Raw genomic sequence first — 113,928 nt, forward strand, 5'->3', positions numbered from 1 at the left:
GAATCGTTCAGTCTGTCACCGCCTTCGCAAACGGCATTCAACGACGCGGCTACGCCCTGGGCCGTCGACGATGGCCTCACGCTGAACGCGGGGCTTTATGACCAAGGTGGCCCAGAGGTCGCTTATCACGACAGCAGCGAGACCCAGCTGGGCGACAACACCCGAAACGAAGGCGTCGATCTGCGCGACAACGGCAATTCGATCGGCTCGATCGCCAACGGCGAATGGGTGGAATACACCATCGACGTTGCCACGGCGGGTACCTATCAGCTGTCATTCGCTGCGGCGACGATGTCCAGCGGGCGAACGGTGACCGCCAGCGTCGAGCAGGACGGCACCGTCTATACCAGCGCCACGCCCCAGGCGGTGACCAATACCGGCGGTTGGAACAACTATCAGGCCAACGACGGTATCGAGCTGGATCTCGCCGCCGGCGAGCAGACGCTTCGGCTGACGTTCAACGGCGGCGCGATGAACCTGAAATCGTTCACGTTGACGCCGGAAGCCAATGCGGCAACCACTGCCTCAGCCTCGACGATGTCGCTGATGACGGCTGACGACGACGGTCCCGGTTCGATTCCGTTGCTGCATGATGTCGTCGTACTCAGCGATGACGTCGCCCTGGCAGGTGTCGACCAGCCGGAGCACGCCAGCGTCGCCTAGGCACTCACTCCGGGTTCTCATGCTTGGCGTCTGCACTCGGGTCGTTTCATTCATCGATAGCCGGGCCCCTGGGGCCCGGCTTTTTCATGTCGACAGGGCAGCAGCATCGTTCAGGGCGAACCGGTACCCACTGCGCGTTGAGGGCGCAGCGCACCGATGATGACGCCCACGCAGATCAGCGAGCAGAGGAACATCGACGCGATGACCCAGCTCAGCGTTTCCGGCAGCAAGGTCGACAGCGCACTGAGCGTGCCGGCAATCCCGAACTGGCAGGCGCCCAGCAGAGAAGCCGCGGTGCCGCCATGGCGTTCGAAATACTCCATGAAGCAGGCCTGATTGTTGGGTACCACGGCGCCCTGGGCACCGATGGTCAGCATCATGGCCGGCAGGAACACCCAGACCGAGACGTCAGCCCACGTCGCCAGCGACAGCAGTAGCACGCCAATGAACTGCACGCACAGACAGGTAATCAGAATCTGGCGCGAGGTAAATCGGTTGAGGACGGCGCGATTGGTCAGATTGACCAGCAGCATGATCAGGATATTGGCGCCGAACATCAGCGAAAAGACGCTCTCCGACTGCCCGAAGTGGGCCTGATAAATGAACGATGCGTGAGTGATGAACAGCATCATGACCGAGAAGGCGAAGGCCTGCAGAGCAATGAATGGCAGCGCGGCCCGAGTCGCCAGCACGAAACGGTAGCGCGTCAGCAACGAATCCTGTTGCTGGGCGACGACGCGCGGCTGGGCATGGCGCAGCACCACGCGAGCCTGCAGCGGAACCACGCCAAGCGCGTAGATGGCAAGGAACCAGAAAATGGCGTGCCAGTCGCCCAGCGCCAGCAGCGCACTGCCGATACTCGGCGCGACGCCGGGCGCCACCACCATGATCAGCCCGATCATGCTGAACAGCTTGGCAGCCTCGCGCCCTCTGACCTGGTCCCGGACCAGGGCCGGCACGAGCACCATGATCCAGCCGCCGCCGAAGGCCTGAACGCCGCGTAGCGTCAGCAGCAGATTCAGATCGTCGGTCTGTGTGATCGCCAGGCAGGCGGCAATGAAGATCCCGAGCCCCGCATACATGACCCGAGGTCGTCCAATTCGGTCCGACAGCGGCCCGCCGACCAGTTGGCCGATGGCGAGGCCAAAGATGTAGATCGAAAGACTTCTCGAGACTTCGCCAATGCCGACACCCATCGCGTCGGCCATGGCCGGGAAGGCGGGGAGATAGGCATCGATCGACAGCGGTCCGAGGGCCATGGTGATGGCCAGCACCAGTGGCAGGGCAAATGAGTAGGAACGAGACATGGAGACCTGTGAAGTTCGTTGCCAAATAGTAGATATTATCAACTATTTGTATGAGCTGCGAGAATTCCAGGTGTCATCTTGTGACCCGAGCGGCCCGACGGGGGCGTCGGAAGCGTCAGGCCGTACGGTAGGCGAAAGGCATTTCTGCCAGCATCCCGCGGCCGCCGGATAGGGTCAGAGCGAGATCCTGCAGGCAGTCCCAAACGGGTAGGGCGATGGCGCCCTTGATCGCCAGATCGATGCGCTGGGAGAACATCAGCAGCTTGTGCAGGCGTCGCTGGGGCAGACGCTTGAGCGCCTGCTGATAGCCGGGGCGACGTTTTTCCGGAATCATCGGGCGCTGAGCCTTGCAAGCATGCTCCAGGCTCTGACCCTGGTCGAGGTGCTGAAAGATCGAGAGCAGCGTTCGCAGCTCGCGGGTCAGCGCCCACAGGATGATCGGCGCTTCGACGCCTTCCTGGCGCAGGCCGCGCACGATGCGAACGACACGGTCGCGATCGCCTTTCAGACACGCATCCACCAGCGTGAAGACATCGTAACGCGCACTGCTCTCGACGCCGCTGGCGATCGCTTCGACATCGAGGCGTGCATTGGGCGGCAGCAGCAGTGCCAGTTTCTGCAGCTCCTGATCCGCCGCCAACAGGTTGCCTTCGGTGCGTTCGCCGAGTAGCCGCGCCGCCTCCATGTCCATGGTGAAACCGTAACGGTTGGCCCGATCGCGCATCCAGAAACCCAGACGCTGATGATCGACCGGCCACACCGGGACGAACAGTCCCAGCTTGTCGAGCGTCTTGAACCATTTGCTCGACTGCGACTTGCGGTCCAGGCGCTGGCTCGACAACAGCAGTACGTTGTCGCTGCCGCCCGCCTGCTCGGCGTAGGCTTCGAGCGCTTTGCTTCCCTCCTGGCCGGGGGACTGGCTGCCGAGGCGCACCTCGATCAGCTTGCTCGAGGCGAACAGCGACAGACTGGCCGCGGACTCCAGCAGCTGGGTCCACTGAAAGCCGGATTCGACGTGCATCACCTCGCGTTCTTCGATGCCGCGCTCGCGGGCAACGCGGCGCACGGCATCGCAGGCTTCCAGGTGGATCAGCGGCTCGTCGCCGGCGACCAGGACCACCGGCGGTAGGCGTTTCTTGAGCGCCTCTTCCAGCTTGTCGGGAAAAACCTTCATGGCGTCTCGAGCGCGTCCAGTCGGTCGATGAGTTGTTCGGCGGCATCACGACGCAGCTGCCTGACGGCTCCGGTACGCAGCTCCTCACCGGAATAGATATCGTCGGTGGAGAGCAGCACCGTTGTCGACGTCTCCAGCTGCTGCTGATTGAGCAGGTAGGCGCTATCCGAGACACGCTGGACGGAGAACGGCGCCGTCAGCGTGATTTCGGTCTCGCGGCTGCCGGAGTCGGAGCGGGTCAGGCGAGTCTCGCTGATTCGCTCGTCGCCGAGATTGACGCGCAGGTCGGCGTCGTCGACGACGCGCGTGCCGGCGTTCTCCAGCGAGCGTTTCACTTCTTCGCTGAACGGAGAAACGTTGGCGCTCAAGCTGAGTTCGGAAAGACTCAGGGTGGGCTGGTTCAGCCCTCGGAGCTGAAAGCCACAGCCGGCCAGTGCGGTCAGCGATACCGCGAGTAGGCCGGTCAAAACGGTGCGACGAATCATGAAAAGCTCCTTGTCACGGACGGCAATGCAACAACTCAGTTGGCAACGACTCAGTTAGCAACGACTCAGTTAGCAACGACTCAGTTAGCAACAATATTGACCAGTTTACCGGGAACGACGATGACCTTGCGCACGGTCTTGCCTTCGACATGACGCTGCACGTTTTCTTCCGCCAAGGCCAACGACTCAACCGCTGACTTGTCGGCTGCCGCCGGCACGTCGAGTCGAGCTCGCAGCTTGCCGTTGACCTGCACCACCAGTTCGACGCTGGCCTTGACCAGGGCCTCATCGTCCACCACCGGCCAGCTCGCATCGATCACCGGCGTCTGGTGACCCAGCGACTGCCAAAGCGCGTGACAGACGTGCGGCGTGATCGGCGAGAGCAGCAATACGCAGGCTTCGATGGCCTCGCGACTGACGGCAAGGCCTTGCGGCGACGTGTCGTCGAAACGCCCCATCGCGTTGGTCAGCTCCATCACCGCCGCGATCGCGGTATTGAACGTGGTTCGACGGCCAATGTCGTCACCCGCCTTGGCGATGGTCTCGTGGGTCTTGCGGCGCAGATCTTTCTGCGCGTCATCCAGCACGGCCACGTCGAGTGACGCCGGCGTACCCGCCGCAACATGATCGGCGACCAGCTTCCACAGCCGCTTGAGAAAGCGATGGGAGCCTTCGACGCCGGAATCCGACCACTCCAGGGATTGCTCCGGCGGGGCGGCGAACATCACGAACAGGCGTACGGTATCGGCACCGAAACGATCGATCATCGCCTGCGGGTCGACACCGTTGTTCTTCGACTTGGACATCTTCTCGATGCCGCCCATGGTCACCGGCTGGCCATCGTCGATCAGTCTGGCACTGATCGGACGGCCCTTGTCGTCACGGTCGACCTCGACATCGGCAGGATTGAACCACGCCTTGCCGCCGTTGGCTTCTTCGCGATAGAAGGTCTCGGCGATCACCATGCCCTGGGTCAGCAGGCGCTGGAAGGGCTCGTCGCTATTGACCAGGCCTTCGTCGCGCATCAGCTTGTGAAAGAACCGGGCGTAGAGCAGGTGCAGGATCGCGTGCTCGATACCGCCGATGTAGAGATCCACCGGTAGCCAGTAGTTGGCGCGGTCGTCGAGCATCGCCTCCGGATTGTCGGCACAGCAGAAGCGGGCGTAGTACCAGGAAGACTCCATGAAGGTGTCGAAGGTATCGGTTTCCCGAGTCCAGCCATCACCCAGGTCGTAGAAGGACGGCATCTTCTTCAGCGGCGAGCCCGACGCATCGACTTCGACTTCCATCGGCAGCGCCACCGGCAGCTCGTCGTCGGTGAGCGGCACGGTCTGGCCTTCGGGGCCGTACTTGACCGGAATCGGTGCGCCCCAGTAGCGCTGGCGGGCGACGCCCCAGTCACGCAGCCGGTATTGGATCTTGATCCTGCCGCGGCCTTCGGACTCGAGTCGGGCGGCAACGGCAGTGAAGGCGGCTTCGAATTCGAGGCCGTCGAACTCGCCGGAGTGGATCAGCTTGCCATGATCGACGAAGGCACCCGCGGAAAGATCCGGCGTGCTGCCATCAGCGTCGGCGATGACCGGCTGGATCGGCAGCGCATATTTCGTCGCGAACTCCCAGTCGCGCTGATCGTGGGCAGGCACGGCCATGACAGCCCCGGTGCCGTACTCCATCAGCACGAAGTTGGCGACGAAGATCGGCACTTCCTGGCCGGTCAGCGGATGGATCGCACGATAACCGGTATCGCGGCCGCGCTTTTCCATGGTCGCCAGCTCGGCTTCGGAGTTGCCGCCTTGCTGACATTCGAGCAGGAATTCGGCCATGGCCGGATCCTGTTCCGCGGCGCGCTTCGCCAGCGGGTGGCCAGCGGCCACCGCCATGTAAGTGACGCCATACAGCGTATCGGGACGAGTGGTGTAGACATCGAGCCGGGCATTGGCGTCCGCCGCATCCAGGCCGGCCACGTCGAAGCTCAGTTCGACGCCGCGGGACTTGCCGATCCAGTTGCGCTGCATCGTCTTGACCTGCTCGGGCCACTCGACCTTGTCGAGATCGGCCAGCAGTTCATCCGCGTAGTCGGTGATCTTGAGGAACCACAGCGGGATCTCCTTGCGTTCGACCCGCGCGCCGGAACGCCAGCCACGGCCGTCGATGACCTGCTCGTTGGCGAGCACCGTCTGGTCGACCGGGTCCCAGTTGACCGTCGACATCTTCTTGTAGACGACGCCTTTCTCGACCAGCTTGGCAAAGAACCACTGTTCCCAGCGGTAGTAGTCGACGTCGCAGGTCGCGAATTCACGATTCCAGTCATAGGCGAACCCCAGCGACTTGAGCTGGCTGCGCATGGCGTCGATGTTCTCGTAGGTCCACTTGCCCGGCGCTACGCGATTCTTGATCGCGGCGTTCTCAGCCGGCATGCCAAAGGCGTCCCAGCCCATCGGCTGCAGCACGTTCTTGCCCTGCATGCGCTGGAAACGCGTCACCACATCACCGATGGTGTAATTGCGCACATGACCCATATGCAGCTTGCCGCTGGGATAGGGGAACATCGACAGGCAATAGAACTTCTCGCCTGTCGCATCCTCGACGGCCTTGAAGCTCTGGTTCCGGTTCCAGTATTGCTGGGCGGCGTTTTCGATCGCTTGCGGGTTGTACTGTGCGTCCATCGGTTTGGTCAGGCACCTTGCGTTCGGCGTGTGGGAGCGCCAGAGTCCCCGCGAAAAGCTATACTCATTACAGACGAAAAGAAGCGGGGCCGGCTTGATTTTTCAGGGCCACAAGCATACCCCAGACCCATCGTCGCAAGTAAGAGCCTGGCATCAAGGCTGGGTGAATCGATCCGCAGCAGCAAAAGGGGATAGCCATGGATGAGCAACAGTCACGACCCGAGGCGCGTTCCCGTCTCAGCGAAGCCTATGAACGCATTCTGACCCGTTTGAAGGACGGCGGCGGAGAACTCTCCTGGGACAGCTTTCAGCACGAACTCGACGAGGCGGTCGCGTTCGAGTCCGAGTTCGAAGAGTTCACCAAGGACGAGGCGGCGCTACTACGTGCCTGGGTCGAGCGGGACATGCGCGATTTTCGCCAGTATCTGGCCAGAGGTGGCGAGGGCATCGCGACTTGGCTTGGGATCGATCTCGACGTGCTCTCGCGCCGAGTCAGCGAAGCGCTGTTCTCGATCGCCGATCGCACCACCATCGATCGCGAACGCTTCGATGACGACCTGGAAGCGGCTCGGGCCGACTACACCGCCGGCGAAGTGGCGCTGCCGGGACGCATGAACTGCGTTCACTGTGGCGTCGGCGTGCTGCTCGATCAGGTCGCGCGGCTGGACGCCTGCCACGCCTGCGGACATCGCTACTTCCAGCGCGTTTCCGGGATGCCGCAATCCGAATCGCGGCCCTGAGGCCGCTTTATCGACGCTCACGACTGGCGGCTCGGCACTCGCCAGTCGTGGGCGTGTCAGCGGGGGCACGGCTTGGCAAATCAGGTCGTGGGCCGCATGAAGGGTTCCGGGGGGTGGCGCCATTCGGACTCATCGGCATCCAGTGCGCGGTGGGAAGATTCCGGCAGGCGCAGCCCTCCCCACATGGCCAATAGCGTGATCGCGATCAAATAGATCGCTGGCGACAGATTGTTGCCGGTGCGCTCGATCAACCAGGTTGCCACCAGGGGCGCCGTCCCGCCGAAGATCGTATACGAGACGTTGTAGCAGAGTGCCGAGGCGGTATAGCGCACCCGGGTCGGAAACTGCTCCGACAGCAGTACCGCCGTGACCACGCCGCAGATCACCGCGCCCACCGCCATCAGCATCGCGCCGATCAGCGATGCCCACCATTCGCCGCTCCCGGCCAGCGTATAGGCGGGAAAGACCGCCACGATCAGACACGTTCCCGCCGTCAGGATCGTCTTGCGACGTCCGACACGGTCGGCATATCGCCCGACGAACGGACATAGCGCCGCCGCGAAAATCAACGCGCCTAGACTGGCCAGTAGCGCGGTGGTTCGCGACGCGTGACCCACGACCTGCATGTAGGTCGTGAAGTAGGTGGTGAACATGTAGAACGATAGCGCCGTGACCGAAATGAAAGCGCTCAGACTGACAATGGTCGCGCCGTGCGCCCGGACGGTTTCTTTCAATGGTGCCTGCGGCACGGCATGTTGTGCTTTCAGGGCCTGGAAAGCGGGGGATTCGTCCAGTCGCAGGCGCATGTAGAGCCCGATCAGCCCCAGCGGCGCGGCGACCAGAAACGGAATACGCCAGCCCCAGGCGTTCAGAGCCTCTTCGGACAGGATGGTGCTGATGACGAAGGTCAGCGCCGCCGCGGTGGCAAAAGCCATAAAGGTGGAAACCGGCACGAAGCTGCCGTAGCGGGCCTTGCGGTGGGTCGGCGCGTGTTCCATCACGAAGGCACAGGCGCCGGCATACTCGCCGCCGGCGGAGAACCCCTGAATGCAACGCGCCAGAGCCAGCGCCAGCGGGGCAAATAGCCCGGCGCTTGCGTAAGTCGGCAGCACGCCGATCAGCGTCGTGGCCCCGGCCATCAGGAGCACGGTCACGGCAAGGATGCGCTTGCGCCCGATCCTGTCGCCCAGCATGCCGAAGAAGATCCCCCCGAGCGGGCGTAGTGCGAACGACACCGCAAACACCGCGAACGTCTGCAGCAGGGCCAATGAATCGTCGCCGGGCGGAAAGAAGTGCTGCGAGATGATCACGGCCAGAAAGCCGTAGACGGCAAAATCGAACCACTCGACGAAGTTGCCGATCGCCGAGGCCGCGATCACCTTGCGTAGCGTTGAAAGGTTGACATCGGTCGAAACTGAGTCGGTCGCATTATTGTTGTTGACCGTGGCCATTGCCTGTCTCCGTGGGGTCTCGAGAGGGAAGCTCTCAGCCTAGGGTGACAGGCAATGTTCTATCGGCATTCAGGCGACGAGAAGTGTTCTGGCTGCGACCAGCTTCGCGGGTCGGCGACGAAAAAGCGTCAATCCTCGATGCCGAGCTGCTGTTGCACTCGTTCCAGCGAGTCCTGCTGCAGACGTCCGTAGAGTTCGAATTCGTCGTGAACCGGCCGACCCAATGCCAGCTCGAAGGCGCTCTGGTTGGATTCGCTGCGAGACTCGCTGGCATGCGCCTGCTGCTGGGTGTCGCCGAGGTTCGACTGGAAGATGCCGGCGGCGCTGACCGGCAGGAAATCCTCGTAGGTGATCGGGGTGGCATCGATCCACCCCGTACCCACCGCGTCGTCGAGGGAAGCCGGGGCCGACTCGCCGCCGGCCAGACGCTCGCGCCCGCTGTCGCTGAGCTGATAGCGAAAGTACGCCAGCGCTTCACGCCGCAGCGTTGCCGCGTCATCGGGGAAGGCAGCGAAGACTTCGCCCAGCTGGCGCTGATGGGCGAGATTGTCGGCGGCGGCTGGCGCCTGGCGTGATTGGGCCAGCAGCTCGTCATATCGCGCGCGTCCCTTGGGTGTCAGTGCGACACCGCGTTGTTCGATCTCGCCGAAACGCGCGGTGTGAGTGCCTCCATCGCTGTCGGCGAACCGTACCGATTCTTCCAGGGCCTTGAAGCTGGTCTGGCGCAGCAGGATCGGCCACTGGCGCCGGGGCGGCCCCTCGATCACGGCCTTGGGGGTAATCCCGTAGTCCGGCATCGCGGCCTGGGCGGCGTCGATATCCAGCGTTCGCGGGGTCAGATGGTTGATATGCGGACCGCGGAAGCAAACCACGTCCGCCACCAGTCTGTGGGCCGCGTGCAACGCATGGTACGTGTCATGGTCGACGGTGGCGTCGCGGTGCCAGCGAAAGGTTTCCAGAATCTCGGTCACGAAACGCTCGGCCTGGTCACGAGCGAAGCCACCCTGGCGCTCACCCAGTTCGATCAGTTCGCGCGCCCCAGGGGTGAAGATGTCGCGCTCGGCAAGAATCGAGGCGGCCTGACGGCGCAAGGCGGCATCCTCGATCAACTCCAGGCGCAGCAGCGACGTGAAAACCCGGAAAGGGTTGCGCTGAAGCGAGCTTTTGTCGATGGGGCGGAAAGCCGTGGAATGGACCGGTACGCCGGCCTCGGAAAGGTCGTAGTAGCTCACGGGATACATCCCCATCAGCGCGAATACGCGTCTCAGCGTCGACAGCTCATCGGCGGTGCCGACGCGAATCGCCCCGTGACGCTCGACGCCCAGGCGCGAGGTCTCGTTCTGCGCGTCGAGCCGAGCGGCCAGCGCCGGATCCGAGTCGAGCGTCGTCTGATTGATATTGGCGACCAGTTCGAGCAGATCGCCATATTGCGGCACTTCCTGCCGGTACATGTCCGACATGGCTTGGGAGAAGGCGCTGCGGATATCGTCGGGGGAGACCTGAGACAGTGTCATGACATACTCGATGACCGGAAATGAAGAGTTCCATCCAACGCTATCGTCAGGCGGGAGGCAAGCCTCGAATGCCGCCTCGGAACCATTCGATAAACCGGCGTCGCATATCCGGAAATGACGCAGGGTCGAAGATCGTGACGCCACGCCCGTTGGCTGGAGTGCCAGGGCGTGGCGACAGGCGGCGGGGTGTTACCTGGGCTGGCGGGCCTTCCACACCAGTGCCGGCGCCAGCAGTAACAATGACAGCAGCCACGTCGGCCAGCTGCCGGTGCGGGTGAACGGCGTCTGTCCGGTCATGGGGACGATATCGCCGACGACGCTGGCGGTTTCGAACTGCGGCGCTCGCTCGCGCAGGCGGCCGTGATCGTCGATGATCGCCGTGACCCCGTTACTGGTAGCACGAACGACGTAGCGGCCGTTCTCCAAGGCACGCAGTTGCGCCATCTGCAGATGCTGCAGCGGTCCGATCGAGCGGCCGAACCAGGTGTCGTTGGAAACCGTCAGCAGGACGTTGGCATCGCGCGCCCGCTCCGCGACCAGGTCGGGGTAGACGATCTCGTAGCAGATGGCGCTGCCGATGGCGATGCCATGGGTCAGAATCGGCAACTGGGAATCGGCGCCGGCGGCGAAGTCGGACATCGGCAGATCGAAGAAGTCGATGACGCCGCGCAGCAGGAAGTCCAGCGGCAGGAATTCGCCGAACGGCACCAGGTGGCTCTTGCGGTACTCGCCGCGGGTATCGCCGACGCCGGTGATGGCGTTGTAGTAACGCCCTTCGGCGTCACGCTGGACGACGCCGGTCAGCAGTGAAGTGTCGCTGGGCAGCGTCGACTGCAAGCGCGCCATGAACGGCCGCGCCTGTTGTTCGAGCATCGGCAGGGCGGTCTCCGGCCAGACGATGATGTCGACGTCGTCAGGCACCTGACGCGTCAGGCGAGAGTAAGTGTTGACTGCATCACGCTGGCCATCGGCGCTCCATTTGGCGAGTTGCGGCAGATTGCCCTGCAGCAATGCGACGCGCAGCGGGTCGGCGGCCGGTGTCGTCCACTGGGCGGGTAGCGCCAGCGGCACCAGCCAGAGCAGTGCGATAGGAGCGATGGCCCACCAGCGACGATGACAAAATTCGACAAGGAGCGTGCCGGTGAGCGCGACGATCAACGACAGCAGATAGACGCCGCCGATAGGCGCCCAAGGTGCCAGCGGCGAATCGACCTGGGCGCTGCCCAGCAGCAGCCAGGGGAAACCGGTGAACGCCCAGCTGCGGAAGGCCTCGCCCAGTACCCAGAGCCCGGCGAAGCTGAGAAAGGCCAGTCGCGGCGAAGTGAAACGACGATAGAGCCCAAAGACGAGCGCCGGGAATAAAGCCAGGGTGCCGACGAAAAGCGCGGTCAGAAACAGCGCCAGCGGTACGCCGGTATAGCCGTAGTCGTGAATCGAGACATAGACCCAGGAAGTACCGCTTCCGAACAGGCCAACGCCGAACACCCAGCCGCGCAGCGCGCTCTGGCCCACGCTCAAGCGATGCTGGCCGAGATACATCAGGGCAACCGCTACCGGTCCCAACCACCACAGATGGAAGGGTGCGAAAGAGAGCGTGGCAAACCCGCCGGCAATCAGCGCAGCGAGATAGGCCGGCCAAGGGCGGCGGGCGGAAATCAACGGCTTGGCTTGCGGCATGTCAGGGGCGCTCCTTGCGAAAAGTGCCCCTTATACCAAAGTTGCTGAATGAATGCGTTAAGTGCTTTCAACCGCGCTGACCTGCGCCTAGAGTCCCGGGCCTACAGTCCCGCACCTACAGTCCCGCACCTACAGTTCCGACTCAGATGCCCGAGCCACGAATCAGGCCTCGCTCAGCTTTCGATGCGCCGTGCCGGTTCGTTTTCGTTTTCGACTTCGGTCGGTACCGGTTTGGCCTGGAGCAGGCGAATGCGTCGGTTGTCGGCATTGAGGATGGTGAAGCGCCACTCGCCGAGATCGGTATGCTCGTGGCGACCCGGGAGGTGGCCGAAGCGCTGCATGATCAGCCCGCCGACAGTATCGAACTCCTCGTCGGAGAATTCGGTGTCGAAGTGTTCGTTGAAGTCTTCGATCGGCGTCAAGGCGCGAACGGCATAGGTGCCGTCGCCCATGTCGCGGATATCCTCTTCCTCGTCGGTGTCGTGCTCGTCCTCGATATCGCCGACGATCTGCTCGAGAATATCCTCGATCGTGACGATACCGGCGGTGCCGCCATACTCGTCGACCACGATCGCCATGTGATTATGGGTATCGCGGAACTCCTTGAGCAGGCTGTTGAGACGCTTGGATTCGGGCACGAACATCGCCGGGCGCAGCACGTCGCGCAGGGCGAAAGCCTCGCGCTCCTGAGTGTTGCCTTTGAGTAGCGGGAGCAGATCCTTGACCAGCATGATGCCGAGCACGTCGTCTAGATTGTCGTCGATGACCGGATAGCGCGAATGCGCGGTTTCCAGAATGATCGGCAGGCAGTCTTCCGGACGCTGAGTCACGCTGATGGCGGTGACCTGAGAGCGCGGGATCATCACCTCGCGCACCTGCTGATCGCTGATCTGGAATGCGCCTTCGATGATCGTCAACGCATCCTGATCGAGGTTAAGGCGTGGGCCGGCCTCGCGCAGAAAGGTGAGCAGCTCTTCACGCGAGCTGGGTTCATCGAAATCGCTGGAGAAGGTACTGATCAGTTTTTCAAGCCAGGATCGACTGCTCTGGCTACTCGATCGGTCTTCGCTCATGACTGTGGTCTCTTGTCCTCGAATGACACACGGAAGGGAAAAGGACTATCGCTCCATCGCAATGCCCGTAGGCGACACGATGCCTTCGCGGCGCGCTCGAAAGAGAGTCGCGGCGAATCGATGATCGATATCCAAAAGGGGCCAACCGCGATTCGGGCGCGGCTTGGCGGAGGCTCGTCAGGCGCTTCGGCCATCAGGCTTGGGGTCTCGCTGGATGCTTCCCCATGACCGCAGGAAGATCTCGTCGGTATCGGCATGATGCTGGATGTTGACGCTTTGAGTCGGAGTTTAGGCATCGGGTTTCGAATCGACGACGCGATACGGGTCCGCAATGCCAAACTGGGTGAGCAGAACTCTCTCGAGAGTTTCCATCTGCTCGGCTTCATCATCATCTATATGGTCATAGCCGAGCAAATGCAAGCAGCCGTGTATTACCAGATGGGCGTAGTGATCGCGGATTGACTTGTGCTGTTCCTGCGCTTCGTTGGCCACCACGTCGTGGCAGATCACCAGGTCGCCGAGCAGGGGCAGTTCGATCCCTGGCGGGGATTCGAACGGAAAAGAGAGCACGTTGGTCGGCTTGTCCTTGCCGCGATAGTCCCGGTTGAGCTGTTGGCTCTCGTCACGTTCGACGACGCGAATCGTCAATTCGTGGCGAGTATCGCCCTCATGAGCGAGTACCGCACCGACCCAGTCTTCGAGATCCGACTGGCTCGGGAGAGCCGTTTCGGCTTCGTCGCCGACGGCGATCTGGAGATCGATCTCCGGGGTCATGAGTCGTCGTGGCCCCGGTGGGTCTCGGTCTCGAGCCGCGCCTGACGGCGATCTTCCCGACGCTGTCGCTGGGCCGCTTCTTCGGTCGCCTCGTGAATGTCGTAGGCCTCGATGATGCGCTGCACCAGCGGGTGGCGGACGACGTCCTTGGGCGCGAACTGGGTGATTCCGATGCCGGCCGTATCGCGCAACACCTCTAGCACGTGAATCAACCCCGAGCTCGTGCCACGCGGCAGGTCGACCTGGGTCGCGTCGCCGGTGATCACCGCCGTCGAGCCGAAGCCGATACGCGTCAGAAACATCTTCATCTGCTCGCGCGTGGTGTTCTGGCTCTCATCCAGAATGATGAAGGCGTTATTGAGCGTACGCCCGCGCATGTAGGCGAGCGGGGCGATCTCGATGATCTGGCGCTCGATCAGCTTGTTGACCTGCTCGAAGCCCAGCATCTCGTAGAGGGCGTCGTAGAGCGGGCGCAGATAGGGATCGATCTTCTGCGCCAGGTCGCCGGGCAGGAAGCCGAGCTTCTCGCCGGCCTCGACCGCCGGGCGCACCAGCAGAATGCGCCTGACCTCCTGACGATTGAGCGCTTCCACGGCCGCTGCCACCGCCAGATACGTCTTGCCGGTACCCGCGGGGCCGATCCCGAAGTTGATATCGTGACGGCGAATGCTGGCGACGTAGCCCTGCTGATTGAAGCCGCGCGGCTTGATCAGCGTTCGCGGCGTGCGGATGAGCAGGCCACCGGCTTCGATATCGCCGATCTCCTCTTCCATCGCCTCGACCCCCGACTCCTGGAGATAGAGATGGACAGTGTCCGGGGTCAGTTCGTCGGCTTCGGTCTCGCGGTAGAGATGCTCGAGCACGTTGGCCGCTGCCTTGACGCCGGCGTCGGGGCCGGCCATCTGGAAGACGTTGCCGCGGTTGCGCAGCGTGACGCCGAGCCGTGCCTCGACCAGTTTCAAGTGTTCGTCGCGCTGACCGCAGAGATTGGCCAGACGCATGGGATCGTTGGGTTCGAGCGTCAAGGAGACGACGCGATTGTCAGACTGTTGGTCTTGGGTCAACGCAAAGAGGTCCGTTGTTTTGAAAAAATGGATTTGAAAATATGGCTTTGGAAAAAGCGCAGCACGACTGCCATATCGCCAGCTTACTGCGCAGTTTCCTGTCGGAGCAATGCTTGAGGTTAACCAGTGTCAGCCACCGGCTTCGCGTCACCCGTTAGCGCTGAAGCAGGGCAACGCCGCATCTCTCTGACGGAATGTCGGATGCGTCTCGCGGCATTGCGCCTGAATTCAGATGGGGAGGCCGAGACAGGGTCAATAGCGCTCGCCGGAAACCAGCTCGCCGCGCAGCGAATTGGGCAGCGCTTCGGTGATGCTGACATCGACGAAATAGCCGATCAGCGACGTCGGATCGTCGGCCCGGAAATTGACCACCCGATTGTTCTCGGTTCGGCCTGAGAGCTGCCCCGGGTCTCTGGGCGAGAACCCGGTGACAAGAATTCGTTCGACGTTGCCGACCATGCGGCGGCCAATCTGGGCAGTCTGCTGATTGAGTCGATCCTGCAGGATCGCCAGCCGCTGCTTTTTCGTTTCCGCCGAAGTCTCGTCGGGAAGGCTGGACGCCGGCGTTCCCGGTCGCTTCGAGTAGATGAAACTGAAAGAGGCATCGAAACCGATGCGATGAATCAGGTCCATGGTGTCTTCGAAGTCAGCGTCGGTCTCGCCAGGGAAGCCGATGATGAAGTCCGAGGAAAAACTGATGTCCGGACGCAGGGCACGAATGCGCTCGAGCTTGTCGATATACATGTCGCGATCGTGGCCGCGCTTCATGGCGGCGAGAATGCGATCCGAGCCTGATTGAACGGGCAGATGCAGGTGGCTTACCAGCTCCGGTATCTCGCCATAGGCTTCGATCAGGCTGTCGGAAAACTCGACCGGATGCGAGGTCGTGAAGCGGATGCGGTCGATACCGTCGACCGCCGCCACGCAGGCGATCAGCTCGGCCAGATCGATCTCGTCGCCATCGGCATCCGGCCCGCGATAGGCGTTGACGTTCTGGCCCAGCAGGTTGATCTCGCGCACGCCCTGGTCTGCCAGATGAACGACTTCTTCCATCACCGATTCGAAAGGGCGCGAGACCTCTTCGCCACGGGTGTAGGGAACCACGCAGAAGGTGCAGTACTTGGAGCAGCCTTCCATCACCGACACGAATGCGGTCGCGCCATCGGATTTCGGCTTGGGCAGATGATCGAACTTCTCGATCTCGGGGAACGTCACGTCCACCGTCTGGATCGGCGATGCGCCCTTGTTGCGGGCGTCCAGCATGGTCGGCAGCCGATGCAGCGTCTGCGGGCCGAATACCATGTCGACGTGGGGCGCACGCTTGCGGATATTCTCGCCTTCCTGGCTCGCAACGCAGCCGCCGACGCCGATGACCAGATCCGGCTTGGCGGCTTTCAACTTCTTCCAGCGTCCGAGCTGATGGAACACCTTCTCCTGTGCCTTCTCGCGAATCGAGCAGGTGTTGAGCAGAATGACGTCGGCATCACCCTCGTTGTCGGTCATTTCCAGACGATGAGATTCCCCGAGCAGATCCGCGATGCGAGCGGAGTCGTACTCGTTCATCTGACAGCCGTGGGTCTTGATGAAGAGCTTCTTCGTCATAGGTTGCGTTGCTGCGGCCATGCGCGCGTCACCGGTGCCCTGTCGTGGAAAAGAGAGGAGAAAAACAAGATGGAAAGCCTGCCTGAATGGATCTCCGTCGAGCAGGCGTCCTTGAAAACGCGGCATTATACGACCGTTGACCCGATACAGCCAACCCGCGTCGCTCGCATGGCGCGATGGCTGTGGTACCCTTGCGCCTATTTGCAATGCCACGCTGAAAGCCGAGAATCGGGGATGATGTCTCGAGTCGAAAGGCTCGGCAGCGTCGGTAAAGATATCGAGAGAGCCGTTCATCTATGCCCAGCAAGCCGATCTATCGGGTAGTGTTTCACAATCAGGGTGAAGTTTGGGAACTCTACGCCAGGGAGATCTTTCAAAGCGATCTGTGGGGCTTCATTGAAGTCGAAGCTTTCGTGTTCGAGGATCAGTCCAAGGTTGTCGTCGATCCCGGCGCGGAGAAGCTTCGACGCACCTTCGATGGCGTCAACCGCAGTTACATTCCCTACAGTGCCATCGTCCGTATCGACGAAGTGGAGCGAGGGGGGATAGCCAAGGCCGTCAAGTCCGAGGGTAACGTCGCCGAATTCCCGCGGCCCATGGCGTGGCCGCCCCGGGATGATACCTGAGACGACCGGCTTCGAAGTTTCGGAAAGTTTTTGAAAAATCAGGGGTTGGTCAGATTTTCACCAATTTGTCGCAATGCCGAGACAGCCGGTGGATAGGCTCATCGATGCGCAGGTTGTCCAAATGGTTATCCACAGAAAGTGTGGATGATCGATTCACCGCCCTTGCAGGAAGCGAGGCGTGGTCTCATCGTCGCGTGAACCAGTCAATGTCCAACCGTTATCGATTAGCCACTTAAGATCACGACGATATGTTGAAAATTCGAAATGTAGTTCTGGGTTGCGCCTTGAGCGCGACCCTGTTTTCCGCTCCTGCCATTGCGCAGAACGGCCACTGGATCAGTGATTCGTTGACCACGTTCGTGCGCAGCGGTCCAACCGATGGCTACCGCATCGTGGGTACGCTGACCAGCGGCGATCCGGTCACAGTGCTGCAGACGCAGGGCGACTATACCCAGGTTCGCGGCCCCGATGGGGACGAGGTCTGGGTTCAGTCCCAGTTCGTGCAGGACGAACCCAGCGCCCAGCAACAGCTGCCGGCGTTGCAGAAGAAAGTCGATCAGCTGACCACGCGGCTCGACGGCATCGACGACGAGTGGAATCAGCGAGTGGCCGATATGCGCAACGAACTGCAAAGCCGTGAGGCGCAGGTCGACGAACTCCAGACCACCAACAATCAGCTCGACGAGTCCTACTCTCAGGCCGAGAGCAGGATGCGCGAGATGCAGGCGCGTCTGGACACGCAGAAGGAGGACCTGTTGATGCGCTACTTCATGTATGGCGGTGGTGTCGCGGCTGCGGGTTTGATCGTCGGACTGATCGTGCCGCATCTGCCGCGTCGTCGGCGCAAGCGCGACCGTTGGTTCTGAGTCTCGCCGGGAGTGCCTCGTGACTGCAGCGGATTGGCTCGAACGGTGGCAACAGGGGCGCATCGGGTTTCATCGCGAGGCGCCTCATCCGGCTTTGACGGCTCACTGGCCGGCGATCGGTCTGGAGGCCGAGGCCAGGATTCTGGTGCCGCTATGTGGCAAGAGCCGGGATATGCGCTGGTTAGCCGAGCATGGTCATCCGGTGCTGGGCATCGAACTCTCGCCGCTGGCCATCGAGCAGTTCGTCGCCCAGAGTGCTCAGCCTGTACTGCGTTATCGTCAGCCAGAGTCCGGGAAGTCAGGGTTCGACTGCACCCGCCAGGGCAACATCGAACTGTGGTGCGGCGATGTGTTCCGATTTCAGGTCGACCATGCCGCCGAGTTGGCGGGCTTTTACGATCGTGCCGCTCTCGTCGCGCTACCGCCGGCGGCGCGACAGCGCTACGCCCATCATCTGGCCCAGCTGTTGCTGCCGGGCGGGCGGGGGCTGCTGATCACGCTGACCCACGACGATCCCGAGCGCGGCCCGCCGTTCAGCGTGACGCACGAGGAAGTGGAGTCGCTGTTGTCGCCCAACTTCGAGCTGACGCTGTGTGACGTCTCGCCAGCCGAAGATGGCCTGACCGAAAGCGTGTGGAAAATGGTGAGGCGAGGCCCCGCGAGCTAGCGCCGTACCGTCACGATCATCGACATACCCACCGTGTTGGATCGAATAAGGAAAGCCGCCTGCTACGTTGCCGTAGCAGGCGGCTTTTCATTTCTGCTTAAGGGCCGTGGACGTATCAGCGCGCCAGCAGATTGGCCAGCTGCTGATCGCGGAAGGTGCGGTCGAGAGCGTTGCTCAACAGTTCGCTCACCATGCGGTTGTTGGTATCCCAGTCCGGCTTGAGCGCGTAGCTCTGCGAACGTTTGGCCGTATAGCGACCCTTGTAGGTATTGTTGCCATTGGCGACATCGGCCTGGATGATCGCCTGCAGCTGAGAGGCGCCCAACATCGGCTGCTCGGCGGTACCCCGGGCGTAATCGAGCTCGGCCAGCGTCAGTGTCAGCGAGGGGCCGCCATTGTTCTGGCTGGTCGGGTTGAAGCCCATGCCGCGCAGAGCATTTTCCGCTTGCGAGCGGATCTTGGGAATCACGTCGTTGGCTTCGACCGTGATCGTCGAGGTTGCCGATGCCGTGCCGGATCGGGTGCCGATGACGCTACTGTCGCGGCCGTCGACCACCTCGAGCGAGACAGACTGGCCATTGCCGGCTTGCGGGAACCCGCCGCTGACCTTGGGGCTCACGGAAAGAATCTGCGGGCTCTGAGCGCAGGCTGTCAGCAGGCCGAGCAGTAGCAACGTGGCGGTACATTTGAGCGCAAACCATTGACGCATAACGCTAACCTCTCGAATCGTGGGGGCGGACGCGCCCATTATAGACACTGTCCGCCACTTTCCGGAACGCGGGCAAGCGTCGAACGGAAATTCCGGAGGTGAATCGGACGGTCTCCTCTCACGAAACCGATAACGGCGCCAGTGTCTGCGGGCGTGGTGTATCGAAGCGATGCAGACGGCTGGGTTGCGCGAATAGTCGTTTGCCGCGGGTGATCGCCAGACGTTCGAAATCGGCATGGCTGATCGTCGCCAGCCACGGTTCGCCGAGCCAGTCGGCCTCCAGCTCGATCCGCACTTCGGCGCCCACCGGCACCACCGCAGTGACGCTGACCGGCAAGTGCGCGCGTGCGCTGGGCTGCTCGTCCAGGCGAACCTCATGGGGGCGCAGCAGCAGTTCCCGGCGGCCATTCTCGACGCCGGGCACCGCCACTCGCGCATTGCCGCAGGTCAGTACTTGGTTCTCGATATCGCCTTCGAGCCGGTTGACGTCGCCCAGAAACTCGAACACGAAACGGTTGGCGGGCTGGCGATAGAGCGTATCCGGCGTCGCGATCTGCTCGACCCGGCCATTGCTCATCACCACCACGCGATCCGACAGCTCCAACGCCTCTTCCTGGTCATGGGTCACGAACAGGCTGGTGAAGTTAAGCTCCTCGTGGAGATGACGCAGCCAGCGACGCAGCTCCTGACGGACCTTGGCATCCAGGGCACCGAACGGCTCGTCGAGCAGCAGGACGTCGGGTTTCAGGGCCAGGGCGCGTGCCAGCGACACGCGCTGCTGCTGGCCGCCGGAGAGCTGGGCGGGAAAGCGTTCGGCGAAGTCCTGAAGCCGGACCATCTCGAGCAGCTGCATCACCCGGGTGCGGATTTCGCCGCTCGAGGCCCGCTGCGAACGCGGCATGGCGGTGAGACCGAAGGCGACGTTGTCGAACACGCTCATGTGGCGAAACAGCGCATAGTGCTGGAACACGAAACCGATGCGCCGGTCTCGCACGTGGACGTGGGTCACGTCGCGCTCGCCGAAGTGGATCGATCCGCCGTCGGCCTGTTCCAGCCCGGCGACGATACGCAGCAGCGTAGTCTTGCCGGAGCCGGAGGGGCCGAGCAGCCCGATCAGCTCGCCATCGTGAATGTCGAGATCGATGGGCTCGAGAGCGCGGGTTTTGCCATAGGTCTTGTCGATCTGCGAGATGCGGATACTCATGTCGCGGTCTCCCGGCGCGCGGCGCGCCATTCGAGTGCCGCCTTGGCGGCCAGCGTCAGCAGTGCCAGCAACGCCAGCAGCGAGGCGCTGGTGAAGGCGCCGACGGTGTTGTAGTCCTGATAGAGCTGTTCGACCTGTAGCGGCAGGGTGTTGGTCTCGCCGCGAATCGCCCCGGCGACCACCGAGACGGCGCCGAATTCACCTACGGCGCGGGCGTTGGTCAGGATCACGCCGTAGAGCAGGGCGTGGCGAATGTTGGGCAGCGTGACACGCCGGAAGATCGTCCAGCCGGAAGCGCCCAGCGTCACCGCGGCTTCTTCTTCACGCGAACCCTGTGCCTGCATCAGCGGAATCAGTTCGCGCGCGACAAATGGACAGGTGACGAAAAGCGTGACCAATACGATGCCCGGCCAGGCGAACATGATCTGGATGTCATGGGTGTCGAGCCAGCCGCCGAGCCAGCCGTTGCGGCCATAAAGCAGCAGGTAGACCAGGCCGGCGACCACCGGCGAAACGGCAAACGGGATGTCGATCAGCGTCTGCAGCAGGCGGCGGCCGGGAAACTCGAAACGGGTGACCAGCCAGGCCAGAAACACCCCGAAGACCAGATTGACCGGCACCGTGATCACGGCGACCAGCAGCGTCAGGCCGATGGCAGCCAGGGTGTAGGCGTCGCTCAGGTTCTGCCAGTAGACGTCGATACCGCTCATCAACGCCTGGGCAAAAATCGCCACCAAGGGCAACAGCAGGAACAGCGCCGTCAGCGCCAGCGCCACGCCGATCAACAAACGGCGGACGCGCGGTGCATCACCGATACGGATCATCAGCCGCGCCCTCCATGCAGTCGCTTGATGAATCGCCCCTGCCACAGGTTGATCGCGAGCAGCAGGGCAAGCGAGGTGGCGAGCACGATCGAGGCGACCGCCGAAGCGCCGGCGTAGTCGTACTCCTGCAGTTTGACGAAGATCATCAACGAGGTGATTTCGGTCTCGTAGGGTTTGCCGCCGGCGATGAAGATCACCGCGCCGAATTCCCCCAGCGAGCGCACGAAAGCGAGCCCGGTACCCGTTACCAGCGCCGGCCATAAGTAGGGCAGGATCACCCGACGAAACGCGAGGCCATCGCTGGCGCCGAGGGTCATCGCAGCTTCGTCCACTTCGGCCGGCAGATCTTCCAGTACCGGCTGCACGGTACGGACCACGAACGGGATGCTGGTAAAGGCCATCGCCAGCGCGATGCCGACCCAGGTGTAGGAAACCGAAATGCCCAGCGGCTCCAGCAGCCGGCCGATCCAGCCGTTACTGGAGTAGAGCGTTGCCAGCGTGATCCCCGCCACCGCCGTCGGCAGCGCGAACGGCAGATCCATCAGGGCATCCACCAGCCGCTTGCCGGGAAATTCGTAGCGCACCAGCACCCATGCCATCAGCAGCCCGAAGACCGCATTGAACAGGGCGGCCACCGCTGCGGCGAGGAGCGTGACCGTGTAGCTCGCCAGCAGGCGCGGGTCGGTGATCAGAAACCAGTACTGCGACCAGCTCAGCTGCGAAAGCTGCCCCACCAGACTGGTCAGGGGCAGCAGCAGAACCAGCGAGACGAAGGTCAGCGAGATGCCGAGTGACAGGCCGAAGCCCGGCAGTACTCGGCGTTCGCGACGTCGCGTGAGAGCTTGGGCGATCATCGGCGCTGGAGTTGATCCAGTTCACCACCGCTGGCGAAGTGCGTCTTCATCGCTTCCGGCCAGCTTCCGAAGACATCTTCGACGCGCAGCAGTTCGGTTTGCGGGAACTGGTCGCGGAATTCTTCGGCAACCTTCTCGTCGTTGACGCGGTAGTTGAACCCGGCCAGTAGGCGCTGCGCTTCCTCGGTGTAGAGATAATCGAGATAGCCCTTGGCCAGATCTTCGTTGCCGTTACGCTCGGCATACTCGTCGACCACGGCCACCGGAAATTCGGCCAGGATACTCACCGGCGGTACCACCACCTCGTAGTCGTCCTTGCCGTATTCGTTGCGGATGTTATTGACCTCGGATTCGAACGTGATCAGCACGTCGCCGATATCGCGCTCGACGAAGGTCGTGGTCGCGCCACGCCCGCCAGTATCGAACACCTCGACGTTGCCGAGGAACGTCTTCATGAAGTCTTCGATCTTGCTCTCGTCGCCGTCGAAGGTCTTGTCGGCGTAGCCCCAGGCAGCGAGATAGGTGTAACGGCCGTTGCCCGAAGTCTTGGGGTTGGGAAAGACCAGCGACACATCGTCGCCAGCCAGGTCGTCCCAGTTCTCGATGTGCTTGGGATTACCCTTGCGCACCAGAAACGCGATGGTCGAGTAGTAGGGCGAGGCGTGGTTGGGGTAACGATCCTGCCAGTCCTTGGCGACCAGGCCGGCGTCGGCCAGTACGTTGACGTCGGTGACCTGGTTGAAGGTCACCACGTCGGCGCGCATCCCCTGCATGATCGAACGCGCCTGGGTCGATGAACCGCCGTGGGACTGTTTCACGCTGACGGTCTCGTCGTGCTGGGCCTGCCACCAGTCGATGAACTTCGGATTGACCGCGGCGAAGAGCTCGCGGGCAATATCATAGGAGGAGTTGAGCAGCTCCCGCGGTTCTTCCTGGGCCTGCGCAGGCGACAGGGCGCCTAGCGCCAGGGTCAGTCCGAAGGCGGAGGCGGCGAATAGCGAGCGAGGTCTGGAAAGCCCGAACATGTGTCAGTTCCCTATGGATTATTAGCGATAGTGGCAAGGCTAAATAAACCCGAATGGAATGACAATTCGTTTTGATATAACCTTTTATTATATGTTGGCGCGGTTATTCCATAAGGCGCCACCCAAGAACCCAAGAAGAGATGCGCTTTCTAGACTGGCTCAACGTGAGCCATGCGAGACGGCTTGCCGATCCGGTAAAGTCCGACCAGACCCAGCAGTGGCCCGGGCAGCAACCACCAGGCAATCGTCGCCCCCCAGGTGGAGAGCGCCGGGACCAGCAGGCCAATCGAGGCGGCCGAAATGGCGAAGCCGATGGCGTTCTGCAGCGTCAGCGCGCTACCGATCAGTGTCGGTGGACAGGCGCCGGCGGATAGCGCCGAGAACTGCGGCGAGTCGATTACCGCGAGAAGGCTCCACAGGCCCAGAAATCCGACCAGCGGGGCGTAGCCGATATGAGGCGCCAGCCAGGGATACGCCAGACAGCAAAGCGCCGAGCCCGTCAGTCCTGCGGCGGCGACTCGGCAGCTGCCAAGGTACTGGCTCGTCCAGCCGCCGAACCAGCAGCCGGGAGCGCCGATTGCGATCAGGGCAAACGAGGTCAGCGCCAGCGTTCTCGAGGAGATCGTCGGATCTGCAGCTATCAGTAGCAATGGGATGAGCGTCCAGAGGGTGTAGAGCTCCCACATGTGGCCGAAGTAGGCGCCGGCCGCACGACGGAAATCAGCGATCCGGAACGCCCCCAGCCCGGCCAGGCGCGATGATGTGGAGGGAGATGCCCTCGGCTCGCTCGGGGCATCACCCAGTCGCCACACGGCGATACCGGCTATCAACGTTAGCAGCGAGGCGAGCCAGAGCGTCAGCCGCCAGTTGCCTCCCCAGTGTATCCCGGCGAGCAGATGAGGCATCGCGGTACCCAGGACCAGCATGCCGACCAGCCATGCCAGGCCCAGGCCGGTGCGCTTCGGAGCCCAGCCCACCATCAGTTTCATGCCGATGGGGTAGATGCCGGCGAGCGATAGCCCGGTCACCACGCGCAGCCCGACCGCCGACTCCAGGCCGTTGGCGTAGGGCAGCAACGCGTTGGAAAGGGCGCCGATCAGACATGCCAGCGCGAATAACCGGCTGGCCCGCGTGCGATCGGCAAGGCCGCTGAGACCGAGAGCCAGCGTGCCGAGCAGAAACCCGAACTGCACCGCGCCGGTCAGCCAGCCCAGGTCGCCGGAAGAAAGCTGCCACAGGCGCTGGAGATCGTCGATCACCGCGTTGGGCGTGAACCACAGTGCGGTGCCGAACCATTCGGCGATGGCAATGATGACAATCGGCATCGGGACTCCTGTGCGCATGCGGCGTTCCCGGCGGCATGATACTGAATCGACGCCAGCGATCCGCCGCACCTCGAAACCCTTGATGGCGCTGCAGATCGCTGGCGATGGATCAGCGGCTAATTCAAAGCCCCATGGCCGACGACGTCGAACGTCGCGGATCGGCGCCGCCGGTGAAGGTGCCGTCATCCTCGATCAGGATAGATTGCGCCGCGCCCATCGCTTCCTGCTGGCTCACCTTGTGGCCCATCGCTTCGAGCAGAGCGATGGTATCCGGGCTGATGCCGTCCTCGATGCGGATCTCGTCCGGCAGCCACTGGTCGTGAATCCGGGGGGCGCTGACCGCGCTCTGGATATTCATGCCATGGTCGATCACGTTCATCACCACCTGGAGCGTAGTGGTGATAATGCGTGAGCCGCCCGGGCTACCGGTCACCAGGAAGTTCTTGCCATCCTTCTTGACGATGGTCGGCGTCATCGACGAGAGCATGCGCTTCTCCGGTTCGACCTTGTTGGCCTCGCCGCCGATCAGGCCGTAGGCGTTGGGCGTGCCGGGCTTGGCCGAGAAATCGTCCATTTCGTTGTTGAGCAGAAAGCCGGCGCCGTCGACGACGATGCCCGAGCCGTAGCTGAAATTGATGGTGTAGGTATTGGAAACGGCCAGGCCGCTATCGTCGGCGATCGAGAAATGCGTGGTCTCGTTGGACTCATAGGGCAGCGGATGACCGGCGGCGATCTCCTTGCTCGGCGTGGCGTGGTCGAGATCGATTTGCGCGCGCAGTTCTTCGGCGTAAGCCTTCGACGTGATGCCCTTCAACGGCACATCGACGAAATCGGTATCCCCGAGATACTCGGCCCGGTCGGCATAAGCGCGCTTCATCGCCTCGCTCATGACATGGATCGTCCGCGCCGAGTTGAAGCCCATGGCATGGATGTCGTAGCCCTCGAGGATGTTGAGCATCTGGACGATATGCGCGCCGCCGGAGGAGGGCGGGCTCATGGCGTAGATGTCGTAGCCGCGATAGGTGCCGTGCACCGGCTCGCGAATCGTCGGTTGGTAACCGGCCAGATCCTTCGCCGTCATCAGACCACCGTGGTTCTTCATTTCTGTGGCGATCAGCTCGGCTGTCTTGCCTTCGTAAAACTCCCGCGGGCCCTTGTCGGCAATGCGCTTGAGCGTCGCGGCGAGGTCAGGCTGACGGAATCGCTCGCCGGCACGATAGAGCGAACCGTCCGGCTTGTAGAACACCTTGCGGGTAGAGTCCCACTGCTTGAGTCGATCCTGAGCTTCGTCCAGCCCCTCCGCGAAGCGCGGCGGAATGACGAAGCCTTCGTCGGCCAGCTTGATCGCCGGGGCGAGCGCCTGCGGCAGCGTGAGCGTGCCGTACTTATCCAGCGCCAGGGCCAGCCCGGCAACCGTGCCAGGCACGCCGGACGCATTGTGGGTGTAGCGCGAAAGCTCGGAGACGGCCTCCCCCTGTTCGTTCTGGAACATGGTTTCGTAGGCCGCGGCGGGTGCCTTCTCGCGATAGTCGATGGCGATGACCTTGTCGCTTTTTTCGTCCGAAATCAGCATGAATCCGCCGCCACCGATATTGCCCGAGCGGGGTTGTGTCACCGCCAGCGCGAACCCGGCGGTAACGGCCGCATCGACGGCATTGCCACCGCCTTCGAGCACGTCATGCGCGATCTGCGAAGCCAGATAATGGCTGGTCGCCACCATGGCGTGTTCGCCGACCTGGGGATGGAAGCGCTCGCCCTCGAGGATCGCCGACTGGGCCAGTGCAGGCGTCGAAAACGCCATCGAGAATGTCGCCGAGACCGCGGTGGTCAGGCAGAAAACGGAGACCGCAATGACCCGGCGAGTGGGCAGCGCGGGAGCAATGAAGCGAGGCATGAAATGTCCCCCAGAAGCGTCGTTGTTGTATGTGACCGACGGGATACGCGCGGTCAAGGCCAGATGCAGTATAGAAAGAGTCGACGCCAACCGCGTCATCGACTTCGGTGGCGCAGTGGTTTTACGTCCGGCGCCGCCAAAGATCGCAAAGCGTGCGCTAGAATGAGCGCCAGAAGCCAGCCTGCATAAGGATTTTTCGCTCATGCGCGATTTCAAGATTGCCCCCTCGATTCTGTCCGCCAACTTCGCCTGTCTGGGACAGGAGGTCGAAGACGTGGTGGCATCGGGCGCCGACATCATCCATTTCGACGTCATGGACAACCACTACGTACCCAACCTGACGATGGGGCCGATGGTGTGCGAGGCGCTGCGCAAGCATGGCATCACCGCGCCGATCGACTGCCATTTGATGGTCAAGCCGGTAGATCGGCTGATCGGCGATTTCATCGATGCCGGGGCCAGCTACGTGACATTCCACCCGGAGGCGTCCGAGCATATCGACCGCTCGCTGCAGCTCATTCGCAGCCACGGCTGCAAGGCGGGGCTGGTGTTCAACCCGGCAACGCCGCTTTCCCACCTGGATTACGTCATGGACAAGGTCGACATGATCCTGATCATGAGCGTCAACCCCGGCTTCGGTGGACAGTCCTTCATTCCCGCGGCGCTCGACAAACTGCGCGAGGCGCGCCGGCGCATCGACGCCAGCGGCCTGCCGATCCGGCTGGAAGTCGACGGGGGGGTCGGCCCGGACAATATCGCCGAGATCGCCAGAGCGGGGGCCGATACGTTCGTCGCCGGCTCGGCGATCTTCAAGGCGCGAAATCTCGATGATCCCAGTCGCTACGACGGCGTGATCGGCAAGATGCGCTCGGCACTGGCCGCGAGCTGACAGCGCATGTCGACGACCGCCGAGCTGTCGGCGCCACCCGTCGAGTCGCGCCAGTGGTATCTCTATCTGGTCGAGATGGCCAATGGCGCGCTCTACACCGGCATCACCACCGATGTCGCCCGACGAGTCGCTCAGCATGCCCGCGGCCGTGGCGCACGGGCTCTGCGCGGCAAAGGGCCGCTGACTCTGCGCCACGCCCAGGTGGTCGGCAACCACAGTGATGCGCTCAAGCTCGAGGCGTCGATCAAACGGCTGAGCGCCGAGAGCAAGCGCCGCTGGATCGAGCGCCATCGACTGTCATCGTTATGTCACCAGATTGTCATCGCTCCCGATCCCGCGGCACCGTAGAATTCCCGTCACCGTCCGACGACGTCGACCTGGAAAGCTTCGATCATGAAAGTGGTGGCACTGCACAATCTCAAGGGCGGCGTCGGCAAGAGCTCGGCCGCCGTCAATCTGGCCCGCGAAGCCAATCGCGATGGCCTGCCTGTACTGCTGTGGGATCTCGACGCCCAGGGGGCCTCGACCTGGATACTTGGCGGAGAGAACGGCATGAGCCGCAAGGTCGGCAAGCTGCTGTCGGGGAAGTCACCGCTGGGTGAGCAGGTCCAGCACACCCCCTGGGAGCGTTTCGATCTGCTGCCGGCGGACATGCGTTTGCGCGAGCTCGACCGGATCCTCGAGGACAAGGCCGAGGGCGACAAGCATCTCAAACGGTTGATCGAGCCATTCAGCGAGGAGTACGCGCTGATGATTCTGGACTGCCCGCCCGGGCTCTCCACGCTGGCCGAACAGCTGATTCGCGCCGCCGATCGCATCCTGGTGCCGACGATTCCCAGCCCGCTGTCGGTGCAGGCGTTCTCGCGGATGCTGACACATCTCGATCTCAAGAAGCGCCAGCGCGAACGCGTCCTGCCGTTCTTCAATCTGGTCGATCGGCGTCGGCGCCTGCACTGCGACTGGATCGATTCGCCGCCCGAGGCCCTGGGGCGGACGCTGGAGAACTGGATTCCGTATGCCAGCGACATCGAGCGGATGAGTCTCGAAAACCGGCCGCTGGCGGACCTGGCACCTCGCAGCCGTGCCACTCACGCCTATCGCCGTCTGTGGCAGGAACTCAAGACGGAATTGGGGGAGTAGCCGCGCCAAGGCTTCGAACGTTCGCGCAGGGTCTGTATACTTACCCAGTGTTTTGAGTCCGACGCTGGGGACCCCATGGCGCTGCCGACGCTCGAAGATCCGCTTTACTATCTCGCCAACTTCCGCCGCGTGCTCGACTGGTTGACGTCGCGCTACGCGGATCTGCTGAGCGCCGAAGAATCGGCGTTCATTGCCGCTTTCGAATGCTTGCCTCAAGCCTCTCAGGCGCTGCTGGTGCGGATGGTCATGCGCAAGGGCGCCGATTTTCGCGCCAGTCGCCTGGTCTATGCCGAGATCGGCGACAGCCATCACGCGGCAGGCCCGCTGCTCGAGCCCGGCTGGGTCGAGGAGGGCGCGCCGCTGACGCTGGAAACCCTGTTCACGCTGGTGACTCGAGCGGAAATCGCCGCCGACATGGCCCCGTGGCTGGCGGAACTCGGTATCGGCAAGAGTGCCGGCAAGCGTGTCTGGCTTTCGGCGTTGCAGGCGGAGTCGCCGGATCCTCGTCCGCTGGCCGAGTGGCTGCCGACGCTGGAAGAGCGTCACTATCGTCTGAACGTCGACGCCATGTGCGAGCGCTTCCGGCTGATGTTTTTCGGCAATCTGCGTCAGCACTGGTCGGAATTCGTCCTGGCGGAACTCGGCGTCTATCGCTTCGAGGCCGTCGAGCTGGATGCCGCCTCGCGAGCGTTCTCCCGGCGTGAGGAACTTGAGGCCTATCATCATCTTCACCGCTGTCGCGAGCGCTTCGACGCCGACGAGGCGATGGAGTCGCTGTTGCCGGATATCCCGCGAATCGCGTTCGACAACGACTGGCTTGAGCGTCGGCGAGGCCGGCTGTTCTACAAGCTGGCCTATCGTCTCGAGCGCCAGGGCGAGCTCGATCAGGCCTTGGCGCTCTATCGAGACTGCTCGGCGCCGGAAGCTCGGCTTCGTCAGATTCGCGTGCTCGAAGCGCAGCAGGAACTGAGCGATGCGCTGATACTGGCTGGGCAGGCCGAGACAGCGCCCGTCAGCGCCGCGGAGAGTCAGGCGCTGGAGCGCGCGCTGCCGCGGCTGCGGCGCAAACTGGGCGTGGCTTCAGCCAGGCGCACGAAGGCACCGGAACCACCGCGTCTCGATCTGGTACTGCCTCGGGCATCCAGCGTCGAGCTGGCGGTGGCCCGGCATCTCACCCGCGACGAGGCGCCGGTCTGCTATGTGGAGAACGTGCTCGTCAACGGCCTGTTCGGGCTGCTCTGCTGGGAGGCGATCTTCGCGCCACTGCCCGGGGCATTCTTCCACCCGTTTCATAGCGGGCCGACCGATCTGTTCGAGGTGGATTTTCAGGCCCGCCGTCGCGAACTGATCGATGGCTGCCTGGCGTCGCTCGAACGGGGCGATCATGCGGAGATCATCCGCCGCCGCTATCACGACAAACGCGGCATCCAGTCACCGTTCGTGTTCTGGGAAGCGCTCGACGAGCGCGTGCTGGAGCTGGCCCTGCAGTGCATTCCCGCCAGCCATCTTCGGCTGTGGTTCGAGCGTCTGCTCGGCGATATCCGCGCCAATCGCGCCGGGATGCCGGACCTGATCCAGTTCTGGCCGGCCGCTGCCGATGACTCGCCGGATGCCGGCACGAGCGAGTCGCCGGCGTATCGCATGATCGAGGTCAAAGGCCCCGGCGATCGCCTGCAGGACAATCAGAAACGCTGGCTTCAGTTCTGCGCCCGTCACGATATGCCGGTCAGCGTCTGCTACGTCACCTGGGAGGCCCGAAACGGCGAAGCGACAGCCGCGAGCGACGGCGAGAGCATGACGGGAGTGCTTTCTTGAGCTACCGGATCGCCGTTCGCGCGCTGTGTGAATTCGCGGCCAAGCGCGGCGATCTCGATCTGCGCTTCACTCCGTCGCCCTCTGCGCAGGAGGGCATTGCCGGTCATCAACTGGTCGGGGAACGACGCGGCGAACGCTACGAACGTGAAGTCGCTCTGCGCGGTAGCTATCGTCATCTGGAGGTGCGCGGCCGCGCCGACGGCTACGATCCCGCCGCCAATCGGTTGGAGGAGATCAAGACGCATCGTGGCGATCTCTCCCGCCAGCCGGCCAACCAGCGGGCGCTGCACTGGGCGCAGGCCAAGGTCTACGGTCATCTGCTCTGCGTCGAGCGGGGCCAGGATCAACTGACGGTGGCGCTGATCTATTTCGATATCGTCAGCCAGCGCGAAACCCCATTGAGCGAGTCCTGTTCGGCGGATGAACTGCGAGAGGTGTTCGAGACACTCTGTCAGGCGTTTCTGGCCTGGGCGCAGCAGGAACTGGCCCACCGGCGGCGGCGTGATCGCGCGTTGCAGGCGCTGCGATTCCCGTTCGCCGGATTCCGCGACGGTCAGCGGCCGCTGGCAGAAACGGTCTACAAGTCGATTCACACCCGCCGCTGGCTGATGCTGCAGGCGCCCACCGGTATCGGCAAGACGCTGGGTACGCTGTTCCCCATGCTCAAGGCGATGCCGGGCGAGCCGCTGGACAAGATCTTCTTTCTGACGGCGCGCAACACCGGCCAGCGCCTGGCGCTCGATGCATTGCGTTCGTTAGGTGCCGAACGCCAACGGCTCGAGGGGGCCGGCCCGGACGAGCTCGGGTGCGACGATATCGATATTGATAGCGCAGCCGAAGCGGTGCCCCTGCGCGTACTGACGCTGACTTCCCGCGACAAGGCCTGCGAGCATCCGGACAAGGCCTGTCACGGTGACTCCTGCCCGCTGGCCGCCGGTTTCTACGATCGGCTGCCCGCGGCGCGCGTGGCGGCGGTCGAGCGCGGCTGGCTGGATCGGGCCGGCTTGAGAGAGATCGCGCTCGGTCACCAAGTCTGCCCCTACTATCTGGGTCAGGAGATGGCGCGTTGGGCCGACGTCGTCATCGGCGACGTCAACTACTGGTTCGATTTCCACGCCATGCTCTACGCCCTGAGTCAGCAGCAGCAGTGGCAGGTCGGTCTGCTCGTCGACGAGGCGCACAATCTGATCGAGCGGGGGCGGGGCATGTACAGCGCGACGCTCGATCATGCCGCCTTCCGGCGGCTGAAGCCGACGCTGCCGGCGCCGCTCAAGAGGCCGCTGTCGCGAGTGGCGTCCGTCTGGCAAGCGCTGGCAGAGGAAAGTGACGTCGAGTATCGCGTGCTCGACACGCTGCCCGGCAAGTTGATCAATGCACTGCAACAGGCCGTCTCGCAGATCGTCGAGTACCAGAGCGAGCAGCCGATCGCGCTGGATAGCGAGCTGCAACGGTTCGCGTTCGACGCCCAGCACTTCTGTCGCGTCGCCGATGTGTTCGGCGATCATTCGATCTGCGACGTGACGCGGCAGTCCGCACGGGGTCGGCAGCGCAATGCCGGCGCTCGGGTGACGTTACGCAACGTGGTGCCGGCGCCGTTCCTGGCGCCGCGTTTTGCCGCTGCCCATGGCGGCGCCCTGTTTTCCGCGACCCTGGCTCCCGAAGCCTACTATCGTGACCTGCTGGGCGTACCCGAAGGTGCCCCCTGGGTGTCGCTGGCATCGCCGTTTCGAGACTCGCAGCTCGAGGTGCAAATCGCCGCGCGGCTATCGACTCGTTATGCTGACCGGGAGGCGTCGCTGACGCCGCTGGCGGATCGCATCGCCGAACAGTTCCAGGCACGGCGCGGTAATTACCTGGCGTTTTTTTCGAGCTTCGCCTATCTGGAGCAGGTCGCCGATCGGCTGGCCGAGCGTCATCCCCAAATTCCGCTCTGGCGGCAAGCCTCCCACATGGACGATGACGCCCGCGAGGCGTTTCTGGGGCGGTTCGAGACGAGCGGGGAAGGCGTGGGATTCGCGGTGCTGGGCGGGATTTTCGGCGAGGGCATCGATCTGCCGGGCGATCGCTTGATCGGGGCGTTCGTGGCGACGCTGGGACTACCCCAGGTCAACCCGGTCAACGAGCAGATGCGCGCACGGCTGCAGGTGCTCTACGGTCATGGCTACGACTATGCCTACTTCTTTCCCGGCATGCAGAAGGTAGTGCAGGCCGCTGGTCGCGTGATCCGCTCCGGCACGGATGAAGGGGTGATTCATCTGCTCGACGATCGGTTTGCCCGGCGAGAGGCCCAGGCGCTGCTGCCGGAGTGGTGGCCTCCAGCAACGTTGGATTGAGGCAGTGGGAAATGAGTCTGTGCGTATCCTGCCGCCACCATTCGGCGCCTATTCAGCATCACGCTGGATGGCTCGGACGCAGCCGGGTCTTGCGACATGGATGTCGCAAGAGGCGGGCCTGGGCAGGGATGCCCTGGCACGCCGACCCGGAGCTGAGTTCGTGACATTCAGGATTTCGTGATGCTGGGCGCCAAGCAGAGGGGGGCCGGAGGGGGCGAGCGTTAAGCCCCCTCGCAGAGACGAGCACCAGAGTGGTCGATTACCCGACAGTGGTAGTCTCGCCTTTTGGGAATGAGCGATATCGATCCGGCGGGACGGCGCCAAGCCGCTATTGCTCTCTCGCCAATGCCTCGAACACTCTTGCCACGGCTTCAGCGCCGGGATCGACGATACCCTTGAGCGCGCTTTCCGGCACGTAGGCGGAGCGTCCGGCATTGGCGCGGGTCAGCGCTGCGGTGGCTTGGGCGCCGTCGCGGGCGGCCTGCGCAGCCTGGGTGAGCGATTCACCCCGTTGCAACGATTCGATGGCGGGAATCAGAGCGTCGAGCATGGTGCGGTCGCCGAGTCCGGCACCACCGTAGGCCTGCATTTTTTCGACGCCCGCGGCCAGCGCGTTGGCGAGTTCGCCGCTCCGATCCAGTGACGCGCCAGCCGTGGTGAACAGGATCGACAGCAGCACGCCGCTGGAACCGCCCATGTCCCGCGCCAGCAGCTGGCCGATGCCGGCGAACAGCTGAGGCAGTGCGGCGGTATTCAGGCGCCCGGCCTGCAGTGCCCTGGCGATCGTGTCGGCGCCGCTCTGCATGCTGGCGCCAGCATCGCCATCGCCACTTTTGGCATCCAGTGCGTCGAGCTCCTTACGCGACTGGCGCAGGGCGTCGATGATCCGTTGGAGGGCGGCGGCAGTGGTGGCGTCCTGCGGGGCATCCTCGACCAGCGCTTCATGATCCTGACGGGTATCCGGCGAAAAATGCGCAGGCGTCTGGATGGCACTTAATCCGGGCCAGCCGGGAGCGCTCGTCGGCGCCGATAGCGCGGTGACGATGTCGTCATCTGCCGGCAGCAGCGTGAGCGAAAAACCGTGCATGTCCAGCGAGGTCATCAGCGGCGCCGGGCCGATCAAGTGCGCTACCTGATCGGGACCCAGTTGACGCAGCAGGCTGGCGGCGAGTACGCCCATCTCCTGGGTGGAGCAACTACCGAGGTCGTTGAGCATCGCGATCCAGGGCCCGGCGAGCTGGCGATCGGCAAGCGCGTTGTGCAACGGGTCCAGAACCAGGGTCATGGCTTCGTCGGCGCTTTTCGGATCGACCTCTCGTGTGCCGGTCTCGTTGTGAATCCCCAGTCCCAACTCCGGCGCGCGCGCGGCGGCGTCCTGACCTGGCTGCGCCGCGGCGCTCAGTGCCATGCCTAACGACCCCATGCGCCGGCAAAGCGCCTCGGCGCGCTCGCGGATGGCGTCGAGCGGCGTTTCCTGGCTGGCGAGATAACCGCTCAGCTTGTGCACCAGCACGGTACCGGCGATGCCTCGGGGCTGCGGGGCGTTCTCGATGGCCACGTCGTCGGCGACGATGACCATCGCGACGTTCAGCCCTTCGCCCCGGGCGCGCTCGGCAGCGAGCCCGAAGTTGAGCCGGTCGCCGGTGTAGTTCTTGACCACCAGCAGGCAGCCGGCATCGCCGCAGACCTCGCGGATGGCCGCGAGTACCGCTTCGACGCTGGGCGAGGCAAACAGGCTGCCGGAGATCGCGCCGGTCAGCATGCCTTCACCGATATAGCCGGCGTGGGCGGGTTCGTGACCCGCGCCGCCGCCGGAGAGAACCGCGACCTGGCGGCGCCCTTGAGCGTGCTTGTCCCAGTCGCTGCGAACCAGGATGCGCAGGCCACTCTCCGGCTCGGCGACGCGCAGCGGGGCAGTCGCTGCCGCGGCATAGAGAATGTCGTCGACGACATCGCCGGGGGCATTGTAGAAACGATCCATGTTGTCTCTCCGCTGGTGTATCGAATTCGGGGTCAACGCATCAGTGCAATTTCATTTTCGGGCGGATGTAGCGGTTGAGGCCATCGACGACGACGGTCATGCCGGTCTTGAAGATGCCGTGAATCGCCATCTGATGCATGCGGTAGAGAGAAGCGTAGAACAACTTGGCCAGCCGGCCCTCGATAAACAGGCTGCGCGCCGAGGCGCCACGCATGAGGCTACCGACCGCCTCGAAATGGGCCAGCGAGATCAACGAACCCCGATCGCGGTAGACGAAGGGCTTGAGCGGTTTGCCGTCCATCGCCGCGCGCAGATTGTGATAGCAGTGGGTCGCCTGTTGGTGGGCGGCCTGAGCGCGCGGGGGGACGCGCTTGTCGTCGGGCTGCGGGCAGGAGGCGCAGTCGCCGAAGGAGAAGATCCGCTCGTCGTCCAGACTCTGCAGAGTCTGGCTGACCTTGATCTGGTGATTGCGCTCGGTGGCGAGACCCAGGTTCGACAGGAATTCGGGCGCGCGGATGCCGGCGGCCCAGACGCTGAGATCCGTTTCCAGCGGCTCGCCATCGGCGGTGATGAAGCCGTTGGCGTTGGCCTCGGTGACTCGAGTATCGACGTGAATCTTGACCCCCAGACGTTCGAGTTCGCCATGAACGGCGCGGCTGATCCGCTCGGGCAGCGCTGGCAGAATGCGTGGCGCCGCCTCGATCAGGTGAACCTCGAGCTTGCCGCTATCCATCGCCGTGAAGCCGTAGCTGTGCAGCATGCGCGATGCGCCGAAGAGTTCGGCTGCCAGCTCGACACCGGTGGCGCCCGCACCGACCAGTCCCACGGTCAGCTTGGGATGCGTCCTGCGCTCGGGGTCGCTGTAGCGCAGGAAGGTATTGAGCATGTTGCGGCGAAAGCTCTCCGCCTGCTGCGGGCTGTCGATGAAGTGGCAGTGCCTGGCAACGCCGGGCGTACCGAAATCGTTGGATACGCTGCCTACCGACAGGACCAGATAGTCATATTCGAGCTGGCGGGCCGGCAGCACGACCACGTCTTCGTGATCGTGGATCGCCTCGAGGGTGATGGTTCGGTTGTCGCGATCAATGGCGCTCAGCGTGCCGCGCTGGAAGCGATAGCCGTGACTCTTCGAGTGGCCCTGGTAGGAAACCTCATCGAGTCCGGAGTCGAGGGTGCCGGTCGCGATCTCGTGCAGTAGCGGTTTCCAGATGTGGGTCGGATTGCGATCTACGAGGACGATATCGGCACGCCGGGACTTGCCGAGCTTGCGACCCAGACGGGTTGCCAGCTCGAGTCCACCCGCACCGCCACCGACCACGACGATACGTGGTGTGGTCATGGGAAGCTCCAGACGGAAAATCGGAAAGGAAAGAAACCAGAACATTCGAGGAAAACGAGCATCGTCGAATCGGGAAGTCGCGTTGGAAGTCCGCAAAGCCGGTAACTGGCGAAAAGCAGACACAGCAAGAGCCGAGTGATGACGATATCGGACTGTGAGACTGCGCATTCACGGAAAACGGCACCCGTCGATTCGACGAAAGATGGGCCAAAGGATACGCCGATCAGTGCCGCTTGGCATCCGTAGGTTGCGTAAACTTACGCCGTCTTGGGTAAGCTGGTGCCCGCACGCCCATCTTCCGGTCCGTTCTCACAAGGGAGCTCTCATGCATCCGCTGCTTCACGATATTCGCCTGGTGGCGTTCGACCTCGACGGAACGCTGATCGACTCCGTCCCCGATCTGGCTGCGGCAGTGGACGGCATGCTCGTCGAGCAGGGCTTCGAGTCGGTGGGCGAGGCCAGGGTCCGCGATTGGGTGGGCAATGGGTCCCGCAAGCTGGTCGAGCGCGCGCTGGCCTGTGTCATGGATGAGGCGCCAGATTCGTCACTAATCGACGCGAGTCACGATCACTTTCTGCGCCATTATCACGCAGCACCCTGCGAGCGGACCCGCGTGTACCCCGGCGTGCGAGAGGCGCTGGATGCCCTCGAGGCGGAGGGACTCATCGTCACCCTGATCACCAACAAGCCCGCGGCATTCATCGATCCGATTCTCGAAGCGCTGGATTTGCGCCGCTATTTCCGTACCACGCTGGGCGGGGATTCGCTGCCGGAGAAAAAGCCGCATCCGGCGCCGTTACTGCATCTGGCGACGCAGTACGGGGTCGACCCCGCGCAGTGTCTGATGGTGGGGGATTCACGCCATGACGTGGAAGCGGGAAGGCGCGCAGGCTTTCGCACGCTGGCCGTACCCTATGGGTACAACCACGGCGAGCCGGTGGCCTCCAGCCGCCCGGATGGCGTAGTTGAATCGCTCCGGGAACTCGTTTAGGGTTTCCGAATCGGCGCCACGGCAGATGTGGCGCCGGTTTTGTGTACCTCCCCGGTGTTTTCCCGTTTCTCCTTCGACCGAGCTTTGACATGCGACCGGATACCCAACGTCTTTTCAGCCCCAGCGCGTCGATTCGCTACGTCACGTGTTGGCGATGGTGACTGTCAGCCGATTCCCTCGATTGCCGATTGCTGATTTTCACTGCTGGAGCCCGGTCCCATGATGACCCCTGATCGCTTTGCCGAGCTGGCACAAGCCGGCTACAACCGTATTCCGGTCACCCGAGAGGTGCTGGCCGATCTGGATACGCCGCTTTCCACCTATCTCAAACTGGCCGACGCGCCCTGGACCTTTCTGCTCGAGTCGGTGCAGGGCGGCGAGAAGTGGGGCCGTTACTCGATCATCGGTCTGCCCAGCCGGGAGCGCATCGAGGTTCGTGGCTTTACCGTTCGACATATCGTCGACGGAGAACAGCACGGCGCCAGCGAGGTCGAGGATCCGTTGGCGTGGATCGAGCGGTTCCAGTCACGTTTCAAGGTGCCCCAGCTCGACGATCAGCCGCGCTTCGATGGCGGCCTGGTCGGTTATTTCGGCTACGACACCATCCGCTACATAGAGCCCAAGCTGCGCACCTCGCTTGCCGCCGAAAAGCCAGACCCCATCGGGGTGCCGGATATTCTGCTGATGGTGTGCGACGATCTGGTCGTCTTCGATAATCTCTCGGGTCGTCTTCAGCTGTGGACGCATGCCGACCCGGAGACGCCTCACGCCTACGCCAACGCCGTCGAGCGTCTCGAGACGCTGGAACTGAAGCTCCGCAGTGCCACTGTCAATACGCTGAGCCCGGGAACGGGGCGTGCTGACGTCGCCGAAGACGATTTTCACGCCAGTTTCAGCGAGCAGGGTTACAAGGACGCGGTCGCCAGGATCAAGGAGTACGTGCTGGCGGGCGATGTGATGCAGTGCGTGCCGTCCCAGCGCATGTCGATCCCTTATCAGGCGCCGCCGCTGGATCTCTACCGTGCGCTGCGCAGTCTCAACCCGTCTCCCTACATGTTTTTCCTGAATCTCGACGATCATCATGTGATCGGTTCCTCGCCGGAAATTCTGACCCGGCTGGAAGATGGCGAAGTGACCGTGCGCCCCATTGCGGGCACGCGGCCGCGCGGCGCCACGCCGGAACAGGACAAGGCACTGGAAGAGGAGCTGCTGGCCGATCCCAAGGAGATTGCCGAGCACCTGATGCTGATCGACCTGGGGCGCAACGATATCGGCCGCATCAGCCAGGTCGGAACCGTCGAATTGACCGACAAGATGGCGATCGAGCGCTATTCCCACGTCATGCACATCGTCTCCAACGTCACCGGCAAGCTCAGCGACGGCATGTCGGCGATGGACGTGCTGCGAGCAACTTTCCCGGCGGGTACGCTTTCGGGCGCGCCCAAGATCCGGGCGATGGAGATCATCGACGAACTCGAACCGGTCAAGCGCGGCGTCTATTCCGGGGCGGTCGGGTATCTTTCCTGGCACGGCAACATGGACATGGCGATCGCCATTCGTACCGCCGTGCTGAAGGATGGCGAGCTCCACGTGCAGGCGGGCGGCGGGATCGTGGCTGACTCCAACCCCGACGACGAATGGAACGAGACGCTCAACAAGCGTCGCGCGCTGTTCCGCGCCGTGGCGATGGCCGAGAAAGGGCTCGATAATCTGGAGTAGGTAGCGGCTCGGCCGGGTTGTCATCACCCGGTCACGATGATCGGTTTAGATCGGGGGCATGCGACAGACTGCCTCCGATCGATTTCCTGCCAATCCTGACCTGGTGCCCGGGCGAGCTCGCTTGAGGCGACGGGTCGTGATTCTCGCCCTCGCGTCGCTGGTTGCGGTTCTCATTGCCTGGAACGGCGTCTCGCGGGAAGCGCTCGAGGCGCTGCACCCACTGGCATTGCTGATTGCCATGGCGGGCTTGCCGGCGCTGGGCATCCCGATGACGCCTTTCTACATTCTCGCCGGGTTGCGCTTCGGCGTGCCGACCGGGCTGATGTTCTCGGCGGCGGCGACGCTGCTCAACCTGCTGCTCTGCTATGCGATCGCCAGCGGCCAACTGCGGCCGGTTCTGCGTGCCTCCATCGAACGGCGTTTCCCGGCGCTGGCAGGACTGGATGATGCCCGCCAGGATGCCTGGCGCGTCACATTCCTGATCAAGCTCGTTCCCGGCGTCCCGATGTTTCTCAAGCACTACGCGCTGGGGATTGCCGGCGTCCCGCTGTCGATCTACCTGAGCGTTGCCCTGATGACCACCGGCCCTTACGCCGTGGCTTTCGTGGTGCTGGGGCAGTCCGCGCTGACCGGTAACGTCGGCCAGGCACTGGTCGCGGCAGGGGTACTCGCGTTATTCATCGTGACGCTGAAAATGGCGATGGGATACCGGGCGCGATGCCGTATCCCGCAGCCGGCGGAGTCGCGAGAAGGGTAGCGATCGAGCGAGCGGAACTGGCGCCGCGATCCCCGAGATGGATCGCGGCGTCTGTCTATCGACAGATCAGTCGACCTGGCCCAGCAGCAGAAATTCGATCAGCGCTTTCTGAGCGTGAAGCCGGTTGCCCGCTTCCTGCCAGATCACCGCGCGGGGATCGTCGAGTAGCGTGGTGCTGATCTCTTCGCCGCGATGGGCCGGCAGGCAGTGCAGGAAGATCGCCTCGCTCAAGGCCTGGTCGAGCAGTGCTTCGGTGACCTGAAAACCGGCGAAATCGCGCTCGCGCTTGGCCTGTTCCTCTTCCTGACCCATCGAGGCCCACACATCGGTCGTGATCAGGTCGGCGCCGCGAACGGCGTCGCTCGGGTCGCGGACGATGACAGCATTCTGGCCTGCAGCGTCGAGGATGTCCTGGCGCGGCTCGTAGCCTTCCGGGCAGCAGATGCGCAGCTGGAAATCGAACTGGCGCGCGGCGTTGATCCAGGAGTGGCACATGTTGTTGCCATCACCGATCCACACCGCGGTCTTGCCCTTGACGGGCCCACGACACTCGGTCCAGGTCATGACATCGGCCAGCAGCTGGCAGGGATGGTAATCGTCGGTCAGCGCGTTGATTACCGGCACTGAACTGGCGGCGGCGAATTGCTCGAGTCCGGCGTGGGAGAAAGTCCGGATCATCACCGCATCGACCATTTCCGAGAGCACCCGAGCGGTGTCGCCAATCGGTTCGCCGCGGCCGAGCTGAGTGTCGCGTGACGACAGAAATAGCGCATGACCGCCGAACTGCGCCATGGCGGTCTCGAACGAGACGCGAGTCCGGGTGGAGGACTTCTCGAAGATCATCGCCAAGGTGCGATTGCTGAACGGCGTGTAGGTCGGGCCGTCGGCCTTCAGCCGATTCTTGATCGTGATCCCGCGCTGGATCAGGTAGGCCAGCTCGTCGGTGGAGAGATCCAGCAGAGTCAGAAAATGGCGTGCGCTCATGGGCGGCTTCCTGTCGTGGCTTGACGTTGAGACATTGGCTACAAGGCATGCGGCAATATCGAGGCGCGCCGCACGGCGAAATCGAGATCGTCGACCGCAATGGCGGGCTATCCACGGTAGGCGACTCGGAAACAATGAAAAAAGCGCCGCTTACCAGACGCCTGCAAAGGTGTCTGGCGAGACGGCGCCGTGATCGGCCGATGTTGCGTTTCTGCGGTCGTGGCCGATCCGCGCGAAAGCCAATTATCCTAACGAGAGGCTGCGGGCGGCGCAATGGCCCGGCGCGAGCCTGAATCGGCGGCAGGGGTGTTTTCAGTCGGTGTCATCAGTAGAATGGGAGTACGGTCATTCACACTCGCGTACACGCGAAGAGTCGGCATCGGCCCTCTCTTCCCGCTATAGGACGTCCCATGAGCGATACCATCGAAGCGATCAAGCAGCAGATCAACGACAACGCGATCCTGCTGTACATGAAAGGCTCGCCCCAGCTGCCGCAGTGCGGCTTCTCTGCTCAGGCGGTACAGGCGCTGATGGCCTGCGGCGAGAAGTTTGCCTTCGTCAACATTCTGGATAATCCGGATATTCGTACTGAGCTGCCGAAGTACGCCAGCTGGCCAACGTTCCCGCAACTGTGGGTCGACGGTGAGCTGGTAGGCGGCTGCGACATCATCGTCGAGATGTATCAGAACGGTGAGCTGGAGCCGATGGTCAAGGCGGCTGCCGCAAAATCGGCCGAGGCTTCTCCCAGCGACAGCTGAGCCGTCCGTTCGAGTTTCGTTTCCGAGACGCCCCGTCATCGCACGGGGCGTTTTTTGTTTCGAAATGCAGTCGTTTCGAAATTCAGTCGTTTCTAAATACAGTCGTTTCGGAATTCAGAGCTCGTCGAGACCCTGTTCCTTCATCGCCAGATTCCAGCCGCCGAGATCCTTGAAGCGATTGATGATGGCGCAGAAGAGTTCTGCAGTGCGTTCGGTATCGTAGCTCGCCGAGTGGGCCGAGGAGTTGTCGAAATCGATACCGGCGGCCTGGCAGGCACGTGCCAGGACCGTCTGGCCGTACGCCAGCGCCGAAAGGGTGGCGGTGTCGAAGCTGGAAAACGGGTGAAACGGGTTGCGCTTGATGTTGCAGCGCTGGATCGCGGCGTTCAGGAACCCCTGGTCGAAGGAGGCGTTGTGGCCGACCAGGATGGCTCGCGTGCAGTCGTGGGATTTTATGGTCTTGCGAATCGGTTTGAAGATGCCGTCCAGGGCTTCGCGCTCGCTGACCGCAATTTGCTGGCGGAAGGCGCTGGAGAGATCGATTCCCGTAAAGTCCAGGGCGGACTGCTCGACGTTGGCACCCTCGAAGGGCTCGACATGGAAAGCGATAGTGTCCATCGGCAGCAGATTGCCTTGCTCGTCCATCGTCAGCGGCACGGCGGCGATCTCCAGCATGGCGTCCGTGGCTGAATTGAATCCGCCGGTTTCGATGTCTACCACCACCGGGAGATACCCGCGAAAACGCTGCGCCATCAGCTCCCTCATGCTGGCGTCCGACATGCAATGACTCCCGTTCCCTTGACGTAATGACGATGACGTGATGACGAAATCGCGATGATTAAACCGCGTAGAGTCTAGCAGTTTCGGCCATTGGCGTCCCGGCGGTTGGTGTTCGCGGCAGGCCCGGGGCGTTATAATCCATCGTTTGTTCGGTCGCCGACCGCCGTATGCCACCGAAACCTTGTCCAACGAAACTCGAAGGAGCTGTCGCATGTCCGATATCAAGAAGGTCGTCCTCGCCTATTCCGGCGGCCTCGACACTTCCGTGATCGTGAAGTGGCTGCAGGAAACCTACGACTGCGAAGTGGTCACCTTCACGGCCGATATCGGCCAGGGCGAAGAAGTCGAGCCGGCCCGATCCAAGGCGCAGGCGCTCGGCGTCAAGGAAATCTACATCGAGGATCTGCGGGAAGAGTTCGTCCGCGACTACGTCTACCCGATGTTCCGCGCCAATACGATCTACGAGGGCGAGTACCTGCTCGGCACGTCGATTGCGCGCCCGCTGATTGCCAAGCGGCTGATCGAGATCGCCAACGAGACCGGTGCCGATGCGATCTCCCACGGCGCCACCGGCAAGGGCAACGATCAGGTGCGCTTCGAGCTGGGCGCCTACGCTCTGAAGCCGGGCGTCAAGGTCATCGCGCCGTGGCGTGAATGGGATCTGACGTCTCGCGAGAAGCTGATGGCGTACTGCGAAGAGCATGACATCCCGGTCGATTTCTCCAAGAGCAAGAAGAAATCCCCATACTCGATGGATGCCAACCTGCTGCATATCTCCTACGAGGGCGGCATTCTCGAAGACCCTTGGGCCGAAGCCGAGGAAGACATGTGGCGCTGGAGCGTCTCGCCGGAAGCGGCGCCGGACCAGCCGACCTACATCGAGCTGACCTACGAGAAAGGCGATGTCGTGGCGATCGACGGCGAGCCGCTCAAGCCTCACGAGGTTCTGGCGAAGCTGAATAAGGTGGGCGGCGACAACGGCATCGGCCGTCTCGACATCGTCGAGAACCGCTATGTCGGCATGAAGTCCCGTGGTTGCTACGAGACACCGGGCGGCACCATCCTGCTGCGCGCGCACCGGGCGATCGAATCGCTGACGCTCGACCGCGAAGCGGCGCATCTCAAGGACGAGCTGATGCCCAAGTACGCCAAGGTCATCTATAACGGCTACTGGTGGAGCCCGGAGCGCCGCATGCTGCAGGCGGCGATCGATGAAACCCAGGAATTCGTCAACGGTGTGGTGCGCCTGAAGCTCTACAAGGGCAATGCCATCGTGGTGGGGCGCCAATCCGAACAGTCGCTGTTCGACGAGTCGATCGCGACGTTCGAGGATGACGCTGGCGCCTACGATCAGAAAGACGCCGAAGGCTTCATCAAGCTCAATGCGCTGCGTCTGCGGATCGCCGCGGGCAAGGGCCGTTCGGCCAGCTGAAGTCGCTCGACGGCACGGCCAACCATCGATGCCACGGCTCATGTCGCAGGCATATCGGGAGCAATACATGTTCAAGAAACTGTTTTCTGGACTATTGGGCGATGCCAAGCCCGCCGCGCCTAAGAAAGAGCGGGAGGCGATCGAGTACAAGGGATTTTTGATCATCCCGGATCCGCAGGACGTCGGCGGCCAGCATCGGGTCAGCGGCTGGATTCGCAAACCGGTCGAAGGTGGCGAGACGCTGGAGCGCCGGTTCGAGCGCTCCGATGTCGTCCCCGGCGAAGATGCCTGCGTCGAGTTGACGGTCGCCAAGAGCCAGCGTTACATCGATGACATCGGCGACGAGATGTTCGAGCAGGAGCATTGATGACGCTCGGCTGATCTTATCCACGGCGCCTTTACGGCGCCGTTTTTGCGATTGGCGACTTTGTCGATCGCTCTCTATTGTTAACTGAACCCGAGAGCTCAATCGACCTATCCAGGTCGAAACCTTCGACTATCCGGCAAGGAAGCCCGCTCATGATCACGGTTCACCATCTCGAAAACTCGCGCTCGCAGCGTATTCTGTGGCTGTTGGAAGAGCTGGGCGTCGAGTATCGGATAAAGACCTACCGGCGTGATCCCGTCACCATGCTGGCGCCCCCCGAGCTGAAGAAAGTCCATCCGTTGGGCAAAGCGCCGGTGATCACCGACGAGGCTCATACGGTGGCCGAGTCCGGCGCGATCATCGAGTATCTCGTCGATTGTTATCACGGCGAGTCGCTGGTCCCGCAAGCCGGCACGCCGGAGCGCTTGCGCTACACCCATTGGCTTCACTATGCCGAGGGCTCGGCGATGCCGTTGCTGGTGATGCGGCTGGTGTTCTCGAAACTGGGCAAGCCGCCGGTCCCGGCGATCATCCGTCCGATCGGCAAGTTGCTGGCCAACGGGGTTCGTCAGAAATTCCTCGATCCTCAGCTTCGTCTGCACTGTGACTACTGGGAGAGTGAACTCCGTCAACACGCCTGGTTCGCCGGGGACCAGTTCACGGCGGCGGATATTCAGATGAGTTTCCCGCTGCTGGCGGCAGAGAGCCGTACCGACCTTTCCGACTATCCCCAGATCCAGAAAGTGCTGCAGAACATGCGCGCGCGCCCGGCCTATCAGCGGGCGATTGAAAAAGGTGGTGAATTTCAGCTATGAAGCGTCCCGATATCGGACGCGATGTCCAGTCGATACGGCAACATGGCGTTCGAGATCACGAATACGCGAACGGCCAGCATGTCTGGTGATGTCGCGTTCAACGAGCTGAGGAATTAGCGATGCCATTCTCTACCTGGAAAGCCGCGGTAGTCGCGGGTCTGAGCACTGCCGGTCTGGTCTCGTCGCTGAGCTGGGCGCAGGCACAGTCGGCAACTTCTCCGTTCGATCAACAGCCGCAAACCCGACTGGCCTGCGAGCGTCTAAAGGCGGAAATCGATCGTACGATCCGAGACAATGGCGCGCGGCACTTCCTGCTCGAGATCGTCGACAACGCCCAGGTGGAAGGCGATGTCGTCAGCGAAGGCGAGGCTTTCGCCGGTGCCGAGGTGGTCGGTAGCTGCGACGGGGGCACGCGCAAGGTGGTCTACAGTCGCGAGGGGGCGACCGAAACGAGTGCCAATGGCGCGCAGGAGATGTCGTCGCCAGCGGGTGACGACGCGTTGGACAACTCTGAAGGAAGCCGTCTGCCGGAAACTGCACCCGCGGCGCCGGAATCCAGCGGGGAAGATGCCGTGCCGTCGGAGAATGGAGCCGATGACGACGGTGGTCAGGAACCGGAATCCAGCCCCTGAGCCCTGAGCTCTGAGCACTGAGTCCCGAGTCCCTGACCCCCTGAGAATGCCCGCGTACGCCTGATCGTGACTCGCCGATTATCGGTTCCGGGTCAGCCGATATCGATCTTGTCCGGATACTCGCACAGGTCCTCGATCACGCAGCTGCCGCAGCGCGGCTTGCGTGCCAGACAGGTGTAGCGGCCGTGCAGAATCAGCCAGTGGTGGGCGTCCTTGAGATAGGCCCGGGGCACGTGGCGTAATAGCTGGCGTTCCACCTCCAGCACGTTCTTGCCCTTGGCGATTCGGGTGCGATTGGCGACGCGAAAGATATGCGTGTCGACCGCCATGGTGAGCTCGCCGAAGGCCGTGTTCAGGATCACGTTGGCGGTCTTGCGACCGACGCCCGGGAGCGCTTCCAGTTCCTCTCGCGTTCGCGGGATATCGCCGTCGTACTGACCATCCAGGATATGACAGGTCTTCATCAGATTGTCGGCCTTGGTGTTATACAGGCCGATGGTCTTGATGTGCGTCTTCAGGCCATCGATGCCGAGATCGATGATCGCTCTCGGCGTATTGGCCACCGGGAACAGCTTGGCCGTCGCCTTATTGACGGCCACATCCGTTGCCTGCGCCGACAGCAGTACCGCTGCCAATAGCTCGAAAGGCGTCGACCAGTTCAACTCGGTGGTCGGCGTAGAGTTGTCAGCCTTGAGGCGAGCGAAAATCTGTTCACGTTTGGTCGCGTTCATGAGGTCGTCCCGTCATCGTCGCCGCTGCTATCGGCGGGCGGATTGGCCGTGGAGTGGTCAGCCTCGATTCGATGGGCCGGCGCCCCGTTGGCAAAAGCGAGCAGCCGCTCCGCCGCAAGTATCTTGTCTCGCGCTTGACCGACGCCATTCTGATCGCCCTGGCGTTGAAAATGGGCCAGTTCCTGGCGCGCCTTGCGTTTGGCCTCTTCGGCCGCGGCCACGGCAATATGCTGATGATCACGGGGGGCAGTTGACGACGATGCCGAGCCGAGCTGGCGATCGACGGCTTCGAGCTGGTGGTCGAAGCCCGCCAGGCGTTCGAGAAGCGCAGGGCGCTGCGCGTCGTCAGCTTTATCCAGCTGCCGGTGTAGGCGTTTCCGACGCGCCGTCAGTGTCGCACGCTGCGCTTTCAGCGCCGTAGTGTCGATGGGGACGGGCTGGTGGTGTTCTTTTGGCGCTGCCTCGTCGGATGTCGTGCTGGCGCGAGCCGCGGCGGCGCGGCGTTCCCGCTGCTTGCGGCGCTTCTCCTCGGCCTTGCGTGCCAGGCGGGCGTTGCGTGCGACAAAGCGCTGGCGGCCGTTTTCGGCACGCCAGTCGAGATATCGCTGCTGCTCGGCGTCGTTTCGGGCATCTGCCCACTGGGGATGCTCGATGAGATCGATGCAGTCGACCGGGCAGGGCGCCACGCAGAGTTCGCAACCGGTGCACTCGGATTCGATCACCGTGTGCATCTGCTTGGCCGCGCCGAGAATGGCGTCCACCGGGCAGGCCTGAATGCACTTGGTACAGCCGATGCATTCGGCTTCGCGAATCACCGCCAGAAGCGGTGTCTGGGGCGGCTCGATCAGTTCTAGCGGGGGTTGGCCGGTGAGCGTTGCCAGTCGATCACGAGTCGTCTCGCCACCCGGTGGGCAGCGGTTGATCGCCTCTCCCTCGATGATCGCCTCCGCGTAGGGGCGACAGCCGTCGTGCCCGCACTTGCCGCACTGAGTCTGCGGCAATTCGGCATCGATGCGTTCAACGGTGATGGCGACTGTCATGAGATTTCCGAAAAGCGGGACGAACGGCCGCCCACTGGCAGGGACAGCGCGGCATTATAGACGTTTGCCACGGACGCTTCGAGATCCAGGCCTGCCATCAGGCCCAAGCAGAACGCGCGACCGGAGCCGCGCGTTCGTCGAGTATGACGCCGCCAGTTGATCAGGTGACTCGCTGGCCGGGCTTGGCGCCGCTGTCCGGCGACATCAGATAGATCCCGCCTTCATCGCCCGCGGCCAGCACCATGCCTTCCGAGACACCGAAGCGCATCTTGCGCGGCGCCAGGTTGGCGACCATCACCGTAAGGCGTCCCTCGAGCGCTTCCGGCGCATAGGCCTTGCGAATGCCGGAGAACACGGTGCGCGTTTCGCCACCCACATCCAGCGTCAGTTTGAGCAGCTTGTTGGAGCCTTCGACATACTCGGCCTTCTCGATCTTGGCGATCCGCAGGTCGACCTTGATGAAATCGTCGAACGCGATCTCGTCGCTGATCGGTTCGATGGTGGAGGCCTCGTCAGCCGTGGAATCGGCGGGGGCTTTTCCGGTCAATTTCTTCTCCTCCTCGAGCACTTCCTTGGAAGCCTCGATCATCGATTCGATCTTGTCGCTCTCGACGCGAGTCATCAGCGGCTTGAACTTGCCGACAACGTGGCCTTCCAGCACGTGTTGGCGGCTTTCCCAGTCGAGACTGTCGACCTGCAGGAAGACACGCGCCTGCTCGGCCATCGCCGGCACCACCGGCTGCAGGTAGACCATCAGGGTGCGGAACAGGTTGATGCCCACAGAGCAGATATCGATCACTTCCTGCTCGCGACCCTCTTCTTTCGCCAGCACCCACGGCGCCTTGTCGGCAATGTAGGTATTGGCTTCGTCGGCCAGCTCCATCACCTTGCGCATGGCGCGGCCGAACTCGCGCGCCTCGAAATCGGCGGCGATCTCGTCACCCGCGTAGATGAAACGGGCGACCAGCTCCGGCTCGGCGCAGGTCGAGGAGAGCCGGCCCTCGGCGAGTTTCTTGATGAAGCCGGCGCAGCGGCTGGCAATATTGACCACCTTGCCGACCAGATCCGAATTCACTCGTGCCGTGAAGTCCGCGAGATTGAGGTCGAGATCGTCGACGCCGGAAGTCAGCTTGGCGGCGAAGTAGTAGCGCAGATACTCCGGATTGAGATATTCGGCGTAGGTCTGCGCCTTGATGAAGGTGCCGCGAGATTTGGACATCTTGGCGCCGTTGACGGTCACGAAACCGTGGCAGTTGACGCCGGTCGGCGTGCGCATGCCAGCACCTTCGAGCATCGCCGGCCAGAACAGCGCATGGAAGTAGACGATGTCTTTGCCGATGAAGTGATAGACCTCGGCGCGGGAATCCGCCTTCCAGTAGCTGTCGAAATCGAGGCCATCGCGATCGCACAGATTCTGGAAACTGGCCAGATAGCCGATCGGCGCATCCAGCCAGACGTAGAAATACTTGCCCGGCGCATCGGGGATCTCGAAGCCGAAGTAGGGCGCATCGCGGGAGATGTCCCACTCGTTGAGACCCGCTTCGAACCACTCCTGGAGCTTGTTGGCGATCTGCGGCTGGACGCGACCGGAGCGCGTCCACTGTTTCAGGAAGTCTTCAAAATTCGGCAGCTTGAAGAAGTAGTGGGTCGAAGTCCGTACTTCCGGCGTGGCGCCGCTGATCGCCGAGACCGGATTGATCAGCTCTGCCGGCGTGTAGGTTCCACCGCACACTTCGCAGTTGTCGCCGTACTGGTCTTCGCTTTTGCACTTGGGGCAGGTGCCCTTGATGAAGCGGTCGGCCAGGAACAGACCCTTGACCGGATCGTACATCTGCTCGATATCGCGAGTGCTGATGTGACCGGCATCGCGCAGCGCGGTATAGATGCGCTCGCTGTGGACGCGGTTCTCTTCCGAGTGGGTCGAGTGGTAGTTGTCGAAGGCGACGCCGAAACGGGCGAAATCCGCCTGGTGCTCTTCACTGACTTTGGCAATCAGCTGCTCGGAGGTAATGCCTTCCTGCTCGGCGCGCAGCATGATCGCGGTACCGTGGGCATCGTCCGCGCAGACATAATGGCACTCGTGGCCGCGGCTCTTCTGGAAGCGCACCCAGATATCGGTCTGGATATATTCCAGCAGGTGGCCCAGATGGATCGAGCCGTTGGCATAGGGCAGCGCGCTGGTAACGAGGATCTGGCGCGAAAGCGAGGCGTTGTTCGACATGGCGACTGGAACATTCCCGTAACGAAACCCGAGGCGGCGCGGTATCGAAGGCCCCACGGGATGGATAGGCTGAAAACTTGGTCGACGATTGTAGCACTGATGGCAGTGACTTTGCGCCGGAAAGGGCGCGCCGCCATGAACCCGAGGGCCCGGCAGGGAGGCCTGGTCGCGAGTGTTCTATGCTTCTGATGTAGGTTCATTCATTTTCCGAGACTGGTGACTTCCATCGCTTCTCATCGTCGTGTCTGGCGCATTGCAGGCCTCTCTCTCGTCTTCATCTGGTTCGCGGTCGGTGGCATCGGCCATTTCGTGATGCTGGACGCCTTCGCTTCCATTATCCCACCGGGGCTGCCCTGGCCCGAGGCGGCGGTGCTTATCAGCGGCTTCTTCGAGCTGCTGGGCGCCGTCGGTATCTTGCTGCCACGCTATCGATCGCTGGCGGGATGGGGGCTGGTGGCGCTGACGATCTGCGTGACGCCGGCCAACGTCTATATGTGGCTGCACCCTGAACTATTTCCCATGGTGCCGGAATGGCTGCTGTTGTGGCGATTGCCGTTTCAGGTGTTCCTGCTGTTCTGCATCATCGCCTCGACGCAGCGGCGGATTCCTCTGTTGTCGGCGCCCGGCTCTTCCTGAAGCGACGCGCGAAACGTGATGAACCAAGGGAGGAATGGATGGATTTACCCTGGACTCGCGCAAAGCTTGGGTTGTGGCTGACAGCGTCGGTGTTGATTGGAATGACCGGGTCGGCACATGCGATGCGCTGTGACGACGGACTCACCGCGGATGGTGATTCGCCCGAGCAGGTCCTGAGCAAATGCGGCACGCCTGCGTCGCGCGTGATCGAACTGCCGCAGAAACGGGGAGGGCATGTCATCGAGGGTGCGGTCACGGTCGAGCGCTGGGTCTACGGCCCGAGGTCGGGCGCGCGCTACCATCTGCGGTTCGTGGCGGGAAAGCTGGTCGATGAGGCTGTCGAGATCGTGCCTTGACCGTCCTTCAAACAGAGGGAAAGCCAGCTCGCGTCGGTTTCGGGTGTTACAGTTAGCGGCCAAATCACTGCAGTCCGCCGCGTCAGGAGCCCGGGATGGCTGATATCGATCTCTCACAGTCACTGTGGATGCTGCTCATTTTCGTGGCTCTGGGCTGGGTGGCCGGGCGGCTGTTGAAAGTCGACCCGCGACCGATCGCGACCCTGCTCGTCTACATCATTTCACCGCTGACCTTCTTTCATGGCCTGACCCAGGGGCAGCCCAGCCCCGACAAGCTCGTCCTGACGGGCAGTGTATGGCTGCTGGCAGCGTTTTTGTGCCTGATCGTCAATGTCGTGGCCGCGCGCTTTTTTGCCGATCAGGAGCGGGCGTTACTGGCCTTTTCGGCGGGAACCGGTAATACCGGTTATTTTGGCTTTCCGATCGCGCTGGTACTGCTGCCGCCGGAGGGCGTCACGCTCTATCTCTTCTGCATGCTGGGCATCTCGCTGTATGAATTCACGGTCGGCTTCTACGTCAGTGCCCGCGGACGTTTTTCGGTCAGGGAGAGCCTCGTCAGACTGGCGAAGTTGCCGCTGATCTACGCGTTCCTGGCCGGCATGCTGATCAGCGCACTCGATTGGCACGTTCCCGAGATCGCCGCAGAGGGGCTCGACTACTTCAAGTACTGCTTCACCGTACTGGGCATGATGATCATCGGCATGACGCTGGGGCGGGTCACGTGGCGGGCCTTCGATGGTCGTTTCGTGGCCGGCTGCGTGCTGGTGCGTTTCGTCGTCTGGCCGCTGGCGACGCTGCTGATGGTGATTCTGCTGCGGGCGAGCGTGGGCATTTCGGATTCGCTGGTGCTGGCGTTTCTGCTGATCGGTGCGGTACCGATGGCCGCCAACGTGGTGGTCATTGCCATGGAACTGGAGATTCGCCCCGAGAAAGGAGCCATCGCGGTTTTGATTACCACCCTGGCCGCGCCCTTGTTGATACCGATCTACCTCGGGTACGTACTGCCCTGGGTGCTCACTTTCTGAAACGAGCGGGATGAGTGTCCACTATCGTGCAAGAGACTTCCGTGGAAAGGAATTTCGTCGAACGGCAGGGCTTCATCTTGACCCGTCACTGGCAGGACATGCCGGCCGGTACGGATGTCTCGCTGTGGCTGGCCACCGACGATGGGCCGCGGCTGGTGCACTTGCCGCCTCAGGTTTCGGTGGCTTTCTTTCCGACAGATCAGCGCGAGGCCGTCGAGCGCCTGATCCGCGCCGAACGCGATGTCGAACTGCGTGAGCTGGAGCTGAAGGACTTCGATCAGCGGCCGGTGTCGGGGCTGTATTGTCGGCACCATCGTCAGCTGATGAATCTGGAACGGCGTCTCGGCGATGCCGGCATCGATGTGTTCGAGGCCGATGTGCGGCCGCCGGATCGCTATCTGATGGAACGCTTCATCACCGCCCCGGTCAGTGTCACCGGCCGCGAGATCGAGGACGGTACGATTCTGGACGCCCAGCTGAAGCCGGCGCCGGATTACCGCCCGACGCTCAAGCTCTGCTCGCTGGATATCGAAACCTGCGAGCGCGGCGAGCTTTATTCGATCGGCCTGCACGGCTGCGGCCAGCGGGTCGTCTACATGCTTGGTCCATCGAAGGGTGAAGGTAGCGAAGCGGATCGCCAGCGCGATTTCGAGCTGATCTACTGCGCGACGCGCGCCGATCTGTTGCATGCGCTCAACGCATGGTTCGCGCGCTTCGATCCCGATGCGATCATCGGCTGGAGCGTGATCCAGTTCGATCTGCGCCAGTTGCAGCGTCACGCCGAACGTTTGAACGTGCCGCTGAATCTAGGAAGAGGTGGCGCACCAGTGGAGTGGCGCGCTCATGGCAACCAGCCTAACCACCATTTCGTCACCATCCCCGGACGACTGGCGATCGATGGTATCGAAGCACTGCGCTCTGCGACCTGGAGTTTCCCGTCGTTCAGTCTCGAAAACGTGGCGCAGACGCTGCTCGGCGAGGGCAAGGCGATCGACAATCCTTACCAGCGCATGGCGGACATCAACCGCATGTTCGGCGAGGACAAGCCGGCGCTGGCGCTCTACAACCTCAAGGATTGCGAGCTGGTCACGCGGATTTTCGAACATACCCGGATCATGGACTTCCTGCTCGAGCGAGCGAGCGTGACGGGCTTGGCCGCGGATCGTAGCGGCGGTTCGGTCGCGGCGTTTTCGCACCTCTATCTGCCACGCATGCACCGGCTAGGGTTCGTCGCCCCGACATTGGGTGCCCGCGATGGTGACGATAGCCCCGGAGGCTATGTCATGGACTCCCGCCCCGGGCTCTACGACTCGGTACTGGTGCTCGATTTCAAGAGCCTGTATCCCTCGATTATCCGTACGTTTCTGATCGATCCGGTCGGGTTGATCGAAGGTCTGCGCAGGCCGAATGAGGCCCAGTCGGTGCCCGGCTTTCTGGGCGCACGGTTTTCGCGTTCGACCCACGCCTTGCCAGCGATCGTCGAACGGGTGTGGAAAGGGCGCGAGGCGGCCAAGCGCGAAGGCAACGCGCCGTTGGCCCAGGCGCTCAAGATCATCATGAATGCGTTCTACGGCGTGCTGGGGTCGCGTGGCTGCCGGTTCTTCGATCCGCGACTGGCGTCGTCGATTACCATGCGTGGTCACGAGATCATGCACCGCACGCGGGAGTTGATCGAAGCTGAAGGTTATACCGTTATCTATGGTGATACCGACTCCACGTTCGTGTGGTTAGGCAGGGCGCATGGCGCGGAGGAAGCGGACGAGATCGGCCAGCGGCTGATTTCTCTCGTCAACGCCTGGTGGCAGCAGCATCTGCGAGAGACTCTCGATCTGGAGAGCGCCCTGGAGTTGCAGTTCGAAACGCATTTTACCCGCTTTCTGATGCCGACCATCCGCGGTACGGAAGAGGGCAGCAAGAAGCGTTACGCGGGATCGGTACGCGAAGCGGATGGCAGTGAACGGCTGGTGTTCAAGGGGCTCGAGTCCGTGCGTGGCGACTGGTCGGCGCTGGCGAAGACGTTCCAGCGCGAGCTTTATCGTCGGATTTTTGCGGGTGAAGCCTATCGCGACTACGTGTGCGAGACCGTCCGGGATACGCTGGCGGGTGCGCATGACGACGATCTGGTTTACCGCAAGCGATTGCGCCGCAAGCTCGACGATTACCAGCGCAACGTGCCGCCCCACGTTCGCGCCGCGCGACTGGCCGACGACTTCAATCGTCAGATGAAACGCCCGCTGCAGTACCAGAACGGTGGCTGGATTCGCTACGTGATGACCGTCGCCGGTCCCGAGCCGCTGGAAAATCGGCGCTCGGCGATCGATTATCAGCACTATGTAAGCCGCCAGCTGGCACCTGTCGCCGACGGCATTCTGCCGTTCGTGGGCGATGACTTCGCCAGATTGACCGATCAACAACTGGGGTTGTTCTGACACCTGTCGAGGTCGTCAGGACGACGCGGCCGGCCTGACGCGAAAAGGCGTTGACGCCCCATCGAAGCGGTGATATCTAGCCGCTGCCGGCAATCGTGCCGGTGTTGCGCCAGTGCGACCGGCCACGTTCGTGAGCGGTGTCAGGCGCTTTTCGAGGACTTATTCACGATGGCATTGCGCCGTATGCTGATGGTATCTGGTTTGGTCGTGGCGATGGCCGGCTGCGCCTCCAACACTTTTGCGCCCAATTACCAGTCGAACAACACCGATATTCTGCGTATTGGCGGCGAGCGCCCGGAAGCGGCCGCGCCGGCGGTGGAGAATCTTGGCTCGTTCTGCGTCCAGACCACGCAGCAGTGGAATGATCAGGGTAGAACGCCGGATGACCAGCGGTTGTGGGTGAAAAGCACACTGCGTCAGGCCGTGGCGTGTCGTTAACCGAGCATCGGTGACCCACGCTTCACGCAAAATGGATCGAGCCGAACCGGCCATTGCCGGTTCGGCTTTTTTACGACCGCTAGGCTCAAAAAAGCGGCAATGCGTCGATCCCGGGCGGACTCATCGCCACTCCCGACTGAACTGCTACGCTGAAACTAGCAACAACCATGGCAAGGAACAGTAAGCAGGAGTCTCCAGGAAGAGTCTCATTCACCCTAGCGAGAGAGCGATGCAATACGAACTTTATTACTGGCCAGGCATTCCCGGCCGCGGGGAATTCGTCCGTCTGGCGCTCGAGGATGCCGGGGCCGAGTATATCGATATCGGTAAAACTTCGGAGAGCAACGGTGGCGGTGCCGGCGCGGTCAGCGAATTTCTTCACGGTGGTGAAATCGGCCAACCACATTTCGCGCCGCCGATACTCAAGGCCGACGAGTTCGTGGTCTCCCACGTTGCCAATATCCTGCAGTTTCTCGGCCCCCGGTTAGGTCTGATACCGGAGGACGAGGGGAGTCGTGTGTGGGCCAACGGTTTGCAGCTGACGCTGACGGATTTCGTCGCCGAAATCCACGATACGCACCATCCGCTCGGTGCCTCGCTCTACTACGAGGATCAGCAGGCGGAAGCGAAGCGACGCGGCGCGATCTTCGTGCAGGAGCGGTTGCCCAAGTTCCTCAATTATTTCGAACGGGTGCTGGCCGTGAACGCGGGCAACGAGGCCTACCTGGTGGGTACGGCCCACAGCTACGTGGATCTGTCGCTGTTCCAGGTGGTAACCGGGCTGCGCTATGCCTTCCCCCGCGCCATGGAGCGACTGGAGCCGGAGCTGCCGGAAGTGACGGCGCTGGTCGATCGTGTCAGTCAGCGTAATCGGCTCGCGGCCTATCTGACTTCGGATCGTCGCCTCGACTTCAACGAAGGGGGAATTTTCCGTCACTACCCGGAACTGGATGGGTGACGATCCAGAGCCCCTATGGCTTGCTACCAGGAAGCCGGCGGATGACAGTGCCGATTAGCGTGCTAAAGTAGGTACACGTTCGAACATACGAGAAGGAGACGAGCATGCCATTACTCGATAGTTTCATGGTCGACCACACCAAGATGAATGCACCCGCGGTACGCGTCGCCAAGCAGATGAAAACCCCGGCTGGCGATAACATCACCGTCTACGACCTGCGTTTTTGCATTCCCAACGAAGAGATTCTGTCCGAGCGCGGCATCCACACGCTCGAGCATCTGTTCGCCGGGTTCATGCGTCAGCATCTCAACAGCGACGGCGTCGAGATCATCGATATCTCACCGATGGGTTGCCGTACCGGGTTCTACATGAGCCTGATCGGTCAGGTTGATGAGCAGACCGTGGGTACCGCCTGGAAAGCGGCGATGGAAGACGTGCTGGAACTCACCGATCAGAAGTCGATTCCTGAGCTCAACGTCTACCAGTGCGGCACGGCGGAGATGCATTCGCTGGACGAGGCGCAGCAGATCGCGCGCAACGTCACCACGCGCGGCATCGGCGTCAACTCCAACAGCGAACTCAAGCTGACGCCGGAGTTCCTCGCCGCCCACGGCGCTTGATCACCGGCTTTCTCAGTCGTGAGTAGCCGCTGCTCGCCTGTCGAACCCGCAACCTCGGTTGCGGGTTTTTTCGTTGCAGTGATCCGGTTTCCCGGAACCGCCTAGAGTGAACCTTTAGCGCTTTCGGTGTCGAAACGTTACCCATTTTTTTGCCGATTACCGCAAGGGGATTTATCCATGCTCGATACCGTTCAGCAGTTCTTCCAGCGTGTTCTGACCGCGCCGGAATCCGGTGACTCTGACGCCGTCACGCCGCAGCTGGCAGTGGCGGCGCTGTTCAGCGAAGTGCTGCGCGCCGATTATGAAGTGGACCCTCAAGAACTGGCCACGCTGCGTCGCATTCTGATGTCCCAGTTCTCGCTGGACGAAGCGGCTGCAAAGGCGTTGATTCAGGAGGCCCAGCAGCAGGTCGAGCAGGCGGTGGACCATTTCCAATACGTTTCTCTGCTCAACGAACGTTACGACTACGATCAGCGCGTCGAGCTGATCGCGGCCATGTGGCGGCTGGCCTACGCCGACCACGAACTCGCCGCGCTTGAGGAACATCGCATCCGGCGCCTGGCTGACCTGCTCTACGTGACCCACAGCGATTTCATTCGTACCAAACTGGCCGTGCAGGACGAACTCGCTCGTCGCTGACCGGCCGAACGCGCTGAGTGCGGTGGACGCGCTGAATGCGGTGGACGCATTAGTGGCCTCGGCGCGCGGGCGGCTTGTTGCGGTCGTTCTGCCGGACATGCGCCTTTCCTGATCTGTGACAGGGGGATTGTGGTTAGGGGTTTGGCGGCGTGGCTCGTTATACTGATTCCAGTCAGTTTTTGAACGTTGCAAGGAGTGGTTCGTGATCGAGGGCATCAAGCATATCGTGGCCGTGGCGTCCGGCAAGGGTGGCGTCGGCAAGTCCACCGTCACCGCCAATCTGGCATTGGCAATGGCGGCGGAAGGGTACCGCGTGGGTCTTCTCGACGCCGATATCTACGGGCCCAGCCAGGCCCGGATGCTGGGGCTGCCCGAGAATACCCGGCCCGAGGTGATCGACGAGAAGAGCATGAAGCCGGTGATGGCGCACGGCATCCAGGCGATGTCGATGGCGTTCATGGTCGATATCAATCAGCCAATGGTGTGGCGTGGGCCGATGGTCTCCGGTGCTTTCCAGCAGCTGCTCAACCAGACGCTGTGGGACGATCTCGATTTTCTGTTCATCGACATGCCGCCGGGCACCGGCGATATCCAGTTGACGCTGGCGCAGAAAGTGCCGGTCGACGGTGCGGTGATCGTCACCACGCCGCAGGACATCGCGCTGCTCGACGCGCGCAAGGGCATCGAGATGTTTCGCAAGGTCAATGTGCCGGTGCTCGGTGTGGTCGAGAACATGAGCCTGCATATCTGCTCGAACTGCGGCCACAGCGAGCCGATCTTCGGTGCCGGTGGCGGCGAGAACATCGCCGAGCAGTACGACACCCAGTTGCTGGGGCAATTGCCGCTGCAACTCTCGATCCGCGAGCAGGCCGATGGCGGCACGCCCAGTGTCGTCGCCGAACCGGACGGCGAAATCGCCGCCACGTTCCGGGCCATGGCGCGCGCCGTCGCCAGTGGTGTCGCCGAGCAGGACACCGGGGGCCCGTCGATTTCATTCAGCGACTGAACTCGCCCGGCGCGGGCTGTCGTTCGATGCCGGGTTTCGCTCAGAAAGGGGGCCAGCAAGCGCAGAGTGCGGTTCACTCGCCGTATTCTGCGCGGCATTGCCAGCGCAGCCGTGTCACTCGGTTCCTTTTTTCTTTTCCTTCGTGAAATCGGGTCGCTATCATGACGCCTCGATCAGATCGACCCGATCAGATCACTCCTATCGAATTCGTGGCGTCGAGATGACGTCAGTTTCTGTCTCAAGGACGCCTGCATGAGCATTAAATCCGACAACTGGATTCGCCGGATGGCGGAGCGGGAAGGCATGATCGAGCCGTTCGAAGCCGATCAGGTCCGCCACGTGAACAATCAGCGCGTGATCTCCTACGGGACTTCCAGCTACGGCTACGATGTGCGCTGCGCCGACGAGTTCAAGGTGTTCACCAATATCCACTCGGCGATCGTCGATCCCAAGGCGTTCGACGAGAAGAGCTTTGTCGATATCAAGGGCGACGCCTGCGTGATTCCGCCCAACTCGTTCGCCCTGGCGCGCACCGTGGAGTATTTCCGTATTCCGCGCAGCGTTCTGACGATCTGTCTGGGCAAGTCGACCTACGCGCGCTGCGGCATCATCGTCAATGTGACGCCGCTAGAGCCGGAGTGGGAAGGTCACGTGACGCTGGAGTTTTCCAACACCACCAATCTGCCGGCGCGAATCTACGCCAACGAAGGCGTGGCGCAGATGCTGTTTCTGGAATCCGACGAGGTCTGCGACGTCTCCTACAAGGATCGTGGCGGTAAGTACATGGGTCAGCGCGGCGTAACGCTACCGCGCACCTGAAAGAACTACCTGCGTTGACAATACTGCATCAAAAACGGCCTTAAAACGCTCATTTACAAACTCGTAAACTGCGCTTTTTCGGCCGTTTTTTCCTTGTCTTGCCTGCCTCGCTTACGTTCTTCGGTAGTTAGTTGATTGTCATGAGGCCGAGCGGTCATCGGTGCGGTTCTTGATGGTTTCGCCGAATCCGTCCAGAAACGGCTTTTCTGCCGGATCCAGACGATCCATTCCGGAAACCACGCGATGCCAGTAAGGATAGAGCGGGGCCGGGCGGGTCAGTTTTTCCAGCCGCTGATGCTCTTCCTGGCTCAGTTCGAGATCGGCAGCCGCCAGATTGTCACGCAGATGCTCTTCGGTGCGGGCGCCGACGATCAGCGAGGTCACGCCCGGGCGATCCTTCAACCAGGCCAGGCAGACTCGCGGGATGGAACAGTCGTGGGCCTCGCCGATGGCGGCCAGGGCCTCGATGATGTCGTAGGCGCGTTCCATGTCGTGAACGTAGGGTTCCGGCCAGCCGTTGCCCTGACGAGTGTCCGGCGGTGTCTTCTGGCCGCGACGTACCTTGCCGGTCAGGAAACCCTCGCCCAGCGGCCCCCAGATCAGCGACCCCACGTTCTGATCGATCGCCAGCGGCATCAACTCGTATTCCGCCTCGCGGGATTCCGGGGTGTAGTAGATCTGCTGGCTGATCGGTTTGATCATGTTGTGCGTCTCGGCCTTGCCGAGCGTCTTCATCATCTGCCAGCCGGTATAATTGGAGGTACCCCAGTAGCGAACCTTGCCGCTGGCGACGAGTTGGTGCATGGCCTCGAGCGTCTCCTCGATCGGCGTGACGCCGTCCCAGTTGTGCAGCTGGTAGAGATCGATATGATCGGTGCCGAGGCGCTTGAGACTGGCTTCGACGGCACGGATAAGATGGTACCGCGAGGCGCCGGAGGCATTGGGATCGTCACCCAGCGGGCTTCGACCCTTGGTGGCGAGAATGATGTCGTTGCGTTTATTGCCCAGCGCCTTGCCGGTGATCTCTTCGGCCAGGCCGAGAGAGTAGAGGTCGGCAGTGTCGACCAGATTGACGCCGGCGTCGAAGGCGATGTCCAGCAGCTTCTTGGCGCCCTTGGCGTCGACACTGGCAGCTTTCTCGAAACCGTTGGCGCCACCGAAGGGCACCGTGCCCAGGGTCAGCGTCGATACCATCAGGCCTGAATTGCCTAGCGGACGATAATCCATATCGCTTGTCCTCCTTGCTGATTGAAGCATCGCCGGTAAAGATCATTCGCCCGGCGATGCGTCGGGCGATTACGTGATCTCAGTCTGGCAAAGATTGCGGTCAGGGCAAGTGGAGGACGAGCCTCAGATCAATATCCGAGGCAATAACGAGGCCGGCGATGCTGCCGGCCGAGGGTCTGGATGGAAAGTCTGGATGTCAGTCGTCGAGATCTTTGTCCAGATCTTCATCCAGCTCTTCGGCGGCGTCGGCATGGGACATGCGCAGACCCGTTGCGGGCAGCGGCATGTTGTCCAGCGTCACCTGGCCCTCGGGTGACAATTTGACGCGGCCTTCGAGGAACCAGCGCACGGCGATCGGATAGATCAGGTGCTCACGAGCGTGGACCTTGTCGATCAATTCGTCGATATCCTGATTCGGCTCGACGTTGACCACCGCCTGGATGACCACCGGCCCACCGTCGAGCTCTTCGGTCACGAAGTGAACGCTGACGCCGTGTTCCGAGACGTTGTCGGCCAGCGCCCGTCGATGCGTGTCCAGGCCCTGATAGGCAGGCAGTAGCGACGGGTGGACATTGAGCATGCGCCCGCGATAACGATCGACGAAGGATGGCGTCAGGATGCGCATGAAACCGGCAAGCACTAGCAGGTCGGGTTCATGACGGTCGATCACTCTGATCAGCGCGGCATCGAAGGCTTCGCGCGAATCATACTCGCGATGGGGCAGCGCGACAGCGTCGACTCCGGCGTCCTTGGCCCGTTTGAGCCCGTAGGCATCGGCCTTGTTGGAAACCACGGCGACGATTTCGCCGCCGCCCAGCTCACCATGTTCCTGGGCGTCGAGCAGCGCCTGCAGGTTACTGCCGTTGCCGGAGATCAGCACCACGACCCGCGGCTTTTCGGCCGTCTCGGCCTCGAAGTCGTTCAGCGTGTCGTGCTGCTGAGAAGGATGGTCGTCGCTCATGTCGGGAGATTCTCCAGCAGGACGGATTCCGTATCGCCTTCGCGAGCGACGATATCGCCCAGGCGATAGACGGTCTCGCCGGCAGCTTCGAGATGCGCGATTGCCTGATCGGTCTGATCGGCAGCGACCACGACCACCATGCCGATGCCGCAGTTGAGTACGCGGTACATTTCGCGCTCTTCGACATTGCCCTGCTGCTGCAGCCAGTCGAATACGGCGGGGCGCTGCCAACTAGTGACGTCGATACGCGCCGCCAGATTATCGGGCAATACGCGGGGTACGTTTTCGAGCAGCCCGCCGCCGGTGATGTGAGACAGCGCGTGGACATCGACGGTGCTGGACTTGATCAGCGACAGCAGCGACTTGACGTAGATGCGGGTGGGCGCCATCAGCAGGTCGGCCAACGGCTTCCCGTCGAGGCTCTCGTCGAGCTTGGCGCCGCCGACCTCGAGGATCTTGCGGATCAGCGAATAGCCGTTGGAGTGCGGGCCGGAGGAGGCCAGGCCCAGCAGCACGTCGCCTTCAGCGACCTTGGTGCCGTCGAGGATTTCCGACTTCTCGACCACGCCCACGCAGAAACCGGCCAGATCGTAGTCGCTGCCCGCGTACATCCCGGGCATCTCCGCTGTCTCTCCGCCGACGAGGGCGCAACCGGCCTGGCTGCAACCCTCGCCGATGCCGGTCACCACGTCGGCGGCGATATCGATATCCAGCTTGCCGGTGGCGTAGTAGTCGAGAAACTGCAGCGGCTCGGCACCGGCGACGACCAGATCGTTGACGCACATGGCGACCAGATCGATGCCGATGGTGTCATGCCGGCTCAGGTCCATGGCCAGACGCAGCTTGGTACCCACGCCATCGGTGCCGGAAACCAGCACCGGCTGGCGATAGCCGCTGGGCAATTCGCACAGCGCACCGAAACCGCCGAGCCCGCCCATCACTTCCGGTCGCGCGGTGCGCTTGGCGACACCCTTGATTCTCTCGATCAGCGCGTTGCCGGCATCGATGTCGACGCCCGCGTCACGGTAGGTCAAGGAATGGGGGGCTGGCGAACGGGGCGCATTCGGGGTGTCGGAAGAGGAGCGCGTCATAGGGGGACCTTTCTCGCGGAGCCAAGGAATAAGGATGATGTTAAGCGGGGCGCATTGTAGCATTGCCTTCATTGAGGGGGCAGCCGAAGGGCGACGAGAGCACCATGACAAAACTGCAAATCTGGAGCGTGCTGGGCGTGGCGTTGACGGTCTGGCTGCTGACCGAGGCGGTGCCGAGCGCGTTCAATCGGATGCAGGTGACGATCTCGGCGCCAATCCAAGCGCTGTCGGTGGCGGCCGGGATCATGGTATTGCTGCGCGGTGTCTACAACCGCTACCGTGGCAGCCAGCTCCACGATCGCTCGCCAGGCGGCGAGCATCCCCTAAACCCGCGCCAGGAGGATGGTTCAACATGAGTCCGGGGCCGTCTCAACTGCCACTCGGCATCGGGCTGCGCGATGACGCCACCTTCGCCAACTACCTGCCGGGTAACAACGCCTCGCTAGTGTCGCATTTGACCGAGCAATTGGAGGAGGGTGGCGAACCTTTTCTCTATCTGTGGGGCGGTGAAGGCGTGGGCTGTAGCCACCTGCTCCAGGCGGCCTGTCACAACGCGGACGCGCAGGGCAAGCGCGCGCTCTATCTGCCACTGCAGACGCTGGGGCATTTTCCGCCGGACATCCTAGAAGAGCCGGAGCGCCTGGATCTGCTGGCGATCGACGATCTGCAGCTGGTGACGGGGCGCAAGCGCTGGGAAGAGGCGCTGTTTCACGGCTTCAATCGCCTGCGCGACGCCGGAAAACGCCTGGTGATCGCTGCCGACCGTTCGCCGCGCCAGCTCGAGATCAAGCTGCCGGATCTGGCTTCCCGGCTGAGCTGGGGCATGGTGTTTCACGCCCAACCGCTCGATGATACGCAGCGTCTGGCCGCGCTTCAGCTGCGAGCGCAGGTCCGGGGTATGGAGCTGCCGCCGGAGGTAGGGCGCTATATCCTGCATCGTGGCCCCCGTCAGCTGGACCCGCTGTTCGATCTCCTGCGTCGGCTCGACAGCGCATCGCTATCGGCCAAACGCAGACTGACCATTCCGTTCGTCAAGCAGGCGCTGGAGTGGTAGATGCCCGAGCCGCTTGGGGATTGTGGCAGGTGGCAAGTTCAGGGTCCCGAGATCTTAGAGCGTGATGTCCTTGTAGGCGGGCGGCTCGGTTGGCGTCACCTTCGACTCGAGCGCTCGGCGTTCACGAATCATCTGATGCAGGGTGCTCATCAACTTGGCGGCGCCCGGTGACATGCGACGCTCGCGCAGGCTGATCAGGCCGAATGGCTGGACGCTGAGGGCATCCGTCGACGGCAGAATCACGAAACGCGGCTGCGTGCAGAGGAGTTCGGCGACCTCCCGCGTCGTGACCGTGACCGAATCCGACTTGTCGACCATCGCCAGGGCCATATAGATATCCGGCGTATTGATGATTCGCTGCGGTGGCGCCACCTTGTGATGCAGGAACAGATGCTCGACGCGTTGCCGCATTAGCGCCCCCGGGGGTTGCAATACCCATGGATAATCCAGCATCGCAGTCAGGTCGAACGTCTCCTGCGCTGCGAGAGGATGGCCTGCGCGGCAGACGAAACAGAGCGCCTCCTCTCCGATCTCTTCGAACACGAAGTCGCCGGCCGGCATGCCGCTGGGAATTCGAGCAATGGCGAAATCGAACTCACCGTCGCGTAGCCGCGGCACCAGATTGCGACTGACATCGACATCGATATTGACCTCCAGGTGGGGGCTGTCGCGATGCACGCGTTCCACGGCGCTGGCGAGCAGCGTCACCGCCGGTGCCAGCACGGTACCGATCGAAACCGTTCCGGCATTGCCTTCGCTGAGCGCATTGATCTCCTCGCTGGCCTGCGCGAGCGAGGTCAACATGCCGCGAGCGTGTCGAATCATGCTCTCGCCATACCAGTTGGGCGTCACGCCGCGAGAGTGACGATCGAAAAGCGAGACCCCGAGCAGATGCTCCAGATCTCCCAGCAGCTTGGAGGCCGCCGGTTGACTCATGCCCAGTTTGGTCGCGGCCCGATGGAGATTGCGGCACTCGTCCAGCGCCACGAACAATTGAAGATGGCGAAGCTTGAGCCGGACGCGGAGGAACCAGTCGGGGGACAGCAGATCGGTGGGTTGGGATTTCATGATGTTGTCTCTGGCGAATATTCGACGTTTTTATGAGGCGTGTCGTGCGTTTCTCGTATAGTCAGATCGGTGCCGGCGGTCTACGGTTTAGACGGACGTCATTGGCGGCAACCGATTGGCGCTGACGTCGAGATAAACAGAAATAATAACCAAAACGTATAGCTAAACGAAAAACAGGAGCTTGCGATGACACGCCATGTCTTTTCTTTTCCTCGCTATCTCGGCGTCGGGCTGTTCGGGTTGATGATCGGCCAAGCCTTTTTACAAGCCCAGGCGCAGACGATGCCGATCGATTCATCATCCTCCAGTGCCTTGCCGCCGGGCATCGAACGATCCGCCTTCGGCCAGTTGCCGAATGGACGCGAGGTCGACTGCTATCGCATCACCAACGAAAACGGTATCGAGATGCGGGTCATCAACTACGGTGGCATCATCGTGTCGTTGAAGACCCCCGACCTGCAGGGCCAGATGGATGACATCGTGCTCGGCTTCGACTCGCTCGACGATTATCTCTCGGATGCCTATCAGCGGGCCAATCCCTACTTCGGTGCCTTGATCGGTCGCTATGGCAATCGTATCGCCAATGGCCGTTTCAGCCTCGACGGCGAGACCTACCAGCTGCCGACCAACGATGGTCCCAATACCCTGCACGGCGGCGACGTCGGCTTCAATCAACGCCTATGGCATGCCGAGCCGTTTTCCTCGAGCGAAGGACGCGGGCTGGTACTGACCTACACCAGTGAAGACGGCGAGGAGGGCTTTCCCGGCCGACTCTCGACCCGGGTCAGCTACACGCTGACCAACGATAATGAGCTTGCCATCGACTATCGCGCAAAGACGTCCCGCGCGACGCCGGTCAATCTGACCCAGCACAGCTACTTCAATCTGCAGGGTGAAGGCCATGGCAGCATTCTGAATCATGAGTTGACGATCAATGCGAGCGGATTCACGCCGGTCAACGAAACCTTGATTCCGACCGGCGAGATTGCCGATGTCAGCGGCACACCGTTCGATTTTCGCCGGCCGACCGCGATCGGTGCGCGGATGGGAGAGAAGAACACCCAGCTGGCCTACGGCAAGGGCTACGATCATAACTTCGTGCTGAGCAAGAATCCGGGCGCGGCAGGCCATCTGGCGCTGGCAGCAAGAGTGACCGAGCCGCAAAGCGGCAGAGTGCTCGAAGTCTCTACCACCGAACCGGGGCTGCAGTTCTACTCGGGTAACTTTCTCGATGGCAGCCTGACCGGCAAGAGCGGCCGCGCTTATACCCATCGCTCGGGGCTCGCGCTGGAGACCCAGCATTTTCCCGATTCTCCCAATCAATCCAATTTTCCGTCGACGATCCTGAAGCCAGACGAGACCTATCACTCGCGGACCGTTTATCGCTTCTCGACCACACAGTCGGAGGGACAATCACGTTCCACCCAGCCCCACTCCTCATAGATCGCACGACTGAGCCCGTCGCGTATTGGTTCGCCACGAATCATGTCGCCACGGGCATCCCGATGGCAGGCTTCGATGCCGCTCCCGTCAATCGCCTTGTCCAAGGCTACGCTCAGGGCCGCCACCATGGCGGCCCTGATGGTTATGAAACGCCTGTTTTAACCAAAGTCTTAAAACGACTTTAGTCGTGGCGGGGCGTTGTCTCCGGGAGGCGATGCCCGCCTGCTGGTTATCTCCGTGATTTGCTGATAGCAAAGCATGTATCGCTTTGTGTGAGTGTGCGTATTAGTCGGTTATTGACTTACGGCTTACTGTCATTTCTGCCGTGACGTGACACGGGCTATCTAATAACAACCCCAATGCCCCCGATGGGGCTGGAGGCCGCCAGTGATTCGCTTTGTTAAATCATCGTTACTCGTACTCGGTGTATCGAGCTTGGTTTTGGGTTCCGCGCCACTTTACGCCCAGGATGACGTCAAGATCGGTTTCATCGTCAAGAAGCCGGAGCAGGCGTGGTTCATCAATGAGCAGGATGCCGCGAGCGCACTCGGAAAGCAGAAGGGGTTCGAGGTGGTGCGTCTCTCCGGTGAAGACGGTCAGCAGGTGCTCAGCGCGATCGACAACCTGAATTCCCAGGGCGCCCAGGGCTTCGTGATCTGTCCGCCGGACGTTCGTCTGGGGCCGGCGATCGCCAATCGTGCCAAGCAGTATGGGATGAAGGTGGTAACCGTCGATGACCAGTTCCTCGGCGCAGATGGCAAGCCGATGGACTCCGTGCCACATCTTGGCATGTCGGGTTACAAGATCGGGCAACAGGTCGGTGAAACGATCGCCAAGGAGATGAAGGCTCGAGGTTGGGATCCACAGAGCGTAGCGGCGTTGCGCATCAGCAACAACGAACTGCCGACCGCCAAGGAGCGCACCGACGGCGCCACCGATGCCCTCTTGGATGCCGGGTTCGTCAAGGACAATATCTTCGACGCTCCACAGCAGAATACCGACACCAGCAGCGCGTTCGCGGCGGCATCGCCGGTGTTGTCGAAAAATGGTGATTTCGAACACTGGGTCATCTACGCGCTCAATGAAGAGAGCGTGTTGGGAGGCGTTCGTGCCAGCGAGCAGTACGGTCTGGCCCCGGACCAGGTCATCGGCGTAGGTATCAATGGCTCGGGCGCGGCGTTTGCCGAGTTCTCGCGCGAGAAAGCGACCGGTTTCTACGGCACGATCGCCGTCAGTTCGACCATGCACGGCCGCCAGAGTGCCGACAATCTCTACACCTGGATCACCGAAGACAAGGAGCCGCCTGCCAACACGCAAACGACAGGCACGCTGATGACGCGCGACAACTGGGAACAGGTTCGCAAAGATCTGGGGCTTTGAATCCTGGCTGGCGTGGTATCGGATCCGTGAGGGATTGAGGAGAGCGGGATGGCGGAACCTTATCTGCGTGTCGACGGCATTACCGTTGAGTTCCCTGGCGTTCGCGCGCTGGATGGCGTCAGCTTTTCGGCGCGAGGCGGGGAAGTCCATGCCTTGATGGGCGAAAACGGCGCCGGCAAGTCGACACTCTTGAAGGTATTGAGCGGTGTCAATCGGGTGACCAGTGGACAGCTGTGGATCGGTGACGAGCCGATCGTTTTCGCCAATTCCCGCGAGGCGTTGCGTCAGGGTATCGCGATCATCTACCAGGCCTTGACGCTATCGCCCAATCTCTCGGTGGCCGAAAACCTGCTGTTGGGGCAACTGCCGGTCAAGCATGGCTTCCTCGATCGGCGTCGGCTGCGCGAGCGTGCGACGACGATTCTGGAGGAACTGGGTGAGGGAGATATTCATCCCTCGACCAAGGTGCGGGATCTATCGATCGGCCAGCAGCAGATGATCGAGATCGGGCGAGCGCTGTTGCGCGACGCCCGGATCATTGCCTTCGACGAACCCACCAGCTCGCTCTCGGTTCAGGAAATTCGGCATCTCAAGCGGATCGTCTCGCGGCTTCGCGACGAGGGACGAGTCGTGCTCTATGTGACCCATCGCATGGAGGAGGTGTTCGAGATGTGCGATGCGGTGACCGTGTTTCGTGACGGTCGCCACATTCGCACCCACGACACCCTGGAGGGGCTCGATCACGACATCCTCGTCAGCGAGATGGTGGGGCGCGAGATCGAGGACGTCTACGGATATCGGTCGCGCCAGCACGGCGAAGTTCTGATGCGGCTGGAGGGTATCGAGGGGCGCGGCGTCAGCGCGCCGGTCAGCCTCGAAATACGTCGTGGCGAGGTGCTGGGATTATTCGGTCTGGTCGGCGCCGGACGCAGCGAACTGATGCGCCTGGTGTGCGGCGTCGAGCGAGCCACCGCCGGTCAGGTAACCTTCGATGGCACGCCGCGCCGATTCGGCTCTCCTCAAGCGGCAATCCGTGCTGGCATCGCGATGTGTCCGGAAGATCGCAAGTCGCAGGGAATTTTCCCGGTGGCCAGTGTCTCGGACAACCTCAATATCAGCTGTCGGCGTTTCTTCAAGCGCTGGGGCGGTTTCCGCAACCCGCGACGTGAAACTCAGAATACCGAGGAGTACATCCGCCAGTTGCGAATCCGGACGCCGGGGCCGAAAACGCCGATCGCCAACCTGTCCGGCGGCAATCAGCAGAAGGTGATTCTGGCCCGCTGGCTGTCTGAGGAGATCGACCTGTTCGTGATGGATGAGCCGACACGGGGCATCGATGTCGGCGCACGTCGGGATATCTATTCGTTGCTCTACGACCTTGCCGAGCAGGGGAAAGGAGTCCTCATTATCTCCAGCGACCTGGCTGAGGTCAGCTCGATCTGCGATCGCATCGGCGTGATGCGAGACGGCGAGCTGATCGACATCGTGTCTCGGGACGCCGCCACGCCCGAGCGATTGCTTGGGCTTGCACTGCCGGCCTGATACGGCTCCAACATCAATTTCGGCATCGACTGTTACAACAGCTGTGAATCGCGAGAGGGTTCAGAATCATGAATGACAAAGTTGCCACGCCGACGGCAGTGCCGGCCGAGGAACGTCGAGGGCTCCCCAAGCCGTTACGGACGCTGCTCGACACTTCCGGCCTGATTGCCGTTTTCATCTTGCTGTTCATCGGTCTTGCCGTGATGGTGCCGTCGTTTTTGACCGAACGTAACATTGTCGGCTTGCTGCTGTCGGTGACGCTGATCGGCACCATTGCCACCACCATGATGATGGTGCTGGCATTGGGAGAGGTCGATCTGTCGGTGGCGTCCATCGTCGCCTTTTCCGGTGTCGTTGCCGCCATGGTCACCTCGACCAGCGGCAGCGTGATGATCGGCGTGCTGGTGGGGGTCGCGGCTGGCGCGGCGGTGGGAGCCTTCAATGGATTCGTGGTTGCCCGTTTCGGGATCAACTCGCTGATCGCGACATTGGCCGCGATGGAGTTCGTCCGGGGGCTGGCCTACATCACCTCCGGTGGTGACGCGGTGATGATCACCGTGCCGGGCTTCTTCGATCTGGGTAGCGCCGCGTTTCTGGGGCTGACGCTGCCGGTTTGGACGATGATCGCCTGCTTCCTGATATTCGGCGTCGTGCTCAACATGACCGCTTTTGGCCGCAACACGCTCGCGACCGGGGGAAACTCGGAAGCGGCCAGCCTGGCGGGGGTCAATGTCCGTCGCCTGAAGATCATGGTTTTCGCGCTGCAAGGTCTGGTCGCCGGTATCGCCGGGGTGCTGCTGACCTCGCGCATGGGGTTGGGCGATCCCAATACGTCTCAGGGGCTGGAGCTGGCCGTCATTTCGGCCTGCGTATTGGGCGGCGTATCGCTTTCCGGCGGGGTCGCATCGATCACCGGGGTGCTGGTCGGGGTGCTGATCATGGGCTGCGTACAGAACGCCATGGGGCTGCTCAACGTCCCCACGTTCTATCAATACCTGGTGCGTGGGGCGATCCTGCTGCTCGCGGTCATGTTCGATCGCTGGAAGCAGACCCGTCGGGCGGGCGGTTGACGTCACCGAAAGCCGGCATTTTTCAACTTTGGTCGGGTAGCGGATTACGCCGTGGATGACAGAGACGTGACTCGCTGCACGGTGCGCCGTCACCGATACTCGTATTGGCATCGATCGGCACAAGAATTGGCATTATGTGGTTATTGGTATTGGCGCTAACGTAGCGACACCCCACGGCAGCTAGTCAAGTCGAAGCCGTGGCGGCCGTCAGGAGGACGCCATGCAAGACACCACACAAGCGGCAACCGGTCTCTCGACATTGGGATTGATGGGGATTGCCGCCGCCGCTATCGCGATTCTACTGGTTCTGATCATCAGGGTCCGATTGCATCCGTTCTTTGCGCTGGTGATCGTCAGCATCGGCACCGCGCTGGCCACCGGCATTTCGGTGGCCGAACTGCTGCCGACATTACTGGGCGGCTTCGGCAAAACGCTGGGCAACGTCGCTTTGCTGATCGGTTTCGGGGCGGTGCTGGGAAGACTGGTCGCCGTTTCGGGCGGGGCACGCGTACTGGCCGATACGTTGATTCACTTCTTCGGCAGCAAGCGAGCACCGTTGGGACTGTCGATCGCCTGTCTGCTGTTCGGTTTTCCGATTTTTCTGGACGCCGCCTTCGTGGTGATGCTGCCGGTGATCTACTCGGTGGCGCGCGAACTCAAGGCGTCGTTGCTGCTCTACGGTCTGCCGGCTGCCGGTGCGTTTCTGGTCATGCACGCCTTGATGCCTCCGCACCCGGGCCCGGTGGCGGCCGCGGTCTTCCTGCATGCCGACATCGGCCAGGTGCTGTTCGTGGCGCTGCTGGTGGGGCTGCCGACCTGGTACGTGATGGGCTACCGGCTGTCGCTGATACTGGCGAAGCGGTCACCGTTTCAGCCGGTACCGAACCTGATGGGGGATGAAAACGAAGAGGTCCCGCCCGAGAAACGCCCGGCGTTCGGTACGGTTCTATTGGTGCTATTGCTGCCGCTGGTGTTGATCTTTCTCAACACGGGGCTATCCACGCTGGGCCAGAGTGGGGCCATAGACGGCGACAATCCACTGGTAGCCGCGCTGATGGTGATCGGCGAGACCCCGATTGCTCTGTTGATCAGCACCTGTATTGCCATGTGGCTGCTGGTCATTCGCCGCGGTGAGCGCGGGGCGATGGATTCCATCAACGAGATCGTCGAACAGGCGTTGTCTCCCGTCTGCAGCATCATTCTGATCACGGGTGCCGGCGGCATGTTCGGCGGTGTGCTGACGGCCAGCGGCATCGGCGATGCGCTGGCAGACAGTCTGCAGGCGTTCGGACTGCCGGTGATCCTGGCCGGCTACGTGATCGCCTCGGTGATTCGTGTGGCTCAGGGCTCGGCTACGGTTGCCGGTACCACGGCAGCCGGCATCATGGCCCCGGTGGTGCTGGGAGATCCGTCGCTTGCCGGGTTGCCGGCAGCCTGCATTACCGTGGCTATCGTGGCGGGTGCCATCGGCTATTCCCACGTCAACGATTCCGGTTTCTGGCTGGTGGGTCGATTCCTCGGCGTCGATACCAAGACCATGCTCAAGACCTGGACGGTGATCTCCATCGGTATCTCGCTGATGGCGTTTGGCCTGGCGTGGTTGGTGTTTTCCCTATTGTGATTATCGAGAGTGACTGTCGATGGTGCCGAGTAGATGGCGACAGGCGAAGGCAACTTTCGATGACACGTTTGATGACTGCCGTGACCGCCACCGTAATGACGGTGGCTCGAGGAGAAAAAGATGAGTGATTCATCGGACAAGTCCCGACAAGCCGAGCCCCAAGGATCTGAGCCCCAGAAAAAACGCCAGCTGCGTTCCGCCGAATGGTTCGGCTCCGCCGACAAGAACGGCTTCATGTACCGCAGCTGGATGAAGAACCAGGGTATCCCCGACCATGAGTTTCAGGGCAAGCCGATCATCGGCATCTGCAATACCTGGTCGGAGCTGACGCCGTGCAACGCGCATTTCCGCAAGCTGGCGGAACACGTCAAGAAAGGCGTGCTCGAAGCCGGCGGCTATCCGGTGGAGTTTCCGGTGTTCTCCAACGGCGAGTCCAACTTGCGGCCGACGGCGATGTTCACCCGCAACCTGGCCAGCATGGATGTCGAGGAGGCCATTCGCGGCAACCCCATGGACGCCGTGGTACTGCTGGTGGGCTGTGACAAGACGACACCGGCGCTGTTGATGGGCGCGGCGAGCTGTGACATCCCGACGATCGTGGTGACCGGCGGGCCGATGCTCAACGGCAAGCACGAAGGCAAGGACATCGGCTCCGGTACCGTGGTGTGGAAACTCTCGGAAGAGGTCAAGGCCGGCAAGATATCGATCCACGACTTCATGGCCGCCGAGGCCGGGATGTCGCGCTCCGCCGGTACCTGCAACACCATGGGAACCGCCTCGACCATGGCCTGCATGGCTGAATCGCTGGGCACCTCGTTACCCCACAACGCGGCGATTCCGGCGGTCGATTCGCGCCGCTATGTCCTGGCGCATCTCTCCGGCAACCGTATCGTCGAGATGGTCCACGAGGACCTCAAGCTCTCCAAGGTGCTCACCAAGCAAGCCTTCGAGAACGCCATTCGCACCAACGCCGCGATCGGCGGCTCGACCAACGCGGTCATTCACCTGAAGGCGATCGCCGGACGCATTGGCGTCGACTTGCCATTGGACGACTGGACTCGGGTTGGCCGAGGCACGCCGACCATCGTCGACCTGCAGCCCTCCGGGCGCTTCTTGATGGAAGAGTTCTACTATGCCGGTGGCCTGCCCGCCGTGCTGCGTCGGCTCGGCGAAGCCGATCGGTTGCCGCACAAGGATGCATTGACCGTCAACGGCAAGACGATCTGGGAAAACGTGCAGGACGCGCCGCACTATAACGACGAGGTGATTCGGCCGCTGGATAACCCGTTGCGCGAGGACGGCGGGATGTGTGTGCTACGTGGCAATCTGGCGCCCAACGGGGCGGTACTCAAACCGTCGGCGGCGAGTCCCGAATTGATGAAGCATCGCGGCCGCGCGGTGGTGTTCGAGAATTTCGACGACTACAAGGCGCGGATCAACGACCCCGATCTCGAAGTCGATGCCAACGATATCCTGGTGCTGAAGCACTGCGGGCCGCGTGGCTATCACGGCATGGCCGAGGTCGGCAACATGGGGCTGCCGCCGAAGATTCTCGAGCAGGGCATTACCGACATGGTGCGCATCTCCGACGCCCGCATGAGCGGCACTGCCTACGGTACCGTGGTATTGCACGTGGCGCCGGAAGCCGCCGCCGGTGGTCCATTGGCCGCGGTTCACAACGGCGACTGGATCTCGCTCGACTGCGATAACGGTGCGCTCGAGCTGGAAGTCGACGATGCCGAAATCGCCCGTCGCCTGGCCGAGGTCGATCCGATGGCGGCCTCGAATCAGATCGCCAGCACCGGTGGCTATCGCCAGCTCTATATCGAGCGCGTGCTGCAGGCCGACGAGGGCTGCGACTTCGACTTCCTGCGCGGTTGCCGAGGAAGTGAAGTGCCGCGTCATTCGCACTGAGGTGGCAGCGAGGCGGCCTCAGTGAGAGACGTTCGTCATTCGCCCATCAATGTGGCGGTGACCTTCCGGGTGCCGCCATGTTGCCGATGTTCGCCCAGCCAGATGCCTTGCCAGGTGCCGGTAAGCAGCCGCCCGTTGTCGATGGCGACCGTCAGCTCGGTGCCGAACAGACTGGCGAGAACGTGGGCGGGCATGTCATCGGGGCCCTCGAGCGTATGTCGCATGCCGGACAGGTTTTCCGGCGCCAGTTTGCTGGCGAACAGGGCCATGTCGTGGCGCACGTCCGGATCGGCGTTTTCGTTGAGGGTCAGTGATGCGGAAGTATGCATCAGTTGAAGATGTAGCAGGCCGGTTCGGATCTCGGTGATGCCGGCAAGGGCGCTGATGATCTCGTCGGTGACCAGATGAAAACCGCGTGAGCGGGGTTTGAGTGAAAACTGGTGGCGGTGCCACATGAAGCGGGCTCCTTCAGGAATCTGTGCATGTAGCGTTCATCGTAGATGACGGCTGCGGCACTGTCTTTTTGTAGTTCCCTTTTCCTGTGGTTCTCTTTTCCTGTAGCCCCCTTTTCCTACAATTCCGAATTGATGACGGTGAATAGGTAGGGAGAGACCAAAGTCGCAGTCCCTGCGTCGTTGTTTGCGCATAGGCTAAAGAGCTGCCGCCCCGTTGGCAGTCGCTCCAGGCGATCCAGAAACAGGAGGTGTTCGTGAAAATTCGTGCCGCCGTGATTCATGAGATGAAAAAGCCCCGTCCGTATCGGGAGTCACTGCCGATGTCGGTCGAGGAAGTCGAGCTGGATGGGCCGGGCCCGGGCGAAGTGTTGGTCAAGATGCGTGCCGCCGGCTTGTGTCATTCGGATCTGTCGACGATCAACGGGGATCGGCCGCGCCCGCTGCCCATGGTGCTGGGACACGAAGCGGCCGGGGAGGTTGCCGAGGTGGGCGAAGGCGTGACCGATCTCGCGCCGGGCGATCATGTGGTGTTCTCTTTCGCACCCAGTTGCGGCGCGTGCTCGTCGTGTCTTTCCGGGCGAGCAGCGCTTTGCCAGCCCGGGGCGGCAGCCAACACCGCCGGGCATCTGCTGGGTGGGGGAATGCGGCTGCACAAGGGCGGGGAGAAGATCTACCACCATATCGGCGTCTCGGGCTTTGCCGAGTACACGGTCGCCTCGCGGCGCTCCCTGACCAAGATCGATTCCAGTCTGCCATTTCACATCGCGGCGCTGTTCGGTTGCGCGGTACTGACGGGCGTCGGTGCGGTGGTACATACGGCAGGGTTGCGGCTGGGGCAATCGGTGCTGGTGGTCGGGCTCGGCGGGGTAGGCCTCGCGGCAGTGATGGGCGCGGTCGGCGGTGGCGCGCGTCAGATCATCGCCGCCGATATCGCGCCGGACAAGCTGGAGACCGCCAAGGCGATGGGGGCGACGCATATCGTCAACAGCGGGGATCCGGATGCGGTAGCGCAGGTGCGCGAGATCAGTGGCGGCGGCGTGGATATCGCGGCCGAATTCGCCGGCGTTGCCAAGGCGCTGGAGTTCGCCTACGAGTCCACCGCGCGTGGCGGCACGACCGTGACGTCCGGCTTGCCGCATCCCGATGTGCGCTTCGCCATCAGTCCGACCCGAATGGTCGCCGAGGAGCGCACGCTCAAGGGCTCCTATCTGGGCGGTCATGTGCCGTCGCTGGATGTGCCCGAGTACATCGCGCTTTATCAGGCTGGCCGACTGCCGGTGGACCGGCTGCTGACGCATCGACTGACGCTGGACGAGATCAACCTCGGCTTCGACCGTCTGGCCGATGGTCAAGCCATTCGTCAGATCATCGATTTCGATTGAGTCGCGAGCCGGGCAGGTTACGGATCGACTGCTAGTCTTGAAGGAGTCTCGGAGAGGTGGCCGATGTCTTGGCTGCCTCTTTCGCATTTCATCCGTCACCGACAGGAGAAAGTCATGGCTCAGACACGAGTCGAGCGCGATAGCATGGGCGAACTGGAAGTCCCCGAGAGTGCGCTCTATGGCGCTCAGACGCAGCGTGCCATCAACAATTTTCCCATCAGCGGTCGGCCATTGCCGGCTGCATTCATTTCAGCGGTGGCGCGGATCAAACAGGCGGCCGCCGAGGTCAATCTGGAGCTGGGCCTGCTCGATGAGGATCGTGCCAAGGCGATCGTCGCTGCGACCGACGAGATCATCGCCGGCAAGCATCCGGATCAATTCCCGATCGATGTCTTTCAGACGGGGTCCGGCACCTCGACCAACATGAACGTCAACGAGGTGATCTCGCACCTCGCAAGCCGCGCCGGGCTCGAGGTGGGTCCCAACGATCACGTCAACATGGGCCAGTCGAGCAACGACGTGATTCCCACCGCCATTCATCTGGCGGCGGCGATCGAGGTCAACGAGCGTCTATTGCCCGCTCTCAATTATCTGCGTTCGGCCATCGACGACAAGGCGGCCTCCGTCGACGACGTGGTCAAGACCGGCCGCACGCACTTGATGGATGCGATGCCGGTTCGGCTGAGCCAGGAGATGGGCGGGTGGTCGAGCCAGATTGGACAGGCCGTCGAGCGTCTCGAGGACGGCTTGAAGCGGATTACCCGGTTGGCGCTGGGCGGTACTGCGGTGGGCACGGGCGTCAATGCGCATCCCGATTTCGCGGCGAAAGTCTCCCAGCGTCTGGCCAGCGCCACCCGCCTCGAATTTCGCCCCAACGACAGTTTCTTTGCCAGCTTGGCTTCCCAGGACGCTGCGGTGGAACTTTCCGGTCATCTCAAGACCTACGCCGTTGCCGTGATGAAGATCGCCAACGACCTGCGCTGGATGAACTCCGGACCGCTGGCAGGGCTAGGCGAAATCGAGCTCGAAGCGTTACAGCCGGGCAGTTCGATCATGCCTGGCAAGGTTAACCCGGTCATTCCCGAATCGGCCGCCCAGGTCGCCGCTCAGGTGATAGGCAACGATGCCGCGGTCACGATGGGCGGGCAGAGCGGCAACTTCCAGCTCAATGTGATGCTGCCGATGATTGCTCACAATGTGCTGGACTCCATCACGCTGCTCACCAATGTCAGCCGGCTGCTGGCGGATAGCGCCATCGCCACTTTCAATGTCCGTCGCGACAACATCGAGACGCCGCTTTCCAGGAATCCGATTCTGGTGACGGCACTCAATTCGGTGATCGGCTACAACGCCGCTGCGGCAGTGGCCAAGAAGGCCTATCAGGGAGGAAGACCGATTATCGATGTGGCCGAAGAGGAAACCGATCTTTCTCGTGAAGAACTCGAACGGCTGCTCGATCCGACCAAGCTGACCCAGGGCGGCATACCGGAGTGAACCGGGCTTGACTGTACGGAAGGCTGTTTCTGCAGTGACCCACAAAAAACGCCACCCGATCGGGTGGCGTTTTTTGTCGGCTGTCTCGGCCGGGCGAATCCTTTTTGCTTTGGGGCTTTCTATACAGTCGTTTCCTACACTGTCTTTTTCTACACCGTCCTTCCCTATACCGGTGCTTCGCCGTGCCGATCCTGCGCTTCTTCGATGGTGTCCTCGGCATCTTCGCGTTCTTCACCGTCCGCTTTTTCCGGCTCGTTTTCATCGGCGCGGGAGGGGTCGTAGGAGAGCGTGACCAGGATCGGAAAGTGATCGGATCCGACTTCCGACAACCGCTGCATATGCACCAGCGTGAAATGCTCGGTGACGAAGACGTGGTCAAGAGGCCAACGCAGGATCGGATATTTGGCGTGAAAGGTGCTGTACTGTCCGCGGCCTCGGCGCAGATCGAGCATTCCACTGATCTTGCAGAACAGCTTGGTCGTCGGTGACCACGCGACGTCATTGAGGTCTCCGGCCACGATGGTCGGCAGCTTTTTCTTGGCGATGGCCTCGCCGACCAGCAATAGTTCGGCATCACGCCAGAGTGATTCGTCGCTCTCCGATGGCGCGGGTGGGCGCGGGTGCAGCGCATGAAAGCGAACCCTTTCGCCGCCGGGCAAGCGTACCCAGGCATGAATCGAGGGAATGTCATCCTGGATCAGCCACTTGACCTCGACATCCTCCAGCGGCACCCGAGAGTAGAGGTGCATGCCGTACAGATTGTCCAGCGGGATACGGATCGCCTGCGGCATCATCTCGCCAATGGCGGCATCCAGCTGATCACCCCACCACTGGTCTGATTCCAGCGTCAGCAGCATGTCGGGCTGGTGCTGCTTGACCAGAGCGATCAACTTGTCGGCTTGTCGGTTCGGCGTTAGCACGTTGGACACGAGCAGCCTGAGCTGGCGGTCAGGGGTGTGGGACTCTGCCTCGACCACCGTGCAGCGAGCCAGACGCGTCCAGGGATAAATCCGCGTCCATTGAATGCCGGCAGCAATCACGCTGGCGGCTATTCCGGCCCAATGCCACCAGGCGCTGGGTCCGAATGCCAGCTGGGCCAGTGCCAGAACGGTGGCGGCGATCGCGATCTGCAGAAGCGGGAAATCGAAGCTACGAATGGTCCAGTGTCGAATCCTCAGATAGGGCGCGAGGGTGATCAGCAAGACGAGGCAACCAAGACAGGTAAACAGGAGCTGCAGCAACGGGTCATTCCTTGTATCGGGATAGGGCACCTTGCCGGGTCAAGAGTAGCAGAAATGCGTCCTGACAATGATACCGTGGCCTTGGGGCGATTCACGCTACTTGGCAATGCAGCCGGCGACAGTTTTCAGCGGGCTTTCGATGATGCCACCGATGTGACGAAAGCCGGGAGCTGATCGAGATAGTCCGCCAATGCCTGCTGATCTTCACTCGTCAGTCGCAGCCCGAGTTTGCTGCGCCGCCAGAGAATGTCTTCGCTGGTACGTGCCCATTCGTGTTCGATCAGATAGTCGACCTCGGCGCGAGTCAGCCCGCCGCCAAAATGCTGGCCAAGTGCTTCCTGACTCTGCTTGCCATTCAGAAAACGCAGACACAGCGTGCCGTAGCTGGAAGCGAAACGCTCGGCCCGTTCCCGACCGAGGAACGGATAATCGCGCAGCAGCTGCAGGACAAAGGCCTCCCGCGATTCGATATCCCCGCCGGGGAGACGAGCCTCGGCCGTCCAGGCCTGGCCCATGTCCGGCATCAGCGGTTGAAGCTTGTGCAGCGCCGCTTCCGCCAGCTTGCGATAGGTGGTGATCTTGCCGCCGAAGATCGACAGCATCGGCGCGCCATGACTGTCGAGATCGAGCGTGTAGTCGCGTGTCATGGCCGAGGGATTCTCGGACTCGTCGTCACACAGTGGCCGAACACCAGCGTAGGTCGAGATGACATCCTCGCGGCTCAGCTGCTTGACGAAGTGAGCGTTGAGTACCTCGAGCAGATAGTTGATCTCCTCGTCGTTGACGCTGACCTGGGAAGGGTCGCCCTGATAGCGGCGGTCGGTGGTGCCGATCAGGCTGAAGCGCTGCTGATAAGGCAGCACGAACACGATACGGCCATCCTGATTCTGCAGGATGTAGGCGCGATCATCCTGATTGAGGCGCGGCACGACCAGGTGGCTGCCCTGGATCATGCGGATGCCGTAGCGCGATTCCCGCTTGGCATTGTTCTTGACGAAAGACTCCACCCACGGCCCGGCGGCATTGACCAGAACCTTGCCACGGCACTCCTGGCGCTCGCCGGTATCGCGGTTCTCCAGGCTGACCCGCCACTGGCCGTTCTCCTCGCGGGCCTGGGTACAGCGCGTTCGTACCCGTATATCTGCCCCTTTCTCCTGCGCCTGCAAGGCGTTCAGTACCACCAGGCGTGCGTCGTCCACCCAACAGTCCGAGTACTCGAACCCTTTCCTGATCGCCGGCACCAACGGACTGTCGGGACCGAATCGCAGAGTCCTTGCATTGGCCAGACTGTCACGATGGCTCAGATGATCGTAGAGAAACAGACCGGCGCGAATCATCCAGCCTGGGCGCAGATGTGGCTGGTGCGGAAGAATGAAGCGTAGCGGCCAGACGATGTGTGGCGCCTTGCGCAGCATGACTTCGCGCTCCCTCAGCGCTTCCCGGACCAGCCTGAACTCCCGGTGTTCGAGATAACGGAGGCCACCATGGATCAGCTTGCTGCTGGCCGACGAGGTGGCGCTGGCAAGATCGGACTGTTCGCACAAAAGCACGGAAAGGCCACGTCCAGCGGCATCATTGGCGATCCCGGTACCATTGATGCCGCCGCCGACAACGATGAGGTCGTAAACGTGTTGCGGGGTCGCAGAAGCCATGCCGTTCTCCCGAAAGCGTGATGACATCGAATATGTTCGTTTACGAAAATAAATTAATCACTTTCGAACATCAAGCGTGTCATTGCGCCTGGAAGAGTCCAGTGGTCGTCCATTGGTCATGGTTGGTGATTTATCATACGACCGAATTGCCCAAGAGAAAGAACCGACACGAGGTCGGCTTTCCGAGAGCGACGGTCAACAGCTGGCGCGGAAGGTGAGGGGAGAGTTCGTCAAGTGCGCTTGACGATAGCGTCACTTCAATTCAGTCGGAGTCAGTTCGCGTCGGCGGTTAAGGCCTCCGCTTCGACCGTTATCAGAGGATCCGCGACGTACAATGCCACGTCATGTTCACGCATCAGGCGGCACAGAACGTCAGGCGGCTGGCGGTCGGTGAAAAAGGCGTTGATCTGGCTGAGGTTGCCCTGTCGTACCACGGCATTGCGGTGGAACTTCGAATGGTCCGCTGCCAGAAATACCTGGCGGGAGTTGCGCAGGATGGCCTGCGCCACGCGAACTTCCTGATAGTCGAACTCCAGTAGAGAGCCGTCACCGTCGATACCGCTGATGCCGATGATGCCGTAGTCCACCTTGAACTGATTGATGAAATCGATGGTCGCCTCGCCGATGATGCCGCCGTCCCGCGAGCGAACCTGCCCCCCGGCAACGATGACGTTGAAATCGGTCTTGTGCTGAAGAATGGCGGCCACGTTCAGATTGTTGGTAATGACTTCCAGCCCACTATGCTGGCACAGCGCTTCGGCAATGAATTCGTTGCTGGTCCCGATATTGATGAACAGCGATGAAGAGTCGGGAATCTGGGCAGCCAGCATCTCGGCAATGCGGCGCTTGGCATCGAGATTGAGCGTCTTGCGCGTGTGATAGGCGGTGTTGACCGTACTCGATTCGAGCCCGGCCCCGCCGTGCACGCGCTTGACGATGCCTTCTTCCGCGAGTTGATTGAGATCCCGGCGTACCGTCTGGGGCGTGACGTCGAAATCCTTGGCAAGCTGTTCGATCGAGGCATAACCCTGGCGCTTGACCAGCTCGACGATGGCTTCGTGACGTTCCTGCTGGGTCATGTTGATTTCCTGCCGCGGTTCGATGGCTATTGTTGAAATGACGTCATGGCGAGAGTTTATCAAACCCTTACCCGGAACCGGGGTTTCAGTAGGGCCATCAGGTGCATCGGGCCATAGACCATGGTCTATGGTGTCAGCAATCGAATTCAGGTCGTTGTCGATTGAAGGTGATAGCGAGGGTGAAAGTGAGGATGAACAGTGGGGGCGAAGAAGAATAGTGCCGACACGACAGGCAGTTGGCGTCGAATTTTTGTTGTCGAAGGGTTGCATTCCGCGTCTGCCCGGGTAGAATTCGCATCCGTTGTCACGGCAAGCCCAGCGCAATGTCTGTAGGACCGTAGCTCAGTTGGTTAGAGCGCCACGTTGACATCGTGGAGGTCAGCGGTTCAAATCCGCTCGGTCCTACCAAAGTCAGACCTACCAAGTCAGATGACGCTGCAGATGAAAGGGTTTTGCGACAATGTATTTCAGGACCATAGCTCAGTTGGTTAGAGCGCCACGTTGACATCGTGGAGGTCAGCGGTTCAAATCCGCTTGGTCCTACCAGATTCGAACCTCGAGCCACGGCTCGGGGTTTTTTTATGGTCGAGTCTTTTTCCCTGTCCCTGTCCCATTTCACTTTCTATTTCTTCTCGGTCCCTTTTCGCTGGTGTGATCCGATGGCGCCTGCCGGGGCGTACGTTGCGTGGAAGTTGCTTCCCGGGCCGAATGACAAAGTCTTCAGACGCTACTCGACGTCAAGATTCGTTTTCAGTCGTCGATGTTGAAATGCGAACGGCAGGTGAGTCAAACCGACTCGTTTGTCAGGATTTCCTGTCTGCCAGCACCGTCGAGTGTAGGACATTGGTGGTTGAGACTAAGGTTGCAGCTTTTTTAAACGTAATAAAATCAATTAAATAGAAGCCTGTTTTTGCGAAACTCGTTTTCTGCTTTTTTCGTCGTATAGCTTTATAAAACGGCTGTTCTAGGATGCTCGGAAGAGAAAACGGGAACGGCGCCACTCATGTCATTACAACTCCACAATGTGACACTGTCGGTGCGGGGCGAGACTTACATCGATGACGCCAGTCTGACGCTGGAGCCGGGGTCGTTCAACGTGTTGCTGGGACACACGTTGGCTGGCAAGACGACATTGATGCGACTGATGGCGGGCCTGGACAGGCCTGACAAGGGCTCGGTACATCTCGATGGCCGAGACGTGACCCATGTGCCGGTTCGTCAGCGCAACGTCTCGATGGTTTATCAGCAATTCATCAACTACCCCACATTGACCGTCTTCGACAATATTGCTTCGCCGCTCAGGCAGGCCAAGATGTCCCGCCAGGAGATCACCCGTCGAGTCGAGGAAACGGCTGCAATGCTCGGGATTCAGCACCTGCTGGGACGCTATCCGCAGGAACTCTCCGGTGGGCAGCAGCAGCGCACGGCGATGGCCCGAGCATTGGTCAAGGACGCGGACCTGGTGCTGTTCGATGAACCTCTGGTCAATCTCGACTACAAGTTGCGCGAGGCGCTGCGCGTCGAGATGCGCAAACTGTTCGAATCGCGCAATACCATCGCGGTCTACGCCACCACCGAGCCCGCGGAGGCACTGGCACTGGGCGGTACGACGACCCTGCTGCACCAGGGGCGGATCGTTCAGAGCGGGCCTAGCGGCGACGTCTATCGCCATCCGCGTAACCGTGAAGCCGCCACGCTATTTGGCGAACCACCGATCAACTTGATGCCGATGACGGTCGACGGATGCGAGTGCCGGATCGCCGATCAGCGCCAGCCGCTGCCAGAGGAGTGGCGCAATCTCTCCGACGGCGACTATCAGGTCGGTATCCGGCCTCATCACTGGTCGCTTCAGCCGCTCTCGGAAGCGGCGTTACGTCTGCCGGCCGTCGTGCGCGTAGCGGAGATCAGCGGCTCCGAAACCTTTCTGCATCTGTCGCATGATCGGATCGACCTGGTCGCGCACCTGGCAGGGATTCACGAGTTCGGCGTCGATCAGGCGCTGGACATTCACGTCGCGTGCCGACAGTTGTTCGTATTCGAGCCGGGTGGCGATCTGGTGTTGTCGCCATCCTCGTCGCGACCAACGCTTGCGAGCGTTCGAGGAGAACTCTAGATGGCAGAAATTCGCCTCGAACAGCTGGCGCACAGCTACCATAGCGCCCCTTCGCAACCCGGTGATTACGCACTCCGGCCGATAGACCACGTCTGGGAGCAAGGGGGCGCCTACGCCTTACTGGGCCCCTCGGGCTGCGGCAAGAGCACGCTGCTCAACATCATCTCCGGTCTGTTGGCCCCCTCGGAAGGCCGCGTGCTTTACGACGGCAAGTCGGTCAACGATCTCAGTCCGCAGGATCGCAATATCGCCCAGGTTTTCCAGTTCCCGGTGGTCTACGACACCATGACCGTTCACGAGAACCTGGCGTTTCCACTGCGCAATCAGGGACAGCCACGCGAGCGCATCGATGCCCGAGTGAGAGAGGTGGCCGAGGCGCTGGAGATCGAGCCGCTGCTGAACCGGAAGGCGAAGAACCTGACGGCGGACGAGAAGCAGAAGGTGTCGATGGGGCGCGGCCTGGTGCGTGACGACGTGGCGGCGATCCTGTTCGACGAGCCGTTGACGGTGATCGATCCCCAGCTCAAGTGGCGGCTGAGGCGCAAGCTCAAGGAGATCCACCAGCGCTTCAACGTGACGATGGTTTACGTTACCCACGACCAGCTGGAGGCGTCCACCTTCGCCGACAAGATCGCGGTGATGTACGAAGGCCAGATCGTCCAGTTCGGCACGCCGCGAGAGCTGTTCGAGAACCCGCAGCATACCTTCGTCGGCTACTTCATCGGCAGCCCCGGTATGAATCTGCTGGATGTCGCCCTGGGCGAGACGGGTATCGAGTTCGACGGGCGAACGCTGGCGGTGGCCGACGCGATCGTCGCCCAGCTCCGGCAGCGCGAAGGCGAGCGCCTGCAGCTCGGCATCCGGCCGGAATTCGTGCAGCTGGTGGCGCCGGAGAATGCGGTACTGCACGGGTATGTCGATCTGGTTCAGGACCAGGGCACCTTCAAGATCGTCGATGTGCGCCTCGATACGCCATCGGCACCGGTGGTCAAGGCGCGCCTGGGAGAAGAGGCCAACGTTCCCGAGGGGCGAACTGGCGTGCACTTCCCCGAACCCTGGCAGCGCTTCTATATCGACGACCATCTGGTGGGAGTGGCTGATGAAAACCTATAACAACAAGGCCTGGTGGCTGGTATTGCCGGTGTTCGTGCTGGTGGCCTTCAGCGCCATCATCCCGATGATGACGGTGGTCAACTATTCGGTACAGGACATCTTCGACCCGAGTACGCGCTACTTCGTGGGCACCGAGTGGTATCGCGAGATCCTGGCGGATCCGAGGCTGCACGATTCGCTGGTGCGGCAGTTCATCTACTCGTTCTGCGTACTGGCCATCGAGGTGCCGCTCGGCATCATCGTCGCGCTGTCGATGCCTCGGCGAGGGTTGGGCGTGCCGGTCAGCCTGATTCTGCTCTCTCTACCGCTGCTGGTGCCGTGGAACGTGGTGGGGACGATCTGGCAGATCATCGGGCGAGAGGACATCGGGCTGTATGGCTGGATTCTCAACAGCCTGGGGCTCGACTACAACTACGCCTCCAACCCACGGGACGCCTGGATCACCGTGCTGGTGATGGACGTCTGGCACTGGACCTCGCTGGTGGCGCTGCTGTGCTACTCCGGGCTGCGCTCGATTCCCGATGTCTACTACCAGGCGGCCAGAATTGATCGCGCCTCTCACTGGGCGGTATTTCGCTTCATCCAGTTGCCGAAGCTCAAGAACGTGCTGTTGATCGCGGTCATGCTGCGCTTCATGGACAGCTTCATGATCTATACCGAGCCGTTCGTGCTCACCGGTGGCGGGCCGGGCACGGCCACGACATTCCTCAGCCAGACGTTGACCCAGATGGCGCTGGGCCAGTTCGATCTGGGCCGGGCATCGGCGTTTTCGCTGATCTACTTCCTGATCATTCTGCTGGTGACCTGGGTGTTCTATACCGCCATGACGCATAACGACAACAAGGAATGACGCCGCCATGAGACTGCGCAAGAGTCTGGTGATGCTGATCTATCTGCTGTTCGTGCTGGTGCCGATCTACTGGCTCGTCAACATGTCGTTCAAGTCGAACCGGGAAATCCTCGGCGGGCTGACGCTATGGCCGACCGCCCCGACACTGGACAACTATCGTGTCATTTTCACCGAGCCGACCTGGTACACGAGTTATCTCAACTCTCTCAGCTATGTCTCGATGAACATGCTGATCTCGTTGCTGGTCGCGTTGCCGGCCGCCTATGCGTTCTCGCGTTATCGTTTTCTGGGCGATAAACACATGTTCTTCTGGCTGCTGACCAACCGGATGGCGCCGCCTGCCGTGTTTCTGCTGCCGTTTTTCCAGCTTTACTCGGCGGTAGGGTTGTTCGATACGCCGATCGCGGTGGCACTGGCGCACTGCCTGTTCAACGTGCCGCTGGCGGTATGGATTCTCGAGGGTTTCATGTCGTCGGTGCCCAAGGAGATCGATGAAACCGCGTATATCGACGGTTATACCTTTCCCAAGTTCTTCATCAAGATTTTCCTGCCGATGATTCGGCCCGGCATCGGCGTCACGGCGTTTTTCTGCTTCATGTTCTCCTGGGTCGAACTGTTGCTGGCGCGAACGCTGACCTCGGTCGATGCCAAGCCGATCGTGGCGCAGATGACCCGTACGGTCTCGGCATCAGGCATCGACTGGGGCGTGCTGGCGGCTGCAGGCGTCGTTGCGCTGCTGCCTGGCATCGCCGTGATCTATTTCGTGCGCAACCACGTGGCCAAGGGCTTCGCCCTGGGTCGCGTCTGATCCGTCTGGCCAAAGAGGGGGAACCACTATGGGTTGGATGGCCTGGACACTACCGACGACTCTGTTCTTTGCCGGGATCGCGGCACTGCTGGTCGCGATGACGGTATGGCAGACCGTATCTCCGGGGCGAGAACGCAAAGGCTTTCTGCCACTGACGACATCGCGCGGCGATCGGCTGTTCATCGGCCTGCTGGCATCGGCCTACGGCCATTTGCTGGTTCTGGCACTCACCGACTGGCCGCTCTGGATCGCGACCGCGATCTGTGTGGCAGCCATGGCAATCATCATGAAATGGGGGTAACGCATCGACCAGGGATCACCGCTCTTCATCGGATAGCGCCACGACAGCAAACGAAGTAAGGATAACAAAGAGGGTTAACGCTATGTTCGATATCAAGCACGCCAGATCGCGACGCCGACTGCCACTGAGCATCGGCATCAGCCTTGCCGGTTTGATGGCCGTCTCGGGAACCGCGATCGCCGATCAGTATCAGGATGCCGCCAAACGCTGGCTGAGTGACGAGTTCAAGACCTCGACACTCACACCAGAACAGCAGATGGACGAGATGCAGTGGTACATCGATGCCGCCAAGCCGTTCCGTGGCATGCAGATCAACGTCGTTTCGGAGACGCTCACGACGCACAAGTATGAATCCGAGGTTCTGGCCCGCGCGTTCAGCGAGATCACCGGCATTCAGCTGAAGCACGATCTGATCCAGGAAGGGGACGTGATCGAGAAACTGCAGACGCAGATGCAGTCCGGCCGCAACATCTACGATGCCTACGTCAACGATTCCGATCTGATCGGCACCCACTTCCGCTACGGCAAGGTGGTGCCGATTTCCGACATGATCAAAGGCGATGCCGCCGAGGTGACCTCGCCGACACTGGATCTCGATGACTTCATCGGCCTCTCGTTCACCACCGGACCTGACGGCAAGGTCTATCAGCTGCCGGATCAGCAGTTTGCCAACCTTTACTGGTTCCGCGCCGACTGGTTCGACGATCCCGATCTCAAGGCGCGTTTCAAGGAAAAGTACGGCTACGACCTGGGCGTGCCGGTGAACTGGTCGGCCTACGAGGATATCGCCGACTTCTTCACCAATGACGTCCACGACATCGATGGCCAACGGGTCTACGGCCACATGGATTACGGCAAGAAGGATCCCTCGCTGGGCTGGCGTTTCACCGACGCCTGGTTCTCGATGGCCGGGGCCGGCGACAAGGGCATCCCCAATGGCCTGCCAGTGGACGAGTGGGGAATTCGGGTCGAGGATTGTCGGCCGGTGGGCTCGAACGTTACCCGCGGTGGCGCCACCAACGGCCCGGCCGCGGTGTTCGCGACCCAGAAGTACATCGACTGGCTGCATGCCTATGCGCCCCCGGAAGCCCAGGGCATGACGTTCTCGGAAGCCGGGCCGGTGCCGGCGCAGGGTAATGTCGCTCAGCAGATCTTCTGGTACACCGCCTTCACCGCCGACATGACTCAGAAGGGTTTGCCGGTGGTCAACGAGGATGGCACGCCCAAGTGGCGGATGGCGCCATCACCGGTGGGGCCGTATTGGGAAGACGGCATGAAGAAGGGCTATCAGGACGTCGGATCCTGGACCTTCATGAAATCGACGCCCGAGAAGAACCGTCTCGCCGCCTGGCTCTACGCGCAGTTCGTGACCTCGAAGACGGTCTCGCTGCAGAAGACGCTGGTGGGGCTGACGCCGATCCGGGAATCCGACATCCAGTCCCAGGCGATGACCGACGCCGCGCCGAAACTGGGTGGCCTGGTCGAGTTCTATCGTAGCCCGGCGCGACTGCAGTGGTCGCCGACCGGCACCAACGTGCCGGACTATCCCAAGCTGGCGCAGCTGTGGTGGCAGTATATTTCCCAGGCGGTCAGCGGTGAAACCAGCGCGCAGCAAGCCCTGGATGGGTTGGCGGACGCCCAGGATCGGATGATGGAGCGTCTGGAGCGGGCCAATGTCCAGCCAAACTGCGGGCCCAAGCTGAACGAACCTCGCGATGCGCAGTATTGGCTGGATCAGCCCGGTGCGCCCAAACCCAAACTCGACAACGAGAAACCGCAGGGCAAGACCGTCCCTTACGACGAGATGGTGAAATCCTGGCAGAAGAGCTGAGCGACTGACTCGGCAGTCACCTGCAACATCAACTTATCGCGTCGCCAAGGCGACGATCTCCCCGCCGGTTTACCGGCGGGGTTTTTGTTTGTCATTCCGGCCATTGGGTTAACTTATGCCGGCCTCAGGACTTTTCGTGGAGCGACAGATAATATTGGGGAATAGCTGGAGTGAAACATGTCATTGAATTCGCTTTTCGAACACATTCATCAGTTACCTAGCGTACCCGCCGTGGTCACCGAGCTGATCGCCAGTCTGGACAATGACCGGATCAGCATTCATCGGGTGTCGTCCATCATCCGCAGGGATCCCAGCCTCAGCCTGAAACTATTACGCTCCGCCAACTCCGTGCGCTATGGCGTGGGGCGAAACGTGGCCACGATCGATGATGCCTTGCTGCTGCTGGGCTTCGACCGTGTACGCACGCTGGTGATCGCTTCGGGCCTGGTATCCATGCTCAGAGAGGTGCCCGGACTCGACCGCAAGGCTTTTTGGCGCGAGTCGTTCATGGTCGCCAACTTGAGTCGTACGATCGTCCAACACAGCAAGCTGGGGGAATTGGCGCCGGAGACCGCGTTCACCTGTGGCATTCTGCATCACGTGGGCTCCGCGCTGATGCATATCGGCCACCCGGAAACGATGCAGCGGATCGATGCACTGGTCGAGCAGGGCGCGCCGCGGATCGAGCTGGAAGCCAACCAGTTCGGCTACACGTTCAGCGAAGTGGGTGCCGAGCTGGGGCGCCGCTGGCGCTTCCCGCAAACGATCTGCAATGCTCTGACGTATCAGGGAAAGCCACTGGAGGCCGTGCCTTTCTCGCCCTACGCCGCTGCCGTCCATCTGGCGATCGGCCTGTACCGGAATATCGCCGGCGGGCGTCGTGAAGAGCACGCCCTGGGAGAAATGCCGCGCGAGATTCGTCGTCCGCTGGCGCTGGATCTGCTGTCGCTCTATGAAGATATCCTGCAGATAGTGCGCACGGATGACGAGCTGGGCGTGTTTCTGGATTGAAGCCGACATCGTGCGCTCGACAGTCCGGTTTCAGGATTTCAGTCTTGTCCGACGCTCTCGTGGAGGTCGCTGGCGGCGGCGAAAACATGACACAGACGCTCGATACCCGCTTGATCCTCGGCCGTGAATCGAGCCGGTTCGGGGCTATCGATATCCAGCACGCCCCAGACTTCGTCGTCGATGATGATGGGGACGACCAGCTCCGAACGCGACGCCGCATCGCAGGCGATATGATCGGGGACGGCGTGAACGTCGTCGACGCGCTGAGTCCGGCGCGAACGTGCGGCGGCACCGCAGACGCCTTTGGAGAACGGAATCGGGTTGCACGCCGGCTGGCCCTGGAACGGGCCCAGAATCAGCGTCTCCGGTTGGCGCTGCAGATAGAAGCCGACCCAATTCAGCTTCTCGAGTGTCTGCATCAGGAAGGCGCTGGTCTGGGCTGAGTTGGTCAGCCAGTCGCGCGTATCCAACAGCGCTGTCAGCTGGCGCTCGAGGGAATCGTAGTCGGTCATCGTGGTCTCCTCGAAAAATGAACGAAAAAAGGTCAACCGAGAAACGAAAACCAGCGCCTCGGGCGCTGGTTTCGTGATGATCATGATGCCTGGCTCGTCACATTGGTGACGCCGCCGAGCTCACTTCCAGCCGGGAACGGCGCCACCCTGGAACAGTTCCTGGGCCTTGTCGGCAACGGCATCGGACTGATAGGCCTTGACCAGTTCCTGAATCTCCTTGCGATCCTGATCGCCACCCCGAACGACGATCAGATTGACGTAGGGCGAGCCCGGGCCTTCCTTGATCAGCGCATCGTCCAGTGTCAGACCGGCGGGCTGCGTGAAGGTGCTGTTGATGAAGGCCATGTCGACGTCCTGCAGTACGCGCGGCATCTGGGCGGCCTCGATCTCCTTGAACGAGTAGTCGTGCGGGTTCTCGGTGATGTCGATCGGCGTCGCTTCCAGATTCTCGTCATCGTCGAGCGTGATCAGGCCCTGCTTGTCCATCAGGATCAGCGAGCGACCTTCGTTGGTCGGATCGTTGGGAACGGCGATGGTCGCGCCATCCGGCAGATCGTCGATGCTGTCGTACTTGGCGGAGTACGCGCCGATCGGGTAGACGAAGGTCTTGCCGGCCACGGCGAAATCATAACCGCGGTCGTTGACCATCGAGCGCATGTACGGCTCGTGCTGGTAGGCGTTGGCATCCAGGCTGCCGTCCGCCAGTGCCGCGTTGGGCGTGACGTAGTCGGTGAACTCGATGATCTCGACATCGAGGCCGTACTTTTCCTTGGCCACCTGTTTGGCCACCTGCATGACATCGGTCTCGGGACCGGCCATGGTGCCGACCTTGATGGTGTCATCGGCGGCATGAGCGCCACCGGCGACCAGGCCCAGACTCAGCGCGGCAGCGCCCAGCGTGCGTGTGATTGAAATCGGCATTGGCGACTCTCCCTGAGGATATTGCTATCGATGATTGAGGCCGACGCTCTTGTCGGCGTCTGACGACCGCTGAAATATAACGGAATAACAACGGCCGCGGTAATTCATTCTGGTTATTAATCTAGTGGCCGTCGGCAATCACTTGTGATCGCTCTTGCGCACCAGATAATCCCCCAGGCTCTGAAACAGCTGCACCATGACCACGAGCACGACCACGGTAATCAGCATCACGGTCGGGTTGAAGCGGTTGTAGCCGTAGCGGATACCCAGGTCACCCAGCCCGCCGCCACCCACCGCGCCGGCCATGGCGGAATAGCTGACCAGGGCGACGACGGTGATCGTCAGACCGTTGATGATGCCGCCCCGGGCTTCCGGCAGGAGCACCTTCATGATGATCTGCATCGGTGTCGCGCCCATCGACTGCGCGGCCTCGACCAGGCCGGGAGAAACCTCGTTAAGCGCACCCTCGACCAGCCGGGCGACGAACGGAATGGCGGCGATGGTCAGCGGTACCGCGGCGGCATTGGTGCCGATGGAGCTGCCGACGATCATGCGGGTGAACGGAATGATCGCCACCAGCAGGATGATGAACGGTACCGAACGGCCGACATTGGTGACGATACCGAGGAGGGTATTGATGATCGGCTGGGCCAGAATCTGGCGTGGCCGAGTGACGTAGAGCAACACGCCGAGCGGCACGCCGATGAGCGTGGACAGGATGCCGGCGACGGCAACCATGTAGAGCGTCTCGAGCGTGGACTGCCAGACGAGATCAATCAGGGCGCTGGACATGACCCATTACCTCCACTTGCAGATCAAAGGATTCGAGCGTTGCCAGCGCTTGCCGGGTCTGCGAGGCGCTGCCCATCAATTCGGCGATCATCAGGCCCAGCGTGCGGCCCTGAATGGATTCGACCTTGGCCTGCAGAATGCTGACGTCGATGCCATGTTCACGGGCCAGCCGCGAAATCAGCGGGGTGGCCACGCTGTCGCCGGAGAACGTCAGTCGCACCACTGGGTGGGTGTTCGCTCCCGCTTCCGGTTCCAGGCGTTCGATCAGGGCCTGGGGTGCTTCCAGCTTGAGGAAGTCATTCAGAAATTCCCGACCCAGCTGCGTGCCAGGCGAGGTGAAGAAGTCACCGACATCCGCGTCCTCGACCAGGCGGCCATCGGAAATCAGCCCCACTCGATGGCAGATGGTCTTTACGACTTCCATCTCGTGGGTGATCAGCAGAATGGTCAGCCCAAGCTGCTGATTGATCTCCTGCAACAGCGTCAGGATCGAGGCGGTGGTCTGCGGATCGAGCGCCGACGTCGCCTCGTCGCAGAGCAGCACCTTGGGCCGGCTGGCCAGGGCGCGGGCAATGGCCACGCGCTGTTTCTGGCCGCCGGACAGCTGCGCCGGATATTGCGTCGTCTTGTCGGCGAGGCCCGTCATCTCGAGCAGCGGCGTGACGCGTTCGCGAATGGCCTGGCGCGACTGGCCCATCAATTCCAGCGGCAACGCCACGTTGTCGTAGACGGTACGATTGGTCAGCAGGTTGAAGTGCTGGAAGATCATCCCGCACTGGTGGCGCGCCTGGCGCAGCGCGGCGGCGTCCATGGCGGTCAGTTCCTGCCCGTCGATGATGACGCGACCGGCGGTCGGCCGCTCGAGCAGATTGACGCAGCGGATCAGGGTTGACTTGCCGGCGCCGGAAAGGCCAATGACGCCGTGAATCGTGCCTTTCGGCACCTGCAGGTCGATGTCCTTCAGCGCCTGCACGGCGCCGGGCCCGCTGCCGTAGGTTTTGGAAACGTTGTCCAGTGAGATCATTGGGCGTGTCGAAAGCGTCTGGCTGAGAGTCGGAAAAGCGGGGCGTCGTCTACCGCGCCGATAGGGCGCCAACGGCGTCAGACCCGCGTCGATGAGCGCAGTAGTATACGGATCTCGCCGGGTCGGAGCGACCGCGGGATGTCGTACAGCAAGCGCGCCGATTTCCTGGCAGGCATCGCCAGCGTGCTAGAATTCTCGTTCTTGTTGCCCGCCGAGCGTGTCTGTCATCGGCGGCTAGCTATCCGTTCAGGCCAGGAGTGAGGTTCATGTTTACCGGGATCGTGCAGGATGTGGGTACCGTGATAGCGATCGAGGAGCGTGAGCAGTTGCACACCCATGTGGTGGCGATGTCGGCGGCGATGCGCGAAGGCCTGACGTTGGGGGCCTCGGTATCCCATAACGGTTGCTGTCTGACGGTGACGGCGATCGACGAGGAAAACGTCAGTTTCGATCTGATGCGTGAAACGCTGCGGCTGACCAATCTGGGTGATCTCGGTGTCGGAGGCCGGGTCAACCTCGAGCGAGCCGCGCGCTTCGGCGACGAGATCGGCGGGCATGCCATGTCGGGCCATATCATGGGAATGGCCAAGCTGGTGGAAATCGACGAAGCGCCCAACAATCGGCGGCTGTGGTTCGAGCTACCGCAGGATCTGGCTCGCTTCGTGTTCGACAAGGGTTATATCGGTGTCGACGGCATCAGCTTGACGATCGGTGCTGTGGAAGCCGGGCGGTTTTGCGTCAATCTGATTCCGGAAACGCTGGTCAGAACGACCATCGGCGAACGAGTGCCGGGGGATCGCGTCAATCTGGAGATCGACCCGCAGACCCAGGCGATCGTCGAGACCGTGGAGCGGGTAATGGCGTCGCGCAGCTGATCGTCGAGGACAGGCCATTCCATGCCGGCCACGGCTCGCGCCATGGCCTCGGCTTGGGTAACATATGCGCCTTTGCGCCAAGAATCATCGTTGCAGGACTGACTGTTTACGGCGCGCCGTGTCCGGCCAATGGAGTTTCCCCTGATGAGTAGCAGTATCTACGGCGACTATATCAAGTCGGTCATTCGCACCGTGCCCGACTGGCCGCACGCCGGCGTCAACTTCCGCGACATCACGCCGCTGCTTCAGAACAGCGCCGCGTTTCGCAAGCTGATCGACAGCTTCGTGCATCGCTATCAGGAGCTCGAAGTCGATGCCATCGCCGCCATCGACGCGCGCGGCTTCATCGTCGGCGCACCGCTGGCCTACGAGCTGGGCTGCAGCTTCGTACCGGTTCGCAAGAAGGGTAAGCTTCCGTTTCGAACGATCAGCGAGACCTATACGCTCGAGTACGGGGAGTCGACGGTCGAACTCCATGCCGACGCGTTTCGCGAGCATGATCGCATCGTGCTGATCGACGATATCATCGCGACGGGCGGGACCATGCTGGCGGCGGCGTCGCTGATTCAACGCAGCGGCGGCCACATCGTCGAGACAGCGACCATCCTCGACCTGCCGGAACTGGGTGGCTCGGCCAAGATCCGCGAGGCCGGCTATAGCGTCTTCGCGGTCTGTAGCTTTACCGAAGACGAGTAAACGTCTCGGAGCCGTTATTCGAAAAGGCCTCCATTCGAAACGATAGAAGAGGCCTGCCGCCGCCATCTGCCGATGGCGGCCCGATCCACAGGTTGGATACGCCATGACCGCCAATCGTTATCAGCACCATTTCACCGTGTCTTGGGACCAGCTTCACCGCGATGTCCGGGCGTTGTGCCATCAGCTCGTCGAACGTGATTTCCAGGGGATCGTCGCGATCACCCGCGGTGGACTGATCCCGGCTGCGCTGATCGCCCGCGAGCTCGATATCCGCTTGATCGACACGGTCTGCATCAAGAGCTACGACGAACAATTCCAGGGCGACCTTGACGTGATGAAAGGCGTCGATCACGACGGTGACGGCTGGCTGCTGGTCGACGACCTGGTCGATACCGGCAAGACGGCGCGGGCCGTGCGCGACATGCTGCCCAAGGCCCACTTCGTCACCGTCTATGCCAAGCCGGAGGGACGCCCGCTGGTCGACCAGTGCCTGACCGAAGTGGCTCAGGACTGCTGGATCCAGTTTCCCTGGGATCTTGGCCACGCCTACGTCGAGCCGCTGGTGGACCAGATGCGCTCACCCAAACCCTGACTGACGCGGAGCTCTTCGATGTCTCAGTCGCCGTTACCGGACAGCTGGAACGCCTATCTCGGCGATGAATTCAGCGCTCCCTACATGCTGAAACTGCGCGAGTTTCTGGCTGAAGAGAAGGCCGCGCACAAGGTTATCTATCCGCACTCGTCGCACTGGTTTTGCGCCTTCGAGCTGACGCCGCTGGATCGGGTCAAGGTGGTGATACTGGGCCAGGACCCTTATCACGGCCCCCATCAGGCCCACGGCCTCTGCTTTTCGGTGCGCCCTGGCGTGCCGACGCCACCCTCGTTGCAGAACATCTACAAGGAGCTGGCCACCGACGTCGCCACGACGCCGGTCAATCATGGCTTCCTCGAAAGTTGGGCCGAGCAGGGTGTGATGCTGTTGAACAGCGTCCTGACGGTGGAGCAGGGCAATGCCGGTTCACACCGCAATCGCGGCTGGGAGACGTTCACTGATCGCGCCATTCAGGTCATCAACGAGCACTGCGACGGCGTGGTATTTCTGCTGTGGGGCAGCTATGCCCAGAAGAAAGCGAGCTTCGTCGATCGCGGCAAGCATCTGGTCCTGCACGCGCCGCATCCCTCGCCCTTATCCGCCCATCGAGGGTTTTTCGGTACGCGCCACTTTTCCCAGGCCAACGCCTTTCTCGCCAATCGTGGGCTGACGCCGATCGAGTGGCAATTGCCGGCCAGCGTCGCCTGAATCCGGCTCCTCGCGTACAATATCGGCGTTTCCTCCATTATGACGAAGGCGCCGATCATGAGTGTGCATCCCATCTCCCATCCCCTGGTCAAACACAAGCTCGGACTGATGCGGGCGGCCGATATCAGCACCAAGAGCTTTCGTGAACTGGCTTGCGAAGTGGCCAAGCTGCTGACTTACGAAGCGACCCAGAATCTGGAGATGGAACCGGCGACGATCGAAGGCTGGGACGGCTCGCCGATCGATGTCGAGCAGATCAAGGGCAAGAAAGTCACCATCGTGCCGATTCTACGTGCCGGTCTGGGCATGCTAGATGGCGTCACCGACCTGATTCCCAGTGCGCGCATCAGCGTGGTGGGGCTCTATCGGAACGAAGAGACGCTGGAGCCGGTGCCCTATTTCGAGAAGTTTGTCAGCGATCTGGACGAGCGTCTGGCGATCGTCATCGACCCCATGCTGGCCACGGGCGGCTCGATGGTCGCGACGCTGGACATGCTCAAGGAGCGAGGCTGCCAGCAGATCAAGGTGATCGTGCTGGTGGCGGCGCCGGAAGGGATCGAGCGGGTGCAGCAGTCCTATCCCGATGTCGAGATCTACACCGCGGCCATCGACGAGCGACTCGACGAGAACGGCTACATCGTCCCGGGTCTGGGCGACGCCGGCGACAAGATCTTCGGCACGCGGTGATCGAACGTTCCGATGTGACGGGCGTACTGCTTGCCGGCGGTCGCGGGCGGCGCATGGGCGGCGTCGACAAGGGCTGGTTGTCTCTCGACGGGGAGCCGCTGGTCGAGCGTGCGCTGCGCCGGCTGGCGCCTCAGGTCGATCGGATCGTCATCAGTGCCAATCGCCACGTCGACGACTATCGACGCCTGGGCCATGCCGTCGCCACCGACTCGCTGCCTGACTATCCCGGCCCGCTGACCGGCCTTTCGAGTGCGTTGCCGCTCGTCTCCACGCCCTGGGTTCTGTTGACGCCGGTGGATATGCCTTGGCTGCCGTCCGATCTGGTACCTCGACTGTCGAGTTCGATGGGCGAGGCGGACGTCGTCGTCGCGCATGACGGACAGCGGCTCCAACCGCTGGTCGCATTGATCCGCAGTTCGCTTCACGAGGACCTGGCGGAATGGCTGGAGGCCGGCGGTGGCAAGGTGATCGGCTGGTATGATCGGCACCGTTGGTGTCGGGTCGAATTCTCCAACCGGGAGGCCGAGTTCACCAATCTCAACACCCCGCAGGAGCACGAGTGGGCGGACCGCGCGGGCAAAGCGCCAACCGGCTCATCAGGATGCGACAGAGAGACACGCCGATGAATCAGCCGGACGACGCTGCGCCCGGCAATGACAATCCGGGTGCTGTCATGCCTCATGACGTCATCCTTGCCAAAGGCTCGATTCCGCTGCTCGGCGTTGCTGCCTGGAGCGGTACCGGCAAGACGACGCTGCTGGAAGCCTTGCTGCCAGGGTTACGCCAGCGTGGTTGGCCGGCGGCGGTGATCAAGCACGCCCACCATGAATTCGACATCGATACGCCGGGTAAAGATAGCCACCGCCTGCGAGAGGCCGGTGCGGCGCCGATGGTCGTGGCCTCCGGACGGCGCTTCGCGCTGATGATGGAAACCCCCGGCCAGCAGGAACCAGACCTGCCGGCGCTGGTGGCGCAGGTCGCGGCCCTGAAACCCGCGTTGATTCTGGTCGAAGGGTTCAAGACGTGGCCGATTCCCAAGCTGGAACTGTATCGCGGCGATGATGGCCGACCGCTGCTGGCCGAGCACGATGCTTGGGTCGAAGCGGTAGCCTTCAAATCCGCGGACACACCGCCGCAGATTCTGGCGCGATTGCCGGCGAAAGTGGCCCGGCTCGAGCTGGACGATCGCGAGGCGATTCTCGACTGGATCGTCGATTGGGCGATCCGTGAGCAGGCCGAGCGAAATTGAACGATCCGCTCCGGAGTCGGCCTTTCTATCGATCTGTCATGATGTGTGCCATGTGAATGACAGGCATCAACGCGCCAGCCACACTACACTGTCCGTTTGATCTCACACGATTAGAAGCGAGGCGAAATCCGCATGACGCTCACGCATCTCAACGCGCGAGGCGAAGCGCATATGGTCGATGTCGCCGATAAACAGGAGACGCGACGTGAAGCGCGTGCCTGTGGTGCGATTCACATGCAGGCTGCGACTTTGGCACTGCTGGCCGAAGGCGGACTGCCAAAGGGAGACGTCCTTGCGACTGCCCGAATTGCCGGCATCCAGGCCGCCAAGCGAACCCACGAACTGATCCCGCTGTGTCATGCACTGGCACTATCGAAAGTCAGCGTCGAATTCAGGCTGGATACGTCGCAAAACTGCGTGCATGTCGAGGCGTTCTGTCGTCTCAATGGGCGCACGGGTGTCGAGATGGAAGCACTGACAGCGGTCTCGGTCGCGTGCCTGACGCTTTATGACATGTGCAAGGCGGTCGACAAGGGGATGACTATCGACGGCGTCCGCCTGGAAGAAAAACGCGGCGGACGCTCCGGTGACTGGTCGCGTGAATCAGGGCCTGAATCGGACGAGATTGCGGCATTCAATGAGGAGGCGTCATCCGTCGCGAACACCGTCACGATACACTTTCTCGCCGAGCTTCGGGAACGCTTCGCCATCGCCGAATTGACGCTGGATTGGGAGCGGATTCCGTCTCGCGATATCGCGGGCATCAAGCTGGCATTGATCGACCGGGATCCCAAATTCAAGGCATTGCTGCATCAGCGCGTTCTTTGCGCGCTCAATCAGGCCATGAGTCAGGATGATGCTCCGATAGCGCCGAGTGACGAAATCGCTTTCTTCCCGCCGGTCACCGGTGGTTGAACGGAGGGGACACATGACGATAGCGATAAGGGTTCAGCAGACGACTTTCGACGTTGGCGCTGAACAGCTCGCACTGACAGAGAGTCGTTGCGACATCGGCGCCGTGGTCAGTTTTACCGGATGGGTGCGCGACTTCAACGAGCGTCCCGACGTGACGGCGCTGACCCTGGAACACTTTCCGGGGATGACCGAGAAGGCGCTTCACGCGATAGCTCAGGAAGCCAGTGACCGCTGGTCGTTACAGGGCGTCACCATCATTCATCGCATTGGTCGTCTAGAGCCGGGAGAGGCCATCGTTCTCGCGATGGCGGCTAGCGCACATCGTCACGCGGCTTTCGAGGCGTGTGACTTCATCATGGACACTTTGAAAACGCGGGCCCCTTTCTGGAAAAAGGAGCACACCGAGAGTGGCTCCTATTGGGTCTCGGAACGGCAAAGCGACCGCGAAGCTGCGGATCGCTGGGAGCATTCATGACCGCTTTGATCGACAAGTTTTCGCGTCAGGTTCGGTACGTACGAATTTCGGTCACCGACCGCTGTGATTTTCGCTGCGTTTACTGCATGAGCGAAGAGATGACATTCCTGCCGAGAGCCCAGGTCCTGACGCTCGAAGAATTGCATCAGGTCGCGCGCGCTTTCACTGAGCTGGGCGTCGAAAAGATACGGCTCACCGGCGGCGAACCGCTGGTACGCAAGGGGATCGATGATCTGGTGGCAGACATCGGTGGCCTGCCGGGTCTGAAGGATTTTGCCATGACCACCAACGGGGCCAGCCTGCCCCGTTACGCGCGGTCGCTGAAAGCGGGTGGCATGACTCGTCTCAATATCAGTCTGGATTCTCTCGATCCCGAACGGTTCAAGCGGCTGACCCGAACCGGAGATCTGGGCAAGGTCATAGACGGTATCCACGCCGCGCAGGACGCCGGCTTCGAACGTATCAAGCTCAACGCCGTCATTCTGCGTGGACGCAATGACGATGAAGTGCTGGATCTGGTCGACTTCGCCCGCACCGAGCAGCTGGATATCAGTTTCATCGAAGAAATGCCGTTGGGGGATGTCTCGGATCACTCGCGTGGAGAAACCTTTTACTCGAGCGATGACGTACAGTCCCGCATCGAGTCTCGCTACGCTCTCATGCCGTCGACGGAATCGACTCTGGGGCCGTCGCGCTACTTCCGCATGCCCGGCAGCGAGAGTCGTGTCGGCTTCATTTCTCCCCATAGCCACAATTTCTGCAGCACTTGCAATCGTGTGCGCGTCACGGTCGAGGGCAGGTTGTTGCTCTGCTTGGGTAACGAGCACTCGGTGGATCTGCGCGATACCTTGCGTCGCTATCCGGGCGAACTGGAACCTCTCAAGGAGCAGATTATCGAGGCGATGGATTTGAAGCCGGAGCGTCATCATTTCTCGACGGACGGAGACGTGCAAGTTGTTCGCTTCATGAATATGACGGGTGGTTGAAGCGCTTTACCATTAACCCCGGAAAGTATTTGAATCAAAAAAGGCACGCTTAATAGGCGTGCCTTTTTTGATTTAATTTCTTGCCAAAAGGGGTGGTGAGAATATACTTTCAACAAAACATCCGGCCTAATGTCGTGTCGAAATCTAGCAAGGAGAGGACGATGTCCACCGAGTCTCTGGAACGCATCGCTCGTAATAAAAACGTTGCTCGTGCCGCTGCACGTCAACTGAGCATGGAGCAGTTACATAAGCTCTCCGAAGTCATCGTCGAAGTGATCGAACAGAAGCAGGAAGAAGATCACGAGCGTCTAAAGGAAGAGGCTGACAAGCAGAAGAAGCTGGCCGAAATCCGCGAGGCGATGAATAGCGCTGGATTGTCGATGGATGATCTGGTGGGAGAGCAGCCGCGCAAGCGTCGCGGCCGCCCGCCGAAGAATGCCAACAAAGGCTGAATCGGATCGCGATGTCCGGAACCTTATTCGCTATTGTCGCTAGCGGTAAGGTCATCCAGGTCATCCAGGTCAGACCGGGTGGGTGCTGGCCAGTCGAAAGAAGCGCGTTCGTTATACAACGGACGCGCTTTTTTCTATCGATGATTCAGCGAGAAGATACCGAGCGCACTTCATATTCCGGCTGAGGGTCCGCAGGCATCAACTGCAGGTGGATTTCCGGCAGCGCCGGCAGTCGTTCGTGCAACCACTCGCGTAGAGGGCCAAAGAGCTGCTGGCGCAGTTGTAATAGCGTTTCGGCCGGAATCATGTCGATTCGATCATCCAGCCAGTCGGCCAGCGCCTCTTCGTCGAGCGGTAGCGCAACTTCGCTATCCCACAGCAATCGGCCGATGCGGGTCCAACCGGTTTCGGTCGGCAGCACGTTGAGCGCCAGCGACAATGTCAACGCATGCTGGCGGGCCGATACCGGCGACGTTCGTTCACCGGGTCGCATGCGTGAGGCGATCAGCTGAGGTCGCAAATGATGCTGGTCTTTCATTACCAGCGTCTCGGATTCCAGCGCCAGCACGTTGCCGTTCTTGACCAATTGGGGGACATGGATGCCGAGCGCCGTAGCCAGTTCGCGATGCGCTTCCTGGTGTGTGGCTTCGCCATGGACCGGCAGCAGCATCTTCGGCTGCAGCCAGGCATAGAGTTGGCGTAGTTCCTCGCGAGCCGGGTGCCCAGAGGCATGGAGCGCGGGGTCCGTGTGTTCGTCATGGATGTTGACGCCGATTCGCTTGAAACCGGCCTTGAGGCGACCGATGAGTCGCTCGTTGCCGGGAATGGCGCGAGCCGAAAAGATCACGTCGTCCTGGGGCTGCAGATCGACGGCCGAGTGTCGGCCCTGCGCCATCCGCGATAGCGCCGAACGCGGCTCGCCCTGACTGCCGGTGGCGATGATCAGCACTTCCTCGGGTAGCAGATAACCCAGATCATGCGCCGGGACCCGAGGGGGAAAGTCGTCCAGATAGCCGAGCTGGAGCGCAATCGCCACCATGCGCTCCATCGAGCGGCCGAGCAGCGCGACTCGCCGCCCAGTGTGTTCCGCTATCTTTCCCAGCGCCTTGATCCGCGCGATGTTGCTGGCGAAGCAACTGACGATGACACGCCCGCGACAATTCTCGATGACCGCTTCCAGCGCGCTGGCAGCTTCCGTTTCGCTGCGTGAATGCCCTTCGACATCGGCGTTGGTCGAATCGGCCACGACCAGGTCGACCGGCGCCAATGCCTTGAACTGGGCAGCGGAGAGCGGCGCGCCGATGAGCGGTCGCTCGTCCAGTTTCCAGTCGCCGGTGTGCAGGATGCGATGGCGGGGCGTAATGATCGAGAGCGCGCAACTCTCCGGTATCGAGTGCGTTACCGGCAGGAAGGTTACCTCGAACGAACCGATGGCGACGCAGGCGCCGGGTTGAATCGGCTTGAGGGCATCGGTCCTGAGGCCCTGTTCCAGAAATTTGCTGCGCAGCATTTCGATCGCGAACGGAGTGGCATAGACCGGGCAGTTCCAGCGCGGCCAGATCCAGGCGAGGGCGCCCAGATGATCCTCATGGCCGTGGGTGATGAAGACCGCCGAGGGCACCATGGCATTGGTCGCCAGATGCTCGATATCGGGAATCTGCAAAGGCTGATCCGGCAGGTCCTGGCGGATCATCATCCCGCAATCGACGCCAATCCAGTTGCCGTCATAGCCGTAGAGCGACAGGTTCATGCCGATTTCACCGCAGCCACCCAGGGGATGGAACAGTAGCGGTGGGTAAGAGCGGGGGCGTATCTGCGCGCGCGGACGGAACATCGGCATCCTTAAAGGGTGAAATCTGCTTTCACTATAAGTCATGCCTCTCGGCCCGCTCAAACCTCGCGTTGCGCTGGCCGTCATCGAGGGATCGGGTACAATGCGGCCCGGCGAGGTGTCAGGCGGGCTGCAGCGACGTTATACCCTGCACGTCTGTCAGGCGTTTATAGTCGGCGCGTCGTCCGGGATTGCGTTCCTGCGTCAGGCGGAGCGCCCTCGTTTTACCAAGCAGTGTCGGCGATGCCTGTGGCCGCTTCCCGATCGCCGAGCCACTCGATGTGCATCGGGGTTTTATGGGAAGGTTTCATGGTGAGGTTTCATGGTGAGCTGCCATGACGTTTGGCCTATTCGAATGGTGGCCGTTTCGCGTCGAGCCCTGATCCTGTCACGCCTTTGATTTCGAGTTCCCTGATTTGAATTTCTCTGATTTGAATTTCCCTGATTTGAATTTCCCTGACTCGAGTTTTCTGGATTCGAGCCACCCAGCAGGAGTCGCGCGAGAGTTATGTCGCACCATTATCGTCTGATCGTCTCATGCCCCGATCGCGTCGGGATCGTCTCTCGCGTGGCAGGATTCATCGCGGCACAAAACGGTTCGATCATCGAAGCCAACCAGCACTCCGACCTAGACGTCGGACGCTTCTTCATGCGTTACGATATTCAGTCGGATACCTTGAGTGCCGAGGCCTTTCGGCAAGCATTCGCGCCCATTGCCGAAGCGTTCGAGATGACCTGGCGGCTCACCGATTCCGCCCGCCGTCAGCGCGTGGTCATCATGGTCTCGCGAGAATCCCACTGTCTGGTCGATCTGCTTTATCGCTGGTCGGTCGGGGAGCTCGACTGCGATATTCCCTGCGTGATCTCCAACCATGAGGCGTTGCGCTCGCTGGTGGAGTGGTACGGGATAGCGTTTCATCACGTCCCGGTGGATCCCGACGACAAGACTCCCGCCTTTGCCGAGACCGAACGTCTGATCGAGGCCGCACAGGCCGATAGCGTGGTACTCGCCCGGTACATGCAGATCCTGCCACCCGATATCTGCCAGCGCTATGCGGGCCGAGTGATCAATATCCATCACAGCTTCCTGCCGTCCTTCGCCGGCGCCAAACCGTACCACCAGGCGTTCGAGCGTGGCGTCAAGCTGATTGGTGCCACCTGTCACTTCGTCACCGAAGATCTGGACGCCGGGCCGATCATCGAGCAGGACATCCAGCGCGTCTCGCACTGCCACACGCCCCAGGATCTGGTGCGCCTGGGTCGCGACGTGGAAAAGGCCGTGCTCGCCCGCGGCTTGCGCTGGCACCTGCAGGATCGGGTGCTCGTTCAGGGTAACAAGACCGTGGTTTTTTCCTGACGCCGCTAGCGCCGAGAACGGTCGCCCGACGCGAGGAGACGAGCGACGGCGGGCTGCGAGGTGGCAGCGAGATGGCAGCGAGAGACACGAGGCGATAACGCTCAGACCGCGTCCGTCGGGTCGATGTCCTGGAACAGCGTCAGCTGGCGTTGATCCTGCTCCGGCAGCAGGCGCACGCCGACGCCCAACAGTCTGACCGGCCGTTCCCCGCGATGCCAGGCGCTCTCGAGCAGCTCGTGAAACCGCGCGTCGATGATCCCGCTGGCGCCGGTTTCCTGGGTGGTGCTGGCGAAGTCGTTGAAGCGTACCTTGATGAACTGCTTGTTGATGGCGGGATCGCCGTGCCGCGCCAGCCGTTCGTGCAGTTTCTCGATCAGCGGTATCAGTGCCTGATGGCAACTGGCCAGCGCGGGCAGATCGCGATCATAGGTGGTTTCGACGCTGACCGACTTGCGTTCGCGGTAGACATTGACAGGTCGCTCGTCGACACCCTGGGCCAGTTCGTGAAGCCGCCGTCCGAACTTGCCGAACTGATCGAGTAATCGGTCCAGCGGCTGGGCGCGTAGATCGGCGCAATTGGCGATGCCCAGCGAGTCGAGCTTGGCGGCGGTGGCCGGCCCGACGCCGTGAAGTTTCTTGACCGGCAGGTCGGTGATGAAGGACTCCGTCTGGTCGGGGGGAATCACGAACAGGCCGTCGGGTTTGTCCCAGTCGCTGGCGATCTTGGCAAGAAACTTGTTGGGCGCGACTCCGACCGAGATCACGATGCCGGTTCTCGCCAACGCTTCCTGCTTCAGCCACTGGGCCATCCAGGTAGCACTGCCTTGAAAGCGGGTGACCTCGGTGACGTCGAGGTAGGCCTCGTCGAGAGACAGCGGTTCGACCCACGGTGTCAGTTCATGGAAGATGGCCTGAATCTGCTGCGAGACATCTCGATACTTGTTGAAGTCCGGTGGCAGAATTTTCAGCTGAGGGCAGAGTCGCAATGCTCTGGCCGTGGGCATGGCCGAATGCACGCCGTAGTGTCGAGCGGGATAGTTGCAGGTCGCGACAACACCACGACGATCGGCGCTGCCGCCGATCGCCAGAGGGACTTCCTTCAGCGCGGGATCGTCGCGCATTTCGACAGCGGCGTAGAAACAGTCGCAGTCGGCGTGCAGAATCTTGCGCATGTCGCTAGAAGCGCGCGATCAATGCAGGCCGGCGCCGTTGCCGCCACGGATGACGCCGACGCCAAGCCCTTCGATTTCGAGATGCTGATGCTCGAGGTCGATCACGATCGGTTCGAAGTCGGGATTCTCGGCGAGCAGCGTGACGCGGCGCCCTTCACGCTGGAAGCGTTTGACGGTGACATCGTCCTCGAGCCTTGCGACGACGATCTGGCCGTTGCGAATCTGCTGAGTACGGTGAACGGCGAGCAGGTCGCCATCGAAAATACCGGCGTCTTTCATGGAGAGACCGCGAACTCTCAGCAGATAGTCCGCGCTCGGCGAGAAATAGTCAGCCGGTAGCGGGCAGTAGCGATCGATATGTTCGGTGGCGAGCATCGGGCTACCGGCGGCTACGCTCCCGATGATCGGCAGGCCGAGGGGGGAAGCCTCCTCCGGTTCGGGCTCGACGGCACTCGCCGGCAGACGAATGCCGCGGGAGGTGCCCGGGATCATCCGAATCACGCCTTTGCGATCCAGTGCGCGCAGATGCTCTTCCGCGGCATTGGGGGACCGAAATCCCAGTGCCCGGGCGATTTCGGCGCGTGTCGGTGGGTAACCGAATTCGCTCATTGTCTTGACGATGAAGTCATAGACATTCTGCTGCCGTGCGGTGAGGGGTCTCGCCATCGGTCTCTCCCTTGCCCGTGTCGATATGCCAGTCAGGCGTGTGCGGGCCTTTCGAATTGCCAGGCATGTACTGGCCTGTCGAATCGCCAGGCGTTTCGAACTTGGCATGCTACCAGGCGTGTTCATGTATACAGCCTGGAATTGTATCCAGTCATCCTCGATGAGGGAAGGGGCTTTATCGCTCCAGACTGGACCTGACGATGGGCTGGCCGAATGCCTGATTGTGCGGGCTGTCCCCGAATGATTAGAATCATGACCGTTCTAAGTCGTTGTTCTCAGGCGCGAGGTATGAGATGGCTTTACCCGATACCGTTACTCGCATTCTCGATACGGCGGAGATCCTGTTCGCCGAGAAGGGTTTCGCCGAAACCTCGCTGCGCAATATCACTACCCGGGCCAAGGTGAATCTGGCTGCGGTTAACTACCATTTCGGATCCAAGAAGTCGCTGATCCAGGCGGTATTCGCCCGCTACCTCGATCCGTTCGCGGCGCGTCTCAATACGGCGCTCGATGAACTGGAGTCCCGCTATCGAGGTAAGCAGATCCCGCTCGAGGTCCTGCTCGAGCAGCTTGCCACCAGCGTTCTGGAGGTGCCCGCCGAGCGCAATAGCCTCAAGATATTCATGAAGCTGCTCGGGCTCGCCTATACCCAGGCTCAGGGGCATCTGCGGCGTTATATTCAGGAGCACTACGGCGAAACCTTTCATCGCTTCGTCGAGTGCCTGCGCCTGGCAACGCCGGATTTACCGGACGTCGAGCGATTCTGGCGGCTGCATTTCATGCTGGGCACGGTGGTCTTCACGCTCTCCGGCCTGGATGCGCTGCGCGATATCGCCGACAACGAATATCAGGATCATATGACGGTACGCGAGCTAATCCGGCATCTGCGCCCGGTGGTGGTTGCCGGCATGCAGGCGCCGCTCCCCGCCGCGCTGGAGGCGCACGCACCGCTGGCCGATTGAAGCGATAGAACCGACGCCACAAGGCGGGTGCCATAGGGCGCCAGAACAGGACGTCGGAACAGGGCGTCGAAACATGGCGTCAGAACAGGGCCTCGGAATAGCTTGTCCGGATGGCCTTGCGTCACGCTGCCTCTGTCATGCGTCTTCGGTGTCGTCTAGAATCGGGCGCTCAATGGTCTCAGGTGTTTGCTATGACTCAACCTCTCGGTCCGGTCATGCTGGATGTGGAAGGCACGCGGCTGCGTGATGAGGAGCGCCAGTTGATCTCCCGCCCGGAGGTCGGTGGCGTCTTGCTGTTTGCCAGAAATACGCCGGATGTCGCCACCACCCAGGCGCTGATCGGCCAGATTCGCGAATGTCGTCCCGATATCCTGGTGGCCGTCGATCAGGAAGGTGGCCGCGTACAGCGCCTGAAGGATGGCGTGACGCAGATACCGGCCATGGCGACGCTGGGTCGTCAGTTCGCCGAGTCTCCCGAAGCCGCACTGACGCTTACGCAGGACACCGGTTGGCTGCTGGGCATGGAGATGGCGGCCTGCGGTTTCGATCTGACCTTTGCCCCGGTTCTCGACCTCGATGACGATCAGTCGCCGGCGATCGGGTCGCGCAGCTTTTCGCCGGATCCCGAAGTGGTGAGCGCGCTGGCTGGCGCTTTCGTCGATGGGCTGCACGAATCGGGCCTGGTCGCGATCGGCAAGCATTTCCCGGGTCACGGCGGGGCGCGTCAGGATTCTCATTTTAAGATTGCCGAAGATCCACGGCCGTTGGCCGCTCTGCGAGAGCACGACCTGATCCCGTTCGCCCGGCTGGCAGGCAAGCTCGACGGGATCATGCCGGCGCACGTCATTTACTCCGCTTTCGACGATCGGCCGGCCGGCTTCTCCCCCAGCTGGCTGGGCATGCTGCGTGAAGAGCTGGGTTTCAAGGGCGCGATCTTCTCGGATGATCTGACGATGGCCGCGGCCCACGCCGCCGGAACGCCGGGTGAACGCGCCGAGGCGGCCTGGAATGCCGGTTGCGATATGGCGGTGATCTGCAATGCCCCCGCCGACGCCCGCGCGGTGGTCGCTGCCTGCGAAGGGCGTCAGGCCCAGCGCATTGCCAAGCTACGCTATGCCCGCGCTCGTCCCAGCCTGGAGTCACTGGCGGCTATCTCCCGCTGGCGGCGTACCCATGCTCGTCTCAATGCGCTCAATGAGTCCGAATGAGCGATAGCGCTACGATATTTTCCACGGTGGCAGTGTCCTGCTCTGCCGCCGCGTTTTTTCCTGGTGAATGGTAAACAATGACTGATACTCCACCGATCAATGCCTTGAGTTCGATGCAGGATGTGATGGACAACGCGGACTGCCTGATCGACCAGGTTCAGGTCGAGCAGGCGCTGGATCGCATGGCGGCCGATATCACGCGCACACTGGGCGACAAGCTCCCCGTCTTTTACTGCGTCATGAACGGCGGGCTGATTACCACCGGGCACTTGCTGACCCGGCTCGGATTCCCGCTGGAAGTCGACTATCTCCATGCCACGCGATATCGCGGCGGCATTCGCGGCGGCGAACTGTTCTGGCGCGTCTCGCCGGAGGTGCCGATGGCCGGCCGTCATGTGGTCATCGTCGACGACATCCTCGACGAAGGGGCGACGCTCGCCGCGATACTCGACTACTGCCGACAGGCCGGCGCTGCCAGCATTTCGACGGCGGTACTGGTCGACAAGCGTCACGACCGCAAGACCACGCCGGACCTCAAGGCCGACTACTGCGGGCTGGAAGTCGTCGACCGCTACGTGTTCGGTTTCGGCATGGACTACAAGGGTTATTGGCGCAACGCGCCGGGAATCTTTGCCCCTAAAGGTCTATGAGACGACGCTGTTAGCGTCTTACGGCTCGGCCCGTGCATGAGTCCCTTCTTCAGCCCGCTCACCGCGGGCTGAAGCGTCTCTGCAGTCCGGATTCGTTGATCATCCGGGTCGAGATCTCCTCGATCGAAAAGCGAGTCGTGTCGATGTAGGAGATATTGTGACGGCGGTAGAGCGCTTCGGCCTGGCCGATCTCCTGCATGCATTGGTCCATCGAACAGTAGCGGCTATCGGGCCGTCGCTCGGTCCGAATGGCCGCCAGCCGGCGAGCATCGATGGTCAATCCGAATAGCTTGTGGCGGTGCTTGGCCAGAGAGGGGGGCAGGTTGAGAATCCCGTTCTCGTCGAGATCGTCTTCGGTCAGCGGATAGTTGGCCGCGCGAATGCCAAACTGCAACGCCAGATAGAGCGAGGTGGGCGTCTTGCCGCAACGCGAGACGCCGATCAGGATGACGTCCGCTTCCTGGTACTGATGCGTCCTCGCCCCATCGTCGTTATCGAGGGCGAAGTTCACCGCCTCGATCCGATGCATATAGACGTCGTCACGGCCGATGGCGTGGGTGCGGCCGACGGTATAGGTGGAATGCGTCTCCAGTTCCTCTTCCAATGGCGCGAGAAAGGTGGAGAAGATATCTACCTTGAACGCCGATGCCTCGGCGACGATATTGCGGATCGCTTGATCGACGATGGTGTCGATGACGATCGGACGGATGCCGTCGCGTTCGGCGGTCGCTTCGATGATGCCGACCAGCGAGCGGGCCTTGTCGAGGGTATCGATGTAGGGCTTGGTCACCTGAATGAATTCGGTGTTTTCGAACTGCGAAAGCAGGCTGCGGCCGAGGGTCTCCGCGGTGATGCCGGTGCCGTCGGAGATGAAGAAAGCGGTGCGGGGCATGGCGTTCATCCAAGTGTGGCGATTAACCATTGTCGGCCCAAAATCCCCGCGCGAGCAACTCGTTGCCGTCGAGCAACGGCAACGGCAGCCGGTGACTACAGGAATGCTGCCAATCCCCGGATTCCTGTAGAAATACTCCAAACTCTACGCCCTTAAACTTCTGGCTAAGCCTATGACCGCCTGTTAGCTTCTGGCTCCATCACGGTGCAGCGGATCGCGCCATTTTCAGTGGACCACGTTCAATGAACCACGCCCGATGAGCCATGCTCAATGAGCGTTGTTCGATGAACCGCGATCAGACGCGATCATCAGCGACGAACAGTGGCCAGTCGAGACGACCAGGAGATGACTTTGGAACCCTTCATCATTACCTTCGAGCAACTGGGAATGTCCGACGTCGAACGCGTCGGGGGCAAGAACGCCTCACTCGGGGAGATGATCTCCAACCTGGCGGATGCGGGGGTTACCGTCCCGGGCGGCTTTGCTACCACGGCCCACGCCTATCGCGAGTTTCTCGCTCATGACGGGCTGAACGATAGAATCAATGCCGAGCTTTCCCGCCTCGACGTCGATGACACCGAGATGCTGGCCAAGGTGGGCGAGAAAGTGCGTCAGTGGGTGATCGACACGCCGCTACCCCCGGCTTTCGAACAGGCGCTGGCAGACGCTTATCAGACGCTGCAGACCAGGCATCCCCAGCTCAAGGTGGCGGTTCGGTCGTCGGCCACCGCCGAAGATCTGCCCGACGCCTCGTTCGCCGGCCAGCAGGAAACCTTTCTCAATATCGACGGCTTCGACAACGTCAAACGGGCGGTTCACGAAGTCTTCGCCTCGCTGTTCAACGATCGCGCCATCTCCTATCGCGTTCACCGCGGCTATGCCCACGAGAACGTCGCACTGTCGGCCGGGATCCAGAAGATGGTCCGCTCCGAGACGGCAGCAGCCGGCGTGATGTTCACGCTCGACACCGAATCCGGCTATCGCGATGCGGTATTCGTCACCGGCGCCTGGGGTCTGGGCGAGACGGTGGTGCAGGGCGCGGTCAACCCCGACGAGTTCTACGTCCACAAGCCGACGCTGGCCGCCGGCCGACCGGCCGTACTGCGCCGCACGCTGGGATCCAAGCGGCTCAAGATGGTCTATACCGACGATACGGCCGCGGGTCGCTCGGTCAAGACCGTCGACGTCGCGCATGCGGATCGCCAGCGTTTCTGCTTGAGCGATGACGACGTCATGGAGCTGGCGCGCCAGGCGGTGACCATCGAAAAGCACTACGGTCGTCCGATGGACATTGAGTGGGCGCGTGACGGTGACGACGGCAAGCTCTATATCGTCCAGGCGCGGCCGGAGACGGTAGTATCCAATCAGCAGGTTGGCACGCTGGAACGGTTCACGCTCAAGAGCAAGAGTCGCGTGCTGGTCGAAGGCCGTGCCATTGGTCAGCGCATCGGCCAGGGCAAGGTCAAGCTGGTGGGGTCGCCGGAAGAGATGCACAAGGTGCAGCCCGGCGACGTGCTGGTCACCGACATGACCGACCCTGACTGGGAGCCGATCATGAAGCGCGCATCGGCCATCGTTACCAATCGCGGCGGCCGTACCTGCCATGCGGCGATCATCGCCCGCGAACTGGGCATTCCGGCAGTGGTCGGCTGTGGCGATGCCACCGAGTTGCTGCAGGACAACGTGGAGGTGACGGTCTCCTGCGCCGAGGGCGACACGGGGCACGTCTATCAGGGCAAGCTCGAGTACGATTGCCAGACCACCAGCGTCGACGGCATGCCGGAGATCCCGTTCAAGATCATGATGAACGTGGGCAACCCGGACCGAGCCTTCGCTTTCGCGGGACTGCCCAATGAGGGGATCGGTCTGGCGCGGCTGGAATTCATCATCAATCGCATGATCGGGGTGCATCCGCGCGCGTTGATGGATTACGACAAGCTCTCGCCTGACCTCAAGCAGACCATCGACCTGCGCACCGCCGGCTACGCCGACCCGGTCAGTTTCTATGTCGATCGCCTGGTCGAGGGGATTTCGATGCTGGCGGCGGCGTTCTATCCCAAGCGCGTGATCGTGCGGCTGTCGGACTTCAAGTCCAACGAATACGAAAATCTGATCGGCGGCAAGCTCTACGAGCCGGGCGAAGAGAACCCGATGTTGGGTTTCCGCGGCGCATCCCGCTATATTTCGGACGATTTTCGCGCCTGCTTCGAGCTGGAATGTCGAGCACTGAAGCGTGTTCGCGACGAGATGGGGCTCACCAACGTCGAGATCATGGTGCCGTTCGTGCGCACGCCCGCCGAGGGCAAGGCTGTCGTCGATCTGCTCGAGGCCAACGGCCTCAAGCGCGGGGCCTCTTCATCTCCCGAAGATCAGGGTTTGAAGGTCATCATGATGTGCGAGCTGCCATCCAATGCGCTGCTGGCGGATGAGTTTCTCGAGCACTTCGATGGCTTCTCCATCGGTTCCAACGATTTGACCCAGTTGACGCTGGGGCTGGATCGGGATTCCGCGATCATCGCGCACCTGTTCGATGAGCGGGATCCGGCGGTCAAGAAGCTCTTGTCGATGGCGATTCAAGCCTGCAAGGCGCAGGGTAAGTACGTGGGCATCTGCGGTCAGGGGCCTTCCGACCATCCGGAGCTGGCCAAGTGGCTGATGGAGCAGGGGATCGATTCCGTCTCCCTGAATCCTGATGCGGTACTCGAAACCTGGTTCATGCTGGCGGGCGAAACGCTGGGCTGAGTTCGGCGGCGGAATCATCGAGCCGGCGCGATATCCTCGCGCCGGCTTTTTTTGGGTGCGGATATGCCAAGCTGACTGCCTGCCGGGCCGCGAGCCGCTTCTCCTCAGGACCGTAGCCAGTTGCGCAGCTTGACCAGCAGCAGTTCGCCATCCGACATCTCGCGTCGCTCTGCGAGAATGCTGGTCAGCGTCTCGGGCCGATCGGTAATGATGTTGTCGACACCCATGTCGATATAGCGTGACATGTCGCCGATGCCGTTGACGGTCCACACCGCGACACTTCGGCCGGTGCCGTGGATGGTCCGTAACAGGCTCGGTGTCGCCTGGGTGTGGCGCAGGCCGATGATGTCGGCATCGGTGGTATTGAGCGCGCCGGGGAGCACGAACTGCATGAACAGCGTGGTGCGCATATCGGAGTCGATCGCTTTGACCCTGTCGATGATGTCCGGCGAAAGCGAAGCGATGACGGCATGCTCGCTCATGTGGCTGGCCTTCAACTGCGCAATGACCTTGCGCGTCAGTTCCTCGGCGGTGCCGTGGGCAGGCTTGAGCTCAACGTAGAGCCCGATGCGGCCCTGGGCGTTGTCGAGTACCTGCTGAAAGGTGGGGATGCGCTCGCCGATGAAGGCGTCGCCGAAGTAGGAGCCCACATCGACCCGTTCGATCTCCGCAAGCGTCATGTCGCTGATGTTGCGATCGACCCCGGTCAGCCGACTCAGATTGTTGTCGTGCGAGACCACCACCTGACCATCGCTGCTCAGACGCACATCCAGCTCGAGATAGTCCGCTCCGTCGGCGATGGCTTGATTCATCGATGCCATCGTGTTTTCCGGTGCCACCAGCGAGCTGCCGCGATGCGCGGTGATGGTGACGTGATCGTTGATCTCGAACCCGTGCAGTATCCAGCCCGCCTGGCCCAGGGCAAACACCAGCAGCAGGATCTCTGCGCCCCAGGCGATGACCCCGGTGCGCCGCGGCGTGGAAGACTGACGGAATACCGTCGCTCGACCGGTAGCGCGATGGTAAAGCGTGATCACCAGCATGCTGTTGGCGGCGATGCCCAGAAAGGTGAGGGCGATCGTGGCGACGATATAGAACGCCAAGTAGGCCAGCATCGCGGGGACCAGCACGCTGTTGCGTTCGGGCAGGTTGCCGAGCAGGATGCCGCCCAGGGTATTGAACCCGACGCTGAAGACGATCGGAATGGCGGCCACGACCAGAGCGATGCCGACGACCGTCAGCGCCATCCGTAGACGCCGTCCTTGGGTCAGTTCACGGCTGCGGCGCAGCGCGGCAACCGGCTTGAGGCCGTCGAGCATCATGGCGGGCAGTGCCAGAAACCAGCGGAAGTAGAGCTTGGCGCTGAGCAGCACCAGGACCAGCAAGATGGGCGCGGCGAAAGCCAGAAACTCCCACAGTACCGGCGGCTTGAGATGAATCAGGATGTAGGGTTCGATATCGCCGAGCATGGCGCCGTACAAATGGGCCAGGCCGATGGCGAAGGGTGCCGCGAGCAACAGATGGCTGCCGACCTGGAGGAACGTCAGGGTCACCAGCGCCGGAAAGCGTTTTAGCACATGCCAGAGCGACCCCATCGCCACTCGATAGCGGTTGCCGGCCGGACTCGAGACCACCAGCATCATGCCGGCCTGCTGGAGGAAGATCACCAGAAAGCTGAGCACGATGGCCGTCAGCAGCCAGATCAAGCCCCAGGGGGAAAGCGCCACGTCCGCGATCTGGTTATTGCTGAGTACCGGACGACCGATGCGCTGAAGCAGGCCGGAGAGCGTGTTGGCCGATAGCGGCACCCAGACTGCCGATGCCAGCAACGTGAAGAAGAGATGGAAAACGACCAGAGAGCGTAGATGGGCGCGGATCTGGCGGGCGATGTCTTGAATCAGCGAGCGAGGAGCTAACATGGCGTCGAGGCGGCGTTCCTTCCTGGATCGAGTGGGCTCGGCGATGATGGCGGCGAGAAAGCGTGTGTCTGTAATGTTGTCGTCAAACCGTTATCAGTTTTGTCGTCAAACCCTCATCTTTGCAAGTTCAGCCGCCGACAGTCGAAAAGGTCGCCCAAGGGCGACCGGAAGACGACATGAATGGAATGGCGATAATGCGCTCTTAGACGTTTCGGAGCTTGCGTTCAGGGCAAGCGACGCTCAGAACATCCAGCCGACAGAAGCGGTGAAAGAGTCGATCTGGTAATCGCTGTCGAAGTCGTAGCGCTCGTATTCGGCGCGGACCAGCAGCGGACGGAAGTTGAGCTGAGCGCCCGCCCCATAGACGGGGTCGATGCCGTCATTGTCGTCCATATGGGCCGAGGCACTGTCGAGATGACCGGTGACATCGGTTTTCCATTTGGCCATGCCAGCCTTGGCGAAGAGTTCGAGCCAGTCGGTCACCGGCAGCTTGCCGACGAGACTCAGGCCATAGGCATGACTTTCGAGATCGGCGCTCGATCCATCATTGCCCTCGAGCCGGGTCTTGCCGAGATCGGCGTAGAAGGCCTCGGTGGCGAAATACCGGTTGTACTCGTAGCCGACGAACGCCTTGTAGACATTGTCATCATCGTCGTCGATATCGAAGTCGTCGCTACCGGATTCGATGAAGTCGCCGACATCGCCGTCATCATTCTTCAGCGAGCTGAAGCCGGTTCCCACGCCGAGATAAAGGCCGTCGGCATTGGCCGCCTGCGCCGTGGGCGCGACCAGAAGCAGCGGTGCTGCCAGAAACATGGGGCAGAGGGCGGCCGGCAAAGCCAGCCAGGCTTGGATCTTCATCGTTGATCTCCTGATTCGAGTCCGGGTGGACTTCCCGGAACCGTGTCCTGTCGTGTCGCCACGATGGCAGACGCAGCCGTGAGAATAATGAACAGCGTTTGACTATTCAACGAGACTCGCGTCGGTTCGTGAGGCAAACCAGCGTCCGAGTCGATGTCCGAGCCCCTCGCTGGATGATGGCCGGCAGAACCGGCATAAAAAAACGCCCCGCATTGGCGGGACGTTTCGGTGACCTCTTCATGAAGCTGCGAGCATCGGAAGAGTCGTATCAGGCTTCCTGGGCGGCCGGAATGATCGTTGCGGCCGCTTTCTGGAAATCCTCTATCTCATGGAAGTTCATGTAGCGGTAGATTTCTCCCGCCATGGCATTGAACTCGCCCATGGTAGCTTTGTATTCCTCGACCGTGGGCAGTCGGCCTTCTACGGCAGCGATCGCCGCGAGCTCTGCCGAAGCCAGATAGACGTCGGCGCCGTCGCCCAGACGGTTGGGGAAGTTACGTGTGGAAGTGGACACCACGGTCGATTTCGGCGCCACGCGGGCCTGGTTGCCCATGCATAAGGAGCAGCCAGGCATTTCCATGCGCGCGCCAGCCTTGCCGTAGATACCGTAGTACCCTTCCTCGGTCAACTGATGTTGATCCATCTTGGTCGGCGGTGCAAGCCACAGGCGCGTTTTCAGGCTACCGGCGGGCTGCTTCTCGAGCAATTTACCGGCGGCGCGGAAGTGGCCGATGTTGGTCATGCAGGAGCCGATGAACACTTCGTCGATCTTCTGACCGGCGACGTCGGAGAGCAGACGAGCATCATCCGGGTCGTTGGGGGCGCACAGCACCGGCTGGTCGATTTCGGCCAGATCGATTTCGATGATGGTGGCGTATTCGGCATCGGCGTCGGCGCGCATCAGACTCGGGTTTGCCAGCCAGGCTTCCATCGCTTCGATGCGGCGCTCCAGCGTGCGGCGATCGCCGTAGCCGGCGCTGATCATCCACTTCAACAGCGTGACGTTGGAGTTCAGGTACTCGGTGACGCGCTCTTCGCCCAGCGTGATGGTACAGCCGGCGGCGCTACGCTCGGCGGAGGCGTCGGAAAGCTCGAACGCCTGCTCGGCGGTGAGATCCTCGAGGCCCTCGATTTCCAGAATGCGACCGGAGAAGATATTCTTTTTGCCGGACTTGGCGACCGTCAGGTGGCCCTGCTGAATCGCGTAGTAGGGAATCGCGTGGACCAGATCGCGCAGGGTGATGCCGGG

The 113,928-nt window shown here is 61.8% G+C and carries 104 protein-coding genes, 2 tRNA genes and 1 pseudogene (1 of these 107 only partly in view); 63 read left to right on the plus strand and 44 right to left on the minus strand.

Annotation, left to right across the window (positions count from 1 at the left end; genetic code table 11):
• A partial coding sequence (locus tag BTW08_RS07715; protein WP_139313599.1) for a carbohydrate-binding protein occupies positions 1 to 663 on the plus strand: 663 nt, incomplete at its 5' end.
• A 110-nt stretch (positions 664 to 773) separates the two neighbouring features.
• On the opposite strand, the gene BTW08_RS07720 is transcribed toward BTW08_RS07715, so the two are convergent.
• The 4 genes from BTW08_RS07720 to leuS form a co-directional block, all read right to left on the minus strand.
• On the minus strand, positions 774 to 1,970 hold the full coding sequence (locus tag BTW08_RS07720; protein ID WP_075561948.1) for a multidrug effflux MFS transporter: 1,197 nt from the start codon (positions 1,968 to 1,970) through the stop codon (positions 774 to 776).
• A gap of 115 nt (positions 1,971 to 2,085) precedes the next feature.
• Positions 2,086 to 3,144, minus strand: coding sequence for a DNA polymerase III subunit delta (gene holA, locus BTW08_RS07725; protein WP_075561949.1), 1,059 nt, complete (start codon positions 3,142 to 3,144; stop codon positions 2,086 to 2,088).
• Entirely contained in the window at positions 3,141 to 3,629 is a 489-nt protein-coding gene (gene lptE / locus BTW08_RS07730; protein WP_075561950.1) for an LPS assembly lipoprotein LptE, read from the minus strand. Before lptE ends, holA begins: the two co-directional genes overlap by 4 nt.
• An 80-nt stretch (positions 3,630 to 3,709) precedes the next feature.
• Positions 3,710 to 6,295, minus strand: coding sequence for a leucine--tRNA ligase (gene leuS / locus BTW08_RS07735; protein ID WP_075561951.1), 2,586 nt, complete (start codon positions 6,293 to 6,295; stop codon positions 3,710 to 3,712).
• 197 nt (positions 6,296 to 6,492) lie between these two features.
• On the opposite strand from leuS, the gene BTW08_RS07740 reads away from it, so the two are divergent.
• Complete coding sequence (locus BTW08_RS07740; RefSeq protein ID WP_075561952.1) at positions 6,493 to 7,035, plus strand: zinc ribbon-containing protein; 543 nt, start codon at positions 6,493 to 6,495, stop codon at positions 7,033 to 7,035.
• Between the two features lie 80 nt (positions 7,036 to 7,115).
• On the opposite strand, the gene BTW08_RS07745 is transcribed toward BTW08_RS07740, so the two are convergent.
• The 7 genes from BTW08_RS07745 to miaB all read right to left on the minus strand — a co-directional run bounded on the left by BTW08_RS07745 (position 7,116) and on the right by miaB (position 16,190).
• A complete protein-coding gene (locus BTW08_RS07745; protein ID WP_075561953.1) occupies positions 7,116 to 8,486 on the minus strand; it encodes an MFS transporter in 1,371 nt (456 codons plus the stop codon).
• Positions 8,487 to 8,614: 128 nt separating this feature from the next.
• Positions 8,615 to 10,000 (minus strand): VOC family protein, encoded by a 1,386-nt coding sequence (locus BTW08_RS07750; RefSeq protein ID WP_075561954.1) that lies wholly within the window; start codon positions 9,998 to 10,000, stop codon positions 8,615 to 8,617.
• A 189-nt stretch (positions 10,001 to 10,189) separates the two neighbouring features.
• Positions 10,190 to 11,677 (minus strand): apolipoprotein N-acyltransferase, encoded by a 1,488-nt coding sequence (gene lnt / locus BTW08_RS07755; RefSeq protein WP_075561955.1) that lies wholly within the window; start codon positions 11,675 to 11,677, stop codon positions 10,190 to 10,192.
• 173 nt (positions 11,678 to 11,850) lie between these two features.
• Positions 11,851 to 12,750: a transporter associated domain-containing protein gene (locus tag BTW08_RS07760; RefSeq protein ID WP_075561956.1), complete on the minus strand. Its 900-nt coding sequence runs from the start codon at positions 12,748 to 12,750 to the stop codon at positions 11,851 to 11,853.
• Between the two features lie 288 nt (positions 12,751 to 13,038).
• A complete protein-coding gene (ybeY, locus tag BTW08_RS07765; protein ID WP_075561957.1) occupies positions 13,039 to 13,524 on the minus strand; it encodes an rRNA maturation RNase YbeY in 486 nt (161 codons plus the stop codon).
• Positions 13,521 to 14,525, minus strand: coding sequence for a PhoH family protein (locus BTW08_RS07770; RefSeq protein WP_083627767.1), 1,005 nt, complete (start codon positions 14,523 to 14,525; stop codon positions 13,521 to 13,523). The genes ybeY and BTW08_RS07770 overlap by 4 nt, the downstream gene beginning before the upstream one ends.
• A 315-nt stretch (positions 14,526 to 14,840) precedes the next feature.
• A complete protein-coding gene (gene miaB / locus BTW08_RS07775) occupies positions 14,841 to 16,190 on the minus strand; it encodes a tRNA (N6-isopentenyl adenosine(37)-C2)-methylthiotransferase MiaB (protein ID WP_075561959.1) in 1,350 nt (449 codons plus the stop codon).
• 296 nt (positions 16,191 to 16,486) lie between these two features.
• On the opposite strand from miaB, the gene BTW08_RS07780 reads away from it, so the two are divergent.
• From BTW08_RS07780 to BTW08_RS07790, 3 genes are all read left to right on the plus strand, one after another.
• Positions 16,487 to 16,816 carry a DUF1820 family protein gene (locus BTW08_RS07780; RefSeq protein ID WP_075561960.1) on the plus strand — a complete coding sequence of 110 codons (330 nt, stop codon included), beginning with the start codon at positions 16,487 to 16,489 and terminating at the stop codon, positions 16,814 to 16,816.
• 248 nt (positions 16,817 to 17,064) lie between these two features.
• Positions 17,065 to 17,682 (plus strand): TIGR04211 family SH3 domain-containing protein, encoded by a 618-nt coding sequence (locus BTW08_RS07785; RefSeq protein WP_075561961.1) that lies wholly within the window; start codon positions 17,065 to 17,067, stop codon positions 17,680 to 17,682.
• A gap of 19 nt (positions 17,683 to 17,701) precedes the next feature.
• On the plus strand, positions 17,702 to 18,349 hold the full coding sequence (locus BTW08_RS07790) for a hypothetical protein (RefSeq protein WP_075561962.1): 648 nt from the start codon (positions 17,702 to 17,704) through the stop codon (positions 18,347 to 18,349).
• A 115-nt stretch (positions 18,350 to 18,464) separates the two neighbouring features.
• Here the strand turns inward: BTW08_RS07790 and BTW08_RS07795 are convergent, their stop codons facing one another.
• The 7 genes from BTW08_RS07795 to ggt all read right to left on the minus strand — a co-directional run bounded on the left by BTW08_RS07795 (position 18,465) and on the right by ggt (position 26,091).
• A complete protein-coding gene (locus BTW08_RS07795) occupies positions 18,465 to 19,058 on the minus strand; it encodes a YajG family lipoprotein (protein WP_075561963.1) in 594 nt (197 codons plus the stop codon).
• Between the two features lie 118 nt (positions 19,059 to 19,176).
• Positions 19,177 to 20,262, minus strand: coding sequence for a TOBE-like domain-containing protein (locus BTW08_RS07800; protein ID WP_075562097.1), 1,086 nt, complete (start codon positions 20,260 to 20,262; stop codon positions 19,177 to 19,179).
• Entirely contained in the window at positions 20,259 to 21,086 is an 828-nt protein-coding gene (gene cysW, locus BTW08_RS07805; RefSeq protein ID WP_075561964.1) for a sulfate ABC transporter permease subunit CysW, read from the minus strand. The genes BTW08_RS07800 and cysW overlap by 4 nt, the downstream gene beginning before the upstream one ends.
• Complete coding sequence (gene cysT / locus BTW08_RS07810; protein WP_075561965.1) at positions 21,086 to 21,940, minus strand: sulfate/thiosulfate ABC transporter permease CysT; 855 nt, start codon at positions 21,938 to 21,940, stop codon at positions 21,086 to 21,088. Before cysT ends, cysW begins: the two co-directional genes overlap by 1 nt.
• Complete coding sequence (cysP, locus tag BTW08_RS07815; RefSeq protein WP_075561966.1) at positions 21,937 to 22,965, minus strand: thiosulfate ABC transporter substrate-binding protein CysP; 1,029 nt, start codon at positions 22,963 to 22,965, stop codon at positions 21,937 to 21,939. The genes cysT and cysP overlap by 4 nt, the downstream gene beginning before the upstream one ends.
• A 149-nt stretch (positions 22,966 to 23,114) precedes the next feature.
• Entirely contained in the window at positions 23,115 to 24,290 is a 1,176-nt protein-coding gene (locus tag BTW08_RS07820; protein ID WP_083627754.1) for an MFS transporter, read from the minus strand.
• A 121-nt stretch (positions 24,291 to 24,411) separates the two neighbouring features.
• Positions 24,412 to 26,091 (minus strand): gamma-glutamyltransferase, encoded by a 1,680-nt coding sequence (gene ggt / locus BTW08_RS07825; RefSeq protein WP_210403220.1) that lies wholly within the window; start codon positions 26,089 to 26,091, stop codon positions 24,412 to 24,414.
• 295 nt (positions 26,092 to 26,386) lie between these two features.
• Here ggt and rpe point away from each other — a divergent pair, with 295 nt between their 5' ends.
• The 5 genes from rpe (at position 26,387) to BTW08_RS07850 (ending at position 32,361) form a co-directional block, all read left to right on the plus strand.
• A complete protein-coding gene (gene rpe / locus BTW08_RS07830; RefSeq protein WP_075561969.1) occupies positions 26,387 to 27,073 on the plus strand; it encodes a ribulose-phosphate 3-epimerase in 687 nt (228 codons plus the stop codon).
• A 6-nt stretch (positions 27,074 to 27,079) separates the two neighbouring features.
• Positions 27,080 to 27,421: a GIY-YIG nuclease family protein gene (locus BTW08_RS07835; RefSeq protein ID WP_075561970.1), complete on the plus strand. Its 342-nt coding sequence runs from the start codon at positions 27,080 to 27,082 to the stop codon at positions 27,419 to 27,421.
• 45 nt (positions 27,422 to 27,466) lie between these two features.
• The gene (locus BTW08_RS07840; protein WP_075561971.1) at positions 27,467 to 28,213 is read left to right on the plus strand and encodes a ParA family protein; all 747 of its coding nucleotides are present in this window, start codon (positions 27,467 to 27,469) and stop codon (positions 28,211 to 28,213) included.
• Positions 28,214 to 28,288: 75 nt separating this feature from the next.
• Positions 28,289 to 30,028: a VRR-NUC domain-containing protein gene (locus tag BTW08_RS07845; RefSeq protein ID WP_075561972.1), complete on the plus strand. Its 1,740-nt coding sequence runs from the start codon at positions 28,289 to 28,291 to the stop codon at positions 30,026 to 30,028.
• A complete protein-coding gene (locus BTW08_RS07850; protein ID WP_075561973.1) occupies positions 30,025 to 32,361 on the plus strand; it encodes an ATP-dependent DNA helicase in 2,337 nt (778 codons plus the stop codon). The genes BTW08_RS07845 and BTW08_RS07850 overlap by 4 nt, the downstream gene beginning before the upstream one ends.
• 328 nt (positions 32,362 to 32,689) lie before the next feature.
• On the opposite strand, the gene BTW08_RS07855 is transcribed toward BTW08_RS07850, so the two are convergent.
• Entirely contained in the window at positions 32,690 to 34,342 is a 1,653-nt protein-coding gene (locus tag BTW08_RS07855) for a dihydroxyacetone kinase subunit DhaK (protein WP_075561974.1), read from the minus strand.
• Between the two features lie 40 nt (positions 34,343 to 34,382).
• A complete protein-coding gene (locus BTW08_RS07860) occupies positions 34,383 to 35,681 on the minus strand; it encodes an NAD(P)/FAD-dependent oxidoreductase (RefSeq protein ID WP_075562098.1) in 1,299 nt (432 codons plus the stop codon).
• A gap of 325 nt (positions 35,682 to 36,006) precedes the next feature.
• Between BTW08_RS07860 and BTW08_RS07865 the strand changes: the two genes are divergently transcribed.
• The 3 genes from BTW08_RS07865 to BTW08_RS07875 all read left to right on the plus strand — a co-directional run bounded on the left by BTW08_RS07865 (position 36,007) and on the right by BTW08_RS07875 (position 39,148).
• Positions 36,007 to 36,672, plus strand: coding sequence for a phosphoglycolate phosphatase (locus BTW08_RS07865; RefSeq protein ID WP_075561975.1), 666 nt, complete (start codon positions 36,007 to 36,009; stop codon positions 36,670 to 36,672).
• A gap of 222 nt (positions 36,673 to 36,894) precedes the next feature.
• Entirely contained in the window at positions 36,895 to 38,391 is a 1,497-nt protein-coding gene (trpE, locus tag BTW08_RS07870; RefSeq protein WP_075562099.1) for an anthranilate synthase component I, read from the plus strand.
• Positions 38,392 to 38,527: 136 nt separating this feature from the next.
• Positions 38,528 to 39,148 carry a VTT domain-containing protein gene (locus BTW08_RS07875; RefSeq protein WP_075561976.1) on the plus strand — a complete coding sequence of 207 codons (621 nt, stop codon included), beginning with the start codon at positions 38,528 to 38,530 and terminating at the stop codon, positions 39,146 to 39,148.
• Between the two features lie 66 nt (positions 39,149 to 39,214).
• On the opposite strand, the gene argF is transcribed toward BTW08_RS07875, so the two are convergent.
• The gene (argF, locus tag BTW08_RS07880; RefSeq protein ID WP_075561977.1) at positions 39,215 to 40,132 is read right to left on the minus strand and encodes an ornithine carbamoyltransferase; all 918 of its coding nucleotides are present in this window, start codon (positions 40,130 to 40,132) and stop codon (positions 39,215 to 39,217) included.
• A gap of 410 nt (positions 40,133 to 40,542) precedes the next feature.
• Here argF and grxD point away from each other — a divergent pair, with 410 nt between their 5' ends.
• Complete coding sequence (gene grxD, locus BTW08_RS07885; RefSeq protein ID WP_075561978.1) at positions 40,543 to 40,890, plus strand: Grx4 family monothiol glutaredoxin; 348 nt, start codon at positions 40,543 to 40,545, stop codon at positions 40,888 to 40,890.
• 114 nt (positions 40,891 to 41,004) lie between these two features.
• On the opposite strand, the gene rnt is transcribed toward grxD, so the two are convergent.
• A complete protein-coding gene (gene rnt, locus BTW08_RS07890; protein ID WP_075561979.1) occupies positions 41,005 to 41,670 on the minus strand; it encodes a ribonuclease T in 666 nt (221 codons plus the stop codon).
• A 211-nt stretch (positions 41,671 to 41,881) separates the two neighbouring features.
• Between rnt and BTW08_RS07895 the strand changes: the two genes are divergently transcribed.
• The 4 genes from BTW08_RS07895 to BTW08_RS07910 all read left to right on the plus strand — a co-directional run bounded on the left by BTW08_RS07895 (position 41,882) and on the right by BTW08_RS07910 (position 44,916).
• On the plus strand, positions 41,882 to 43,102 hold the full coding sequence (locus tag BTW08_RS07895) for an argininosuccinate synthase (protein ID WP_075561980.1): 1,221 nt from the start codon (positions 41,882 to 41,884) through the stop codon (positions 43,100 to 43,102).
• Positions 43,103 to 43,169: 67 nt separating this feature from the next.
• The gene (locus BTW08_RS07900; protein ID WP_075561981.1) at positions 43,170 to 43,469 is read left to right on the plus strand and encodes an HlyU family transcriptional regulator; all 300 of its coding nucleotides are present in this window, start codon (positions 43,170 to 43,172) and stop codon (positions 43,467 to 43,469) included.
• A gap of 152 nt (positions 43,470 to 43,621) precedes the next feature.
• Positions 43,622 to 44,284 (plus strand): glutathione S-transferase, encoded by a 663-nt coding sequence (locus tag BTW08_RS07905; protein ID WP_075561982.1) that lies wholly within the window; start codon positions 43,622 to 43,624, stop codon positions 44,282 to 44,284.
• A 119-nt stretch (positions 44,285 to 44,403) separates the two neighbouring features.
• Positions 44,404 to 44,916 (plus strand): DUF1161 domain-containing protein, encoded by a 513-nt coding sequence (locus BTW08_RS07910; RefSeq protein WP_075561983.1) that lies wholly within the window; start codon positions 44,404 to 44,406, stop codon positions 44,914 to 44,916.
• A 92-nt stretch (positions 44,917 to 45,008) separates the two neighbouring features.
• On the opposite strand, the gene nth is transcribed toward BTW08_RS07910, so the two are convergent.
• The 3 genes from nth to metG all read right to left on the minus strand — a co-directional run bounded on the left by nth (position 45,009) and on the right by metG (position 48,908).
• Complete coding sequence (nth, locus tag BTW08_RS07915) at positions 45,009 to 45,647, minus strand: endonuclease III (RefSeq protein ID WP_075561984.1); 639 nt, start codon at positions 45,645 to 45,647, stop codon at positions 45,009 to 45,011.
• Entirely contained in the window at positions 45,644 to 46,687 is a 1,044-nt protein-coding gene (locus tag BTW08_RS07920; protein WP_075561985.1) for an RnfABCDGE type electron transport complex subunit B, read from the minus strand. The genes nth and BTW08_RS07920 overlap by 4 nt, the downstream gene beginning before the upstream one ends.
• Positions 46,688 to 46,847: 160 nt before the next feature.
• On the minus strand, positions 46,848 to 48,908 hold the full coding sequence (metG, locus tag BTW08_RS07925) for a methionine--tRNA ligase (protein WP_075561986.1): 2,061 nt from the start codon (positions 48,906 to 48,908) through the stop codon (positions 46,848 to 46,850).
• A 216-nt stretch (positions 48,909 to 49,124) separates the two neighbouring features.
• Between metG and BTW08_RS07930 the strand changes: the two genes are divergently transcribed.
• The 10 genes and pseudogenes from BTW08_RS07930 (at position 49,125) to dcd (ending at position 57,834) form a co-directional block, all read left to right on the plus strand.
• A complete protein-coding gene (locus tag BTW08_RS07930; protein WP_246837672.1) occupies positions 49,125 to 49,544 on the plus strand; it encodes a hypothetical protein in 420 nt (139 codons plus the stop codon).
• Positions 49,545 to 49,582: 38 nt separating this feature from the next.
• Positions 49,583 to 49,900, plus strand: a complete 318-nt coding sequence (locus BTW08_RS07935; RefSeq protein WP_075561987.1) for a DUF2845 domain-containing protein — start codon at positions 49,583 to 49,585, stop codon at positions 49,898 to 49,900.
• 95 nt (positions 49,901 to 49,995) lie between these two features.
• Positions 49,996 to 50,925: an AEC family transporter gene (locus BTW08_RS07940; RefSeq protein ID WP_075561988.1), complete on the plus strand. Its 930-nt coding sequence runs from the start codon at positions 49,996 to 49,998 to the stop codon at positions 50,923 to 50,925.
• A gap of 41 nt (positions 50,926 to 50,966) precedes the next feature.
• A complete protein-coding gene (locus BTW08_RS07945; protein ID WP_075561989.1) occupies positions 50,967 to 53,354 on the plus strand; it encodes a DNA polymerase II in 2,388 nt (795 codons plus the stop codon).
• Between the two features lie 168 nt (positions 53,355 to 53,522).
• Positions 53,523 to 53,792, plus strand: a complete 270-nt coding sequence (locus BTW08_RS07950) for a hypothetical protein (protein WP_075561990.1) — start codon at positions 53,523 to 53,525, stop codon at positions 53,790 to 53,792.
• A 229-nt stretch (positions 53,793 to 54,021) separates the two neighbouring features.
• Positions 54,022 to 54,750, plus strand: a complete 729-nt coding sequence (locus BTW08_RS07955) for a glutathione S-transferase (RefSeq protein WP_075561991.1) — start codon at positions 54,022 to 54,024, stop codon at positions 54,748 to 54,750.
• Between the two features lie 104 nt (positions 54,751 to 54,854).
• On the plus strand, positions 54,855 to 55,370 hold the full coding sequence (gene luxS / locus BTW08_RS07960) for an S-ribosylhomocysteine lyase (RefSeq protein WP_075561992.1): 516 nt from the start codon (positions 54,855 to 54,857) through the stop codon (positions 55,368 to 55,370).
• Positions 55,371 to 55,547: 177 nt separating this feature from the next.
• Positions 55,548 to 56,009 carry a TerB family tellurite resistance protein gene (locus tag BTW08_RS07965; protein ID WP_075561993.1) on the plus strand — a complete coding sequence of 154 codons (462 nt, stop codon included), beginning with the start codon at positions 55,548 to 55,550 and terminating at the stop codon, positions 56,007 to 56,009.
• A gap of 190 nt (positions 56,010 to 56,199) precedes the next feature.
• Positions 56,200 to 57,015: pseudogene (gene apbC / locus BTW08_RS07970) on the plus strand (iron-sulfur cluster carrier protein ApbC); the annotation flags it as partial.
• 252 nt (positions 57,016 to 57,267) lie between these two features.
• On the plus strand, positions 57,268 to 57,834 hold the full coding sequence (dcd, locus tag BTW08_RS07975) for a dCTP deaminase (RefSeq protein WP_075561995.1): 567 nt from the start codon (positions 57,268 to 57,270) through the stop codon (positions 57,832 to 57,834).
• Positions 57,835 to 57,972: 138 nt separating this feature from the next.
• Here dcd and BTW08_RS07980 read toward each other — a convergent pair whose 3' ends face one another.
• The 3 genes from BTW08_RS07980 to purM form a co-directional block, all read right to left on the minus strand.
• The gene (locus tag BTW08_RS07980) at positions 57,973 to 59,061 is read right to left on the minus strand and encodes an aldo/keto reductase (protein ID WP_075561996.1); all 1,089 of its coding nucleotides are present in this window, start codon (positions 59,059 to 59,061) and stop codon (positions 57,973 to 57,975) included.
• A gap of 196 nt (positions 59,062 to 59,257) precedes the next feature.
• Positions 59,258 to 60,022: a phosphoribosylglycinamide formyltransferase gene (gene purN / locus BTW08_RS07985; RefSeq protein ID WP_075561997.1), complete on the minus strand. Its 765-nt coding sequence runs from the start codon at positions 60,020 to 60,022 to the stop codon at positions 59,258 to 59,260.
• Positions 60,019 to 61,113, minus strand: coding sequence for a phosphoribosylformylglycinamidine cyclo-ligase (gene purM / locus BTW08_RS07990; protein WP_075561998.1), 1,095 nt, complete (start codon positions 61,111 to 61,113; stop codon positions 60,019 to 60,021). Before purM ends, purN begins: the two co-directional genes overlap by 4 nt.
• A gap of 104 nt (positions 61,114 to 61,217) precedes the next feature.
• Here purM and BTW08_RS07995 point away from each other — a divergent pair, with 104 nt between their 5' ends.
• Positions 61,218 to 61,469 carry a hypothetical protein gene (locus BTW08_RS07995; protein WP_075561999.1) on the plus strand — a complete coding sequence of 84 codons (252 nt, stop codon included), beginning with the start codon at positions 61,218 to 61,220 and terminating at the stop codon, positions 61,467 to 61,469.
• A complete protein-coding gene (hda, locus tag BTW08_RS08000) occupies positions 61,466 to 62,167 on the plus strand; it encodes a DnaA regulatory inactivator Hda (RefSeq protein ID WP_075562000.1) in 702 nt (233 codons plus the stop codon). Before BTW08_RS07995 ends, hda begins: the two co-directional genes overlap by 4 nt.
• Before the next feature lie 54 nt (positions 62,168 to 62,221).
• On the opposite strand, the gene BTW08_RS08005 is transcribed toward hda, so the two are convergent.
• The gene (locus tag BTW08_RS08005) at positions 62,222 to 63,235 is read right to left on the minus strand and encodes a LysR substrate-binding domain-containing protein (RefSeq protein WP_083627756.1); all 1,014 of its coding nucleotides are present in this window, start codon (positions 63,233 to 63,235) and stop codon (positions 62,222 to 62,224) included.
• A gap of 186 nt (positions 63,236 to 63,421) precedes the next feature.
• Between BTW08_RS08005 and BTW08_RS08010 the strand changes: the two genes are divergently transcribed.
• From BTW08_RS08010 to BTW08_RS08035, 6 genes are all read left to right on the plus strand, one after another.
• Complete coding sequence (locus tag BTW08_RS08010) at positions 63,422 to 64,678, plus strand: aldose epimerase family protein (protein WP_083627757.1); 1,257 nt, start codon at positions 63,422 to 63,424, stop codon at positions 64,676 to 64,678.
• A gap of 435 nt (positions 64,679 to 65,113) precedes the next feature.
• On the plus strand, positions 65,114 to 66,058 hold the full coding sequence (locus BTW08_RS08015) for an arabinose ABC transporter substrate-binding protein (RefSeq protein ID WP_245392121.1): 945 nt from the start codon (positions 65,114 to 65,116) through the stop codon (positions 66,056 to 66,058).
• A 48-nt stretch (positions 66,059 to 66,106) separates the two neighbouring features.
• Complete coding sequence (gene araG, locus BTW08_RS08020; protein WP_075562001.1) at positions 66,107 to 67,600, plus strand: L-arabinose ABC transporter ATP-binding protein AraG; 1,494 nt, start codon at positions 66,107 to 66,109, stop codon at positions 67,598 to 67,600.
• Positions 67,601 to 67,668: 68 nt separating this feature from the next.
• Complete coding sequence (araH, locus tag BTW08_RS08025) at positions 67,669 to 68,670, plus strand: L-arabinose ABC transporter permease AraH (RefSeq protein WP_075562002.1); 1,002 nt, start codon at positions 67,669 to 67,671, stop codon at positions 68,668 to 68,670.
• Between the two features lie 220 nt (positions 68,671 to 68,890).
• Positions 68,891 to 70,291, plus strand: coding sequence for a GntP family permease (locus BTW08_RS08030; RefSeq protein WP_075562003.1), 1,401 nt, complete (start codon positions 68,891 to 68,893; stop codon positions 70,289 to 70,291).
• 120 nt (positions 70,292 to 70,411) lie between these two features.
• On the plus strand, positions 70,412 to 72,205 hold the full coding sequence (locus tag BTW08_RS08035; protein WP_075562004.1) for an IlvD/Edd family dehydratase: 1,794 nt from the start codon (positions 70,412 to 70,414) through the stop codon (positions 72,203 to 72,205).
• A 35-nt stretch (positions 72,206 to 72,240) separates the two neighbouring features.
• Here BTW08_RS08035 and BTW08_RS08040 read toward each other — a convergent pair whose 3' ends face one another.
• A complete protein-coding gene (locus BTW08_RS08040) occupies positions 72,241 to 72,660 on the minus strand; it encodes a secondary thiamine-phosphate synthase enzyme YjbQ (protein WP_075562005.1) in 420 nt (139 codons plus the stop codon).
• Between the two features lie 254 nt (positions 72,661 to 72,914).
• On the opposite strand from BTW08_RS08040, the gene BTW08_RS08045 reads away from it, so the two are divergent.
• Positions 72,915 to 74,042, plus strand: coding sequence for a zinc-dependent alcohol dehydrogenase family protein (locus BTW08_RS08045; RefSeq protein WP_075562006.1), 1,128 nt, complete (start codon positions 72,915 to 72,917; stop codon positions 74,040 to 74,042).
• Between the two features lie 114 nt (positions 74,043 to 74,156).
• Positions 74,157 to 75,536 carry a class II fumarate hydratase gene (locus tag BTW08_RS08050; RefSeq protein ID WP_075562007.1) on the plus strand — a complete coding sequence of 460 codons (1,380 nt, stop codon included), beginning with the start codon at positions 74,157 to 74,159 and terminating at the stop codon, positions 75,534 to 75,536.
• Between the two features lie 164 nt (positions 75,537 to 75,700).
• Here the strand turns inward: BTW08_RS08050 and BTW08_RS08055 are convergent, their stop codons facing one another.
• The 3 genes from BTW08_RS08055 to BTW08_RS08065 form a co-directional block, all read right to left on the minus strand.
• Complete coding sequence (locus BTW08_RS08055; protein WP_075562008.1) at positions 75,701 to 76,777, minus strand: endonuclease/exonuclease/phosphatase family protein; 1,077 nt, start codon at positions 76,775 to 76,777, stop codon at positions 75,701 to 75,703.
• Between the two features lie 125 nt (positions 76,778 to 76,902).
• A complete protein-coding gene (gene glpD / locus BTW08_RS08060; protein WP_083627758.1) occupies positions 76,903 to 78,429 on the minus strand; it encodes a glycerol-3-phosphate dehydrogenase in 1,527 nt (508 codons plus the stop codon).
• Positions 78,430 to 78,701: 272 nt separating this feature from the next.
• A complete protein-coding gene (locus tag BTW08_RS08065; protein ID WP_075562010.1) occupies positions 78,702 to 79,508 on the minus strand; it encodes a DeoR/GlpR family transcriptional regulator in 807 nt (268 codons plus the stop codon).
• Positions 79,509 to 79,839: 331 nt separating this feature from the next.
• Here BTW08_RS08065 and BTW08_RS08070 point away from each other — a divergent pair.
• The 9 genes from BTW08_RS08070 to BTW08_RS08110 all read left to right on the plus strand — a co-directional run bounded on the left by BTW08_RS08070 (position 79,840) and on the right by BTW08_RS08110 (position 87,535).
• A tRNA-Val gene (locus BTW08_RS08070) sits at positions 79,840 to 79,916 on the plus strand.
• A 61-nt stretch (positions 79,917 to 79,977) separates the two neighbouring features.
• A tRNA-Val gene (locus tag BTW08_RS08075) sits at positions 79,978 to 80,054 on the plus strand.
• A gap of 457 nt (positions 80,055 to 80,511) precedes the next feature.
• Positions 80,512 to 81,621 carry an ABC transporter ATP-binding protein gene (locus BTW08_RS08080; RefSeq protein WP_075562011.1) on the plus strand — a complete coding sequence of 370 codons (1,110 nt, stop codon included), beginning with the start codon at positions 80,512 to 80,514 and terminating at the stop codon, positions 81,619 to 81,621.
• Positions 81,622 to 82,734 (plus strand): ABC transporter ATP-binding protein, encoded by a 1,113-nt coding sequence (locus tag BTW08_RS08085; RefSeq protein ID WP_075562012.1) that lies wholly within the window; start codon positions 81,622 to 81,624, stop codon positions 82,732 to 82,734.
• Entirely contained in the window at positions 82,718 to 83,584 is an 867-nt protein-coding gene (locus BTW08_RS08090) for a sugar ABC transporter permease (RefSeq protein WP_210403222.1), read from the plus strand. Before BTW08_RS08085 ends, BTW08_RS08090 begins: the two co-directional genes overlap by 17 nt.
• Positions 83,585 to 83,591: 7 nt before the next feature.
• Positions 83,592 to 84,392 (plus strand): carbohydrate ABC transporter permease, encoded by an 801-nt coding sequence (locus tag BTW08_RS08095; RefSeq protein ID WP_075562014.1) that lies wholly within the window; start codon positions 83,592 to 83,594, stop codon positions 84,390 to 84,392.
• A 28-nt stretch (positions 84,393 to 84,420) separates the two neighbouring features.
• On the plus strand, positions 84,421 to 84,693 hold the full coding sequence (locus BTW08_RS08100) for a DUF2160 domain-containing protein (protein ID WP_075562015.1): 273 nt from the start codon (positions 84,421 to 84,423) through the stop codon (positions 84,691 to 84,693).
• A gap of 154 nt (positions 84,694 to 84,847) precedes the next feature.
• Positions 84,848 to 86,524, plus strand: a complete 1,677-nt coding sequence (locus BTW08_RS08105; protein WP_245392159.1) for an ABC transporter substrate-binding protein — start codon at positions 84,848 to 84,850, stop codon at positions 86,522 to 86,524.
• Between the two features lie 177 nt (positions 86,525 to 86,701).
• On the plus strand, positions 86,702 to 87,535 hold the full coding sequence (locus tag BTW08_RS08110; protein WP_075562017.1) for an HDOD domain-containing protein: 834 nt from the start codon (positions 86,702 to 86,704) through the stop codon (positions 87,533 to 87,535).
• A gap of 38 nt (positions 87,536 to 87,573) precedes the next feature.
• Here the strand turns inward: BTW08_RS08110 and BTW08_RS08115 are convergent, their stop codons facing one another.
• From BTW08_RS08115 to BTW08_RS08130, 4 genes are all read right to left on the minus strand, one after another.
• Positions 87,574 to 88,047 carry a GAF domain-containing protein gene (locus BTW08_RS08115; RefSeq protein WP_075562104.1) on the minus strand — a complete coding sequence of 158 codons (474 nt, stop codon included), beginning with the start codon at positions 88,045 to 88,047 and terminating at the stop codon, positions 87,574 to 87,576.
• Positions 88,048 to 88,167: 120 nt separating this feature from the next.
• Positions 88,168 to 88,968 carry a MetQ/NlpA family ABC transporter substrate-binding protein gene (locus BTW08_RS08120; RefSeq protein WP_075562018.1) on the minus strand — a complete coding sequence of 267 codons (801 nt, stop codon included), beginning with the start codon at positions 88,966 to 88,968 and terminating at the stop codon, positions 88,168 to 88,170.
• A gap of 138 nt (positions 88,969 to 89,106) precedes the next feature.
• Positions 89,107 to 89,760 carry a methionine ABC transporter permease gene (locus BTW08_RS08125; RefSeq protein WP_075562019.1) on the minus strand — a complete coding sequence of 218 codons (654 nt, stop codon included), beginning with the start codon at positions 89,758 to 89,760 and terminating at the stop codon, positions 89,107 to 89,109.
• Positions 89,741 to 90,784, minus strand: coding sequence for a methionine ABC transporter ATP-binding protein (locus BTW08_RS08130; RefSeq protein WP_075562020.1), 1,044 nt, complete (start codon positions 90,782 to 90,784; stop codon positions 89,741 to 89,743). The genes BTW08_RS08125 and BTW08_RS08130 overlap by 20 nt, the downstream gene beginning before the upstream one ends.
• A 266-nt stretch (positions 90,785 to 91,050) precedes the next feature.
• Between BTW08_RS08130 and BTW08_RS08135 the strand changes: the two genes are divergently transcribed.
• From BTW08_RS08135 to BTW08_RS08185, 11 genes are all read left to right on the plus strand, one after another.
• Positions 91,051 to 91,659 carry a riboflavin synthase subunit alpha gene (locus tag BTW08_RS08135; RefSeq protein ID WP_075562021.1) on the plus strand — a complete coding sequence of 203 codons (609 nt, stop codon included), beginning with the start codon at positions 91,051 to 91,053 and terminating at the stop codon, positions 91,657 to 91,659.
• A gap of 144 nt (positions 91,660 to 91,803) precedes the next feature.
• Entirely contained in the window at positions 91,804 to 92,355 is a 552-nt protein-coding gene (locus BTW08_RS08140) for an adenine phosphoribosyltransferase (protein WP_075562022.1), read from the plus strand.
• Positions 92,356 to 92,458: 103 nt separating this feature from the next.
• The gene (gpt, locus tag BTW08_RS08145) at positions 92,459 to 92,947 is read left to right on the plus strand and encodes a xanthine phosphoribosyltransferase (protein ID WP_075562023.1); all 489 of its coding nucleotides are present in this window, start codon (positions 92,459 to 92,461) and stop codon (positions 92,945 to 92,947) included.
• Positions 92,948 to 92,965: 18 nt separating this feature from the next.
• A complete protein-coding gene (gene ung / locus BTW08_RS08150; protein WP_075562024.1) occupies positions 92,966 to 93,655 on the plus strand; it encodes a uracil-DNA glycosylase in 690 nt (229 codons plus the stop codon).
• A 57-nt stretch (positions 93,656 to 93,712) separates the two neighbouring features.
• Positions 93,713 to 94,342, plus strand: a complete 630-nt coding sequence (upp, locus tag BTW08_RS08155; RefSeq protein WP_075562025.1) for a uracil phosphoribosyltransferase — start codon at positions 93,713 to 93,715, stop codon at positions 94,340 to 94,342.
• Positions 94,339 to 94,968, plus strand: a complete 630-nt coding sequence (mobA, locus tag BTW08_RS08160; protein ID WP_245392122.1) for a molybdenum cofactor guanylyltransferase MobA — start codon at positions 94,339 to 94,341, stop codon at positions 94,966 to 94,968. The genes upp and mobA overlap by 4 nt, the downstream gene beginning before the upstream one ends.
• A 47-nt stretch (positions 94,969 to 95,015) precedes the next feature.
• On the plus strand, positions 95,016 to 95,591 hold the full coding sequence (gene mobB / locus BTW08_RS08165; RefSeq protein ID WP_075562106.1) for a molybdopterin-guanine dinucleotide biosynthesis protein B: 576 nt from the start codon (positions 95,016 to 95,018) through the stop codon (positions 95,589 to 95,591).
• A 132-nt stretch (positions 95,592 to 95,723) separates the two neighbouring features.
• Complete coding sequence (moaC, locus tag BTW08_RS08170) at positions 95,724 to 96,506, plus strand: cyclic pyranopterin monophosphate synthase MoaC (RefSeq protein ID WP_075562026.1); 783 nt, start codon at positions 95,724 to 95,726, stop codon at positions 96,504 to 96,506.
• A gap of 13 nt (positions 96,507 to 96,519) precedes the next feature.
• Entirely contained in the window at positions 96,520 to 96,981 is a 462-nt protein-coding gene (gene moaE, locus BTW08_RS08175) for a molybdopterin synthase catalytic subunit MoaE (protein WP_075562027.1), read from the plus strand.
• A complete protein-coding gene (gene moaA / locus BTW08_RS08180) occupies positions 96,978 to 97,967 on the plus strand; it encodes a GTP 3',8-cyclase MoaA (protein ID WP_075562028.1) in 990 nt (329 codons plus the stop codon). The genes moaE and moaA overlap by 4 nt, the downstream gene beginning before the upstream one ends.
• 161 nt (positions 97,968 to 98,128) lie before the next feature.
• Positions 98,129 to 98,419 (plus strand): H-NS family nucleoid-associated regulatory protein, encoded by a 291-nt coding sequence (locus tag BTW08_RS08185; RefSeq protein ID WP_075562029.1) that lies wholly within the window; start codon positions 98,129 to 98,131, stop codon positions 98,417 to 98,419.
• Between the two features lie 145 nt (positions 98,420 to 98,564).
• Here the strand turns inward: BTW08_RS08185 and BTW08_RS08190 are convergent, their stop codons facing one another.
• A complete protein-coding gene (locus BTW08_RS08190) occupies positions 98,565 to 100,253 on the minus strand; it encodes a ribonuclease J (protein WP_348638909.1) in 1,689 nt (562 codons plus the stop codon).
• 505 nt (positions 100,254 to 100,758) lie between these two features.
• Here BTW08_RS08190 and purU point away from each other — a divergent pair.
• Positions 100,759 to 101,607: a formyltetrahydrofolate deformylase gene (purU, locus tag BTW08_RS08195; RefSeq protein ID WP_075562030.1), complete on the plus strand. Its 849-nt coding sequence runs from the start codon at positions 100,759 to 100,761 to the stop codon at positions 101,605 to 101,607.
• A 101-nt stretch (positions 101,608 to 101,708) separates the two neighbouring features.
• Here purU and dinB read toward each other — a convergent pair whose 3' ends face one another.
• Together dinB and lexA are read right to left on the minus strand one after the other, a co-directional pair.
• Positions 101,709 to 102,779, minus strand: a complete 1,071-nt coding sequence (gene dinB / locus BTW08_RS08200; protein ID WP_075562031.1) for a DNA polymerase IV — start codon at positions 102,777 to 102,779, stop codon at positions 101,709 to 101,711.
• Between the two features lie 18 nt (positions 102,780 to 102,797).
• Entirely contained in the window at positions 102,798 to 103,445 is a 648-nt protein-coding gene (gene lexA / locus BTW08_RS08205) for a transcriptional repressor LexA (RefSeq protein WP_075562032.1), read from the minus strand.
• Positions 103,446 to 103,738: 293 nt separating this feature from the next.
• Between lexA and BTW08_RS08210 the strand changes: the two genes are divergently transcribed.
• From BTW08_RS08210 to BTW08_RS08220, 3 genes are all read left to right on the plus strand, one after another.
• On the plus strand, positions 103,739 to 104,407 hold the full coding sequence (locus BTW08_RS08210) for a TetR/AcrR family transcriptional regulator (RefSeq protein ID WP_075562033.1): 669 nt from the start codon (positions 103,739 to 103,741) through the stop codon (positions 104,405 to 104,407).
• Between the two features lie 191 nt (positions 104,408 to 104,598).
• The gene (gene nagZ, locus BTW08_RS08215) at positions 104,599 to 105,615 is read left to right on the plus strand and encodes a beta-N-acetylhexosaminidase (RefSeq protein WP_075562034.1); all 1,017 of its coding nucleotides are present in this window, start codon (positions 104,599 to 104,601) and stop codon (positions 105,613 to 105,615) included.
• Positions 105,616 to 105,692: 77 nt separating this feature from the next.
• Positions 105,693 to 106,265 carry a hypoxanthine-guanine phosphoribosyltransferase gene (locus BTW08_RS08220; RefSeq protein WP_075562035.1) on the plus strand — a complete coding sequence of 191 codons (573 nt, stop codon included), beginning with the start codon at positions 105,693 to 105,695 and terminating at the stop codon, positions 106,263 to 106,265.
• A 58-nt stretch (positions 106,266 to 106,323) separates the two neighbouring features.
• Here the strand turns inward: BTW08_RS08220 and BTW08_RS08225 are convergent, their stop codons facing one another.
• The gene (locus BTW08_RS08225) at positions 106,324 to 107,157 is read right to left on the minus strand and encodes a pyruvate, water dikinase regulatory protein (protein ID WP_075562036.1); all 834 of its coding nucleotides are present in this window, start codon (positions 107,155 to 107,157) and stop codon (positions 106,324 to 106,326) included.
• Positions 107,158 to 107,508: 351 nt separating this feature from the next.
• Between BTW08_RS08225 and ppsA the strand changes: the two genes are divergently transcribed.
• Positions 107,509 to 109,899 carry a phosphoenolpyruvate synthase gene (ppsA, locus tag BTW08_RS08230; RefSeq protein WP_075562037.1) on the plus strand — a complete coding sequence of 797 codons (2,391 nt, stop codon included), beginning with the start codon at positions 107,509 to 107,511 and terminating at the stop codon, positions 109,897 to 109,899.
• Positions 109,900 to 110,003: 104 nt separating this feature from the next.
• Here ppsA and BTW08_RS08235 read toward each other — a convergent pair whose 3' ends face one another.
• The 3 genes from BTW08_RS08235 to acnB form a co-directional block, all read right to left on the minus strand.
• The gene (locus tag BTW08_RS08235) at positions 110,004 to 111,818 is read right to left on the minus strand and encodes a glycerophosphodiester phosphodiesterase (RefSeq protein ID WP_075562038.1); all 1,815 of its coding nucleotides are present in this window, start codon (positions 111,816 to 111,818) and stop codon (positions 110,004 to 110,006) included.
• A 240-nt stretch (positions 111,819 to 112,058) separates the two neighbouring features.
• Entirely contained in the window at positions 112,059 to 112,679 is a 621-nt protein-coding gene (locus BTW08_RS08240; RefSeq protein WP_083627760.1) for a porin family protein, read from the minus strand.
• 268 nt (positions 112,680 to 112,947) lie between these two features.
• On the minus strand, positions 112,948 to 113,928 hold the final stretch of the coding sequence (gene acnB / locus BTW08_RS08245) for a bifunctional aconitate hydratase 2/2-methylisocitrate dehydratase (protein WP_075562039.1). Its footprint extends 1,623 nt past the window's final position; only the last 981 of its 2,604 coding nucleotides appear in the window; the start codon falls outside the window, past its right edge; the stop codon is at positions 112,948 to 112,950.

The sequence above is a fragment of the Salinicola sp. MH3R3-1 genome (assembly GCF_001937155.1).
GTDB classification, from domain to species: domain Bacteria; phylum Pseudomonadota; class Gammaproteobacteria; order Pseudomonadales; family Halomonadaceae; genus Salinicola; species Salinicola halophyticus.

Excerpts from the sequence above, each read along its gene's own strand:
- dcd (WP_075561995.1), top strand. The coding sequence starts at position 57,268 with ATGAGCATTAAATCCGACAACTGGATTCGCCGGATGGCGGAGCGGGAA.
- BTW08_RS07910 (WP_075561983.1), top strand. The coding sequence starts at position 44,404 with ATGCCATTCTCTACCTGGAAAGCCGCGGTAGTCGCGGGTCTGAGCACT.
- BTW08_RS07860 (WP_075562098.1), bottom strand. The coding sequence starts at position 35,681 with ATGACCACACCACGTATCGTCGTGGTCGGTGGCGGTGCGGGTGGACTC.
- purU (WP_075562030.1), top strand. The coding sequence starts at position 100,759 with ATGTCGCACCATTATCGTCTGATCGTCTCATGCCCCGATCGCGTCGGG.
- BTW08_RS07760 (WP_075561956.1), bottom strand. The coding sequence starts at position 12,750 with ATGAGCGAAGACCGATCGAGTAGCCAGAGCAGTCGATCCTGGCTTGAA.
- BTW08_RS08235 (WP_075562038.1), bottom strand. The coding sequence starts at position 111,818 with ATGTTAGCTCCTCGCTCGCTGATTCAAGACATCGCCCGCCAGATCCGC.
- miaB (WP_075561959.1), bottom strand. The coding sequence starts at position 16,190 with ATGACGAAGAAGCTCTTCATCAAGACCCACGGCTGTCAGATGAACGAG.
- BTW08_RS08115 (WP_075562104.1), bottom strand. The coding sequence starts at position 88,047 with ATGACCGACTACGATTCCCTCGAGCGCCAGCTGACAGCGCTGTTGGAT.
- BTW08_RS07920 (WP_075561985.1), bottom strand. The coding sequence starts at position 46,687 with ATGACAGTCGCCATCACCGTTGAACGCATCGATGCCGAATTGCCGCAG.
- mobB (WP_075562106.1), top strand. The coding sequence starts at position 95,016 with ATGCCTCATGACGTCATCCTTGCCAAAGGCTCGATTCCGCTGCTCGGC.
- BTW08_RS07750 (WP_075561954.1), bottom strand. The coding sequence starts at position 10,000 with ATGACACTGTCTCAGGTCTCCCCCGACGATATCCGCAGCGCCTTCTCC.
- BTW08_RS07965 (WP_075561993.1), top strand. The coding sequence starts at position 55,548 with ATGCTCGATACCGTTCAGCAGTTCTTCCAGCGTGTTCTGACCGCGCCG.
- BTW08_RS07835 (WP_075561970.1), top strand. The coding sequence starts at position 27,080 with ATGTCGACGACCGCCGAGCTGTCGGCGCCACCCGTCGAGTCGCGCCAG.
- nth (WP_075561984.1), bottom strand. The coding sequence starts at position 45,647 with ATGAACGCGACCAAACGTGAACAGATTTTCGCTCGCCTCAAGGCTGAC.
- BTW08_RS08135 (WP_075562021.1), top strand. The coding sequence starts at position 91,051 with ATGTTTACCGGGATCGTGCAGGATGTGGGTACCGTGATAGCGATCGAG.
- holA (WP_075561949.1), bottom strand. The coding sequence starts at position 3,144 with ATGAAGGTTTTTCCCGACAAGCTGGAAGAGGCGCTCAAGAAACGCCTA.
- purM (WP_075561998.1), bottom strand. The coding sequence starts at position 61,113 with ATGACGCGCTCCTCTTCCGACACCCCGAATGCGCCCCGTTCGCCAGCC.
- leuS (WP_075561951.1), bottom strand. The coding sequence starts at position 6,295 with ATGGACGCACAGTACAACCCGCAAGCGATCGAAAACGCCGCCCAGCAA.
- BTW08_RS07950 (WP_075561990.1), top strand. The coding sequence starts at position 53,523 with ATGGCATTGCGCCGTATGCTGATGGTATCTGGTTTGGTCGTGGCGATG.
- metG (WP_075561986.1), bottom strand. The coding sequence starts at position 48,908 with ATGTCGAACAACGCCTCGCTTTCGCGCCAGATCCTCGTTACCAGCGCG.
- BTW08_RS08185 (WP_075562029.1), top strand. The coding sequence starts at position 98,129 with ATGTCCACCGAGTCTCTGGAACGCATCGCTCGTAATAAAAACGTTGCT.
- BTW08_RS08030 (WP_075562003.1), top strand. The coding sequence starts at position 68,891 with ATGCAAGACACCACACAAGCGGCAACCGGTCTCTCGACATTGGGATTG.
- cysW (WP_075561964.1), bottom strand. The coding sequence starts at position 21,086 with ATGATCCGTATCGGTGATGCACCGCGCGTCCGCCGTTTGTTGATCGGC.
- upp (WP_075562025.1), top strand. The coding sequence starts at position 93,713 with ATGAGTGTGCATCCCATCTCCCATCCCCTGGTCAAACACAAGCTCGGA.
- BTW08_RS08220 (WP_075562035.1), top strand. The coding sequence starts at position 105,693 with ATGACTGATACTCCACCGATCAATGCCTTGAGTTCGATGCAGGATGTG.
- BTW08_RS08190 (WP_348638909.1), bottom strand. The coding sequence starts at position 100,253 with ATGTTCCGTCCGCGCGCGCAGATACGCCCCCGCTCTTACCCACCGCTA.
- BTW08_RS07845 (WP_075561972.1), top strand. The coding sequence starts at position 28,289 with ATGGCGCTGCCGACGCTCGAAGATCCGCTTTACTATCTCGCCAACTTC.
- BTW08_RS07900 (WP_075561981.1), top strand. The coding sequence starts at position 43,170 with ATGTTCAAGAAACTGTTTTCTGGACTATTGGGCGATGCCAAGCCCGCC.
- ggt (WP_210403220.1), bottom strand. The coding sequence starts at position 26,091 with ATGGCGTTTTCGACGCCTGCACTGGCCCAGTCGGCGATCCTCGAGGGC.
- BTW08_RS07820 (WP_083627754.1), bottom strand. The coding sequence starts at position 24,290 with ATGCCGATTGTCATCATTGCCATCGCCGAATGGTTCGGCACCGCACTG.
- cysP (WP_075561966.1), bottom strand. The coding sequence starts at position 22,965 with ATGTTCGGGCTTTCCAGACCTCGCTCGCTATTCGCCGCCTCCGCCTTC.
- moaE (WP_075562027.1), top strand. The coding sequence starts at position 96,520 with ATGACGATAGCGATAAGGGTTCAGCAGACGACTTTCGACGTTGGCGCT.
- ung (WP_075562024.1), top strand. The coding sequence starts at position 92,966 with ATGTCTCAGTCGCCGTTACCGGACAGCTGGAACGCCTATCTCGGCGAT.
- BTW08_RS08005 (WP_083627756.1), bottom strand. The coding sequence starts at position 63,235 with ATGAAATCCCAACCCACCGATCTGCTGTCCCCCGACTGGTTCCTCCGC.
- moaA (WP_075562028.1), top strand. The coding sequence starts at position 96,978 with ATGACCGCTTTGATCGACAAGTTTTCGCGTCAGGTTCGGTACGTACGA.
- BTW08_RS08095 (WP_075562014.1), top strand. The coding sequence starts at position 83,592 with ATGAGACTGCGCAAGAGTCTGGTGATGCTGATCTATCTGCTGTTCGTG.
- BTW08_RS08240 (WP_083627760.1), bottom strand. The coding sequence starts at position 112,679 with ATGAAGATCCAAGCCTGGCTGGCTTTGCCGGCCGCCCTCTGCCCCATG.
- BTW08_RS08010 (WP_083627757.1), top strand. The coding sequence starts at position 63,422 with ATGACACGCCATGTCTTTTCTTTTCCTCGCTATCTCGGCGTCGGGCTG.
- BTW08_RS07720 (WP_075561948.1), bottom strand. The coding sequence starts at position 1,970 with ATGTCTCGTTCCTACTCATTTGCCCTGCCACTGGTGCTGGCCATCACC.
- BTW08_RS07955 (WP_075561991.1), top strand. The coding sequence starts at position 54,022 with ATGCAATACGAACTTTATTACTGGCCAGGCATTCCCGGCCGCGGGGAA.
- BTW08_RS08050 (WP_075562007.1), top strand. The coding sequence starts at position 74,157 with ATGGCTCAGACACGAGTCGAGCGCGATAGCATGGGCGAACTGGAAGTC.
- BTW08_RS07895 (WP_075561980.1), top strand. The coding sequence starts at position 41,882 with ATGTCCGATATCAAGAAGGTCGTCCTCGCCTATTCCGGCGGCCTCGAC.
- araH (WP_075562002.1), top strand. The coding sequence starts at position 67,669 with ATGAATGACAAAGTTGCCACGCCGACGGCAGTGCCGGCCGAGGAACGT.
- BTW08_RS08035 (WP_075562004.1), top strand. The coding sequence starts at position 70,412 with ATGAGTGATTCATCGGACAAGTCCCGACAAGCCGAGCCCCAAGGATCT.
- BTW08_RS08225 (WP_075562036.1), bottom strand. The coding sequence starts at position 107,157 with ATGCCCCGCACCGCTTTCTTCATCTCCGACGGCACCGGCATCACCGCG.
- glpD (WP_083627758.1), bottom strand. The coding sequence starts at position 78,429 with ATGGCTTCTGCGACCCCGCAACACGTTTACGACCTCATCGTTGTCGGC.
- BTW08_RS07840 (WP_075561971.1), top strand. The coding sequence starts at position 27,467 with ATGAAAGTGGTGGCACTGCACAATCTCAAGGGCGGCGTCGGCAAGAGC.
- BTW08_RS07980 (WP_075561996.1), bottom strand. The coding sequence starts at position 59,061 with ATGGATTATCGTCCGCTAGGCAATTCAGGCCTGATGGTATCGACGCTG.
- BTW08_RS08110 (WP_075562017.1), top strand. The coding sequence starts at position 86,702 with ATGTCATTGAATTCGCTTTTCGAACACATTCATCAGTTACCTAGCGTA.
- BTW08_RS07995 (WP_075561999.1), top strand. The coding sequence starts at position 61,218 with ATGACAAAACTGCAAATCTGGAGCGTGCTGGGCGTGGCGTTGACGGTC.
- ybeY (WP_075561957.1), bottom strand. The coding sequence starts at position 13,524 with ATGACCCCGGAGATCGATCTCCAGATCGCCGTCGGCGACGAAGCCGAA.
- hda (WP_075562000.1), top strand. The coding sequence starts at position 61,466 with ATGAGTCCGGGGCCGTCTCAACTGCCACTCGGCATCGGGCTGCGCGAT.
- BTW08_RS08085 (WP_075562012.1), top strand. The coding sequence starts at position 81,622 with ATGGCAGAAATTCGCCTCGAACAGCTGGCGCACAGCTACCATAGCGCC.
- cysT (WP_075561965.1), bottom strand. The coding sequence starts at position 21,940 with ATGATCGCCCAAGCTCTCACGCGACGTCGCGAACGCCGAGTACTGCCG.
- BTW08_RS07935 (WP_075561987.1), top strand. The coding sequence starts at position 49,583 with ATGGATTTACCCTGGACTCGCGCAAAGCTTGGGTTGTGGCTGACAGCG.
- BTW08_RS07770 (WP_083627767.1), bottom strand. The coding sequence starts at position 14,525 with ATGCGTCTGGCCAATCTCTGCGGTCAGCGCGACGAACACTTGAAACTG.
- BTW08_RS08140 (WP_075562022.1), top strand. The coding sequence starts at position 91,804 with ATGAGTAGCAGTATCTACGGCGACTATATCAAGTCGGTCATTCGCACC.
- lptE (WP_075561950.1), bottom strand. The coding sequence starts at position 3,629 with ATGATTCGTCGCACCGTTTTGACCGGCCTACTCGCGGTATCGCTGACC.
- BTW08_RS07780 (WP_075561960.1), top strand. The coding sequence starts at position 16,487 with ATGCCCAGCAAGCCGATCTATCGGGTAGTGTTTCACAATCAGGGTGAA.
- BTW08_RS07800 (WP_075562097.1), bottom strand. The coding sequence starts at position 20,262 with ATGAGTATCCGCATCTCGCAGATCGACAAGACCTATGGCAAAACCCGC.
- BTW08_RS08065 (WP_075562010.1), bottom strand. The coding sequence starts at position 79,508 with ATGACCCAGCAGGAACGTCACGAAGCCATCGTCGAGCTGGTCAAGCGC.
- araG (WP_075562001.1), top strand. The coding sequence starts at position 66,107 with ATGGCGGAACCTTATCTGCGTGTCGACGGCATTACCGTTGAGTTCCCT.
- moaC (WP_075562026.1), top strand. The coding sequence starts at position 95,724 with ATGACGCTCACGCATCTCAACGCGCGAGGCGAAGCGCATATGGTCGAT.
- BTW08_RS08210 (WP_075562033.1), top strand. The coding sequence starts at position 103,739 with ATGGCTTTACCCGATACCGTTACTCGCATTCTCGATACGGCGGAGATC.
- lnt (WP_075561955.1), bottom strand. The coding sequence starts at position 11,677 with ATGCCGCAAGCCAAGCCGTTGATTTCCGCCCGCCGCCCTTGGCCGGCC.
- BTW08_RS07795 (WP_075561963.1), bottom strand. The coding sequence starts at position 19,058 with ATGCGTCAATGGTTTGCGCTCAAATGTACCGCCACGTTGCTACTGCTC.
- lexA (WP_075562032.1), bottom strand. The coding sequence starts at position 103,445 with ATGGCGAGACCCCTCACCGCACGGCAGCAGAATGTCTATGACTTCATC.
- BTW08_RS07785 (WP_075561961.1), top strand. The coding sequence starts at position 17,065 with ATGTTGAAAATTCGAAATGTAGTTCTGGGTTGCGCCTTGAGCGCGACC.
- BTW08_RS08040 (WP_075562005.1), bottom strand. The coding sequence starts at position 72,660 with ATGTGGCACCGCCACCAGTTTTCACTCAAACCCCGCTCACGCGGTTTT.
- trpE (WP_075562099.1), top strand. The coding sequence starts at position 36,895 with ATGACCCCTGATCGCTTTGCCGAGCTGGCACAAGCCGGCTACAACCGT.
- gpt (WP_075562023.1), top strand. The coding sequence starts at position 92,459 with ATGACCGCCAATCGTTATCAGCACCATTTCACCGTGTCTTGGGACCAG.
- argF (WP_075561977.1), bottom strand. The coding sequence starts at position 40,132 with ATGAGCGCACGCCATTTTCTGACTCTGCTGGATCTCTCCACCGACGAG.
- BTW08_RS07745 (WP_075561953.1), bottom strand. The coding sequence starts at position 8,486 with ATGGCCACGGTCAACAACAATAATGCGACCGACTCAGTTTCGACCGAT.
- dinB (WP_075562031.1), bottom strand. The coding sequence starts at position 102,779 with ATGCGCAAGATTCTGCACGCCGACTGCGACTGTTTCTACGCCGCTGTC.
- rnt (WP_075561979.1), bottom strand. The coding sequence starts at position 41,670 with ATGTCGGACGCCAGCATGAGGGAGCTGATGGCGCAGCGTTTTCGCGGG.
- BTW08_RS08100 (WP_075562015.1), top strand. The coding sequence starts at position 84,421 with ATGGGTTGGATGGCCTGGACACTACCGACGACTCTGTTCTTTGCCGGG.
- luxS (WP_075561992.1), top strand. The coding sequence starts at position 54,855 with ATGCCATTACTCGATAGTTTCATGGTCGACCACACCAAGATGAATGCA.
- purN (WP_075561997.1), bottom strand. The coding sequence starts at position 60,022 with ATGAGCGACGACCATCCTTCTCAGCAGCACGACACGCTGAACGACTTC.
- BTW08_RS08105 (WP_245392159.1), top strand. The coding sequence starts at position 84,848 with ATGGCCGTCTCGGGAACCGCGATCGCCGATCAGTATCAGGATGCCGCC.
- BTW08_RS08130 (WP_075562020.1), bottom strand. The coding sequence starts at position 90,784 with ATGATCTCACTGGACAACGTTTCCAAAACCTACGGCAGCGGGCCCGGC.
- BTW08_RS07865 (WP_075561975.1), top strand. The coding sequence starts at position 36,007 with ATGCATCCGCTGCTTCACGATATTCGCCTGGTGGCGTTCGACCTCGAC.
- BTW08_RS07940 (WP_075561988.1), top strand. The coding sequence starts at position 49,996 with ATGGCTGATATCGATCTCTCACAGTCACTGTGGATGCTGCTCATTTTC.
- grxD (WP_075561978.1), top strand. The coding sequence starts at position 40,543 with ATGAGCGATACCATCGAAGCGATCAAGCAGCAGATCAACGACAACGCG.
- BTW08_RS08080 (WP_075562011.1), top strand. The coding sequence starts at position 80,512 with ATGTCATTACAACTCCACAATGTGACACTGTCGGTGCGGGGCGAGACT.
- BTW08_RS07855 (WP_075561974.1), bottom strand. The coding sequence starts at position 34,342 with ATGGATCGTTTCTACAATGCCCCCGGCGATGTCGTCGACGACATTCTC.
- BTW08_RS08125 (WP_075562019.1), bottom strand. The coding sequence starts at position 89,760 with ATGTCCAGCGCCCTGATTGATCTCGTCTGGCAGTCCACGCTCGAGACG.
- BTW08_RS07905 (WP_075561982.1), top strand. The coding sequence starts at position 43,622 with ATGATCACGGTTCACCATCTCGAAAACTCGCGCTCGCAGCGTATTCTG.
- BTW08_RS08120 (WP_075562018.1), bottom strand. The coding sequence starts at position 88,968 with ATGCCGATTTCAATCACACGCACGCTGGGCGCTGCCGCGCTGAGTCTG.
- nagZ (WP_075562034.1), top strand. The coding sequence starts at position 104,599 with ATGACTCAACCTCTCGGTCCGGTCATGCTGGATGTGGAAGGCACGCGG.
- BTW08_RS07740 (WP_075561952.1), top strand. The coding sequence starts at position 6,493 with ATGGATGAGCAACAGTCACGACCCGAGGCGCGTTCCCGTCTCAGCGAA.
- rpe (WP_075561969.1), top strand. The coding sequence starts at position 26,387 with ATGCGCGATTTCAAGATTGCCCCCTCGATTCTGTCCGCCAACTTCGCC.